Consider the following 113325-nt stretch of genomic DNA (forward strand, 5'->3'; position numbering starts at 1 on the left):
TGTGTGCGAATGTGCTGGCGCGTTATGTGCTGAATGCCTCCCTGTCCTGGGGAGAAGAACTGGTGGGCTGGCTATTTATCTGGTTCATCTGGATGGCCGTGAGCTATGTCTTCCGCCAGGACCGGCATATCGAGATCACCTTCCTGAAAGAACGACTGCCCCAAGCTGCCCAGCGGCAGTTGACCCTGGGGGTCCGGCTGGCGGTGGTGGCCTTTCTGGTCACGATCAGCGTCCACTGCATCGAGTTGATGCTCAATCCCATGGTGCGGCATCAGGTGTCGGTGGTACTGCAGATGCCGGTACCGCTGTACTACGCGTCAGCGCCCGCCGGCGCCCTGTTGTCCGCGTTTCGCATCCTGCAGCACTGCTGGGCCTCCTGGCGCGCGCCGCAGTCCAGTCTTGAAGGAGGTGCGTCATGATTGCCCTTTCCTTGATCGGCATGTTGTTTGCCTTCATCGCCATCAGCATGCCGGTCGCCATGGCCATGGGCCTGGCCACCCTGCTGGTGATGCTACTGGTCGACGGGGCGCCGCCGGTGGTGTTGTTGGCACGCTCGCTGGTGACCGCGGCAGACTCCTTTCCGCTGATTGCAGTGCCGCTGTTTGTGCTGGCGGGCGACCTGATGCAGATGGGGGGTATGTCGCGGCGGATTGTCGGCTTCGCTCATTCGTTGGTGGGACATGTCAGATGTGGCCTGGCCTACGTCAACGTACTGGCCTGCTGTTTCTTCGCCGCGATTTCCGGCTCGTCGCCGGCCACAGTGGCGGCGATCGGCTCCAATATGATTCCGGAGATGGAAAAGGTCGGCTACCCGCGGCGCTTCTCTTCGGCGCTGACCGCCGCCGGGGGCATGGTGGGAGTGATGATCCCGCCCTCGATCCCCTTCATCATCTATGGCGTCTCCGCCGAGGTCTCCATCGGCAAGCTGTTCATGGCGGGCATTGTGCCTGGCGTGCTGTTCGGGGGGGCCTACATGCTGACCGCGCGCCTGATGCTAAGGCACCAGCGCAAGCTACTGGGGGAGCGCAAGCACTTCTCGGGGCGTGCGGTGGCAACCTCCTTTCGTGAGTCGATCTGGGCGCTGCTGGTGCCCGTCATCATCCTTGGTGGCATCTATGGGGGAATCTTCACTCCCACTGAGGCTGGTGGGGTGGCGGTGATCTACTCGATCGTCGTCAGAGTCTTCGTCTATGGCGATATCCGTCTATCGGAGTTGCCCAAGGTGTTCGCGCGCAGTGCCTCGACCAGCGGTCAGATCCTGATCCTGGTAGTGGTAGCGGGTGGTTTCGGTCAGCTTTTGACCATCGCCCAGGTGCCCAACGACCTGGCGGCGGCCATCACCAACTTCTCCACCGATCCGCTGGTACTGCTGTTGATGGTCAACCTGCTTCTGCTGATCGTCGGCATGTTCATGGAAACCATCGCGGCGATCATCATCTTGACGCCGTTGTTGCTGCCTGTGGCTGCCGCCGCCGGGGTCGACCCCATCCATTTCGGGGTGATCATGACCGTCAATCTGGCTATCGGCTTCTGCACGCCACCGCTGGGCGTCAACCTGTTCGTGGCGTCGTCGGTGGGTGGGGTGAAGATCATGGAAGTGTCTGCGGCGATCGTTCCCTACTTCGTAGCGATGATTGCGCTGCTGCTGGCGATCACTTATGTGCCGAGTATTTCGCTGTTGCTGGCAGGTGGCTAGATGCTCCGCGAACGGTAATGACCGGCGCTTCAGCGCCGGTGCTCTTACCAGGACCGAGGCGCCTTGCCTATGATGTCAGTGTCCAGGGTACAAAGAAGCGACGAATAGATGGCACGACATCTTTTTTCTGAAGGTTGGCATGGGTTCGTGGCGGGGCGAGTCTGGTCCCTGATCGGTCTGTTGGGCGTGGCCTGTGGTCTGATACCGCTGTCGGCAAGTGCACAGCAAGGGCATGGCGCGTCATCCCTCTCGGTCGACGCTGCCAGCGTGCGTGAGTGCTTTGTGCAGATGGGGCAGGAGGGGGCTGGCAACTGCATCGCAGAGGCTGCAAACCTTTGCCAGGAGAGCGACGGCGGTAGCACGACCCTGGGGATTGTCGCTTGCCTTCAGGCCGAGACCGAGGTCTGGGACGATCTGTTGAACGCGCAGTACCTGGAGTTGCGGGATAGTATGCGCGAGCAGGATCAGGAGTGGCCGGAACTCGGTATCTCTCGCGCGAAAGCGCTCAGGGATGTGCAGCGCGCCTGGATCGCCTTTCGCGACGCCGAGTGTGGCTATGCCTACGCCCGCTACCAGGGCGGCACCATTCGCAATGTGGTTGCCGCGTCATGCGTGCTTGAAGAAACCGCGCGCCGCGCGTTGACGCTCAAGGGTGTCCTGCATGAGGGCAATATGTAGCAACGGCCTGGCTCCTTTCCAGCGACACCCTGCGCCTCACTTCTCTTCACCTACGACAAGGGGAAGGCCATGGCCTTCCCCTTGGGTCTAGCATCCGCTGCTCACCAGGTGAGCAGCGGGCTCCTGGGCGAGCCTTCAGGCCGTTGCTGTGGCCTTGTCATCCTTGCGAGAGGTGGAGGGCGCACGTTCGAGCAGTGGCTTTAGGAAACGCCCGGTGTGGGAGATCTCCATGGTTGCAAGCTGCTCAGGCGTGCCTTCAGCGATGATCCGGCCTCCGCCGGAGCCACCTTCAGGCCCCAGATCGATCAGCCAGTCGGCGGTCTTGATCACGTCCAGGTTGTGCTCGATGACGACTACGGTATTGCCGTGATCGCGCAAGCGGTGGAGCACCGTCAGCAGCTGGCGGATATCCTCGAAGTGCAGGCCCGTCGTAGGCTCATCGAGAATATACAGGGTCTTGCCGGTATCCCGCTTGGCCAGCTCCCGGGCCAGCTTGACCCGCTGGGCCTCGCCGCCGGACAGGGTGGTGGCGCTCTGACCCAGGCGAATGTAGGTCAGGCCGACGTCGACCAGGGTCTGCAGACGGCGTGCGATGGCGGGCACCGGGCTGAAGAATTCCAGGGCTTCCTCCACCGTCATCTCCAGCACTTCATCGATGGTCTTGCCCTTGTAGTGGATATCCAGGGTCTCGCGGTTGTAGCGCTTGCCCTTGCAGACATCGCAGGGCACATAGATATCCGGCAGGAAGTGCATCTCGACCTTGATCATGCCCTCGCCCTGGCAGGCCTCACAGCGGCCCCCCTTGACGTTAAACGAGAAGCGCCCTGGCTTGTAGCCCCGTGAACGGGCTTCCTGGGTGCCCGCGAACAGCTCGCGGATGGGGGTGAAGATGCCGGTGTAGGTCGCCGGGTTGGAGCGCGGCGTGCGACCGATCGGGCTCTGGTCAATGTCGATGATCTTGTCGAGCTGATCGAGTCCCTCAATGCTCTTGTAGGGCGACGGCGTCAGGGTCGTGGCCTTGTTCAGCTCGCGGGCGGCGATCGGCATCAACGTCGAGTTGATCAGCGTCGACTTGCCCGAGCCAGAGACCCCGGTAATGCACACGAAAAGCCCCAGCGGAAGCTCCAGGGTGACGTCCTGCAGGTTGTTGCCGGTCGCGCCGGTCAGCTTGAGCGTCTTTTCCGGGTTACCGGGAATGCGCCAGGGGGGAACCTCGATGGCGCGGGTGCCGGACAGGTACTGGCCGGTCAGTGAGGCCTCATTGGCCATGACCTCTTCCGGGGTGCCCTCGGCGACGATTTCGCCGCCGTGGACGCCGGCGCCGGGGCCAATGTCGAGCACATGGTCGGCGGCGCGGATGGCGTCCTCGTCGTGTTCGACCACGATCACCGTGTTGCCCAGGTCGCGCAGACGCTCCAGGGTTTTCAGCAGGCGATCGTTATCGCGCTGGTGCAGGCCGATGGAGGGCTCATCGAGGATATACATGACGCCCACCAGACCCGCGCCAATCTGGCTGGCCAGGCGAATGCGCTGAGCCTCGCCGCCGGACAGGGTCTCTGCGCTGCGCTCGAGATTGAGATAATCCAGGCCGACGTTGACCAGAAACTCAAGTCGCGCTGAGATCTCTGCCAGGATTTTTTCGGCGATCTCGCCCTTGCGTCCGGGCAGGCTCAGCTCGCTGAAGTAGCGCTGGGCATCGCCGATCGGCAAGCGCACGACCTGGGGTAGCGTGGTGCCATCGACGAACACGTGACGCGCTTCCTTGCGCAGGCGTGAGCCCTCGCAGGTACGGCAGGGCTGCACGGCGATATAGCGGGCGAGGTCTTCGCGCACCATGCTGGATTCGGTTTCCCGATAGCGTCGCTGCATATTGGGCAGCACCCCTTCGAAAGGGTGCTCCCTGGTGACCTTCTTGCCACGATCATTGACGTAGGTGAAGGCAATGTCGTCCTTGCCGCTGCCGTTGAGGATCACTTCCCGCTCGTGGCGGGCCAGGTCCTGCCAGGGAGTTTCCAGCGTGAAGCGATAGTGGTCAGCGACCGCCTTCAACTGGTTGAAGTAGTAGACGCTGCGCCGGTCCCAGCCCTTGATCACGCCCTCGGCCAGCGACAGTTCCGGGTGGCTGATCAGCTTGTCGGGATCGAAGAACTGCTGGACCCCGAGTCCATCGCAGGTGGGGCAGGCGCCGGCCGGGTTGTTAAAGGAAAACATCCGCGGCTCGAGCTCGGCGATGGAGTAGCCACACACCGGGCAGGCAAAGCGCGACGAGAAGGCCATATCCTCCTGCTCACCGTCCATGAAATGAATCATGGCAGTGCCGTCGGCCAGGCCAAGGGCGGTCTCGAAGGACTCGGCCAGGCGCTGCTCCAGGCCCTCGCGCACCTTGATGCGGTCAACGACCACGCTGATGTCGTGCTTGCGGTTCTTCTCCAGCGGGCGCACGTCATCGAGTTCCACCACCTGGCCGTCGATCATGGCGCGCACGAAACCTTGTGAGCGCAGCTCGGCCAGCAGCTGCAGGTGCTCACCCTTGCGTCCGCTGATGACCGGAGCCAGCAGCATCAGCTTGCTGCCCTCCGGCAGCGCCATGACCTGATCGACCATCTGCGAAATGGTCTGCGCTTCCAGATCCTCCCCATGCTCCGGGCAGCGGGGGGTGCCAGCCCGTGCGAACAGCAGGCGCAGGTAGTCATAGATCTCGGTGATCGTACCGACGGTCGAGCGGGGGTTGTGCGAGGTGGATTTCTGCTCGATGGAAATCGCTGGAGACAGCCCCTCGATGTGGTCAACGTCAGGCTTTTCCATCATCGACAGAAACTGACGCGCATAGGTGGACAGCGACTCCACGTAGCGTCGCTGGCCTTCGGCGTACAAGGTGTCGAAGGCCAGCGACGACTTGCCGGAACCGGACAGTCCGGTGACCACGATCAGCTTGTCACGGGGTAGTTCGACGTCGATCTGCTTGAGGTTGTGGGTGCGGGCACCCCTGACCAGAATCTTGTCCATTCCCACCTCGAGGACGCGGCAAAAGGCCGATTATACGTGGCCCGCCTCCCCACCGGCAAAGTCGCGGTCGAAAAGTCGCCTATGAAATGACCTTGAGCGCGGCATTTTCTGCACCGCCCGCAGGCGCTAGAATGTGCGGTCCATCTCCGGGGCCTGGCCCCGTCTTCAACGCCGGTATCTTTTTCATGTCCAAGGCCCGACTTCTGTTAGCCTCCGAACGGCGTGCCATCGTCGGTCTGGCGGGGCTCTACGCCACGCGCATGCTGGGACTCTTCATGGTCTTGCCTGTGCTTGCCCTGAATGCTGATCACCTGGCTGGCGCCACGCCGCTGCTGGTGGGACTGGCGCTCGGCGTCTACGGGCTGACCCAGGCCGTGCTGCAGATCCCGTTTGGACTGCTGTCGGATCGCCTTGGCCGCAAGCCGGTCATCGCCGCTGGCCTGGGGCTGTTTGCCATCGGCAGCGTGATTGCTGCTCAGGCAGACTCCATCGCCATGATGATCGTGGGCCGCAGCCTGCAGGGCAGCGGTGCGGTGGCGGCGGCCATCATGGCATTGCTGGCCGACCAGACTCGGGAACAGGTGCGCACGGCGGCCATGGCGACCATCGGGCTGTCGATCGGGGTGGCCTTCGGCGTGGCGATGGTGCTGGGGCCGCTGGTGGCCAGCCGGTTTGGTCTGGCGGGAGTGTTCTACTTCACCGCCCTGCTGGCGTTGCTGGGGTTGGTCGTGCTGTGGAAGCTGGTGCCTCCGGCGCCGCGGCGTCGCGGTCACCGAGACGTGGGCCTGGACCGTGGTCAGCTGGCCAGCATTCTTGGCCGCCTCGACCTGTGGCGCATGGACGCCTCGATCTTCAGCCTGCACCTGATCCTGATGGCCATCTTCACCGCGGTGCCGTTTCGCCTGGTGGATGCCGGGATCGTCGAAGCACATCATGGGCTGGTCTATCTGCTGGTGATGGGGCTGTCCTTTGTGGCCATGGTGCCGCTGGTCATCGTGGCCGAGAAGAAACGCAAGATGAAGCTGATGTGCCTCGGCGCTATCGCCACCATCACGCTCAGCCTGTTAGGCCTCGGCCTGGCGGGCACCGGCCTGGCGGCGCTGTGCGCCTGGCTGTTGGCCTTCTTTACGGCCTTCAACCTGCTTGAGGCGACGCTGCCGTCGATGATCAGCAAGCTGGCGCCTGCCGGTGCCAAGGGCACGGCCATGGGTGTCTATTCCACCAGCCAGTTCCTGGGCGCTTTCCTCGGCGGTGTATTGGGGGGCTTTCTGGCCCAGCAGTTCGGGTTGTCGGCGGTATTTCTCGGAGCGGCTCTGTTGGGGCTTGGCTGGTTCCTGCTGATGCTCGGCATGCGTGCACCGCGTCACCTGTCCAGCGAGGTCGTGGCCCTGGCCGAAGACGTCGAACGCGATACGCTCGACAGTCTGATGGCACGCTTCGCCGCCGTCGCCGGGGTCGAGGACGTATTGGTGGTGCCGGAAGAACGGCTGGCTTACTTGAAGGTCGACCGCACACGGCTCGATACCGAGGCGCTGGAACGGCTGACCCGCACGTCGCGCCAGTCGACGCCCTGACCAGGCAGATGGCGGTGAGAGGCATGGGGGGCGCCAGTGCCCGCGGGATAGACGCACGCGATCAACGCCTGGCGGGGTCAGGTCATGCCGGGGCGCTCGATGTAGCGGCCAACTGTTGTGATCTCGCGTATAGTAGCCACACCTGTCTTACGTGACGCCGACCCGGTATTCGGTGTCGAAAGAACCTCTTCGAGGCGTGAGGGTCGTACCCTGCATGTCTCGGCATCATTATTTGTATCAAGGAGTCAACCATGGCCCGTGGCGTCAACAAGGTCATCCTCATCGGCAACCTCGGTCAGGACCCGGAGGTACGCTTCACCCCCTCGGGTACCGCCGTGGCCAATCTCAATCTCGCGACTACCGATACCTGGATGGACCGCCAGAGCGGCCAGCGCCAGGAGCGTACCGAGTGGCATCGGGTCGTGATGTTCAACAAGCTGGCCGAAATCTCGCAGCAGTACCTGAAGAAAGGCTCCAAGCTGTACATTGAAGGGCGCCTGCAGACGCGCAAGTGGCAGGACCAGAATGGCCAGGATCGCTATTCCACCGAAATCGTTGCCAGCGACATGCAGATGCTGGACGGTCGGGGTGAAGGCGGCCAGGGCGGCGGCTTCGGCGGCCAGCAGGGCGGCAACTTCGGCGGCCAGCAGGGCGGCAACTTCGGCGGTGGCCAGCCCCAGCAGGGCGGCAACTTCGGCGGTGGCCAGCCCCAGCAGGGCGGCAACTTCGGTGGCGGTCAGCCCCAGCAGGGCGGCAACTTTGGCGGTGGCCAGCCCCAGCAGGGCGGTAACTTTGGCGGCGGTCAGCAGGGCGGTGGTCAGCAGAACCGTCCGCCGCAGCAGGCGCCGAACCAAGGCGGCCAGAAAGGCGGCTTTGGTGCTCCGGACCCGGGCAACTTCGACGACTTCGACGACGAAATTCCGTTCTGAGCTGGGCGCATCCAAGGAAGCGCAGAATACGTCAGCCGAGCGGAAGAAGCGTCAGACGCCCGTAGTGCAGAACCCACCGCCTATTCGGTAAAGGCGAGGCGTTCGAGCAGCGCGCAACGCAGCGATTCGTCCGCGCAGGCATGTATGCAGTGTTTCCCTAAGCCAGGCAGCCCGTCTTGGCTTGCTGTCTTGGCTAGTCGTGTCGTGAGACCCCGCGGAAGCGGGGTCTCTTCGTTGGTGGGCAAGCTGGCCCGTTGCTGGCTGGAGATGGGATCACTGCCTGTGGGGCCGTCGGTCATCACCGCCTGTCGTTGGGATGAACGTGCCGATGCCTATGCCGATGGCCTGGCAGGATGTGGCGATACCCGCGCCCCCTTCGCTGCACGTTGTCTTCGCCCCATGCGTCTTCGCCCCCTTCGTCTTCTGCCTGATGATCGTTGATTCCGCTCAGGCCGTCGCTGGCCCCCATCCGGCGCCTCTTCGCTCTCTGCTGGGCCAGCTTGCGCCTCAGCGGTCGCCGCCGGCGATGGGGTTTGCGGCGGAACATGACTCTGCATAGCCAGGCGGAGATGAGAGCGCTGGGGATGGAGTACATCACCCAGACATGATCTCTGTAGTGCTGTTCATTGGCGTCTGCAGCGCGCCGGGCGGTGCCGAAGAACAGGGACTCGAGTGGCGCGTAAAGGTAAGGCCCGACGAGAATGGCCAGGGCAATCAGGGTACCGACGAACAGGAAGCTGAAGACGACGATGATCGAGAACGCTCGCCGCTTCTTGCCGATCGTTACGGGCGGTTCAACATCCAAGAGGCATCCTCATCTGCTGTCGGCGGTGGGGAGGGCATGACGCCATGTCACTTTAGGCGAGCGAGCCCCCGGTGCAAAAGAGCAGACTGCTCCATGGCGAGCAGCCAAAGGTCGCTAGCGTCAGCCTTTCATGAGCGGTGCCGATGGACCACTCGGGTCACCAGACATGACCCTGGTCGATGGGCCTCGGGAGATTGGGACACAAGGTCGATACAGTGAGCGGGCTACTGATTTTTGCCCACCAACTCCGTACAGTGATAGCTCCCCTGGACGCAATGGAGTGCCCGCGACGTGGCCGGTCTCGAATGGTACCAATATGCCCTGATTGGGCTGATCTTCTGCTGGAGCGGCTTTGTGCGCACCAGCCTTGGCTTTGGCGGTGCGGTGCTGGCGCTGCCATTTCTGTTGCTGGTACTGGATGAGCCGCTGGTCTTTCTGCCCATCGTGGCGGTGCATCTGTTGATCTTCTCCAGCTGGATCGCCTGGCGCGGCAGTCGCCAGATCAAGCAGGAGGCGGGCGGCGAGCACAGCAACATCGACTGGCGCTATTTAAAGCGGGCGCTGTCGATCATGATCATCCCCAAACTGATAGGCGTCGTCGGATTGTTGACGTTGCCGGCAGAGCTGATGACGGCGGTGATCTTCGTGATCGTCATCATCTACGGCGCCAGCTACGCCCTGAACCGCCCGTTTCGAAGTCGCAGCAAGGGCGTCGATGTCGCTCTGCTGGCGCTGGGCGGGTACGTGAGCGGCACGTCGCTGATCGGGGCGCCGCTGATCGTGGCCGTGTTCGCCTCCCACGTGGCCAAGTACCAGCTGCGCGATACCTTGTTTGTGCTGTGGTTCATCCTGGTGGTGATCAAGATGGTGTCCTTCATCATCGCCGGTGTCGACCTGCAGCTGGAGCACCACCTGTGGCTGCTGCCCTGTGCTCTGGTGGGGCACGTGTTGGGCGAGCGAGTGCATCAGGCACTGCTGGGAGCGCGTTCCGAGGTGTTCTTCCGGGTGCTTGGCGTGGTGCTGGTGGTCGTCAGCCTGGTGGGGCTTGCCACCAGCCTCGGCTAAGCGCCGCTTGACCGCCAGATAGCTTCATGAGCAGGTCTGCAAGCCGTCCATACGCAGGTGATGTGGAAGACACCGCCGAGGACGGCAGCGCCTGCCATGGGAGGGGCGCTGTTTCACCAGCAGTTGGTGTAGAATGTGGCCTTTTGGTGCTGCCTCGTCGAGGGAGTATCCGCCGTAACGCCAAGGGTATCGTGCAGACCTGCACGCTGCCCTCATGGACGAGGAGTCGTCGTGAAGCTGCTGATTCTGGATGCGGGGCATTGCCTGTCGCTGGCCCTGGCACGGGAAAGCAACCGGCGCGGTGATACGGAGCTGGTGATCGATCCTGCCACCCGGGTGGGAGCGGACAAGCTGCGGGCGATTGCGCCCGATGCACTGATCATTCCACCGTTGTCGCGCCCTTTCAGCGTGCCCCCCGCCGCCGTGATGGAACACGCCGAGGCTGTCGAGGCCTGCATGGAGGCCTGTCGCGATGTCGGTATTCCTCTGGTCTGGTGCGTCTCTGACCAGTTGTATGAGGACGGTCATGCCTCGCCGATCGACGAGCATGTCATTCCGGCCCCTCGCGATGAAGGCCTGCGCCGTCTGGTGACCGCAGGCGACCGAATCCGGGCAGAGTGCCACCAGCACCTGATCGTGCGCGTGGGCCCGATGTTCGCCCTGGAAGGCAGTCACGCCTGGTTGGGCGAGCTGCTGGATACCTTGATCAGTGGTGGCGTGGTACGTGCCGAGACGGATGTCACCCTCTGCCCCACCTCCGCCGATGCAGTGGCCATGGCACTGATAGGCATGCTCCAGCAGCAAGCCTGCGGCGCGGATGCCTGGGGTAGCTATCACCTGGCAGGTGTCGAGCCGGTCAGCGCTTACACCTTTGTCTGCATGGTGCGTACCCAGCTGGGGACGCGGCTTGAAGGGCAGGGCGAGCAGATTGCGTTGGGCGAGGTCAAGGCGCTGAGTCATCACCACGATCAGCCGTTACGCCGCGTCCTCAATTGCCGTCGAGTGCTGGAGGTGTTTGGCGTGCATCAGAAGCCATGGCGACTGGAGGTGGGCCGCATGCTCGACACCTGGTGCCAGGCGCGTGATGATGCCGCCGCCATCCAGGACAAGGGGGACGCAACCCCATGAACGTGCTGCGCAGCGTCATCTTCTACATCGGCTACTTTGCGGCCATGCTGGTCTGCGGCCTGCTGTTTCTGCCTCCTGCCCCCCTGCTGCCACTGCGTTCGCGCTACCGGCTGCTGAATCTCTACAACCACTTCATCATTGCCTGGTTCCGCCTGGTATGTGGCGTGCGCTACGAGATGCAGGGGCATGAAAATCTGCCCGACGGCCCGGTAGTGATTCTGTCCAACCATCAGTGCGAGTGGGAGACCGTCTACCTTCAGCTGCTCAAGCCCCCGGTCTGCACGGTACTGAAGAAAGAGCTGCTCAACTTCCCGATCTTTGGCTGGGGCTTGCGCCTGCTGCACCCCATTGCACTGGATCGCTCCAAGCCGGCTCGCGCCATGAAACAGGTGCTCAGCCAGGGTGGACAGCGTCTCAAGGAGGGGCTTTCCGTGCTGATCTTCCCCGAAGGCACCCGGGTCGATCCCGGCAAGCGTCGCCGCTACAACAAGAGCGGTGCGGTGATCGCCTGTCGTGCAGGAGTCCCCGTGGTGCCCGTTGCACATAACGCGGGGGAATGCTGGCCCGGCCGAGACTGGGTCAAGCGTCCTGGTCGTATCTCACTGGTGGTGGGTGAGCCGATCGCCACACAAGGGCGCACCCCTGATGAAGTGCTGGCAGACACCGAGGCCTGGATCGAGGCGACACTTGCTGAGATATCCAGCGTGCCTCGTCCCCACCAACCGGCTTCGCGTACCGAGACCGCTTGAGACCTGGTGACGGCGTGCCTGAAGACACGACAAGGCCTCTTCCCGGCGTGGGAAGAGGCCTTGTCGGTTAAGCAGCACCAGTGACGCCGTCAGCGTCGCCGGCCTAGCCGTTGGCCAGGCGCTCGCGGATGTTGTCGGCGCGATCCTTGGAGCCCGGGTGTGACGACATCAGGCTGCTCTCGCCGCCGTCCATGTCGGCGAATTTCTCGAAGCCCGTCAGCAGGCCTTCGCGAGGAATGCCACGATCAGTGAGCAGGTCAAACGAGAAGTTGTCAGCGTCGCTCTCCTGGCTTTGGGAGAACTGCGCGTTGATGAACTTTTCACTCAAATCGCCCAGCTGTGAGCTGGACAGGGCGGCTACCGCACCATTGCCGGATGCCGCCATGGCGTCGCGGGCGATGGAGGTCGCGTAGGCGGTCTGCATGGCCTTCTTGCTGTGGCCTAACGCCACATGGCCGAGCTCATGGCCCAACACCCCCTCGATCTCGTTGTCGGTCATCATGTCCATCAGACCGCTGTAGACGCGCACGCAGCCGTTGGCCATGGCCCAGGCATTGATGTCGTCGGTCATGTAGACCTTGTAGCTGACCGGGATGCCGTCGATCTGGTGACCCAGGTTGTCGGCGATGCGCTGCAGACGCTGGGCATACTCGGAGCCGGGAGTGGCGATGGCGGATTCGGCATCCATCTGCTCGCAGGCTTGAGCGGACATGGCCTGGATCTCCTCATCGCTGATGGTTGCAGCGTCGAAGCCGGCGAGGCCGGTGCTGATCATGTCGTCAGTGGACATGTTTTCACAGCCAGAGAGGAGGAGACTGCAGCCCAGGGTGGCAACGGTCACAGACAGGGTATGACGGAGATTCATGAGCATCTTCCTTGAGAGGGGCATCCAATGGCGCCGCTGGTGACGCGCTGCAGAAGCCTTGGGGCGGCGCCGACGGAAGGAAGTGTAAACATGGCCCCAGTCGACCGCTCAACCACTCTGGCGATGCCTGTTTGCTGTGAGCTAGTTTGTAGTTAATCGAGCAAAATATAAGAGAAAGTGTGTCCATCCAGCGAAAAAACGGCGCCCAAAGGCGCCGTTTATTGGCTTCTTGCTATCCGTCGTGATGACGGCTTAGAGGAAGTATCAGTCGCTGTAGCGCTGAAGTACCAAGCAGGCATTGGTGCCGCCAAAGCCGAAGCTGTTGGAGAGCACCCGGTCAAGCTTCACGCCATCGCGGCGCTGAGTGACGATGTCGAAGCCCTGGGCTTCATCGTCCAGATCACTGACATTGGCGGAGGCAGCGATGAAATCGTTCTCCATCATCAGCAGCGAGTAGATCGCTTCCTGCACCCCGGTGGCGCCCAGCGAGTGCCCGGTCAGTGACTTGGTGGAGCTCATCGCCGGAGTGCTGTCGCCGAACACTTCGCGCACCGCCTTCAACTCGGCCACATCCCCTACCGGCGTGGAGGTGCCGTGGGTGTTGATGTAGTCGATGTCGCCGTCCACGGTGGCCATGGCCTGGCGCATGCAGCGCACGGCGCCTTCGCCGGAGGGAGCCACCATGTCCTTGCCGTCGGAGGTGGCGCCGTAGCCCACTACCTCGGCATAGATCTTGGCGCCACGGGCCTTGGCGTGTTCGAGCTCCTCGAGTACCAGCATGCCCCCGCCACCGGCGATGACGAAGCCATCGCGAGACTTGTCATAGGGGCGAGAGGCGGTTGCCGGAGCGTCGTTGTAGCTGGTGGACAAGGCGCCCATGGCGTCGAACAGGCACGATAATGTCCAGTGCTCTTCTTCGCCGCCACCGGCAAAGACCACGTCCTGCTTGCCGAGTTGAATCTGTTCCATCGCTGAGCCGATGCAGTGTGCAGAGGTCGCACAGGCGGAAGAGATGGAATAGTTGACGCCCTTGATCTTGAACGGGGTCGCCAGGCAGGCGGACACGGTGCTGCCCATGGTCCGGGTGACACGGTAAGGACCAACGCGGCGCAGGCCTTTCTCACGCATGACATCGGCGGCTTCCACCTGGTTGGCGCTGGAAGCGCCGCCGGAGCCGGCGATCAGGCCGGTACGTTCATTGGAGACCTGCTCCGGGCTGAGGCCAGAGTCTTCGATGGCCTGAGCCATGGAAACATAGGCGTAAGCGGCGGCATCGCCCATGAAGCGGCGCAGCTTGCGGTCCACCAGGGTATCCAGGTCGATATCGACCACGCCCGCCACCTGGCTGCGGAAGCCGCGCTCGGCGTATTCTTCCTTGAAGCGAATGCCGGATTGGCCGTTCTTGAGTGCCTCGAGTACCTGCTGCCGGTCATTGCCCAGGCAGGACACGATACCCAGGCCGGTGACTACCACTCGTCGCATGGAAGCCTCCTGATCAGAAATTCGCGGTGGAGGTGAACAGGCCGACGCGCAGGTCATTGGCCTGATAGATATCGCGGCCATCGACGGAGACAGTGCCGTCCGCCATGCCCAGAATCAGGCGGCGGGTGATGACGCGCTTGATATTGATGCGATAGGTAACCTTCTGGGCTTCAGGCATGATCTGCCCGCTGAACTTGACCTCACCACAGCCCAGTGCCCGGCCACGTCCGGGATGGCCGAGCCAGCCAAGGTAGAAGCCCACCAGCTGCCACATGGCATCGAGGCCGAGACAGCCAGGCATGACGGGGTCACCCGGGAAATGGCAGTCGAAGAACCACAGGTCGGGGCGGATATCGAGCTCGGCGATCAGTTCGCCCTTTCCGTACTCGCCACCCTCTTCGTAAATGCGCGTGATGCGGTCGAGCATCAGCATGTTGGGGGCCGGCAGCTGGGCATTGCCCGGGCCGAACAGCTCACCGCGGCTGCAAGCCAGCAGTTCATCGCGATCAAAAGAGTGTTGCTTGGTCACTGGAGCGTTCCGAGAGTCGAAGTGATGTACGCCGCGTACGGCAATCTGCCGCCACGCGGCCTGCCTAGTCTACTGTTCGTGGGGGCCGAATGCACCCCGTGGACCTTCGATCATGGTCGTGGTTGCTCGGAAAAGGAATCTTGCACTACAGATTTCCTACTGTCGGCCGATAACGATAGGACAGCAATTTCGCCTGTTCTCTCCAGCGGGAGTCCGTATCGACCATGTGGCCTCGTCTCTCCTTTAACCGCCCGCTGATCTGGCTCGGGCTCTGCGCCATGTCGGCGATTTTATGGCTGCCCAGCGTGTCGTTGCGGCTCGGTGCCGTCGTACTGATGGCGGTGGCGCTGTGGGATGGCTGGCGCCAGATCAAGCTCGAGCAACGCCGCGCGCGGCTGACCGAGCAGGTGATGCGTCAGTCCGGCGAAGCGGTGATGATTACCGACGCTCAGCATCAGATACAGGCGGTCAATCCGGCCTTCACCGAACTATCGGGCTATGAGCTGACAGAGGTTCAGGGGCTGAGCGCCAGCAATCTGGCGGCGGCGCGCCATGACAGCGCCTTCTTTGAACGTTTCTGGCAGGCCTTGACCAGCACAGGTCATTGGGAAGGTGAGCTGTGGCAGCGGCGCAAGGATGGCAATGAGTATCCGATGTGGCTGGAGGTTCAGGTGATCTCCGATGCCCGTGGCCATCCCGAGCACCACATTGCCACCTTCACCGACATATCCCTGCGCAAGGCGCGAGAGCAGGACCTGCGACGCATCGGGCGGGAAGACCCGTTGACCGGCCTGCCCAACCGTTTTCGGCTACATGAGCTGCTGTCTTCTCGTCTGCGTCACCTGCGAGCAGGAGAAAGCCTGGACCTGGCCCTCATCGATATTGACGGCTTTCGCGAGATCAACGAGAGCCTGGGCGTCAGTGCCGGAGATCGCCTGCTTGCGCGTTTCGGCAAAAGATTGGCCGGTCATGTGGCCGGCGGCGTGGTCGGTCGACTGGGCGGAGATGAATTCATGGTCCTGCGTACCACCACGTACGATGACCACGAGGGCTGGATCGAGGGATTGAAGGCCCACCTGGGGGAGCCGTTTCAGATCGACGGAAGCACCCTGCGCCTGGGCATCACCATTGGCAGCTGTCGTGCCCCCGAGGACGGCGACAATGATGGTGTGCTGTTCCAGCGACTGGAGTCCGCGCTGGTCTCCGCGCGGCGACGCGGCGGCAATCTGTGCTTGAGGTTTCGGCCGGCATTGGACGTCAGCGACAGCCCCAACCTGGCGCTGCTCAATGACCTGCGCGAAGCCCTCGCCCAGGGTGGCCAGCTGGAGCTTCACTATCAGCCCCAGCATCGACTGTCCGATGAGGCCATGGTCGGCATGGAAGCCTTGCTTCGCTGGCGCCATCCACGCGATGGGCTGGTGTCACCGGCCGAGTTCATTCCCCTGGCCGAGCGTCACGGCCTCATGGCCCCTCTGGGGGACTGGGTGATCCACCAGGCGCTGACACAGCTCGCCCATTGGCGTTCGCGTGGGCTGCCGCTGTTGCCGGTGTGGATCAACATTTCGGCCATGCAGCTGTTCCAGGGGGACCTGGAAAAGACCCTTGCCACGGGACGCGCACGCCACGAAGTCGACTCTCACTGGCTGGGGCTGGAGCTGACCGAGTCAGTGCTGCTGGATGATCGTGGCGGCGACATCGCGCCCAGGCTGGAGCGCTTGAGGGATCTTGGGCATCGTATCGCCATCGATGACTTCGGTACGGGGTATTCGTCGCTGGGGTATCTCAAGGAGCTACCGCTGGACAAGCTCAAGCTGGACCGAGCCTTCGTCAAGGCGCTGCCCCACGAGACCGCCGACGCCGCCATCGTCGATGCGGTGATGGCCATGGCCAGGGGACTGGGCCTGGAGGTGGTGGCAGAGGGGGTGGAAACCGCCGAACAGCGTGACTATCTGCGGCAGGTTGGATGTGATGAGGTCCAGGGCTACTTCTACGCGCGACCCATGCCGGCCCATGAGCTGGAGGCGCTATGGCGCGAGAGCGTCAGTCAGCCGCTGGAGAGCGGTTCTCGCCAGGCGGTGGCGTGAGGTATCCACGGGCCGCCGCCAGGCTGACCGTCAGGCAGATCAGCGCCCAGATGACGGCCTGGCTCGGCAGTAGCCACGGGGCTAGCGCTACCCCTGCCAGCTTGGCGCCGCCGAAATAGGACAGCGGGGCACTGATGGCTCCTCCCAGCGCTGCCAGCCAGGGACGCGCCCACAGCCAGTAGAGCGAGTGATGAATCAGCATGGCGAAAAGAGGCCACAGCCACAAAAGCCACAGCGCCAGCGGTCCCACCCGGACGTCTTCAGGCGCAAAGCGATAGCCCCCCAGCAGCGCCAGGCTACCGTCGATGGCAAGCCCCGTCAGCCCGAAGATGACCAGCCAGCGCCACTCCCCTGGGCGCGCCATGCCAATGAGATGAGCCGCGAGCACCACGCCGGCGACGATGCCGCCCACGCCCGCACCGCCGATGACGCAGGCCAGCCAACTCAGCTGGAAGCCAGCTGCATTGAGCGCAAGCCAAGGCCAGGTTGTCCGAGAGCGGGCCAAGATTACGGCCTTCCGAGCCGGGTCGGAGGACGCGCATCGGGCTTGGCCAGCAGCAGGTGACAGGTGCTGATGGTGCGCTCCAGGAAGGCGGCTTCGCAGTAGCACAGGTAGTAGCGCCACATGCGAATGAAGCGCTCGTCATAGCCCAGCCGTGCGACACGATCCAGATTGGCTTCAAAGCGGTGGCGCCACTCGCGCAGGGTGCGAGCATAGTGCATGCCGATATCATCCAGATCGATCAGGTTCAGGGACGTGTGTCGCGTCAGCTGGGTGAGCAGCACGGTCGGTGAAGGCAGGAACCCCCCCGGAAAGATATAGCGCTTGATGAAGTCCATCTCCTTGCGCGCTGCCTCGTAGCGCTGGTCCCGCACGGTAATGGCTTGCAACAGCACCAGCCCGCGTGGGGCGAGCAACGTATCGAGTGTCTTCAGGTACAGCGGCAGGTAGTCGGCGCCGACGGCCTCGATCATTTCCACCGAGACGATCCGGTCATAGCGACCGCTCAGTTCCCGGTAGTCCTGTTTCAACAGCGTGACCTGGTCGTCCAGCCCCTCTTCGGCCAGTCGACGCGCCGTATGTTGATACTGTTCCTCGGAGATCGTGGTCGTGGTGACGCGGCAGCCGCGGGTTTTGGCGGCATGAATGGCCAGCCCGCCCCAGCCGGTACCAATCTCGAGAAGGTGGTGATGGGGCTGCACATCCAGCTTGTCGAGCATGACGTCCAGCTTGTGGGTCGAGGCTTCCTCCAGGCTGGCATCCGGGCTTGGGAAGACGGCGCTGGAATACATCCAGTGCTCGCGGTCGAGGAACGTCTCGAACAGGTCGTTGCCGATGTCGTAGTGCGCCGCGATGTTGCGCTTGGCGCCCTTGCGGCTGTTGCGCTGCAGTCTCAGCAGCCCCGACAGCAGGAGTCGGCCAAGGCTGGCGACCCCCCTTTCCACGTCGTCATTGACCTGATCGATGTTGAGGGCGAACAGGCGAATCAAGCCGACCAGGTCGTCAACGTCCCAATCGCCTTCCATGTAAGCTTCCGCAGCACCCACCGAGCCGCCCATGGCCATACGCTTCCAGGCGCGACTGTGACGCACCACCAGAGTAACGGACAGCTCGCCGTCCTCGCCGAGAAGGTGGCGTTCGTGACCATCGATGAGCGTGATGTGGCCGTGCTTGAGCTTGGCCAAGTGGCCCAGCACGCGAGGCTTCAGCCAACGCGACAGTCTGCCTTCTTCGCTGCTGGCGATAGCGTGGTGCTGTGTTCTCAGGGTGGTCATGTCCTGGACTCCTTGGGCTAACCGAGAGCCGCTTGACGGGGGCGGCGGTGCAGTGTCGCTGGCGCTGGACTGGCGTGTGGTCAAGGTCATGACTGACTCTCCCTTGGCTGAGGCGTGGCACCCTCTGCGGGGGGCGGATGATCGTGCAAGGGAACGCCCTTGAGCCACAGCTTGAGCGCCTCCCAATGGATGGCGGCCAGTGTCTTGGTGGCCATCCAGGGCTGGCGTGCCAGCGTCGACATGAGGGCACCGCGCGTAGCAGGCTGGCCCTCCAGGGTGAGCGTGGCATCAAAATGGCGCTGCTCGTCTCGCCAGGTTTCCATGTGCATGAACAGCGCCTCTCCGGGACTGTTGAAGCGCCAGTGATAGGTCATGCCCATGGGCAGGAAGGGCGAAACGTGAAGGTCCTTGTCGAACGCCGCGCGATGCGTGTGGCGGCTGCCATCCACTGCGCTGGCGTATCGGGTTCGCTCTCTCCAGGGGGTATTGGTGACCTCTCCCAGCACCGCGCCGAGCCGCTCCTCTCCTGTCTCGTCGGCAGGGTGATAGAGGTAGTAGAGCGATATGGGATTGAAGCTGACCCAGGGCGACGACAGTTGCGTCAGCAGGGTGACGCGTCCCTCTGGGGCGGCTCCCAGACGCTCGCGCACCTCTTCTCTGGCGGCCTCTGCCAGTGACAGTTGCTGGCCTCGGGCGGGCAGGTAGTCTTCCCGGCGGAAACGTGCCAGCGCGGGCCGCCTGGCACTGAAGCCGGGCACACCATCGAACAGTGCGGGGAGCTCATCCAGGTCCAGCAACGCCATCCACACGCGATAGTCGAAGGAGTGCTGGCGAGGCAGAAAGCGGCGATGACGCAGGGTGCCACGATAGATGCGCGAGCGCGGCGTCGTGATCATGACGTCGCCTCCCTGAGACGCTCATGGTCGAGCTCGTCACAGCCCAGCGCCTGGGCCACCCGCAAGGCGCTCCAGACGCCATCTTCATGGAACCCATGACGCCAGTAAGCTCCGCAGAAGTGGGTGCGACCCTTGGTGCCGGAAATCTCGGCGTGGCGAGCCTGGGCCAGTGCACCTGCCTGGGTGAACTGAGGGTGTGCGTAGGTGAAGCGTCCAATTACCTTGTCGGCGGCGATGCTGTCGCTGTCGTTGAGGGTCACGCAAAAGGTATGCGGCGCCTCAAGTCGTTGGAGGATGTTCATGGCGTAGGTAACCGAGACGTTCGCGCTGTCGGCGCGGCCATCAAGACGGTAATTCCAGCTGGCCCAGGCGCGTGACCGGCGTGGCAGCAGCCGAGTGTCGGTGTGCAGCACGACCTCGTTGTCGGCATAGGGCAGGGCGGAAAGTATCTCGCGCTCCGCCGGGCTCGGGTCCTCCAGTAGTGCCAGGGCCTGGTCCGCATGACAGGCCAGGACCAGCTGGTCGAAGCGCTCTTCGCCGCTGTGCGTGCGGATGACGACGGCATCGGCTTCCCGGCGAATGCCATGGACGGGAGTGGCCAGCCGGATGCTGTCGGCGTAGGGCGCAGTCAGGCGGTCAATATAGGTGCGGGAGCCGCCCTTGATGGTGAACCACTGAGGCCTGTCGTTGATCGATAGCAGCCCATGATGATGAAAGAAACGCAGGAAGAAGCGCGTCGAGAAAGCGCGAATGTCGGCCAGGCTGGCGGACCAGATCGCGCCGCCCATGGGCAGCAAGTAGTGGCGCTGGAAGTCTTCACTAAAGCCTTCGCGGTCCAGGTAGTCGCCTAGCGGCAGCAGCAGCGGGTCAGGGTCTGCATTCGCGTCATGGTTGGCAAGGTCATGAATCGCCTGGCGGTTGAAGCGCACTATCTGTCCCAGCAACCGGTAGAACGAGGGTCTCAGCAGGTTTCGGCGCTGGGCGAAAAGCGAGGCCAAGGTGTGGCCGTTGTATTCGAAGTCGACGTCAGTGCGATGCACCGAAAAGCTCATTTCGGTGGGCTGATAGGCAACGTCGAGATGATCGAGCAGGCGCTGGAAGTGGGGGTAGGTCCTGTCGTTAAAGACAATGAACCCGGTGTCGATGGCGTAGTCTTGACCGTCCATCTCGACATCGACGGTAGCCGTGTGGCCGCCCAGGCGGTCCGCTGCTTCAAACAGGGTGACCTGGTGACGGGCACTCAGGTAGCGGGCCGCTGAGAGTCCGCTGATGCCGCCACCAATCACTGCAATACGTTGTGCGTGTGGCCCGGGTTCAGGTCGGGTCATCCGTCGTTCTCCTGCTGTGAAGGCGTCTCGGTGTCGTGTTCGCGCCGCACCAGCCGCTTGCCGATCGCGACCCTCAGGCGCAGGGGCATGACGCCCAGCAGCTTGACCAGGTAGGTAAAGCGGCGCGGGAAGTGGATGTCTCGGCGGCGCGCCGAGAGTCCCTCGAGAATGGCCTTCGCGGCCTTTTCCGGGGTCACGGCCATGGGCATGGGGAAGTCGTTGCGCTCGGTCAGTGGTGTCTTGACGAAGCCTGGGTGAATGACGCTGACATCAATCTGCTGATGGGCCAGGTCGAGGCGCAATGATTCGCAGAAGTAGGTGAGCGCCGCCTTGGAGGCGCCGTAGGCTTCGGCCCTGGGCAGGGGAAGATAGGCCGAGGCGCTGGAGGTGACGGCGATCAGCGGGCGTGAACCTTGGTCGCGGGCCTGATGCAGCAGCGGCAGCGCCGCTTCCAGTGCGTGAATGGTGCCAAAGAAGTTGGGATCGAAATTGTCTCTTACCAGCGAGGTATCGACGCGACCGCCGTCCAGGTAGACGCAGGTGCCGGCATTGAAGATCACCATGTCGAGGCCATCGAAGGCATCAGCGATGACGGCTGCTGCGTCCTTCATCGCCTGCAGGTCGGTGACGTCTGCGGGCACCAGCAGTGCGTTGTCGCGCTGGCCGGCCAACGTTTCAAGGCCTGAGCGGCTGCGGGAGGTCAGTGCCACCCGGTGGCCATCGTCCAGCAGGCGCTGTGCCAGCGCTTCGCCGATGCCTGAAGTGGCACCGGTGAGCCATATGCGCTGTGGGTTGGGGTCGCGAGCCATGTCATCCTCACTGTTGCTGGTACCAGATGCTGCTGACTGCCAGCTACGTGGGATGGCTAGTCAGGGTTTCAACCTGCCGCGATACGCTTGATTCGGCGAACCAGCATTCCCACTAGGGGCAGGCGTTCGTACAGCAGTGCTCCGGCGTCGAAATAGTCCTGATGGCGAATCACCTTGCCGCCTTCGCCGGAGGCAAAGGTCAGCGCCGAGCAGCCCTCCACGGCGATGGGTTTCCCCCGTGCCAGGCGCCGATGCTGCAGTGTCATGGTCCAGGTCACGAACCCATGTTGTCCCTCACGCACAGCATGCCTGAAGTCGAACTGGCACGTGATCACGTTGGCATACATGGCATCGAAATCAGCCTTCAGGTTGTTAATGCCGTTGACCCGGTGGAGCGGGTCGATGAACACGATGTCATCAGAATATATACTGTATAGCTTTTCTGTACAGGTTTTGTCCAGCTTGTTGAAGGTGTCGCAGAAGGCTGCCAGCTGCGGGTCGTCGATCATCGTGGTCTCCCTGTCGGTGCTCGCGTCTGCCTTAGTCATCCTTGGACAATGACTTGAAGGCCTCGAGCGCTCGTTCGCGAGCCGCCTTGTGCTCGACAATCGGTCGAGGATAGTCGTTGCTGCTGAGGAGGTCCGAGGATGGGGCGTGGCGCTGGCGTGCCGGGAGGTCAGCTAGCTCCGGCAGCCAGTGGGCAATGAAGTTGCCGTCGGGGTCGAAGCGTTCGGATTGGGTCGTGGGGTTGAAGATGCGGAAGTACGGGGCGGCATCGGTGCCCGTCGAAGCAGCCCACTGCCAGCCTCCGTTGTTGGCCGCAAACTCCCCGTCGACCAGGTGCTCGAGGAAGAAGCGCTCTCCGCGGCGCCAGTCGATCAGCAGGTGCTTGGTGAGAAACATGGCGGTCACCATGCGCAATCGGTTGTGCATCCACCCGGTCGAGACCAGCTGGCGCATGGCGGCGTCGACCAGAGGGTAGCCGGTACGCCCTTCACACCAGGCGGCGAAATCATCGTCGGCGTCGCGCCACTCAAGGGCTTCTGTATAACGTTGGAAGGCGCGGTATCGACAGACCCTGGGGAAGCCCACGGCCACATGCTGGTAGAACTCGCGCCAGATCAGCTCGCTGACCCAGGTCGTCAGGCCCTTGTCGCCATCGCTCAGGCTGCCGTCATTGATCGAGATGACGGCCTGCATGCACTGGCGCCAGGAGATCATGCCCATGGCCAGGTAAGGAGACAGCTCGCTGGTGCCTCGCTTGGCCGGGAAGTCGCGGTCCTCCTTGTAGCGTTTCCCAGGGCTGCTGATGGATCCGCTCAGGAAGGCCGATAGACGGTCCGCGGCAGCCTCTTCTCCTGCCGGCCACCGGCGGCCATCGACCGCCTTGTCATCGTAGCGAGTGCGCTGACGGGCTGTTGCTGACACTTCCACCGGTGATTGCTTGGCAGGCGCGTCCAGCACCTCGAGGCGTTCGCTGCTGATGGCCTTGTGCCAGGCTTTCGAGAAGGGGGTAAACACGCCATAGTAGTCGCCCTTGCCGGTGAGCAGCTCGCCTGGGCTGAAGGCCACTGCATCGCGGAAGGCACGCACCTCCAGGTCGCTGTTGTCGCCAGCCTCCAGTACCGCCTGGTCACGTTGCCATTCGTCCAGCGGGTACTCGCGATTGAAGTACAGCGCATCTGCGCCGAGCTCCTCGGCTAGGCGCATCAGCGCCTCGGGCGCTTCCTTGAAGGAGGGCGTGTCGAGCTGGATCAGCGGGATATTGCGCTGTGCCAGGGATTCTCCCAGTGCTTCGACACCGCGCGCGATGAAGTCGAGCTTGTTGTCTCCATGTCCGTGTTCGCGCCATTGCTCCTGGGCGTGAAGAAATACCGCGATGACGGGACCCCGCTGGCTGGCATGGAACAGGGCGGTATTGTCGTGGACTCTCAGGTCCGTTCGGAACCAGACCAGGGTGACAGGCATGGAGTGGCCTCCTCGTGTTGAAGGATCGGTCATGGAGGGTTGGGCGTCGGCAGACGATGACTGGCCGGACGTTAGAACACTAGCGAGGAGGTCTGGCGAGAAGCGTTGGGCGGCGCTTCTCGCCTACAAAGGGGCGCCCTCGGTATTGATGGACCGGTGTTGATGGACCAGTACTGTTGGATCAGTGCTGGCGGATCAGCGGCCTCAAACGATCAAGCGCCATGGGAATGTCGTCACCCAGCACCTCAATCTCGCTATCCTGCAATTCAGCGGCCCTGATGCGCGCAACGGGACCACACAATGCCAGCGTGGTATCGAGCTGCTCGGCCAGGCGCGGCAGCAGTCGGCGCACCACGTCTGCACGCTCTGCCTTGCCGCTGCACAGCACCACTGCGCCAGGACGCAGGCGCTCGAGAGCCAGGGGCAAGTCGGTGAAGGGGAGAGGATCATCCATCAGCACAATGCGATAGCCCCTCTCGCTGGCGGCCAGCGCCATCATCAGCGTCCATAGCGCGCCATCATCGTCAGGCAAGGTATCCAGCAGCAGAGTGGGGCCGCGGGCGATTCGGTTGGCGTGAAACAGCCGAATGCCGATACGGGTGCGCAGGAAGCTCTCCAGTGTGCGTCGCTGCAGCGCGGCACCCAGCTGTCCCTCCCAGCGCTCTTCGAGTTCCAGGATCACCGGCTGCCATAGCTCGGTCAGGCAGGTACCGACCGGATACAGCGCCAGTGCCTGCTGATAGAGGCTGTCCAGGTGGTCCATGTCCAACGCGTCGACCGCACTCAGTACCTGCCGGCGTTGACTTGGCCAGTCGCCTGCCGCGGTGGGGGCAGGTTCGGCCGGCTCGGGTTGCGCCAGCAGGTCCTTGACCTGACTGACGGGCACGCCGCGATTCAGCCATTGCAGGATGCGCTCGACCCGCTCAATGTCCTCGCGGGCGTACAAGCGGTGCCCCTTGGGCGTGCGACGGGGTTCTATCAACCCATACCGTCGCTCCCAGGCGCGCAGGGTCACCGAATTGACCCCGGTTAACCGCGAGACTTCGCGGATGGGGTAGAGAGGAGATTCGGTGGGGGGCGCCGTATGACTCATGGGGGCCTCGATGCGTGTCCTGTTGCGAAGTAAAAGCGCGAAAGCGCCGTGTCCTTTGAACCTGCTGGATCAAATCGACGGTACAGCCAGTGCCGAGCTGTACAGACGGTACAAAGTGTACAACAGCTTTACTGCTTTTCGCTCACGCTGTTTGCATGTGTTACTGGTCCGCGTCGAGCGATTCCCCGACCTGATCCGCGACCGCACTGGCCAGCGCTTCGACGAAGGCCGGGTGTTCGCCAACCGGTGGAAGCAGTGTCAGCGACAGCTGGTCGTGCTCCGCCTTCAGGGCGTCGATCTGCGCGGGCACATCCTTGCGCAGATGGCGGCCAGCGGCGAAGAACAACGGCAATACTTCGATCTGGTGAATGCCGCCCTCGCTCAGTTCCGCCACGGTGGCTTCCAGGGATGGCTCGCACAGCTCCATGTAGGCCAGCCGGATGGGCGTTCCCAGACGTGGCACCAGCGCATCGCGGAATTGCTCGAATGGGGCTCGCCACTTGGGGTCGCTGGATCCGTGTGCGAGAAGTATCAGGGCGTATGACATGAACGGATTCCTGTTAAAAAGCGATGATCGCGTGGTATCTGCCGGTGAGCAGCGTGCCGAAAATGTTGCGGTATCCCGCTTCGGTTCGCCAGACGTTCATGGCGCGCCCACCAGCGACACGAGGCGTTCGGCGGCATGGCTGCCGGATAGCCAGGCATCTTCGATGCGCCCGCCTCGGCAGCCATCACCGGCCAGTACCAGGCCGCTGTCGCCGATGCGGTGGTCTTCCTCACCGAGGCAATTGACTGCGTTGGCGTAGCGCCAGCGATGGGCACCTCCCAGGGTGACATCGGGCAGGGCGGTTGCCGCTGGCAGTCTATCGGTGAAGGCGTCGAGCAGTCGCTGGGCGATCGATGATGCGTCATCTTCGAGATACTGTTGGCTCCAGCGCTGGGTGGCTAGCAGGACCACGGTTTCTGCCGCTTCATCTCTGCCGGGTTTGGTGTTGTGGCGAATCGCCAGGCGTATGGGGCCTTCGTCGAAACGGGCCACCGGCCAGCCTGGGTCCACCCCGGGAAGGGTTAGCGGTGCGTCGAACGTGACCCAGGCACTCCAGCAGGGCTGCATGTCGATCTCCGAGCATGCGGCGGCCAGCGCCGGATCATGAGGTCGCAGCAGCGGCGTTGCCTGGGGAGCCGGCGCGGTCACGACCACGTGATCGAAGGGGCCATGGAGATCCTGATGGTGATCCTCCAGCCACCAGCCATCTAAGCGTTCGTGCAATTGGGTGATGCGGGTGGAGGGGATCAGCTCTTCCCCCGTCGCCAGGTGTCGAGTCAGGGCGCTCATGCGTGGGGTGCCGCAGTAGCGTGATTCGTCGTCCTGATGCGAGCGCCATTGCCGCTCATGGTCGACGCAGTACAGCATGCTGGGCCAAGGGGCCACGATGTCAGCCTCACGCCAAGTGTCGACAGCGGCCTGGAAGTCGGGATGTCGCGCCGTGAAGTGCTGAGCGCCTAGGTCCAGAGACTGTTCACCTTGTCGCCTGGAACCTGCACGGCCACCTGGACCGCGTCCCTTGTCGAAAAGGACGGCGCGGTGACCCAATGCTGTCAGCCGATTGGCACAGGCTAGCCCGCTGATGCCTGCTCCAATGATGGCAACTTGTCGTCGCATCATGTCCGACTCCCAAGCTCGGCGTGTTGTGATATGACCTAAGCGTACAAATGATGTACAACTTGAGTCAAATAAACTTCTCGACCAGCCGTGAGCGCAACGTCTAGGCTGATGAGAAGCGCAGGTGCGCAGCCGTCAGCGCTGATCGCACATCTTTGAGGGATCAACGAGAGGTGTCCATGCGAGTATTGATCACGGGTGGCAGTGGCTTTGTCGGGCAACGTCTATGTCGCCGGCTGGTCGACAATGGCCATCGGGTGCAGGTGGTGTCGCGCGCGCCAGCCAAGGCGGCCAAGGCCTTGCCAGAGGGCGTCGATGTGCGCAGCAGTGCCTTGGACTTCGTCGACAAGCCCCCTGCTGCGCTGGTCAATCTGGCCGGTGAGCCGATTGCGGACAAGCGCTGGAGCGATAGCCAGAAAGAGCGGCTCATTGACTCTCGGGTGAACGCCACCAAGGAGCTGGTGATGTTGTGCGAGCAACTGTCCCAGACCGCAAGCGCTCCGCAGGTACTGGTCAGTGGCTCGGCCATGGGCTACTACGGTGATCAGGGCGGGGGCGATGACGCTGCGCCAGTGACCGAGCAGACGACACCCCATGATGAATTCGTCCATCGCTTGTGCCAGCGCTGGGAGGATGCGGCAAGGGGGGTAGAGGCCTATGGGGTACGCCTGGCCATCCTGCGAACTGGCCTGGTGCTGGATCAGGGTGGGGGCATGCTCAAGAAGCTACTACCGCCCTTCAAGCTCGGGCTGGGCGGACGGCTGGGCAAGGGGGATCAATACATGCCGTGGATCCACCGCGAGGACTTGGTGGAGATGCTGCTGTGGTTGATCGAAAAGCCCCATCTGTCGGGTCCCTTCAATGGCAGTGCGCCGCAGCCGGTGACCAATCGTGAGTTTACCCGGGCCATCGGTCGGCATCTCAAGCGCCCAACGCCCTTTCCGGTTCCGGCGCTGGTGCTTGAGACGTTACTCGGAGAGATGTCCAGGCTGCTGCTGACGGGCGCACGGATGGTGCCTCAGCGCTTTGAGGAGGAGGGCTTCACCTTTCGCTACCCGACCTTGGATCAAGCGCTGGAGGATATCCTCGCCTGATACCACCAGGCCCCGACCATGCGGTTAGGGGCCCGGTGGCCCTGGCAGGCCTGCCAGGGAGGCGCTGGTGCATTCTCGAGCGCCGTGGTGCCCGCCGGGTCAGCGGGTGTCGTCGTCGATGGTCACAATCACGCGTACCGCGTCGAGCCTTAACCGGGTGCCTTCGATGGCCTGATCCAACGCCTGACGTTCCTCACGCAGGGCGGTGATTTCATCCTCGCGCACCGATGGATTGCGTCGTGCCAGGGCTTCCAGTCGCGTCAGCTCGTTGTCCAGACGCTGACGCATGCGTACCTGGGCGGCTTCGACGATCGTCGGCAGCTCGCGCTGGGCCTCGGCTTCGGCGCTGTCGAGCAGGTCTCTCAGCTGGTCGTGGCGGCTCTTGATCAGGTCTCGAGCCACGGCTTTCTTGACCTTCTTCAGGTTCTTCGACAGACCCGTGAAGGACACCTTGTCGGTCAGGTTGGCGCCTGATTCGTCAAGCAGCACCCGCACGGCGGTGGGGGGCAGGAAGCGGTTGAGGTGCAGTCGCTTGGGGGCCGGACAGTGGGTGCGGAAGACCAGCTCCGCCATCAGCCTGCCCGCCGGAATCGCCGGGTGCTTGAGCAGTGCCAGGGCGGTGTTGCCCATGGCGCCGTCGAGAATGCGCCCCATCATTTCGCGCACCAGAGGGTGCTCCCACGACAGTCGTTGGACGTCGTCCCTGGCCAAAGCCCGTGAACGGGAAGTGGTCACGGTAAAGCCTTCTTCCCCCTTCACCAGTCCAGGTAGGCCATCCAGCATATGAGGCCCGGGGGTCAGCAGCGTCAGATCGTTGCCCAGTTCCTTGCTGTCGACGCCGAAGATGTCCAGCGCCTGATCGAGGTAGCGCGGCAGCGCACGGTCTTCATCGAGCTCAACAATCGCTTCGCGCACGGCCTCGACCCGCTCCGGGCGACAGGCGTTGAGCTCCAGCAAGCGATTGCGGCCCGCGTCACGCTCTGCCAGCTTGGCGTCGAACAGCGCGCGTGTCTCAGTAATGACGTCGTCCAGAGCCTCGTCATCCAGCAGGCTTTCGGCCAGGTCGTCGCCGAAGGCATCGAACAGCTCATTGCCAAGTCCGTGGGGCGCGCTGAAGGCATCCATGCCCTCCTGGTACCAGCGCAGCAGCTTTTCGCCGGGGCTACCCTCGAACACGGGGACATGAATCTCGATGGCGTGGCGCTGGCCAATACGGTCGAGGCGACCGATGCGCTGTTCGAGCTGATCCGGGTGCAGTGGCAGGTCGAACATCACCAGGTGACGGCAGAACTGGAAGTTGCGGCCTTCAGAGCCGATTTCCGAGCAGACCAGCACCTGGCAGCCGTCTTCATCGTCGGCAAAGGCGGCGGCGGCGCGGTCGCGCTCCACCAGCGACAGATCTTCGTGAAACACCGGAGCCTGGACACCGCCGAGCACTCGCAGGCCATCGGACAGCCCCTGCGCGGTTTCGCGATCATGGGCAATCACCAGCACCTTGTCATCGCCCATCTCGGTCAGGCGTTCCAGCAGCCAGGTCACGCGTGGGTCGAACTGCCACCAGGGCTCTGCGTTGAGCGGATCCTCGCTCAGTGCGCTGTACATGCCATCCAGGTAGATCATCACGTCGGGATGATCGAGCCCGGTCTCGATCAGCAGCTCGTCCAGATAGTCTTCATCGCGGCCAAGACGGCGCAGCACGCGACGGTAGGAGGACGGCAGCTCAAGCTTATCCACGTGCAGGCGGCGCTCGGGGAATCCACCCACATGGCGGCGGCTGTTGCGGAACATCACCCGCCCCGTGCCGTGCCGGTCGAGCAGTTGGTCACGTAGCTGGGCGCTCGCCAGCTCGCGCTGTTCGCTGCTGCTTTCGGGGTTGGATAGCGTCGCCAGCAGGGCCTGGCTGTCGCTGTCGCTGTCGTCGGCGACGGCCCCGATCGCGTCGCGGGCACTGGCATCCAGGGCGTGCTCCGAGCTGCCGGCAAGTGCGTCGATGGCTTGGGCCACGCCGACATAGCCTTGTTCTTCGGCGCGGAAGGCGTCGAGATCGGAATAGCGGTCACGGTCCAACAGCCGGAGGCGTGCGAAGTGGCTGGCCAGTCCCATTTGCTCCGGAGTAGCGGTCAGCAGCAGCACGCCCTCGGTGGCATCGGCCAGACGCTCGACGCAGGCGTAGCCCGGGCCGACCTCCTGCTCGCTCCCCTCGTCCTGTTGGTCCTGGTCATGCCACTCAAGGTGATGTGCTTCGTCGACGATCAACAGGTCCCACTGGCAGGCCTCCGCCTGGCTCTGGCGGTGAGGATTGGCAAACAGCCAATCCTGGCTTGCCAGCACCAGCTGGCCAGCATCGAAGGGATTGCTGTCACCGTGGGCCTGGCTCTGCTGTTCGTCGAGCAGGGTCACCGATAGCGAGAAGCGGCGCAGCAGCTCCACCAGCCACTGATGGGTCAAGCTCGCCGGCACCAGGATCAGCGCGCGCTCGACCCGGCCAGTCAGCAGCAGGCGGTGCAGAATCAGCCCAGCCTCGATGGTCTTGCCCAGCCCCACCTCATCGGCCAGCAGCACGCGTGGCGCCTGGCGGGAGGAGATCTCGTCGGCGATGTAGAGCTGATGCGGAATCAGATCGATGCGAGGCCCGGCCAGGCCGAGTGCCGGATTCTGCTCCACCCGGTGGTGGTGGTGCAGGGTACGAAAACGCAGGTCGAACCAGTCGTTGCGATCGACCTGGCCGGTCAGCAGGCGGTCACGGGCCTGGTCGAACTGCATGCTGTCGGCCAGACGGGCCTCCGGCAGCTCGCACAGCTCGCCAGCGTCGTCCTCGCCGATGTAGACGATCAGTCCATCGATTTCCTTGGTATCGTCCACCGTCATCTGCCAGCCCTCGGCAGACTGGATGCGGTCGCCGCTGCCGAAGGCGACGCGGGTCAAGGGCGCGAGACGGGTACTGTAGGTGCGGGTTTCCTGGCTGGCGCCGAAGAGCACGGTGACGCTGCGCGCGTCGCAATTCAGGATGGTGCCCAGGCCGAGTTCGGCCTCGCCGTCGCTGATCCAGCGCTGGCCGGGAGAGAAGTCGCTCATGATGCCTCGGGAGATGCGTCGTTACGGTTCGTGGTCGCGGGCCGGGCCCGCCGCCGACAGGGCGCGGTATCTTACAGCAATCTTCAGTCTGGCTTAAGCGCGATTGTCGCGCCGGGGATGACTTTGCAGAGTCGTCGCAGGCCGATACCGCGACGCGGGGGAGCAAAGCGGCGATGTTGCAGGCGACGGGAAGAAGGCGACAGAAGATGGGCGGGCCGAGGCGGGGTGGCCGCCTCGGTCCTGAGACTGCGGGTGCGTTTCACCTGCAGTATAAGAAGAGCGTGGCAGCTGCTCAGCGATTCAGCCAGTCATCCAGCAGGGGCAGCGTCAGCTCCCCCACATGGCGTTCGAGGAGCTTGCCATCGGCACTGAACAGCAGGGTCGTCGGCAGGCCAGGGGATTGGCTTGCGGCCAGCAGCTGTTGACGCGGGTCGAGCAGCGCGTAGCGGAAGTCGAGGTCGGCCTGATCCAGATAGCGGGTGACCTGAAGGAGCGGCTCGCCCTGATTGGCCATGATCACGGTGACATCATCGCGCTGATCGATCTTGGCCAGCAGCGGCATCTCCCGCCGGCATGGGGGGCACCAGGTCGCCCATAGGTTGATGATCATCGGCTTGCCGGCAGCGTCGCCCGTCAGCGTACGCAAGGCGATAGGCGCTCCGTCGACATCTTCCAGGGTCAGCTCTGGCACCTGCTGCGGAGCAGGGCTGGCGGACAGCGGGGCCCAGCTGACCAGCGCCAGCCAGCCAAGTGTCGCCAGCAGGGTCAGGCCTTGGGCGCCCAGCAGGGCGGCCATACGATCACGCAGCGCCCACAGGGTCCAGAGGGCCGCGGCAGCCAGCCCCCACACGGCACTATACCCAGGCAGCCACAGGCTCACGATATCGAGCCTGTCGTCCCGATACGCCTCCCAGTGCATCACCACATGTCCGAGACGAGCACCGAGCAACCAGGCCAGCATCAGGCCGTTGAACCAGCGACCATGGCGGCGGCGCGGAAGCCCCAGCAGAAAGGCGCTGGCCGCGAGCAGCAGTAGGGTGATGGCGAGTGCGTAGAGCCGGGGCAGGCTCACTAGCACCGGACCAATGGCGATGGCATCCATGGCGGGGAAGGCTCCGTTGATCAACGCGAGGGCACGAAAAGTCGATAGCGAGCAGGTACACTGGGCGAACCCGATTCGGCAAGGCTACTGCGCTCGTCGGGCGCTGTCATCTTGCGTCAGGCCGCCAGTCCCTCATTTATCAGGATGCGTGATGCCCTCACCCAAGACCTTCGACCCTCTGCGCGCGCTGGCCATCAGTAGTCAGGCGCTGGGTTTCATCATGATCTTCGTGCTCGGCTCGACCCTGGAGTCACCGCGGCCGTGGCAAGGCCTGACGTTGCTGCTCATGCTGGTTGTGGCGCTGGCTGTGGCCGTGGCGCGACGCTATCGCAACAATCGGGTGCAGAAGCAGCGTGATGAGCGCCGCAAACGCCTGTTGCAGGACGATGACGAGGCGCTGGATGAGGGTTTCGACTGACGGATCACCGGCGCGGAGTATCGCGCTGGGTGCGGGCTAAGGTGACATGCCGGCACGCGCTGGGGTCGATGGCGGTCAGCCTTAGCCAATGGCCTTCCGGAAGCCGGCACAGCACGACTCGGAAGGCGCATTGAGGCGAGGCGCTGTCGGGCGCATCCCAGCTTCTCACCCACCCGCAGGCGTCTCCGCATTGCTCCAGGCGCTGGCGCAGCCTGGGAAAGTCCGCTGCACTGACCTCCAGATTAATGGTGCGCGGTGGGGTCGGCGTCGTGCTGGCAAGTAGCATCAGCACGTGAGTCGTGTCCCCACCGCCTAGCTCCAGAGTGACGCCTGTGGCGCTCACCACCAATGGCCGCAGTTCCAGCACCTGTTCGAAGAAACGATGCATGGTGGCCAGGTCGGTGACTTCCAGCGCGCTGGGTTCCAGGCTCAGATGCTGCATAGGCTGTCTCGCATAGGGACGTTACCTTTCACAGGGACGCTGCCTCTTTCAGGTGCGCTGTCTGTCAGTCTGGTCGCGGTTGCCAGAACTTTCCCTTTGAACCTGCCAATCATGCCCATGGCCTGGCGCTATCCCGGGTATCCCTTGCTCCTGTCAGGCCACCTTCGGCGGGTATCCGATCGCCTGAACAGCACGCCAGCTCATCGCTGCACCGCCGTGAGTCGTCGCCTCAAGCGAACACGGACAGCGCTCGAGCGGAATATGGCTGTGCGGTGGCATTTGCGTTACAGCACAGTGACGCCAATATTTAATGTCCTGTTTTTTAAAATAATTGTCTGAAAAGGCCTGGGCTGACGTCGATGCGTCCGGGTGAATTTGTCACATCAATGACATTGTCTAGACAACATGCCTTAACCTGCCGCCTGCAGACTGATGCCATTCCAAGAGGAGAGGCATCATGTCCATCCCCACCATCGTCGTCGAGCGACTCAACAAGACGTTCGGCCATCGCCAAGTGCTCGAGGACGTCAGTTTCGAGATCACCCCAGGCGACATCGTTGCCCTGATCGGTCCCTCCGGTTCCGGCAAGTCGACATTGATGCGCCACCTGGTCGGATTGACCTGCTGTAACCGACATACCGGCGGTCGGGTGAGCCTGCTGGGCCGCGAGGTACAGGCCAGTGGCCGGATCAAGCGTGCCAGTCGTGGCCAGCGCTGCCGTGTTGGCTACATCTTCCAGCAGTTCAACCTGGTCAATCGCCTGAGTGTGCTGACCAATGTGCTGATCGGGCAGCTGGGGCGCATGCCTCGCCTGCGCGCGCTCAGCGGGCGCTTCAGTCAGGAAGAGAAGCAGCGGGCCCTCGAGTGCCTCGCCCGGGTCGGCCTGGAGGGCATGGCCTATCAGCGCGCCAATACGCTCTCCGGTGGCCAGCAGCAGCGCGTGGCGATCGCGCGGGTATTGATGCAGGACGCCGACGTGATTCTCGCCGACGAGCCCATTGCATCGCTGGATCCGCGAAGTGCCCGTGAAGTGATGGAGATTCTTCAGCGAATTCATGCCGAGGACGGTCGTACGGTCGTCATCACCCTGCATCAAGTCGACATCGCCCGGCGTTACTGTCATCGCGCCATCGCGCTCAAGGATGGTCGGCTGTACTTCGACGGCAAGACCTCTGAGCTGACCGATGCGCGCCTCAGCACCCTGTACGAAAACGCCGGGCTCGATGAGCTTCGTTCCGGCGCCCAGCCCGACTTGCCATCGCCGACCCGAGAGCCGGCCCATGCCCAGCCCGCGGTGGCGGCGCATGTCTAGTTCGGACGGCTGACGGCAATCCAACGCGATACCGACAACGACTGCATCACCTCTTATCTAGAACACCCCCTGCACCCCCCAGGAGATACCCATGCTTTTTGCTAATGTTCGCCGCCTTTCGCTGCCGCTGATGGCAGGTCTTGGTCTTGCTGCCGTCACTCAGCTGGCGGCCGCCGATACCCTCAAGTTCGGCATTATCTCCACCGAAGCGAGCCAGAACCTGGCACCGCTGTGGGACCCCTTCCTCGAGGACATGTCCGAGCAGGTAGGGATGGAGGTCGAGCCGTTCTTCGCCACTGACTACGCTGCGGTGATCCAGGCCATGCGATTTGGCCAGATTGACCTGGCCTGGTACGGCAACAAGGCGGCCATGGAGGCGGTGGACCGTGCAGGAGGCGAGATCTTCGCCCAGACCGTGGCCGCGGACGGCTCCCCCGGCTACTGGAGCTTGATGATCGCCCACCAGGATAGCGACCTGCATGACGTCGACGACGTGCTGTCCAATGCCTCCGATCTGGTGTTCGGCAACGGTGATCCCAATTCCACCTCCGGCTTCCTGGTACCGGGCTACTACGTCTTTGCCAAGAATGGCGTCGACGCCGCTACCGCCTTCAAGCGCACGCTCAATTCCAGTCATGAGACCAACGCACTGGCCGTGGCCAACAAGCAGGTCGACGTGGCCACCTTCAACACTGAAGGCATGCAGCGTCTGGAAGTGACGGCGCCCGACAAGGCCGAGCAGCTGCGGGTGATCTGGAAGTCGCCGCTGATCCCGTCCGATCCGCTGGTGTGGCGTAGCGATCTGGATGAGGCCACCAAGGACACCCTGCGTGAGTTCTTCATGAGCTATGGCGACGATGCCGACGAGCAGGCCATCCTCGAGCCGCTGCAATGGGCCGAATTCGTCGCTTCCAGCAATGATCAGCTGCTGCCGATCCGTCAGTTGGCCCTGTTCAAGGAGCGTTCTGAAGTGGCCAAGGATGACAGCCTGAGTGAAGGGGACCGCGAGGCCCGTCTGGCCGAGATCGATGGCCAACTCGATGACCTTGATACGCGCATGAAGGCCATCCAGGCGGCCGAGGCAATGCCCGAAGACGCCGCCGCCAACGCAGGTTGATGGTTCGCCGGGCCGTCTATCGGCGGCCCGGCCTCGGTTTCAGCGCCGTTCGTGACAGCGCATGACTTAAGCCCTCTGTGGAGAGCGCATGAGCACTCAAACCCAATTATCCGGTATCAGCATGCCGCCCAAGCGCAGCTGGACCACGTTGGCGCTATGGGGTCTGGGCCTGGCGGTATTGGCCTGGTCCTGGCAGGGCGTCGAGATGCAGCCCAGCCTGCTGTTTACCAATGCCAGCAACATGGCAACGTTGGCCGGCGACTTCTTCCCGCCTGCGCTGGGCAACCTGGACCACTACATTGATCAGATGCTGGTGACGATTCAGATCGCGGTATGGGGCACCCTGCTGGCCATTCTGGTGGCGATTCCGGCGAGCCTCTTGTGCTCCGAGAACCTGGTGCCCTGGTGGGTATACCAGCCGGTGCGCCGACTGATGGATGCCACCCGTGCCATCAACGAGCTGGTATTTGCCATGCTGTTTGTGGTGGCCGTAGGGCTGGGGCCCTTTGCCGGCACCCTGGCGCTGTTCGTGCACACCACCGGCGTTCTCGCCAAGCTGTTCTCCGAGGCGGTGGAAGCCGCTGAAGCGGGCCCGATGGAGGGCATACGGGTGACCGGTGCCGGGCGTATCGAGGAGATTATCTTTGGCCTGATCCCGCAGGTATTGCCGCTGTGGATCTCGGTCAGCCTGTATCGCTTCGAGTCCAACATTCGTTCGGCCACGGTGCTCGGGATGGTAGGCGGCGGTGGCATCGGCGTGGCGCTGTGGGAAACCATGCGCGGATTTCAGTATGCCGAAACCGCCACCATCATGCTGGTCATCATCGTCGCCGTGACCTCCCTGGACATGGCGTCACAGCTGGTGCGTAAACGCTTTATCTGATCGCGGTCGTGGCAGCTTGCGCCACGACCACCATCAGCTCCACACGGCTGTGCTACATCGCCTTCTTTTTTTGGAGTGAAGATGTCTAGACAAGTTGCCGAAGCCGCAGGGCTGCCGCGCTACCGCATGCTTGCCGATGTGTTGTCCAGGGAAGTGCGCGGGAGCTATCGCGCCGGCGACCTGCTGCCCAGCGAAGCGGCACTGGCACGACGCTTCGGCGTCAACCGTCACACCGTGCGTCGGGCGCTGGACGAACTGGTGGCTGCTGGAATGGTGACACGCCATCAGGGGCGTGGCACCCAGGTGGTGGATCGCCGCCTGGACTATGCGGTGAATGCCGCCAGCAAAGTGACGCACAACCTGGCTGAGCTGGGCCTGGCGACCGAGACCTGCTGCCTGACCCAGGCGATGGTGGTGCCCCCGGAAGCCATTGCACAGCGCTTCGGCTGCGCCCCGGGGGACAGCCTGCTGTGTGTCGACACGGTGCGCTACGTGGATGAAGCGCCGCTGCTGCGCTTGCGCCACTGGTTCGACCCGCGACGGGTACCCGGTTGGCAAGACCGCTATCGCGGTGGCTCTACCCGGGCACTGCTGGATCAACACTATGGGCTGCGGCTGAGCCGCTCAAGGGTGCGGCTGGAAGCCGTCCAGGCCGATGACGCCGACAGTCGGCTGCTGCGCTGCCCGCGGCAGGCTCCACTGATGGTGCTGACCAGTGACAACGTCGACGAGGAGGGGCGGCTGGTCGAAATCTCCGTCAGTCGCGCTCGCGCCGATCGTGTTGCCTACCACTTCGACTTTCCGACGGACGAACGTCCGCAGTTTCAAGACGACGAGGCTCTCTCATGACGTCGACCATGACCCCAATGCAACGTCACCGCCTGCTGGCGTTGACGCCCTTCGAACGTCTTGCCCAAGGCTGGCAGTCACTGGGAATCCAGGCGAGACATCGCTGTGTGCGCGGACCAGAAACCGGCATGGCCATGGTACGCGGGCGCATGGGCGGCAGTGGCTCCGCCTTCAACCTGGGTGAGATGACATTGACCAGAGCCAGCGTGGCCCTGGACGACGGCTCGCTGGGACATGGCTGGGTCCGCGGCCGAGACAAGGCCCATGCTGAACTGATCGCGCTGGTCGATGCCTGTGCGCGACACGACCACTGGGCCCGGCGCATCGACAGCGAACTGATGGCGCCGCTGGCGCAAGAACTATCACAGCAACGCGAACAGGCGTCGCGCCAGTCTGCGGCCACGCGCGTCGACTTCTTCACCATGGTAAGGGGCGAATGAACATGACAGCACCACGCGAGGAAAGCGTTAGACCACATGACTGGCCAGGCCTGTCCGATGCTGTGCACGACGCCCAGCAGCGCTTTCGGCGCTTGCTGGGGTGCATGTCGGAGCCGGGCACCTTGACCAGCATGGCGTTGCCGTCGCTGCCGCCGGGAGCAGCGATTTCGCCGGCCGCCTGGGGGACGCTGCTGTCCCTGTGTGATCTGGAAACCCGAGTCTGGATCGATGCCACGCTTTCCGGGGCAGGCCTCGCGGCAGCCCTGGCCTTTCATACCGGCGCCCGGGTCACACCGGACCCGGCCAACGCTGACTTTGCGCTGGTGACGCCGACGACGCTCACCCAGGTCGAGGAATTTGCCTTGGGCTCCGATGCCTGGCCGGATCGCAGCACTACGCTGATCGTGATGGTCGAGACCATCGAGAGCCAAGGTGACTGGCAGCTTTGTGGGCCAGGTGTGCCCGGCGAGCGTTGCCTGGGACTGGGGGATCCCGATCAGGTACGCCCACTGATGCGCGTGCTGCACGCCAATCGTGGTCGTTTCCCGCGAGGCCTGGATGCCTTTATCACCTGTGGCACGCAGCTTACCGCCATTGCCCGTAGCACCCGCCTTAGCGGCCCTGGACTGGAGCAGCCTGAGTTGTCATCTGCACGTGAGGAGATTGCCTGATGTACGTTGCCGTCAAAGGAGGCGAGAAGGCCATCGCCAATGCCCATCGCTGGATGGCAGATCGCCGCCGGGGTGACCGTCAGCAGGCCGAGCTGGACGTGGCTCAGGTTCAGGACCAGCTGGGTCTCGCGGTGGATCGCATCATGGCCGAGGCCTCGTTGTACGACCCGGAGCTTGCAGCGCTGGCCTTCAAGCAGGCCAGTGGTGACACCGTGGAAGCCGTATTTCTGCTGCGTGCCTACCGCACCACGCTGCCGCGACTGGCCGAGACCCGCCCGGTGAATACCAGCGACATGTGCATCGAACGGCGCATCAGCGCCACCTTCAAGGACGTGCCCGGTGGTCAGGTGCTGGGGCCGACCTATGACTACACCCACCGCCTGCTGGATTTCATGCTGCTGGCGGGTGGTGACCGTGACGTGGCAGAACCGGAACAGGCGGATCAAGACCTTGAGGCCTGCCCGCAGATTCTCGACTGCCTGAACCAGGAGGGGCTGATCGAGCGGGAGCAGGATGATGGCAGCGAGCCCTATGACATCACCCGTGATCCCCCCGACTTTCCGGTGGATCGTGCGACACGCCTGCAGATGCTGGCTCGCGGCGACGAAGGGTATCTGCTGGCGCTGGGCTACTCCACTCAGCGGGGGTATGGCCGCAACCACCCCTTTGCCGGCGAGATTCGCCAGGGGACGGTGGAGGTGGAGATCGAGGTCGAGGGTTTTGACGCACCGATCTGCGTTGGCGAGATCGTCATGAGCGAATGCCAGATGATCAACCAGTTCGCGGGCAATGGCGACAGCGCCCCGCAGTTCACCCGAGGCTACGGCCTGGCCTTCGGCCGCAACGAGCGCAAGACCATGGCCATGGCACTGGTCGACCGGGCACTGCGTGCCGAGGAGCTGGGTGAGCCGATTCAGAGCCCCGCCCAGCAGGCCGAGTTCGTGCTGGCCCACGCCGACAGCGTCGAGGCATCGGGCTTTGTGTCACACCTCAAGCTGCCCCATTACGTCGACTTCCAATCCGAGCTGGACCTGATTCGCCGGTTGCGCCGCGAACACGCGGAGCGCACCCAAGGCGACACCCAGCACGCGCAGGCGAGCGGTGCTGACACCGCCGCAGACACTGCCATAGCGCCCACCGCTTCCAAGGAGTGCGCCCAATGATCGCCAACAGCAGTATCGCGGACGCCGCCCAAGGCGAGGCCAGCGGCTACAACTTTGCCTATCTGGATGAGCAGACCAAGCGCATGATTCGGCGGGCACTGCTCAAGGCCGTGGCCATTCCGGGTTACCAGGTGCCCTTCGGCGGTCGCGAGATGCCGATGCCCTACGGTTGGGGCACCGGTGGCATGCAGCTGACGGCTAGCGTGCTGGGGGCCGACGACACCCTCAAGGTGATCGACCAGGGGGCGGACGATACCACCAATGCGGTCAGCATCCGCGCCTTCTTCGAGCGCGTAGCCGGCGTCGAGACGACCACGGCCACCGGCGAGGCCAGTGTCATCCAGACCCGTCACCGGATTCCCGAGAAGACCCTGCGGGCGGACCAGATCCTGATCTTCCAGGTGCCTATCCCTGAGCCGCTGCGCTTCATTGAGCCCAGCGAGGAGGAGACCCGCGTCATGCATGCCCTGGAAGAGTACGGGGTGATGCACGTCAAGCTGTACGAGGACATTGCTCACCACGGCCATATCGCCACCACCTATGCCTATCCGGTCAAGGTGGATGGCCGCTATGTGATGGATCCCTCGCCGATCCCCAAGTTCGACAACCCCAAGCTGCACATGAGCGAGGCACTGATGCTATTCGGTGCCGGGCGCGAGAAGCGCTTGTATGCGATTCCCCCGCATACCCGGGTGGAGAGCCTCGACTTCGAGGATCATCCCTTCGAGATCCAGGCCTGGGAGCAGCCCTGCGCCATCTGTGGCGCGACCGACAGCTACCTGGACGAGGTCATCACCGATGACCAGGGAGGGCGCATGTTCGTGTGCTCTGACACTGACTATTGCAACACTCGCCGCGAGGACATGGCATGAAGCGTCCACAGCTTGAACGGCCCGCGCTGCTGAAGGCTCGCGGTATTCAGCGCCTCTACGGCCCTGGCAAGGGCTGCGAAGAGATCGACTTCACCCTGCACCAGGGGGAGGTGCTGGGGATCGTCGGCGAGTCCGGCTCGGGCAAGTCGACGTTGCTGCGCGTGCTGTCCGGCCTGGAGAAGCCGGACCAGGGGCAGGTGATCTATCACCCGGCTGAACAGGGCTGCGCAGGAGTGGCGGGCGAGATGGGCAGCGATGGCGAGCTCGACCTGTACGCCATCAGCGAGGCCCGCAGAAGGGCACTGCTGCGCATGGAGTGGGGCCTGGTTCACCAGAACCCGCGTGATGGCCTGCGCCTGGGGGTCTCTGCTGGCGCCAACGTTGGCGAGCGCTTGATGGCGATGGGCCAGCGCCACTATGGCGAGCTGCGTGCCGCCGGCCAGGACTGGATGAGCCGGGTCGAACTCGACCCCGAGCGTATCGACGATGCCCCCCAGACCTTTTCCGGAGGGATGCAGCAACGCCTGCAGATCGCGCGCACCCTGGTGACCCAGCCGCGTCTGGTATTCATGGATGAGCCCACAGGAGGGCTCGATGTATCGGTCCAGGCTCGCTTGCTGGACATGCTGCGCACCCTGACCCGAGAGCTCGGCCTGTCGGTGATTCTGGTGACTCACGATCTGGCCGTGGCGCGCTTGCTGGCCCACCGGCTGATGGTGATGCGTCGGGGCCGGGTAGTGGAGGCCGGGCTGACCGACCAGATCCTCGATGATCCACAGCACCCCTACACCCAGCTGCTGGTGTCCTCGGTGCTGACGCCATGATGGTTTCTCAGGAGTTGACGATGACGTCCCCCTTTCTTACTGCCCGACGGCTCGACAAGACCTTTGTGCTGCACGCCCAGGGCGGCCAGGCACTGCCCGTGATGCGTGGACTCGAGCTGGACCTGTCCCCCGGCGAGTGTCTGGTGCTGGCCGGGCGCAGCGGTATCGGCAAGAGCACCCTGTTGAAGATGGTGAACGGCAACTACCGCATCAGTGGCGGCAGCCTGACCCTGCACTTCGATGATGGCGAACTTGAGCTCGCTGGCCTGCCCGCCCATGCGTGGCATCTGCTGCGGCGCGATGTGATCGGCTACGTCAGCCAGTTTCTTCGGGTGGTGCCCCGCGTGTCGGCGCGGGAAGTGGTGATGGAGCCGCTGCTGGTGCGGGGCTGCGACGAGCATGAAGCACGCCACCGCGCCGAGGCCATGCTGGCGCGGCTCAACCTGCCGGAACGCCTGTGGGAGCTGGCGCCAGGTACCTTCTCCGGCGGCGAACAGCAGCGCGTCAACATTGCCCGTGGCTTTATTGCCGAGCATCCGTTGCTGCTGCTCGACGAGCCCACCGCATCGCTGGACGCCGCCAACCGAGAGGTGGTGGTGACGCTGATCGAGGAGGCCAAGGCCCGTGGCAGTGCCATGCTGGGCATCTTCCACGATGAGGAAGTCCGCGAGCGGGTGGCCGATCGGCTGCTCGAACTGGAAGGTCACATGCTGGTCGGTGGCGCTGGGCGTCGCGACGATAACGACGGGGAGTTTTCTGCATGAGCCAAGATCAGATCCTGACCAATGCGCGCCTGGTGCTGGACGACGAGGTGATCAGCGGCAGTCTCGTCATCAAGGATGGCATCATCAAGGCCATCGAGCGTGGCCCGGTATCGCTTCCCGGGGCGATCGACTGTGACGGGGATATCGTGATGCCCGGCATGATCGAGCTGCATACCGACAATATGGAAAAGTACTTTCAGCCCCGGCCCAAGGTGAGCTGGCCTGGTCGTCAGGCGGCGCTGGCCCATGACGCGCAGATGGCCGCCAGCGGCATCACCACGGTGTTCGACGCGGTATCCATCGGTGATGTCGACGAGCAAAGCATGCGCCACGAGGCTCTGGACGAGATGGTGGGGTCGCTGGCGGCGATCAATGACAATGGCATGGCAAGGGTCGACCACCGCCTGCACCTGCGCTGTGAGGTGTGTCACCCGGACACCCTGACGCGCTTTGAAGGCTTCATGGACTCGCCGCTGCTGGGGCTGGTCTCGCTGATGGATCATTCGCCGGGCCAGCGCCAGTTCGCCAGTCTCGACGCCTATCGCATCTACTACCAGGGCAAGTACGGCCTGGACGACGCCAGCCTTGAAGCCTTTATCGAAAAGCAGCTGGCCAACAGTGCCGTCTACTCGAGCTCCCACCGCCGTGCCATCGCATCGCTGTGCCGTGAGCGTGGGCTGGCGCTGGCCAGCCATGACGATGCCACCGTCGCCCACGTGGCCGAGAGCCTGGAGTATGGCACTCGGGTGGCGGAGTTCCCCACCACCCGTGAAGCCGCGGAAGCGTCTCACCGGCATGGGATGGCGGTGATGATGGGGGCGCCCAACGTGGTGCGTGGTGGCTCCCACTCCGGCAACATTGCCGCCGCTGAGCTGGTGCGCATGGGCGTGCTGGATGTGCTGTCTTCAGACTACTATCCGGCAGCCCTGCTCGATGCCGTCTTTCGCATCGCTGCGATGGAAGGTGGTTACGACCTACCGCGAGCGGTGGCGACGGCCTGTAGGCACCCTGCCGAGGCGGTGGGGCTTGATGACCGTGGGCGCATTGCCCAAGGACTGCGCGCCGACCTGTTGCGAGTACGCGAGATCGACGGACACCCGCTGGTCGCTCGGGTGTGGAGCGCCGGAAGGCAGGTGCACTGATGCTGGTGTATCTGATCGGGGCCAGTGGCGTGGGCAAGGACAGCCTGCTGGTTGCCCTCCGCCAGCAGCGCCCGGACCTGCTGGTGGCCCATCGCTACATCACTCGGGCCAGTGGTCTTGGCGAAGATTCGTTGGCGCTGTCCGAGGCCGAATTCCTGGCCCGGCGCGGGCGAGGCCTGTTCTGCCTGGATTGGCAGGCCCATGGGCTGCACTACGGCGTGGGCATCGAGGTCGAGTGCTGGCTCGAGTCGGGAGCAACGGTGCTGCTCAACGGCAGTCGTCGAGCGCTGTGCCAGGCCCGGGAGCGCTTCGGCGACCAGCTGCTGCCGGTGGTGGTGACCGCTCCTGGCGAGGTGCTGAGACAGCGCCTCGTCAAGCGCGGGCGCGAGTGCCTCGAGCAGATCGAGGCGCGTCTGGCTCGCCACGCCGAGGTGGAGGCGGAGCTTGAACGTGACTATCCGACCGTTGCCCGCCTGGATAACGGTGGTGCGCTGGCGGTCAGCGTGGGGGCGCTGGAAGCCCTGGTGGATACGGCGTGCCGCTGAGCCTGTCGGCTGCCAGACCGAGGCAAGCGCAGACCGCTGCGCGTGCTGCCCCCGATGCGCGGTCTGGCCGCGACGGCCCGAGACCATACCGGCTTTGCCTGAGCCCCTGATGTCAGGAGATCACCATGGAGTTTCGCTTCACCGGCACCGGCGACAGTGCCCAGGTGCCTCGCTTTGGCTGCGACTGCCGTGCCTGCACCAGGGCACGTGTGTTCTCGAGCCATCAGCGCGGTCCCTGCTGTGCCGAGGTCAGGGTCGATGGCAGGCGCTATCTGCTCGATGCCGGGCGTATGGATCTGGCTCACAGCTGTGAACTGGAGCGCCCGGCGGCGTTTTTCATCACTCACTATCACGCCGACCACGTTCAGGGCCTGTTCCATCTGCGCTGGGGGACCGGCGCCGATATACCGGTGTATGGGCCCAAGGATCCCAACGGCTGCGCGGATCTCTATCGCAACAGCGGCATTCTCGATTTTCAGCCAGGGCTCAAGCCGTTCAAGGCGCTGGGGCTGGACGGGATGACGGTCACGCCGGTGCCGCTCAATCACAGCAAGCCCACCTTGGGGTATTGCCTGGATGACGGCGGCACGCGGCTGGCCTACCTGACCGATACCTGCGGTTTGCCCGGTGCCACCGAGCGCTTCTTGCGGGAATGGGGGCCCGACATCGTGGTGTTGGATGCCTGCCACCCGGCGAGCCAGCGCGAGACGCGCAACCACAACAATATTACCCAGGCCCTGGAGATCATTACTCGGCTCGATCCCCCTAGGGCCTATCTCACCCACATCAGCCACGAGCTGGATGCAGAACGCTTGGCGGAGCCAGTAGCGTTGCCGCCCAAGGTACGTTTTGCCAGAGATGGCGAGACGCTGGAAGATTGGCACCGACTCGATGCGGTCTGCTGAGAGGACAACACTACATGCACTCTGAATCCCATGCCCCCGACACCTCTTCGGCGCCTGCCCGGGCCGTGGATCAGCCCGCCTCGACGCGGCTGAGCGAGGCGCCCAACGTGGCCGATGATGCGCGGCTTCACGCCAGCCAGCTCGGCCGTTTCACCGAGGTGGGCAGTCGCTGCGTGTTCAACCACGTAAGCCTGGGGGACTACAGCTACATCGAGCGGGATGGCGATGTCATGTTTACCCGCGTGGGCAAGTTCAGTTCGATCGCGGCCAGCGTGCGCATCAACCCCAGCAATCACCCTTGGTGGCGGCCTACCCTGCACCACTTCAGCTATCGTCCCGGCAAGTTTGGCTTCAGCGACGAGGCCGTCGATCCTGAGGTCTTTGCCTGGCGCGAAGCGGACCGCGTCAACATCGGCCACGACGTCTGGATCGGCCACGGTGCCATCGTGTTGCCCGGAGTCACCATCGGCAACGGCGCCATTGTGGGCGCGGGCAGTGTGGTGACCAAGGACGTGCCGGCTTACCACATCGTGGTGGGCAATCCCGCCCGAGTGCTGCGCCCACGCTTCGACGACCCTGGCGTCGCCGGTCGACTCGAGCGTCTGGCGTGGTGGGACTGGTCGGATGAACGGATCAAGCGGCATCTGAGCCACTTTCAGGGCGACGTGATCCGCTTTCTTGAGGCTGCTGAAAAAGGGGCAGTGAGGGCGAGCTGAGAAGGTGAGCTGAGAAGGTGAGCTGAGAAGGTGAGCTGAAAGGAAAGGCGGAGGCAAGGCGGAGGCCTGCAAAAACGGCGCCACGAGCAGGTGTCTGCTCGTGGCGCCGTCACCTGGGGCGTTACGCTCCTGCCTCAGGCCGTGCCGGGACCGATGGGCCAGCAACCCTTGGCGGGTAGCGGCCCAGTGCGTTATTCAGCCACTGGAGCCGCGGCGCCTTACTGATCCCACTTGGGCGCGAAGTCCGGGTTGGCGACGCGCTCGCCGCGGTCGAGCTTGGCAATGGCGTCCATCTCTTCCTCGGACAGCTCCAGCTTGAGCGCCTCCAGGTTGCTCTTCAGGTTCTTCTCCTTGGTGGAGGAGGGGAAGGTCGGAATGCCGAGCTGATGCAGCCAGGCGATGGCCACCTGTGCCGGGTTGGCATCGTGCTTTTCGGCGATGGCCTTCAGCGTGTCGTCCTCGAGCACCTTGCCGACTGCCAACGGCATGAAGGCGGTGGGGGTGATGCCGTGTTTTTCGCAGTGGGCAACCAGCTCGCGGTTTTGCAGGAAGGGGTGAACCTCGATCTGATTGGTCAGAATTTCACCCTTGCCGAGAATATCCACCGCCTGGTCGATCTGCGCCTTGGTGAAGTTGGAGACGCCGATATGGCGGGCCTTGCCTGCATCCTTGACGTCTTTCAGCGCGGTCAGGTAATCACGCATCGGCACTTCATCGTCCGGCGAGGGCCAGTGGATCAGCAGGAGATCCACATAGTCTGTGCCGAGCTTGGACAGGCTTTCCTCGACGCTGGCCTTGAGCGCCACTGGCTCCAGACGATCCCACCACACCTTGGTGGTCAGAAAGATCTCGCTGCGCGGAACCGAGCTTGCTGCGATGGCCGAGCCGACTTCGGCCTCGTTGCCATAGAACTGAGCCGTATCCAGGTGACGGTAACCGAGCTTCAGGGCGGTGGTCACTGCGTGGCGCAGGGTGTCGCCCGTCAGGCGGAAGGTACCGAGGCCGGGGTTAGGGATAAGCGTTGACATCTTGGCTCCTTGGTCGTCGAGAGCGGCCCCGGGCACTGTCGTGATCCCGGGGATGCAGTTCCTTGAGCGGCGGCCTTGGCCGTCGCAACGTCGTGCCAATGTTCATCTTTGGACATGCGGTGGCAACGTCGTCAGTTCAAGGGGGCGGAAGAAAAATTAGCAGACGAAATGCTTGTCCGGTGCTCAGGCATTGGCCAGGCGTGCTGCACGACGCTGGTCGAGTCGGCCGGAAAGGTGGGTCAGTGCCAGGGCAGCCACCACGATCAGCGCGCCGATCCAGGCGGTGTCTGTCAGTGCCAGGTGTTCGACGACCTGGCCGCCGACAACAGAGCCCAGGGCAATCCCGATGTTGAACGCAGCGATGTTGAGTCCGGAAGCGACATCGACCGCTTCCGGCACGTAGCGCTCTGCCAGTTGCACCACGTAGACCTGCAAGCCTGGCACGTTGCCGAAGGCAAAGGCGCCCCAGACCAGAATCGTCAGCACGGCGGCTAGCGGGTGGACAGCGGTCACGTTGAGCACCAGCAGCACCGCGGCCAAACCGATGAAGATCAGCGTCAAGGCCCGGATCGGCCCCATCTGGTCCGCCAGCTTGCCACCGTAAATGTTGCCGAACGCCACCGAGACACCGTAGACCAGCATGATCAGGCTGACCATGGAGGGAGCGAAACCGGTGGCCTGCTCCAGAATCGGTGCGAGAAAGGTGAAGGCAGTAAAGGTGCCGCCGTAGCCCAGGATGGTGATCGCATAGACCAGCAGCAGACGCGGATGGGTAAGCACCTTGAACTGCTGGCCTAGGGTCGCCGGCGCCGCGCGCTTGAGGTTGCTGGGGATCAGCAGGGCGCTACCCAACAGGGCAATCAGGCCCAGTCCCGATACCACCAGGAAGGTGGCTCGCCAGCCAAAGGTCTGGCCGATCCAGGTGCCCAGCGGTACCCCTGTCACCAGCGCCACGGTGAGGCCGGTAAACATGATGGCAATGGCACTGGCCTCCTTGTCCTTGGCGACCAGGCTGGTGGCGATGGTAGAACCGATCGAGAAGAACACCCCGTGGGCCAGGCCGGTGAGCACCCGTGCGGTGATCAACGAGCCGTAGCTGGGCGCCTGCCAGGCCAGCAGATTGCCGGCAATGAACAGGGTCATCAGGCCGAGCAGCACCCACTTGCGGTTGAAGCGCCCGGTAAGTGCCGTCAGCACGGGGGCGCCGACAGCCACGCCGACGGCGTACAGGCTGACCAGCAGCCCGGCAGAGGGCAGGCTCACTGCAAGGTCCTGAGCAATGGTGGGCACCAGGCCGACAATCACGAACTCGGTGGTGCCGATGGCAAAGGCGCTAAGCGTTAGCGCCAGCAGAGCAATAGGCATCGTCTCTCTCCTGTGAGATGGCGTCGCCGGGGGACGACTTGACGGCGTGCAGTCTGGCGGAGGACACTTTTTCGATAAACGTGCCTATATGAGAAACACCTTTGTGGTTATCGAGAAAGTCGCTGCGGTGTTTGCTGCGGTCAACAGGAGGGTGAGCCTACATGGACGAGGAGGGGCCTGATGAAGACTCGCTCGGAGGACCTGGAGCTATTGCTGGCGGTGGTGGATAGCGGTGGTTTCAGTGCCGCCTCCACTCGCCTGGACGTGCCGGTGGCACGTATATCGAGAGCGGTCCAGCGGCTGGAGCAGCGGCTTGATGTGCCCCTGCTGAACCGTACGACGCGCAGTGTGGCGCTGACGGATGAGGGCAGCCGCTTTGTCGCCGAGGTACGCGAAGGACTAGAGCGCCTGAACGCGGCAGAGGAGTCGCTGGCGCTGCGACGGGGAGAGCCTGCTGGCCGACTGCGGGTGGACTCCGCCAGCCCCTTCGTGCTGCATCAACTGGTGCCGTTGGTCGGGGAGTTTCGGCGCCGCTATCCCGGTATCGAGCTGGAGCTGTCTGCCAGCGATGACATCATCAACCTGCTGGAACAGCGTGCCGATGTGGCCATTCGGATTGGCGCCCTGGCGGACTCCACCCTGCACGCGCGGTTGCTGGGGCGCTCGCGCCTGCACCTGGTGGCAAGCCCTGGCTATCTCGCGCGCGCCGGCAGGCCCACGTCGGTGACGGAGCTCGAACAGCATCAACTGATCGGATTTCTCGCTCCCAGCAGCTTGAATCGGTGGCCGGTGGAGGGAATGGATGACGAGATCAGCCCATCGATGTCCACCTCCAGTGGCGAAGTGATGCGGCGTCTGTGCCTCGCCGGAGAGGGCATTGCCTGCCTGTCCAACTTCATGGTCGGTGATGATATCGCCAGCGGGCAGCTTGAGGTCCTGCTACCCGAGGCGATGCGCCATGGTGGTCCACGGGAGCAGGTGCAGGCCGTCTACTACCGCAACACCGCCCTGTCGGCGCGTATCCAGGCGTTTCTCGATGTCATTGCCCCAGGGCTCAGGTTGTAGTTCCGGTAGTGTCGGCGCTGACGTCTGGCATCAACGCTCGAGTTCACCGGCATCCATACCGTTGCGTCGCTTGATCTCGAGCAGCAGCGCGCTGTGGTCGAGGTCGGCGCCGCCGGCGTCGACCAGGTCGTTGAACAGGCGATCGGTCAACGCGAGCAACGGCAGATCGAGGCCGAGCTCCTGGGCAACATCGCAGGCGGCGTGGGTATCCTTGAGCTGGTGCTTGGCCGGGCCGCCCGGCGCAAAGTCGCCATCCAGCATGCGCTGGCCGTGCTGCTCGAGGATACGCGAGTAGGCGAAGCCGCCCAGCATGGCCTGGCGGACCTTGGCCGGGTCGGCGCCGCCGGCCTCTGCCAGCACCAGAGCCTCGGAGACGGCGGCGATGGTACTGGCCACGGTCAGCTGGTTGACCAGCTTGGCCAGGGCGCCACTGCCGACGGGGCCGATGTGAAGAGGGTGGCCCATGGCCTGAAGAATCGGCTTCGCCCGTTCATAGTCGGCGTCCAGTGCGCCGGCCATGATCGACAGCGAGCCTTCCTGAGCGCCACGTTCGCCGCCGGACACCGGCGCGTCGACCCAGCCGAGGCCAAGCTCGCGACAGCGCTCTGCCAAGGCGACCGCTTCGCTGCGAGCGATAGTCGACATCACGATGACCAGGCTGCCGTGAGCCAGTCGAGGGGCGATGCCCTCGTCGCCGAACAGCAGCGTCTCGCACACCGGGCCTGAGCTCACCATCACCACCACCGCCTGAGCACCCTGTACCGCCTCGGCGGGCGTCTCGACCAGGGTGGCGCCAAGCTCGCCCAGCGGGGCGGCCTTGTCGATGCTGCGGTTCCAGGCGCGCAGGTCATAGCCTGCACGAATCAGGTGGCGGCCCATGGGCAGGCCCATGATGCCGGTGCCCAGCAGGGCGATGGTGGCGGAGGATGTCATTCAGGGGGCTCGTTTCACGTCAAAAGGTAGGTGACAGCCTAGCCTCTTCCACCCGCTGACTCCACGCCTGGCCTTGTCCACGCTTAGCCTTGCTGCCGCCACCACTGCACCGGCCAGCCGCGGACCTGTGCGGCGGCGTCAAGCGTCGGATCCGGGTTGATGGCGCAGGGACGGTCGACAAACTCCAGCAGCGGCAAGTCGTTACGTGAATCCGAGTAGCCGTAGCTGAGGGCTGGCGTATGCTCGTCGAGCCAGGCTTCCAGAGCGGCAAGCTTGCCTTCACGGAAGGTGCGAATGCCTTGGGCGCGGCCGGTGTATCGACCCTCGGCGTCGATCTCCAGACGGGTGGCCAGGGCATGGTGGGCGCCCAGACGTTCGGCTACCGGGCCAACCACATGGATCGGTGAGGCAGAGATAATGACCACACGGTGGCCCTGGTCGCGGTGCCAGGCAAGCCGTTCGTGTCCCTGGGCGAACAGCCGCGGCACCACCTCGGCCGCGAGAAAGGCGTCCACCTGCTCCCTGACCTCGGCCTCGCGGCGACCCGTCAGGGGCGTCAGCAACAGTGCCAGATGGGCTTCCATGTCGAGCGTGCCAGCGGCGTAGGCCGCCATATGCTCGGCAAAGGCGGCATGATATTCCTCGCCGTCGTCGATCCAGCCAAGCTCGATCAGCCATTGGCTCCACAGGCGCGTGATGTCGCCGTCGAGCAGCGTATCGTCCAGGTCGAACAGGGCCAGGGTGATGGGCGCATCAGGCGTCTCGGATGTCGCCACACGGCAGGCATCGGTGGTCATGGGGCAAGGGCTCGTCGGGTCATTCATGTATCCAGCTCCTGAACCTCGTCGAGATCGACGTGGACCGTCACCTGCTGGCCTTGCGGCAGCAAGGTGCGAGCGGAGCGATTGAGGGTATCGACGGTCAGGCTGACGCCGGCACAGTCGATGTCGTAGCGCACGATGTTACCGAGCAGTCGGTGTCGACGCACTAGCCCGTGCACGCCAGGTCCCACCCGCTCGGGGTGCTCGCCGCCCAGGGGCATGCCCGCCACGCTCAGGTAGAGCGCTTCAGGGCGCAGGGCAACGCGGTCAGCCTTGCTGCGGTAGCCGAGCAGCGGAGCGGCCTCGACGGCATCGAGCAGACAGTAGTGGCCCATGAAGCCGGCAGCGTTCTCATCCCGTGGACGGGTATAGATGGCCTCGGCGCTGTCCTGTTGCAGGATGCGTCCCTGGTGCATCAGGAACACCCGGTCGGACATCAGCATGGCTTCTTCCTGATCATGGGTCACGAACAGGGTCGTCAGGCCCAGCGACGTCTGAATTTCCCGGATCTGATCGCGCAGGTGCTTGCGAATGCGGGCGTCCAGCGCGGACAGGGGCTCATCCATCAGCAGCACCCTGGGCTCGACCACCAGAGACCTTGCCAGCGCTACCCGCTGGCACTGACCGCCAGACAGTTGATGAGGGAACTTGTGGGCCTGGTCCTGCATCTCGACCAGGCGTAGCACCTCCTCCACGCGGCGCGCGCGCTCGTCGCTGGGTACCTTCTGCATGCGCAGGCCAAAGGCGACGTTGTCGGCCACCTTCATGTTGGGAAACAGGGCGTAGTGCTGAAACACCATGCCGACGCCACGGCGCTGAGGGGGGAGGTGAGTGATGTCGGTATCGCCCACCAGGATTTGGCCCGCATTCAGGGACGTGAGACCGGCGATCGCCCGCAACAGGGTCGACTTGCCGCAGCCGGATGGGCCCAGCAGGGTGATGAATTCACCGTGGGCGATATCGGCATCGATATTGGCAAAGACATCGGTGTCGCCAAAACGCTTGGCCAGCCCCTTGAGCGAAATCGCGTTGCCGCTGGACGCATGATCGGTGTGGCGGGAGGCACTCGCGGCCGTGGCGCCTGACGCGATGGCCGGCTGCTGGCGATAGGCCGCCTGTGATGCCTTGGGCGTGGTCGCTGACGAGGGGGGGCGAGTGGTGGCAGCCATCATCGTGCGGCCTCCGTAATAGTGTGTTCCGCCTGGCGATTGCCCAGCCAGGTCAGGATCAGAGTGAAGACGAACAGGGTAATCACCAGAGCGCTGGTGAAGTGGCCGCTGGCGCCGCGCATGTTGTTGAGGTAGACCTGCAGCGTCTCGAAGCGGGTGCCCACCAGCATGTTGGCAAACACGAATTCGCCCACCAGGAAGGAGAACGACAGGAAGACGGCGATCTGCACGCCACCTCTCAGGTTGGGCAGAACCACCAGAAAAAACGCCTTCACGGGGCCAGCGCCGAGCAGCTGCGCGGCGTCCATCAGGCTTTGCACGTCCACCGCCCTCAGGCTGTTGGCAATGGCGCGATACATGAACGGCAGGACGATGGTGAAGTAGGTAGGAATCAGGATCCAGGGTGTTCCTACCAGCGCCAGCGGCCCACCGGCGTAGAGTTGCAGCAAGCCCACCGAGGAGACGACTGGCGGCACCGCAAACGGCATCAAGATCAGCGTGTTCATCCAGCGATCGAGTCGCGGATAGCGGGTATGGGCCAACAGGGCGACCGGCAGTACCAGTGCCAGAGATAGCGCCAGAGCCCCCACGGCGATAAACAGCGAGCGCGCAAAGGCCGCCAGAAAGCGAGGGGTGGTCCACAGCTCGATGAACCAGGCCAGGGTCAGGCCGTCTGGCGTCAGGGTCGCGCCCCAGCGTGTGGCCAGGGCGTAGCCCAGTGTGGCTACCAGGGGCAGAGCCAGCACCGCAAAGACCCCGCCGACGACCCAGGAGTAGGGATTAAAGGTTGCCGACAGCGACGCGGCGGTCGGGCGAGCGGGCATGGTGTCAGCGTGAGCCATGCTGTGCACTCCTTCTCAACAGCCACTGTTGCACCAGGGTGACCAGTACCAGCAGCACCACCAGTACCAGCGCCAGGGCACTGGCCAGGTTGGGTTCAAGGAACAGGTCTCCCGCGACCAGGTTGGCGATGCGTATCGTCATCAGGTTGTAGCTGGTGTTGACCAGCGCATAGACGGTGGCATAGGCGCCCATGGCGTTGGCGAACAGCACCGTGAAGGTGCCCGCCAGAGCCGGCCATAGCACCGGCAGGCCGATCCGTTGCCAATAGGCGATGCGTCCGGCCCCCAACAGGTGGGCGGCATCACGCCACTCGGCCTTGAGGCCTGAAAAGGCCGGAAACAGCAGCAGGATGCCGAGCGGTATCTGGAACCAGGTATAGATGACGATCAGCCCGCCGGTGGAGTAGAGGCGCACGTCCTCGATGATGCCGAGTTGTTGAAGTGCCAACGTCAGCACGCCGTTGGCCCCCAGCAGGATGATAAAGGCGAAGGCCAGGGGCACCCCGGCGAAGTTGGAGGTCATGTTGGTGAAGGCGATCATCGCGCGGCGCAGTCGCGGTCCGGAACGCATGAGCGCGTGACAGGTGACGGTGGCGATGATCAGCCCCATGGCGCTGGATACCAACGAGATGGTCAGGCTCTTCCAGATGGCCTGGCGAAAGAACGCGGACTGGGCGATTTCCTGGAAGTGGCCCAGCCCCCAGTCGCCATTGACGTTGAAGGCACTGATGGCGACCCAGGCCATGGGCGCCAGCTGGAAGGCGCAAAACACGATGGCGAAGGGCAGTAGCCACAGCCAGGCCGGCAGGCGCAATGTCATGAGAGGCTCTCTCGGGACGGTGCCGGGGCCGGTTCCGTGGCTTGCGCCGTCATCGCAAGCAGCTCCGGGTGAAAGGGCTTGTCGTGGGTTAGCCCCATGGCGCTGGCCAGGGTGCCGCACAGGTGAGTCTGTTGGATATGCAGACCTGCGGGGTCGGCAAAGGCGTCACCGAACAGCCACAGCGGTACCCGGCGCTCCTCGGCCAGCAACCCTGAGTGTGAACGATCGGCGTTCATGCCGTGGTCGGCGGTCACCATCACCTGGTAACCATCGGCCAGCCAGCGGGGAAGGTAGTCGGCCAGGGCGATATCGGCGTGACGCGCGGCATTGCGGTACTGGGGCGAGTCGCCGCCGTGACGGTGGCCGCTATCATCGATGTTCATGCTGTGAACCAGCAGGAAGTCAGGTGCGTGCCTCTGCCTGAGCGCTTCGGCATCGCTGAACAGGTGGTCGTCCGGGTAGTGGTCCTGCCAATAGAAGATGCCGCGCTGGATGGCCGCGTTAGGATCGTCGAGATAGCGGTCGCGGGTCTGGTCGAAGGGCGCCTTGACGTAGAGCTCGCTGACCCAGTGATAGGCCGCGGCGGCAGTGGTGCGCCCCTGGGCGCGAGCCAGGTCAAACAGGCTGACACCGTGTGAGCGGCGCACGATAGCGTTATGCACGACGCCGGAGTCGACGGGACGATCTCCCGTCAGCAGGCACTCGTAGAGCGGGCGAGACATGGCGGGAAGCTCGCAGTCGAGGCTGGTAGTAGTGCCGCGTCCGGCCTCGACCAGAGCGCTCAGATGGCCCATGGCATGGCGCCCGACGTCGTGATTGAGGCCGTCCAGCACGACCAGAATGACAGGGTTTTGCATGATGACTCCTGGCCACCATCAGGGTGGCCCAAGCAACGCTTTCGTACCGCGGGCACCGAGAGCAGCGCTGGTTGGCGCTGCCGCCCGATGCCCAGGGGGGTGGTAAGTGGCGTGATTACTGCTGGTGGATCAAAACGTCCGACTGCCACTGGCGCGGCAGCACCTTGGCGCTCTGTTCCCAGGCGGCGAAGTCCTGAATCGGGCGGGCGCTGGCGTACTGTTCGTTGGGTAGCAGCTTGGCGGCGATCTCGTCGGGCAGGGTCAGGTGCTCGGCGCGGATCGGGCGAGCGTAGCCCTCGGCCAGGTTGAACTGGCCTTCATCGGACAGGATGTATTCACGGGCCAGCTTGGCCGCATTGGGATGCTGGGCGTGTACATTGATGATGGTGGCGTAGCCTGAAGTGACGGAGGCGTCGGACGGAATCACCACCTCGAAGGCGTCACGGTCGATCTGGTCACGATAGTTCAAGGCGTTGAAGTCCCACAGCAGGGCTACTTCCACTTCGCCCTTCTCCAGGTTGGCGATGGACACGTCAGCCAGCGACAGGCGGCCCTGCTCGGCCAGCTCGGCGAACAGCTCGAGTCCCGGCGCCAGGTTGCCTTCGTCACCGCCTGCCGCATAAGCGGCGGCCAGCACCGCATTGTTGGCCTGGGAGGCCTGGCCTACCGCGCCCACCGACACTGAGTAGTCACCTTCACGTAGATCAGCGAAGGAGCCCGGACGCTGGTCTTCGTCGACCAGGTTCTTGTTGATCATCAGGGCGATGGTGCCGGTGTAGCCGAGCATCCAGTGACCATCCTCGTCCTTGGCCCAGTCAGGGATCTGGTCCCAGGTGGTGGGCTTGTAGGGCTGGGTCACGCCCTGCTGCACGGCGATGGGACCGAAGGCGAAGCCGACATCGCCGATGTCGGCGGTGGCATTCTCACCCTCAGCTTTGAACTTGGCGACTTCCTCGGCGGAACTCATGTCGGTGTCGCTGTGTGCCAGGCCGTAGACGCTGTCCAGGTCAGCCCAGGTGTCCTTCCAGTTGGCCCAGGTGTCGGGCATGCCGACGCTGTCGACGCGGCCTTCCTGCTTGGCGGCCTCGATCAGAGACTCAAGCTCGGCGGAGCTGGCTTGGGCAGCGGTGGACATCAGGCCAACGCAGGCCAGGGCGGTCAGGGTCGGGTAACGCAGAGAAGTGACGATCACGGGAGGGTCTCCGGGTCAGGGGGCGTGAAGGCGACGGAAACCGGTGTGCGTTTCTGGTCTAGATCAGTTTCCGTTGTGCCTAACCCTAAGGAGCCTTCATGACAGCGCCGTGTCAGTGTGATGGCAGTCTTGTCTCAATCCTTGGTTGGCGATGAAGCCTTCGGCAGACACTACGACGCCAGGAGTGTCACCACGATGTCATGGTGAAGTCACTAGACTGTGGCGTATGGCTCAATTGGTCTATACCAGCTGGATAGGTGTAGATCGATGAGCGTCATTTTCCTGGCATCATTTTTTCTCTTAATTCACATCGGTATGTGCATGGATCGATCGCTGCAAGAGCGCCTCAAACCGGTGCTGACTGAGGCTCGAAGTGAGAAGGCGCGCCGGCTTCCCAGCGAGCGCGAGTTGATGACCCGCTTCGGGACAACGCGTATCACGTTGCGCGAAGCGCTCAATGCACTGGAGGCAGAAGGTCGGGTCTATCGCGAGAATCGGCGCGGCTGGTTTGTGTCGCCGCCACGCTTGCGCTACGACCTGCTGGCCTGTTTACCGTTTCACGAGATGGTGCGCTCCCAGCAGCGCAGTGCCCGCACCCTGCTGCTGAGTGCCGAAGAGGTCATGGCCCCCGCAGTGGTCGCTCGGCGTTTGGGTATTGCCGAACACGCGCCGGTCTATCGAATCTGTCGTGCCCGACTAGTGGACGAGCGTCGGGTGCTCTACGTCGAGCATCATCTGCTGCCAAGCTGTTTTCCACAGATTCTCGAGTTCGACCTGGCGCGGGAGTCGCTGACCGAGCTTTACCGGCGCGAGTACGGTATTCGGGTTGGTCGGGTCAGCTATGAGCTTGGCACCTGCGTGCTGTCCAGCGCCGGCGCCGATGCGCTGAACGCCGTGCGAGGCAGTCCCGCCCAGCGCATTTCCCGCATTAATCATGACCAGAACGGCCGAGCCATCGACTGTGATGACGAATACTGGCGCCACGATGCCATCGAACTCACCCTGTCTGCCGCCCCCCAGGGGGGATGACACCATCCGCACGTCATGATGGCGACGCTATACCGCCGGTGGCCGTTCCTCCAGCAGATGCCACAGCGGCGCCGCGGCCCTCTGCTCGTCCCGATGCCGATAGCAGGCCACCACCAGCTGGGGCCCACCTAGCGTATCCAGCAGCGATACCAGCTTGCCGCTTTCCAGGTCCTCTTCGATCAGTCCGTGGGGAAGCCAGCCGATACCCAGACCCGCCAGGGCAAGCTGGCGAATGCCGATGGTAAAGGCGGTCTCGCACACCAGCTCGATCTCGTAGCGGCGCTGGGCATCCAGCAGGTAGGGGGTCGCTAGCGCCTGGCCCAGAAAGCTGTCGGTGTCGTAGCCGATCAGCGGCAGTCGTTGTCCCTGCTCCAGCGGGTGCAGCGGGCCACCGTGATGGTCCGGGGCGCACACCGGCAGCAGCCGCTCAGCACCCAGCGCGAGACGTTCGATGGTGGTGCTGTCGTCGAACAGGGGCGCCCCCTCGAGCTCGGAACACAGCAGCAGGTCGGCCTTGCCCTGCTCAAAGTCGCGAATGCATACGCTGCGGTCGGACGAGGTGATCTGCAGTCCGACCTCAGGCGCGTGATGACGCAAGTGGCGCAACAGCCGCGGCAGGTAGCTGACGGTCAGGGTGTGCTGGGTGGTCAGGATGGCCCTGGGTCCCTGGCGAGCATCGCTTCTGAGACGACTGCGCATGGCATAGAGGCGGGCCAGCCACTCCCTGAGCTGAGGCTCGTAGGTACGCGCATGGGCAGTCAGCTCCAGCCGTGGGGAGCGCCTATCGATCAGTGCGACTCCCAGCCACTCCTCGAGTTGTCTGATGCGTCGCGAAAACGCCGGTTGGGTGACGTGGCGTCGTTCCGCCGCCTGGGAGAAAGTCCCCGCCTCGATAAGCTCGAGAAAATCCTCTATCCACTCGATCTTCATTGGTGTTTTTGTCTGTTGTTGTGGCTGCCGGCCAGGCAGGAGTCGTGGCTATGCAAAAATTTAACAGCTGACGAGCAACTTGGCATTGGTGGCAGGTCGTGGGCGGCCTTTAAGGTGAGATGACACGTTCTCTGACGGGCCTTGCGTCTGTCATCTCATGGAAGAACGTCATAACGAGAGCACGCCAATGCCAATAATGACTCGCCTGGAGGCCCGTATGCACCTGTCCCGTTTTCCCCGTGTCCGTCTCGGCCATATGCCCACCCCGCTGGAGCCGATGGACAACCTGAGCAAGCTGTTGGGCGGTCCTCGCCTGTGGATCAAACGTGACGACTGCACCGGCCTGTCTACCGGCGGCAACAAGACGCGCAAGCTCGAGTTCTTGATGGCCGATGCCCTGGAGAAGGGTGCCGATACCATCATCACCCAGGGTGCCACCCAGTCCAACCACGCCCGCCAGACCGTGGCCGCCGCCTGCAAGCTGGGCCTTGGCTGTCACATCCTGCTGGAAGACCGCACCGGCAGTGAAGACCCCAACTACAACCACAACGGCAACGTCTTCCTTGATCAGCTCCACGGCGCCAGCGTCGAGAAGCGCCCGGGCGGTGCCGACATGGCCGCCGAGATGGAAGGCCTGGCCGATCGTCTGAAGAGCGAAGGCAAGAGGCCCTACATCATCCCTGGCGGCGGCTCCAACGAGATCGGCGCCCTGGGCTACGTCAATGCCGCCCTGGAGCTGCTGGCCCAGGCCAACGACATGGGCCTGCGTATCGATCATCTGGTGCATGCCACTGGCAGCGCCGGCACCCAGGCGGGCTTGGTGACCGGCCTGGCCGCCTGCAACGCCGGTATCCCGGTGCTTGGTATCGGCGTGCGCGCGCCCAAGGACAAGCAGGAGGCCAACGTCTTCGCCCTGGCCCAGAAGACCGAGGCCAAGCTGGGCCTTTCCGGCGTAGTCAGCCGCGAGCAGGTGGTTGCCAACTGCAACTACGTGGGCGAGGGCTACGGTGTGCCCACCGACAGCATGATCGAGGCGGTCACCCTGCTGGCCCGTCACGAAGGCATCCTGCTGGACCCGGTGTACTCCGGCAAGGGCATGGCCGGGCTGATCGACCTGATCCGCCAGGGCCACTTCAAGCAAGACGAGAACGTGGTCTTCCTGCACACCGGCGGTGCCGTCGCGCTGTTCGGCTATCCCGATGCCTTCGGCTTTGCAGATTACAGGGGCTGAGGTCTGGCGGTATGACTGGCCCGGTCTCGCGCATCAACAATGACAACAATATGAGGTAACCCATGAAGACATTACCCGCTCTCACCCTTATGGCTTCCGCGTTGGCAGTGGTCACCAGCTCCGCTCAGGCACAGACCACACTGCGGCTATCGACCTACGTGAACAAAGTGGATATTCGCTATGAAGGCTTCGAGAAGTTTGCGGAGCTCGTGGCGGAAAAAACCGATGGAGAAGTCAACGTAGAGATATTCCCTTCATCGACCCTGCATGGGTGGAGTGAAGGGGTGGATGCTGTGACTGGTGGGATCGCCGACATCGCCTGGATCCCAGCAGATAATCGTCTTCCCTGTTATCGGGTGACGTCACTTTATCCAGCGCTGGTGGACCTTGAGCGTCAGCATGAACTGGATGCGGCCTATACCGATATCGTACGTGACGAGGCCGCCGAGGCCGGCCTGGTTCCCGTGTTCAATTCCAACTACTCCTACGATCAGGAGTGGTGGTTCCAGGAATCTATCTCTGACATTACCCAGTTGGACGGGCAACTGGTGCGCTCCATCGGTCCGCTGGTCAGCCTGATGATCACGTCCTGGGGTGGGGAGCCAGTGTTTGTCTCACCCAATGAGGTCTTCCAGTCTGCCGAGCGAGGGGTGGTGGACGGTATCAATATGGGGGTGGCCACCTACAGCTCGTGGCAGTTGTGGGATGTCATGCCGTACATGGTCAACGCCTCACTGTTCTACGGCAACATCCAGTACATGATGAACAAGCGCAAGTTCGATGACCTTGATGGGGCATCTCAGCAGGCGTTGCTGGATGCCGCCCGAGAAGCAGAGGCGTGGCTCAAGCCCCGCTATGAAGGGTGGGTCAATGAACGAGTGGGCCAGGCCGTGATGCAGGGTGGTGGTGCCGCCGTGTCGTTGAATGAAGAGGCAAGTGCGGACATTGTTGCCTCCATTGCCGGAGAGTGGGAGCCCACCGTCGCAGAGTCATGTGGGCCTGAGCGAGCCGACGCCATCAAGGCATTGTTTGCGGATTATCGCCGCTGATGCTCAACCGGGCGTGCACTCTGGTGGTGACGAATAGCGCCGGAGTGCCGTTCACTACTGGGTCAGTCTGCTCGCTCAATGAGGGATGGCATGGACTATCCGGGAGGCTTGTATGTCACAACGACTCGATACCGCACTCGATCGCCTGGCGCTGGGATGTGCCCTGGCGGGGGGATCAATCATTCTGGTGCAGGCGCTATGGATGAGCTGGGGGGTATTTTCCCGTTATGTGTTGAACTCCCCTGACAGGATGGTGACCGAGGCAACCGCGTTATTGTTGTTTCCGGTAGCCTTTGCTGGGCTTGGCTACGCCATGCGGCGTGATGCCTACCCGAAGGTGACCATGTTGCTGGATATCCTGCCTGGCACCGTACGCCGCTGGGTTCAAGCCTTCAACTTGGTGGTGATGGCGCTGATAGGTCTGTGGTTCATGTACGTATCCTTCTCCGCCACCATGAATACGCTGGCGTCTGGGGCGGCGTCGGAGATCCTGCTGTGGCCGAGGGTCTATTTCTGGATTCCAGTGCTGTTTGCCATGGTCACGTTCTGCTGTTGCGTTCTGCATCGGCTATTGCAGCAGATCTCCGGGGATGAAGTGGTTGCCAATACCAAGCAGGGGATTCGGTGATGGAATGGTATACGGTAGGTATTGGGCTATTTGTCCTGTTGATGGGGCTGGTCAGCATCGGGGTCCCGATTCCCTTTGCCTTGGCTGGTGCGGCGCTACCTTTTCTATGGCACATACAGAGTTTCCCCACCGCTGTGGTTAGCAGTGAGCTGCAGCTATGGGGTGTTTGGGTTAACTACATTCTTCTGGCAATTCCTCTCTTTGTCTTCCTGGGCGAATTGATCGGACGATCGCGCATCGGCTCGGACCTGTATCGTTTCCTGCATAGCGGCGTCAACGTCAGAGGGTCTGCTGCCTACGGTAGCATCGGGGCCTGTGCGGGCTTCGGAGCGGTGTCCGGGTCCAGTATGGTGGGCTCCCTGACCATCGGTGGGGTGGCGCTTTCTGAAATGCTGCGGCTCAAGTACGACCGCCGACTGGCTAGTGGCATCTTGGCTGCCGGCGGTACCTTGAGCGTATTGATCCCGCCGAGTCTGATCATGATCTACTACGGCATTGTGACCGACCAGTCGATCGGCAACCTGTTTATCGCCGGCATTATTCCCGGTATCGCGCTGACCACCATGTTTGTGGTGATTGTCTTCATCTGGTCTCGGCTATGTCGTGCCCATGTGCCGGCTGCCGATGACTCCCACACACTGTCTAAGGGGCGTGTGGCGGTAACCCTGGTCACGATCGGACTGATCGGCTTCATCATCATCGCCGCGATCTATACCGGCCTTGCAACCCCCACTGAAGCGGCGGCGGTGGCGGTAGTGGTGACCTTTGTGCTGACGGCATGCTTCGGAGGACTGACTGCAGCTGGCTTCGTTGAGGCGTTGAAACGCACCATGCTGACCATGGGCTACCTGGGTCTGCTGCTGTCCGCGGGCACTTTGTTTGGCTTTGTCGTCACCTATTACCGGATCCCCGATGAACTGACTTCGCTGATCACCTCCATGGGGCTATCCCCTTACGTGATTCTGCTGGTCATTCTGTTGCTGTATATCGTGCTCGGCATGTTCCTCGAGCCTGTCTCGATGACCTTTATCACCTTGCCTACGGTGTTTCCGCTAGTGTCGGCGGCGGGCTTTGACCTGATCTGGTTCGGGGTCGTCTACACCGTGATCATGGAAATCGCCGTGCTTACTCCTCCCGTTGGCCTCAACCTCTACGTCATTCAGGGGCTGGCGAAGGATGAAGTGTCCGTTGGTGATGTCATTATTGGCTCGCTTCCCTTTATTGGTGCTTTGGTACTGCTAATCGCTGCGCTTCTTCTAGTACCGGATATCGCGCTGTGGTTGCCGGAGGTGATGCAATGAGCCGTGATACGATGTCTCCTGCCGAGGCAGCGCCTTTGGTGCTGGTTCATGGGTTCTTGAGTGGTAGCAGTTACTGGGCGCCAGTGAGAGATGCTTTGGAAAGTGGGCGCCAGATTATCGCTGTCGATCTACCTGGTTTTGGCAAACGTTGTCACGAACCTGCCGTTGACAGTATCCCGGGCTTTGCCAGTTTCGTTTTAGCCGAGATGGACCGCCTGGGCGTTGACCGGTTCGCACTGCTGGGCCACTCCATGGGTGGCATGATTGCTCAGGAAATAGCGCACAAGGCTCCGCAGCGGGTCGAGGTGCTAATCCTGTTTGGCACTGGACCCGAGGGTGAGCTTCCTGGTCGGTTCGAGCCTATCGCCGAGTCACGGCGTAAGGTGATCGAACAGGGTACGGGACCAACCGTCTCCTACATCGTGTCCAACTGGTATGTGAAGGGCACGCAAGATCCGTGGTTTGCACCGTCGCTTGGGCTCGCTGAACTAGCGTGCGAGGCGGCGGTACTTGGCGGTCTCACCGCCATGGAGTCCTGGAGAGGCGTGGACTTTCTATCGCGACACACGATGCCGACGCTGGTGATCTGGGGCGATCAGGATCGGGCTTACCCTATCTCGCAAGAACTGGCGCTATGGCAGGGAATAAGCAGCGCCAGGCTCGCGGTTATTCCTGATGCGGGGCATAACGCCCATCATGAAAAGCCAGAGCTGTTCTGTGCTTTACTCGATGATTTTTTAGCTCACCATCACATAAGTTGATGTGAATTTCCGCCTTTTAAAGACGAACTCGCGAAGCACGATTTGGTGGTTTCACTTTCTTTCTTTTCATGACGCCTGGCAATGCAGGACGGCAAAGGTGCGTGCTGGCCGGCGTTGATAAACGCTTTACCCATCCTGAGGATTCTAATAATGACAACATCCACTACGACTCCATCCTTATCCTTCCGAGGGGGCACCCTCGGCGCCCTGGCACCACTAATCCTGCTGGTGGTGGGGCTGGTCTACCTATCGGTATTCGAACGCGCTGGAACCAAGCCGTTCTGGGCCTGCGCCTGGGTGGCCATGGGCGTCGGTCTGTTTCTCTGTCGACAGCGCACCGCTTATTGCGACAGTCTGCTCAAGGGAATGGGAAACTCCACCGCAACGGCGATTATCGCGCTGTGGCTGCTGGCCGGTGTATTCGGCAAGTTGATGGCCGCGGGTGGCTTGATCGATGGTTTGATGTGGCTAGGCGCGTCCATTGGTGCAGAGGGGGCCACCTTTACCCTGATTGCCTTCGCTATGGCCATGGTATTTGCTCTCGGTACGGGGACGAGTACCGGCACCGTCATTGGCCTGTCACCGGTGCTGTACCCGGCGGGGGTGATGTTGGGAGCCGACCCGTCCATGCTGGCGGTGGCGATCCTGTCCGGTGCTGCCTTTGGTGACAACCTGTCTCCGGTGTCGGATACCACCATCGTCTCTTCCTACACCCAGGGTGCCGAGATCGCCGATGTGATCCGTACCCGGCTGCCATTGGCGCTGTCGGCAGCAGGCATATCCATGGTGATCTTCATGCTGTTCGGCGCCAGTGGTGAGGCGTCTTCCGCAACGGCCGAGGTGCCGACCGGCCATGTCTCGGGACTGGTCATGCTGATTCCGCTGGCGGCGGTGGTGGTGTTCGCGATGAAGCGCCGCCATATTGTCGAGGCGATGTTTATCGGCAACCTGGTGGCCATGGCGTGCGCCCTCGGTATCGGTGCCATCGGCCTTGGTGACCTGTTCTCGTTGCCCCAGGCGCGGGGCGAGAGCACCGGGCTGATCGAGAATGGCATTGCGTCGGTGACAGGCGCCGTTCTGTTTGCGTTGATGGTGCTCGCGCTGACGCAGGTGATCCTGGATACCGGTCTGATGGAGCGCCTGCTGGATAGCGCCAAGAAGAAGCTGGTCAAGGACCGCGCCAGTGCCGAGACCAGCATCGTTGCGGTGACCATCGCGGCGTCTACACCGCTGTCGGCCAATGCTCCGGCGCTTCTGTTGGTGGGGCCGGGGCTGGTCAAGAGTCTGGCCCAGCAGTTTGGTATCTCCCCGGCCCGCGCCGCCAACCTGATGGACTGTGCGGTATGTACGGTGTTTTTCCTGCTGCCCTGGCACATCGTGGTAGCGGTGTGGCAGGAGGTTATTGCCGCGACTGCCGTTCAGAATGGTGTGGCAGCGCCGTCGGCGTTTGCTTCCTTCTTCACGCCTTACCCCTGGGCCATGCTGGTGGTGCTGGCGCTATCGATCTGGCTGAGGAAGCGCCGGGCAGGGGCGGATCTCGCCGCGACCGCCTGACTCAGGACGCTGCTGCAGCGATGAAACCAAAAAGGCCCCGACGTTATCGTCGGGGCCTTATCGCTATGGGGGCCGGCGTGTCATCGCTTGCATCATTTATCCAGCGCTTTCTGCGTTAGCAGAGTCGACGGGCGGTGAAGCCAACCATGCTCAAAGCAGCACCCCGAGAGGAACGAAAAAAGGCAGAAGGATAAGACCGAGCAAGCACCAGAACAGCGTCATACCGGAGGATGTCGGTGGTTCAGGCGCTGGACCATACCGGTTCTCACCACTGGAGCCCTTGACGCAGTAGAGCATGATGAAGATTGCAAGATTGACCAATGGAACCAGAGCGAGAAGTAGCAGCCAACCCGATCGATTCTGGTCATTCATGCGGCGTTTGGCTTGAAGAGTCCAAAAGACGGTGAGAGGTATCGAGAGCACGATCGTTACCAATAGTACTGTACCTAGTATTGCTTCTGCTGCTGCTGATTGTGTAGTCACCGCGTAAGCCACAGCGCCTATGTAGGGCCCGTTGACGATCAGAGAGGCCAATGTGGTGCGGTTAAAATAGGTGACCCGACCGATACGGCCACGTGTGGACCACCATCCCGCCTTTTTCTTGGAATCGTGCTGGCTCATAGCTGAGCCATGCTCCGAGTCGGTATTGGAGACTGGTGGGTGGGATGTTTCAGACGTTGTCTGTGGCGAGGTTACCTTCTCTTGGTCTGTAGACATGTGGTCAACTTCCTTGAAGTCGGGTGGGTCTTACATACGACTCGCCGCAGAGGTGTCGGGTGGTGGCGAGGGGGGGGGCCGTGGTCACCGTGTGGCGTTAAGGTGCGCTGGCGCGTATTGCATGATGGCGACGAACAACGCGATGTGGGCTATCAGCAAGTACCAGAAATGGCGTCGCTCGGAGCGAGTCGGTGGTGGCAATATGGCCGAGCTATGGATAATGGATAGCGTTTGAAGCCATGGAGCGATGCGTGGGATCACGACGGCGTAGCTGAAATCTTAGCGAACGTTAATGGTTGTCGGAATAGGAATTGTCTCACATACTAACTCTACTCAGAAGAAGGTGCGTTATATGGTTTTCTCACTGCTGAAACCTTGGTGATAAGTGTGCCGCGACCCAGGGTCGAAAAAAGACATCTTCATAACGTTAGGGGAAGGTGATGGCTTGCGGAATAGACGATCTCTCCTGGGTTCATAGTATATTCGAAGTACTTTGCACCACCCGGTGGAATGAGGAGGGTCAGTGCCGGTACCCTCCCTACTTTACCGACCAAAGTGAAGCAGATCATGGGTTACCGACAGCTGACTCAGACCCAACGATACCAAATCCACGCCCGCCATGACCCAGTCGGCGGCATCGAAATTCTTCATCTTCCAGGGACGCATTGATACGCCTAGTACGTTAATTTCTCTATGAAATCTTGGAATACAATACCAAGCTGCCAATTATCAGTATTGTCAGCGATATCCAGAATATGGCCATATCGTCATCGGCCGGAGCGGCCGGAGCTTCCCCATAGCGATTTTCGCCTTCTGTCCCCTTCCCAAAGGTTAGCACCCAGGCGAGGATTATGTTGACGATAGGAATCAGGAGAAGAAGAAGTATCCAGCCAGAACTATCTATGTCGTTTGTTCGGCGTTTGCTTTGTATCAGAGAAAAGATAATCCACGGAATGCCAACTAAAACTTGAAATGCTGTAAATGCCTGAGATGTGGTATGGTCTGATGGATAGTACACATTCATACTCATCAGGTACAGGCTAACAGAGATAGCGTAGTATGCGAATCCTGGAATTGCCGTTCGGTTAAAATACGTGACTCTGCCGATGCGTCCATGTGTGGACCACAATCCTGCCTTTTCTCCGGTGCCGTGCTGAGTTATGGCAGAGCCATGTTCCGAATCGGCATTGGAGACTGGTGGGTGTGGTGTTTCAGGCATTGTCTGAGGCGAAGTTGTCGTAGCTTGCTCAGTGGTCATATGATCAGCTTCCTTGCAGTAGGGTGGGGCGAAGATACGACTCGCCGCGGAGATGTCGGGCGTTGGCGAGGGGATTAGCCGTGGTCACAGTGTGGCGTTAAGGTGCACTGGCGCGTATTGCATGATGGCGACGAACAACGCGATGTGAGCTATCAGCAAGTACCAGAAATGGCGCCGCTCGGAGCGAGTCGGTGGTGGCGGCGCGGGGCCAAATCCGTTGCTTCCTGGAGTGCCGCGGGCAAAGATGATGGTGCAGATTAGCCACACATTGACAATAGGAAAGACGGCCAAGATTAATGTCCAACCGGACCGGTTCTGGTCGTTGAGGCGTCGTTTGGCTTGAAGGGCGACGAAAGCGCCGAGTGCAAGAGAAAAAACAAGATACATGGAACCGATGTAGAAAAATATCTCTAGTGTCATAACGTCTATCGACAGATAGCCGAGTAAGAATGGCAGGTATGAGACGACGTTGTAGATGAGTCCTGCCATCAATGCACGATTGCAGTATTGAAGCCGTCCAATGCGGCCTCGGGGCGACCAGAGTCGGTTACGGCGATGGGCAACATGGTAGAGCGAAAGTGGGGGATGGTGGGACATCGCTGAAGATGATAATAAAGGTAGTTTCCTCATGTTCGCCTCTGCATAGCCAGTAGTCGATAACTTTGTCTTTATTCTTGTTTTCTACCTGCCTTTATTTATTTTTGTCATGCGTTGTCATTATTGTCGTTCGTCGGATGTGATGGCTGTTAGTCCACTTGAAATTATGCGCTGGAAAAACTATTTATTATCGCGGAATGTAGGACGCTACTCTGGCTGCCACCGCTTTATGGCCACGATTTAAGCAATAACTAATAGACTGTGGAAGAGGCGTTCTCTTACGAACTAAGCCTTTTGGAAAACTACCCGAGTTGGCATATTTGCCCGTCATTCAGGCTTGCTCGTCGCCGAGGCACGATCACCGACGAGGGAGTCAAACGCCAACGCTGCGGTGTAAGCCGTGCGAGCCCCCCTGCTGGCAGGCGCCAGCAGGGGGGCTGAGGGTGGGGATCTATGGGTGAGGGGATCTACAGGTGAGGGATCAGCCGGCGGGACCAATCAGATGCTTGACCTCGAGGTAGCCGGACATGCCCCAAGGTCCCAGTTCACGGCCAATGCCGCTGGCGCCAAAACCACCCCAGCTGGCTTCGGGCATGACCAGCTGCTCCGAGTTGTACCAGATACTGCCGGCACGCAGCGCGCGTCCAACCCGCTTGGCGCGGTCGACATCTGCAGAGATCACGGTGGCGGCAAGTCCGAAGGCGCTGTCGTTGGCAAGCGCGATCGCCTCGGCTTCGCTGTCGACGCTGCGCGCGCACAGCACTGGGCCGAAGATTTCTTCACGCCACAGGCGGCTGTCGGTCGGCACGTCCCGGTACAGGGTCGGGGCGATGAACTCGCCCTGAGCGGGCAGGTCGCGGTGGCGGCCATCGCGCACGACGGTGAGGCCTTCCTCGCGGGCTATCTCAAGATAGCGCTCCACGGCTTCACGCTGTCGGGCACTGGTCATCGGTCCCATGTCGGTGCCTTCGACGAGTGGGTCGCCGAGGGTCAGGGCATCGATCCGACTTGCCAGTGCCTGATAGAGGGGCTCTGCCAGAGACCGATGCACGATCAGGCGTGATGTGGCGGAGCAGATCTGCCCCGAGTTGAAGTAGATCCCGGCCATGACCCAGTCGGCGGCGGCATCCACATCGGCGTCATCCAGTACCAGAATCGGCGATTTGCCGCCCAGCTCCAGAGAAACGCCTCGCACGCCATGGGCCGCGGCCTGCATCACCTTTTCGCCGACCACGTTGCTGCCGGTGAAGGACAGCTTGTCGACTCCCTGGTGGGCCGACAGGGGGGCACCAATGCCCTCGCCATCACCCAGCAACAGGTTGAGTACCCCGGCGGGAAGCTTGATGTCGGCGGCGATCTCAGCGATGGCCACTTCGGGCAGCGGGGTGACTTCGGAAGGCTTGAACACGATGGTGCAGCCCGCCGCCAAGGCGGGAGCGATCTTCCAGGCGCTGGTGACCAGCGGGAAATTCCAGGGCGTGATCAGACCCACGACGCCGGCCGGGTCCTCGTAGAGACGCGCGTCGACCCCTTCCATGGCATGGTCGACGAGGCGGCCCTGGCGGTCTTCCAGAGCGCGTGCCTGGGTGGCGTAGTAGCGATAGCAGGCGATGGCATCGTCGAGGTCGATGGCGGCTTCGGCCAGGGCCTTGCCATTATTGGTCGAAGAGATGCGCATCAGCGCTTCCCGGCGGGACGTCAGGGCCGCGGCAATGGCCTCCAGGTAGTCCGCCCGTCGATGCCCCCCCAGCTCTTGCCAGGCCGGAAGTGCCGCCCTGGCGCTGGCCACGGCGGCGTCGACGTCGGCGGCATCTCCCGCGGTGATTTCGGCAATCTGGGTCTGGCGGTAAGGGTCTGTCACGGCCAGGCGGCGACGACTATGGCTGTCGACCCAGGTGTTGTTGATGAACTGTTGTGTCAGTTGTTGCACGAAAGGGCTCCACAAACTCAGGAATGGCGACGCAGCCAGTCGTCGATCAGCGCGTGACAGCGTTCGCCGGAAAAACTGGGAAAATGACCACCATGAACCGTGCGGATGGGCAGACGGCGCAGGCGTTCCAGGCTCCTGGCGTAGTCATCCAGGTCGCTGTGATAAGCGTCTTCGATCAGCTCGCCATCATAGAGGATATCGCCACTGATCAGGGTTCCCGTGGACGCCTCCCACAGGGCAATGCCCCCCGGTGAGTGACCGGGAGTATGCACCACCTCGAGTTGACGGTTGCCCAGGTCGAGAATGTCGCCGTCCTCCAGAACCTCGATACGCGGTGGCGTTGGAATGCGATATCCACTGTGGGCGTAGGGCGCCGGCGGTAGCTCATCGAACATGGCGTCGTCGAGGAAGGCATCGGCCAGGGTGCGGCGGTTGTCGGGACTCGCCAGGATATCGGCTTCGGCGCGATGCACGTGGCAGCAATCGAACTCATGGGCCGCACCGATATGGTCGAAGTGGGTGTGGCTCGCCACCGCCACAATCTCGCGTTCGGCCAGCAATGCCACCCTCTCGCGAAGCGGCACGGCACCAAGGCCGAAGTCCACCACCAGGTCACGCTCGCGACCTCGCAGGTGCCAGATATTGCAACGGTAGAACGGTTTGATCGCAGGCTCATCGATCAGGGTGATGTCGTCACCCATGCGCTGAGTACGATACCAGCGGTCGGCGCTTCCCCTGGGCAGGGTAAAGCCCGTCATTGGCAGTGTCCCTTCAGCGGGCGAAGATCCTTGAGGTAGTCCTGGTGAACGCGACTCTCATGGATACGTTCGAGATCCAGGTCGACGACCAGCACGGCGGCATCATTGCCGAGCCGGCCCAGCACCTCCCCATCGGGGCCAGCCACCAGGCTGTTACCACAGTAATGCAGGGTGTCCTCGACGCCTGAGCGATTGATACAGGCGACAAAGCGCTGGTTATCCATCGCTCTGGCCCTGATCTGCAACTGCTGGCGGTCTGCATTGGGCACCATGTTGGCGGTCGGTGACAGAATGACCTCCGCTCCGGCCTGGGCCAGGGCCCTCGCCATTTCCGGAAACTCATTGTCGTAGCAGATCATCAGCCCCAGCTTGCCGAGGCGAGTGTCCACGACGCAGAGCTCGTCACCCGGAGCAAAGTACCGGTGCTCGCGGTCCCACAGCTGGCGCTTGTGGTAGCAGGCAAGCTGGTGGCCTTCGTCATCGAGCAGTACCGCTGAATTGGTGAGGCGGCCGTCGGCCTGGCGCAATGCCAGGCCGAACAGCACATGCAGATGATACTGGCGTGCCAGCGACGCCACGCGATCGACCAGCGCTCCCTCGTCGGCCAGCTCATCGAGGCGGTCAAACACGTTGTAGCCGGTGAGTGCCAGTTCCGGTAATGCCAGGAGGTCGGCGCCGGCGGCTTCGGCTTGTCGGCACAGGCCCTCCAGGGCACTCAGGTTGGCTGCGATATCGCCGGTAACAGGATCCGTCTGGGCCAGCATCAGGCGCATGGGTCAGTCTCCTTGCAGAACGAAACGTCGGCGGGTGAACAGCACGCATCCCAGCCAGTAAAGGCCACCGGTGATCACGAACACCGGCAGTGAGGCACCGATCGACAGCGGGGCGACCAGGGTCCAGTAGGCCGCCAGCAGGGCACCCGCCAGGTAGGCGCAGATGGCGATGGTCGCCGTCGGCCGACCGAGCTGGCGCGGCGAGCGCAGCAGCTCGGCAGTGTAGCCTTCACGGCCGACCAGGTAGTAGTCGACGATCATTACCGAGAAGGCGGGAATGAACAAGGCGCCGATCAGCAGCAGGAAGTTCTGGAACTGATCGAGGATGCCGGGAATCAAGGCGCCGAACACGGTGACCACGCCAATGACCAGCGCCGGCTTCCAGAATGCCATGCCGGGAGAGACGTTCATGCAGGACAGGGTGGCACTGTAGACCGCCATGACGTTGGTGGTCATCACCGAGAAGAAGATCACCAGCGCGGCCGGCAGACCAAAGCCGAAGCCGGATAGCAGGCGAGTGGGGTCATAGGTCTGCTCCATGCCGCCGAGCACAGACAGGCCTGACACGGCAGCGCCCAGTCCCATGGCAATCATCGACGCGCAGACATAGCCACCATAGGTGCCAAGTACGGCAATCCGCCCGCTCTTGCAGTTGCGGTTGTAGTCGGCAGAGGTCGAAATCCAGGAGAACGCCGTCGCCACCACGATATCGAAGGCAATGCCGAGGGTAATACCGTTGCGGGATTCGACGGGCATCTCGAACAGCGCGCCGACGTCATAGTGCCGGTTGAGCTGATACACCACGCCGGCGGCCAGTACCATCATGGCCAGCGCTGCCCAGCGCTCGATACGCTCGATACCCAGGTGGCCGCGCAATACGATCAACACCACGATGGTCTCGCACAGTACGGTCATCAACGGCAGGTTGGAGTAGCCGGTGGTGGTCTCGATGGCGTAGTTCAGGCTCATGCCGGCCAGCAACGCCTGGATCCAGCTCCAGGCGATCAGTACCGCCATGTTCACCAGGCTGATGATCTTTGAGCCGGTAGGCCCGTAGGCGCGACGGCTCAGAGCCATGGAAGGAAGCCCTGTCCGTTGGCCCATCAGGCCCACCAGCAGCAGCGGTATGGCCCCGATCAGCGAGCCGATCAGGACCCAGGTCATGGCCACCGGAAAACGCAGGTCGGGGACCAGCAGCATGCCGGTGAGGATCGTGGTCACCACCACGTTGGCACCGAGCCACAGGGCGAAGGTGGCCGTGGCCCCCATGCTCTTGTGCTGGTGTTCGTCCAGGGTGTCGTGGCCAATCAGCCGCTTCAGCGCATTCATAGAAGATTCCTTTATGGTTGTGATTATGGTGGTGACTACCTTGGCAGACACCGGGTAGTGCGACCCGTGCAAGGGCTGGTCGGTGGCAGACGACGGGTGATGGCCACGTTGACCGAACAGCGCCTATGGGGTGGCCCGCCAGGGGGGCGGGCAGGGAGCCAATAGCCCCCGACGACCCAGACGTGTCGACGGGGGCGCGGGACATCAGTGTTCGCCCAATGCATCGTTCCAGGCTGCTGCATCGATCTCGATCAACATCGGCCCATCCTTGGGACGATGCTCAAGAGCGCGCGCCAGCCCCGCGGGGTTCCCGACTCGGGTGGCGGCGCAGCCGAAGCCGGCGGCCAGGGTCTGGAAGTCCGGTGCCTGGATATCGACGCCCAGGCGGGTGACGCCAGCGTTATCCATGAAACGGCGGATTTCTTCGTAGCCCTGGTTGTGCCACAGCAGCACGATCACCGGCAGGCGCTCTTCGACGGCACAGGCAAGCTCGGACAGGGTGAACATGATGCCGCCGTCGCCGACGAGCGCCACCACGGGCAGCGACGGTTGGCCGAGGCAAGCGCCCATGGCGGCGGGCAGGCCATAGCCTAGAGTGCCGTAGCCGGTGGAGGCATTGAAGAAGCGGCGCGGCGCATCCTGGCTGACCAGATGGTTGGCCGCATAGGTGGTGGCGCAAGAGTCCCCGACCAGAATGGCGCCAGGAAGGTTGTCACCCAGGGTGTCGAACAGCGGCACGTAGGCGCGGAAGGCCGGATCCGAGGTGAGGGACAGCGCTTCCAGGGCGGCACGGGTGCGGATGTGGCCGTCGCGTTTGAGCGAGCGGCTGGCAAACCGGCCCGCCAGTGCTTTCAGACTCTCGCTGGCATCGGCGACGATGGCCAGGTCAGCATGCTGATTGCGGGCCAGCTGTTGCGGGTCGAGATCGATGCGGATCAGGCGGCCACCCAGCTCGAAGCCATCATCGAACACCACATCGTAGTCCGTCTCACCCAGCTCTGTGCCAATCGCCAGCACCACATCGGCGTCTCTTGCCAGTTGCCGCACGGCGGGCAACGAGGCGTTGGCGCCGAGGTCGAGGGGATGGTCACGACCGAGCAGGCCCTTGGCATTGATGGTAGTGACGGTGGGGGCATCCAGCGCGTCGACCAGCTGACGGGCCGCCTCGGGGGCATCGACACAGCCTCCACCGAGCAGGACCAGCGGCTGGCGTGCCTCGCTTAACCAGGCTTCGGCCTGGTCCAGCGCATCGCTGGCCGGGGCTGCCTTGCTGATGATCGTGCGAGTGGTGCTGCCAGGGGCAGTGACCGGCGCATTGAACAGGTCGATGGGAATTTCGATATGGACGGGGCCCGGGCGAGCACCGTCGAACACCGCAAAGGCGCGCGCCAGGGTTTCCTCAAGGCTGTCGGGATCGAGCACCGTGTGGCTGAAGCGCGAGACGCCAGCGATCAGTTCGCGCTGGCCAGGCAGCTCATGCAGGCGCCCCTGGCCGCGGCCCAGGGTGTCACGGCGATTGACGCTGGAAATCACCAGCATCGGCACCGAGTCTGCCAGCGCCTGTCCCATGGCGGTCGCGATGTTGGTCATGCCGGGACCGGTGATGATGAAGCACACGCCGGGCTTGCCGGTGGAGCGTGCGTAACCATCCGCCATAAAGCCGGCACCCTGCTCGTGGCGCGGCGTGACGTGGCGAACGCCGCTGTCGTTGCCGCCTTCCAGACCGCGATAGAGTTCGATGGTGTGGACGCCGGGGATACCGAAGACGGTGTCCACGTCGTAGGTATCGCGCAGCAGGCGAATCAGCAGTTCAGCGCAGGTCATACGGTGCTTCCTTGGGACATGGGGGGAGTGAGGGCGGGGTCCGGGGCCAGCGAGTAGGGCACCCGAGCAAAGATCCGCCGAACCATGGGCTCGAAGTGCGATAGCGGCAGCGTGTCATAGTCCGGGTCGAACGAAGGACAATCCCAGTCCCGGCAGAACGCCTCGCAGTCGGCGAACCAGGGGTGACCGCGGAAGCGCTCCCTGGCGTCCTTGTCGCCACCGACCTTGTCCCAGTAGTAGTGGCCCTGGAAGACATCGTGGTGCTGAATGATCCAGTGGGTCTTCTCGCTGACGAAAGGGCGCAGGATCGAGGCCGCATAGGCAGCGTGGTCGAACAGTGCTAGCTCGTCGCCGATATCGTGCAGCAGGGCAGCGACAATCATTTCTTCATCGGCACCGGCGCGCTCAGCGCGGGTTGCGCTCTGCAGACAGTGATCGAGCCGGCTGATCTGGTAGGGCTGGTGACCCTCGCCCAGGCGGGCAAGGGTCGTCAGGATGGTGTCGGGAAGCCCCGCCAGGTAGTCAGCGTCGTGGGCGGCGATCAGCGCCCAGTCCTCAGCAGTGCTTTCATCGATGCGGGTGAAGGCCGCCTTGCCGGCGGCCTGTGAGTCGTTGGAAGTCATCTCGGGTTTTCTCCCCTGTCAGCCCACCAGCCAGTGGGCCATGACGACAATGATCGGCAGCGTGATGGCGGTGCGCAGCAGGAAGATCACGACCAGCTCCCACAGCTTGAGGGGGATCTTGGACTTGAGCAGCAGCGCGCCGATTTCCGACATGTAGATCAACTGGGTCAGCGACAGACAGGCGATGACAAAACGCGTCAGCTCGCTTTCGATATCGCTGGCCAGTACCGCCGGCAGGAACATGTCGGCGAAGCCCACCAGGGTGGCGGGAGCCGCAGCCTCGGCTTCCGGCAGACCCATCCACTCCAGCACCGGCACCATCGGCATGGACAGCCAGGTAAACAGCGGCGTGAATTCCGCCAGCACCAGCGCGACGGTGCCGATGGCGATGACCAGCGGCAGCAGACCGAAGAAGATATCGGCCACGTTGAACAGTGCCAGGCGGGCAAGCTTGGCCGGTCCCGGAGCGGTTTCGGCGCGGGCGACGGCAATGCCCAGGCTGTAGCGCAAGAGGCTCTGGTTACTGGTGTTCTCTTCCTGAATCTGGCAGCCCACGGGCTCGTAGTAGGTATTCGCCTTGCGCGACAGCGGCGGCAGGCGAGGGATGATGACTGCGGCCACCAGACCTGCCACGACCACGGTCAGGTAGAAGGAAATGAACAGGTGATTGATGCCGATGAAGCTGGTCACCAGCAGCGCAAAGGCGATGGAGACGATGGAGAAGTTGGTGGCGATGGCAGAGGCTTCGCGAGCGTTGTAGTAGCCCTGCTCATACTGCTGAGTGGTGATCAGCACGCCTACGGTGCCGGAGCCCATCCAGGACGCCGTGGCATCGATGGCGCTGCGGCCGGGCAGGCCAAAGATCTTGCGGAACGGAGTGCGCACCATGGAGCCAATGAACTCCATGAAACCGAAGTCGACCAGGAAAGGCAGCAGGATGGCGGCGAAGAAGAAGAAGGTCAGCAGCACCGGCGCAAGGTCGTTGAGCATCACTCCGCCAGTGAAGGAGGCGGTGATCATCTCGGGCCCGACCTGGAAGTAGGTCATCAAGGCAAAAAGGGCGCCCAGCGCGCGCATGACGACCCACAGCGGCGCGATGTCGAACAGCTCTTTCAGGGCACCTTGGCTAGCCCAGCCGGGCTTGGTCAGCTTGACCAGCAGCGTCAGCACCAGCGATAGCGTGAGTACCACCGTGGCAATGGCCGGCAGCGCATCGCCAAGCGTGGCCTTGAGCCAGTCGGCGGCCAAGCCCATGCCGATATTGATGGTGTCGCCTACGGAGAAAGGTACCAGGAACAGCAGGATGCCGATCACAGACGGGATCAGGAACTTGAGCAGACCGTGGGTGCTTAGCTTGCCCCCTTCGGTGGTGATCTTGTCGGCAGAGTGCAGATGGGAAGACATGGGAGGGTCACTCTTTGATGTTGTAGTGTTCGGCGCTCCTTAAGGAGCGCCTCATAGGGACGAACCAGGGCCTCTCCCTGGCCCTGTCAACCGTCAGTCACGGCGCTTGACGCCGGGCAGCACGCACAGCATTTCATACAGCAGGGTGGCCCCCATCAGCGCGGTGTTGCCGCTGGGGTCGTAGGGCGGGGAGACCTCCACCAGATCACCACCCACAATGTTGAGCCCCTTGGCGCCGCGCACGATTTCCAGGCCCTGGGCCGAAGTCAGACCGCCCATTTCGACGGTGCCGGTGCCCGGTGCGACGGAGGGGTCGAGGCCGTCGATGTCGAACGAGATGTAGACCGGGCCATCGCCCATCTGCTCGCGAACCTCCGCCATCAGGGGCTCCAGCGACTTGTGCCAGCACTGCTCGGCCTGCACTACGCGGAAGCCCTGCTGGCGGCACCAGTCGAAGTCCTCGGCGGCATAGCCGGTGCCACGCAGGCCGATCTGCACCACACGGTTGGCGTCCAGCAGGCCTTCTTCCTGAGCCCGGCGGAACGGACAGCCGTGGGCGACTTCTTCACCGAACATGTGCTCGTTGACGTCAGCGTGGGCATCGATGTGGATCAGGCCAACGGGGCCGTGCTTCTTGGCGATGGCGCGCAGGATCGGCCAGGTCAGCGTGTGATCGCCGCCCAGGGTGAGCGGCACACAGTCATGGGCCAGTACCTGGTCATAGAAACCGGAGATGATGTCCAGGTTCTTCGGCAGGTTGAAGGTGTTGATCGGCACGTCGCCGATATCTGCCACCTGCAGGCTGTCGAAGGGCGCGGCCCCCGTTGCCATGTTGTAGGGACGCAGCATGCGCGACTCGTCGCGAATCTGGCGCGGCCCCAGGCGAGTGCCGGGACGGTTGGACGTACCGATGTCCATGGGAATGCCGATGAAGGCTGCATCGAGCCCCTGGGCGCTATCCTGAGTAGGCAGGCGCATCATGGTGGCTGGACCGCCGAAGCGAGGCATTTCGTTGCCGCCGAGGGGTTGGTTGAAGTCGCTCACTGGAACTCCTGACATCGCTGATGAGGTCACCTTGGCCAGACGACTGGCCAGGCATGCATAGGTTTGTTTAAGCAGGAGGTGTGCCAGTTCTGCGATTGTTATACTAAAGGCGCAAAAAATGTGCACGAAGTTGCCGTACACGGAGCGATATCCGGGGCTCGTTGATTCACTATTGAATCAATGGCAGGGCTGGCCGTGATACACTTTTGCATCAATGATGCGTTTATGGATCGCCGATGACTGACGATGCGCTGATACTTAAGACGATTATCGACACGGCGCACGATCACTTCTTTATCGTCGCGCCCGATGGCCATATACGGGACGTCAGTCCCGGAGCGGCGGCGGTCTACGGCATGTCCTGTGAAGAGCTCTGTGCCACCAGCGTGCAGCGGCTCGAAGCGGAGGGCGTGTTGACGCCGTCGGTCAGTCTTGAAGTCATTCGCACGGGCAAACCCACCCAACTGGTGCAGCACACAGGCACCGGGCGGCGGGTGATTGCCCAGGCACATCCGGTGTTTCAAGGCGAGCGCCTTATCGCCGTGGTGAGTCGCTCCATGGACTTGACCGACCTGCAGCTGTTGCAGCAGGAGTACGCGCTGCTGCAGCGACGCTTCAGCGAGCACTTGAGACGCGGTCACGCGATCGAGTCGGAGAGTGGCCTCCAGGGTGGCTTGCAAGAACAGGAGCTGGGGCATCTCGAGGTCAAGAGTCAGCTCATGGGCGAGGTGGCGCTCTTGCTCAAGCGTGTGGCCCCTACCGACGCTACCGTGCTGATGTTAGGAGAGTCAGGGGTCGGCAAGACGGCGTTCGCTCGCCAGCTTCATCGCTGGAGTTCACGCAAGGAAGGGCCGTTCATCGACGTCAACTGCGCCGCCATCCCTGAGAGCCTGTTCGAGTCCGAGATGTTTGGCTACTGCCAGGGCGCCTTTTCCGGAGCGGCCCCCGGTGGCCGCAAGGGGCTGATCGAGCAGGCTGAGGGCGGCACGCTGTTTCTCGACGAGATTGGTGAGCTGCCGCTATCGGTGCAGACCAAGCTGCTCAAGACCATCCAGGACGGCAGCATCACGCGACTAGGGGACCGGGCGCCCCGGCGCGTCGATTTTCGTCTGGTCGTCGCCACCAATCAGGATCTCTCGGCGCGGGTCGAGGAGGGACTGTTTCGACTGGATCTCTACTATCGGCTGAATGTCATTCCCGTCACCCTGCCGCCCCTGCGCGAGCGGCGAGAGGATATTCCGGGCCTTGTCGAACGTCAGCTTGCGCGGCTCAACCGGCGCTACGGGCGAGACAAGATGCTGGCACGGGACGTCTGGCAGGCCCTGATGGGGTGGGAGTGGCCCGGCAATGTGCGCGAACTGGAGAACGTCATGGAGCGGGCTTGGCTCGCCAGTGACGATGTGATTCAAGCACGCGAAGTGCTGCCCAGCAGGCAGGTGCCCGCGGCGGCCGCGCCGGAAGCATCGGGCCAGGTGACGTCCCCGACATTCTTCCCCTCCGCGGTTGCTGCTGGCGCGGCCACGGAGGAGATCGGGCGTGCCTCCGACGACAGCAGGAGCGTGACGGGCTCGAGGAATACGGCGGAGGAGCTCTGGGCGTCGCCAGGCAGGGGCGACGGGGAGGGTCTGAAAGAGACGCTTGCCCGGGTCGAGCGAGAGATTCTGGCGGACTGCTGCCGAACGCTGTCCAGCACTTACGCCATTGCCGAGCGCCTGGGGATCAGCCAGCCGAGCGTGGTGCGCAAGCTCCGCCAGCATGGGCTCAGAATCGGCTGAGCGGTGCGTGGTCGGCGATGGTACCGCCGTCAGAACAGGAAAAAGCAGCTGACCCAGATGCCTACGGTAAGCAGCGACTTGACCGCCATCACCCCTTGATGCCCCCGCTCGCGCTCACCATGCTCATTGATGGTCGTTTCGCCGGGCTGCATGACCAGGACCACCGTCAGCAGGAGATTGGCTCCTGGGAACAGCAGCATGACGCTGCAGTGGCCGCGCTGGCCCACATCATGCAGGCGGCGAACACCGTGCAGCACCAGGGGATATACGCTGACCAGTAGCCAGCCTGCCCCCACCAGCAGTCCCCCTGCAGAGACGCTGTCGTGGAGGTCGGGAGCGGTGATGATCAAGGCCCATAGACCTGCGTAGTAGCAAGAGAGGGCCAGGATGGCGTTGAGGCAGAAGTCAGCCCGACTTTCGCGTCCGCTGATGCTGTCGAACCAGTAGCCGGGCAGGCCCGGACGTGGGTCCAAGGGGTGGCGGGGCACGTTGGTACAAGACGCCACATCATCTTGAAGAGTGGAAGCAGTAGGTCGTTGCATCGGCGGATCGTCCTGAGGTTCCTGTACGAATGTCCTGGGCGAGTTTCCTGTCTGTAGTGCCTATGCGCCGACAATGCGCAAGGGCGGAACGAACGTATGAGACTTGCTGCCATGTGCTGATGTGAATCCTACCGAGTTTCGCACTGTGACCAGATAGTCGATGGCGCAAGTTCTAGTACGATCCGCGTAAATCGTGCTGGTTCATAAGGATGATTCGGATCACCCCTGCGTAATTGTTAGGTGCTTGACGGAGAGTTGTGCAAGGGTGTCAGGCGCGTTCTGCGTTTTTTCTTTGTGTATTTGCTAGTTAGAGCAGTTTTTGTAGGCGTTATGCGCCTCAATCAGAGTAGTTTGGCAAAGGCTATGCTGCGACGTTACGCCACCCCCTAGGATGATGGTCTGAAGCTTGGACGTCCGTTCCTCGCACTTCGCCTTTACATCGCACCCGGGCGATGATCTTGACCCTCTATTTATCATGATAAATACTGTGGGGCATTGCCAGGCCGCAGCCCCGCGGCCTGCCTGCTTTTGCTCCTGGTCTGCAGCCTCCACTGCGGCCGTCACCCCTTCTGTCCCACATAACAAGGACAACCTGATGAGTGTTCGTGATCAAGCGCTTGCCGAGCGCAAGAAATGGTACAGAACAGTGCCTGACCCGATGGTGCTGATCTTCTTGATTCTTCTGGCAACCTTCGCGCTGACCTATATCATTCCCGCCGGTGAGTTCGAGCGAGTGATGCAGGATGGGCGTACCCGGGTCGTGCCCGACTCATTTCACTACCTCACTGACGTGGCCGCGATTTCGCCATTCGATATCTTTGTCGCGATTCCCAAAGGCCTTAACGCGGCCTCGCTATATCTGTTCATCGTCTTCATCGCAGGAGGGCTCTTTCATATCCTCCAGCGCACTGGCGCGCTCGAGAACGCTATCGGTGTAGCGGTCAATCGCGTCGGTATCGAGCGTCGCAATGTCATTATTACCGCCGGGACCTTTATCTATGGCTTTTTTGGGGTGGCCGTCGGCTTTGAAAACAACATTGCGCTGGTGCCCATCGCGGTGCTCATCGCCAGCGCCGTGGGCTGTTCCAGCCTGGTTGGCACCACCATGGCGGTGGGCGGTATCGGGGTCGGCTTTGCCCTGTCTCCGATCAATCCCTACACCGTCGGTGTCGCCCAGGGCATCGCCGAGCTGCCGACCTTCTCCGGTGCCTGGCTGCGGGCCTTGCTGGTGGTCACGTCACTGGCCTTGTTGTCCTGGTACATCTGCCGCTTTGTGACGCGGATGGAGTTTCGTGAACCCAACGATGCCAAGGCCATGAGCAAGTCCCTGGATGAGTATCGCCTGAGTGGTCGCGACAAGTGGACGCTGGTGGTGTTTGTCGGCGGCCTGGCGGCCATGCTGGTCGGTGTATTCACCCAGGGCTGGTACATCAACGAGATCGCCGGCATGTTCCTGCTGATTGCGATTGTGATCGGTATCGTCAATGGGCTGTCGGCCAATGAGATCGTCAAGCAGATGATGGAGGGCGCGTCGGGAGTCACCGCAGGAGCCCTGGTCATCGGCCTGGCAGCATCCATTCAGGTGATCCTCAAGGAGGCTCAGATCATTGACACCATCGTCTATGGTCTCAGCGGACTGATCCAGAATATTCCCGCTGCGCTGTCGGCGATCATGGCCAGCGTGGTGCAGGGGGCAATCAATCTGTTCGTGCCCTCTGGCTCGGGTCAGGCCCTGGTCACCATGCCGATTCTGATCCCGGTGGCAGACCTGGTCGGCATGAGTCGTCAGCTGATGATTACCGCCTTCCAGGTCGGTGATGGCCTGACGAACCTGATCGTCCCGACGTCCGGTGGCACCCTGGCGATGCTGGCCCTGGGCCGCGTTTCCTACGAGCAGTGGCTGAAGGCGATTCTTCCGTTCATGGCGCTGGTCTACGTGCTGTCCTGGGGTGGTCTGGTGCTTGGCCACATGGTTGGCTACTGAGCCATCCCATGACGCTATCGTTACTGCACGTCAATCCAGACACTGGCACGGTGGCGGCCCTGACCGCCACCGGAGGCGTGGCGGTAGGGGGCTACGTCCATCATGCCTGGCGGGGTATCGGCGCCTGCGCGACCCAAGGACGTGTGACCCATCCCTGGTATCCGGAGGGTATTCGCCAGGCGCTCGCCGATGATGTTCGCGCTCAGCAAGCCCTCGACGATCAAGTCGTTCAGGACCCGCAAGCGACCTTGCGTCAGTGTCTGGTGATGGATCGCTATGGAACGTCGGCGCTTCACAACGGTGCCGACAACGGAGCCGTGGTCGCATCGTGCCACTACCCTGGTGTAGCCGCGGCAGGCAACCTGCTGGCGGATCGGCGTGTCGTCCATGCGCTGTGCGACACCTTGCTGTCGTCCAGCTGCCGCAACGCCGGGGCGGTGATTGCCGCTGGCGCGATGCCGGTGTATCGCGCGGACTACGAGCGTTGCCTGCCCGAAAGCCTGGTGGATGCGCTGGAAGCGGCCTTGGGGTGTGGCGGTGATGTCCGCGGCACGCGCTCGGCGGCACTGCGCGTCGAATCCTTTCACCAGGCCCCTATCGACCTGCGCATCGACTGGTGCGAAGGGGACCTGGTCGGTGAGCTGCGCGGCCTGATACGTCGTGTACGTGAGTCGACGTTTGCCGACTTTCTGGCGGCGATGCCCCGGCGCTGATGCCTCAGCCTGACTTCCTCTTTCTTCTTCTCTGCAAGTGACTACCCACAAGACGCCTCACAGGAGATGTCATGCACCCCGATTGTGAACCGTTGGCCCTTGGCCAGCAGCTACTGGAGCGACTGGATGCCGCGGCGGAATGCTCCGAGCCTGGCCCTGGAGTGACGCGCCTATTCTGTTCCAACGAGCATCGTCAGGTGCTCGAGATCATCGCCGAGTGGATGCGCCGCGCCGGTCTGACGCCTCAGCTTGACGCCTCAGGCAACCTGGTCGGCCGTTGCGACAAGGCCAGAGCCGGAGCGCGAACCCTGATCATGGGGTCGCATCAGGACACGGTGGTAGAGGGCGGCAAGTACGATGGAATGCTGGGCGTCGCGCTGCCGCTGCTGGCGCTGGAAACTCTGAAGCAGCAAGGGATCGAGCTGGATTACGGGGTCGAGGTGGTGGCCTTCGGCGATGAGGAGGGGACCCGCTTTCAATCGACGTTGATTGGTAGTCGCGCCCTGGCCGGCCGCTTTGACCCGACCAGCCTTGAGGCGCGCGACGCCAATGGGGTGAGTCTTGGCGAGGCGCTGAAGGCGTTTGGCGGAGATCCGGAACAGATAGCGTCTTTGGCCAGGGACCCGGAGACGGTGCTCGGTTTCGTCGAAGTGCATATTGAGCAAGGTCCGGTGCTGGAGCAGAGAGACCACGCGCTTGGCATAGTGACTGCCTTGACCGGGATCGAGCGACATCGGGTCACGGTGGGAGGCAAGGCCGGACATGCCGGAACGACGCCGATGCCAGGACGGCGTGATGCGCTGGTGGGTGCGGCCGAGATGATCGCGGAGGTTGATCGTATCCTCAACGCCACCGAGGACTTTGTCGGCGTGGTGGGCAAGCTTGAGGTGCGCCCCAATGCGGTCAACGTCATTCCGGCAGAGGTGACCTTCACCCTGGAGCTACGCTCGCCCCGGCTGGAGGTTCGAGAGCAGGGGCGTGAGGCCATTCTGGCGGCCTGCCGGCGATTGGCCAGTAACCGCCAGCTGGCCCTCGAGATCGAGCAAACCTATCAAGCCGAGGCCGTGGCGTGTGCCGATGGGTTGATGCAGTCGCTGCACAACGCGTGCCGTGACTGTGAAGAGCCAGCAGACACGCTGTTCAGCGGCGCTGGCCACGATGGCTTGGCGATGTGCGAGCTGACCGATATCGGCATGCTGTTCGTCCGTTGCACCGATGGTCTCAGCCACCACCCGGACGAGGCTATCACGGCAGCCGATGCTGGGGCCGCGACGCAAGTGCTGATGCGCTTCCTCGACAGGCTGTCGGCGGATGTCTCGCGCTGATGGCTGTGACGCGTCCGTGCAGGCCTTTATGCAATGGTTCCCAAGGCCTCACTCACTGAGGAAGCCCCTGGTGACCTGGGCTTCGTTGCCTTGCATGATGCCCTGGGCCTCCAGCAGATGGTCGCGCATAAGGGTGTGAGCGCGCGTTGCATCACCCGCTTCGATGGCATCCAGAATCTCGGCGTGGTACTGGCATCCGGCAGGCCCTATAGGGTGGTCCCCTGGCTCATAGAGTCGGCGGTACACCGTGAGGTCTGACAGCACCTGAGCGGTAAAGCGGATGATGAACGCCAGCAGTGGATTGCCGCCGGACAGCTGCGCCAGCTCCTGATGAAAGTCGAGCGAGTCGATATGCTGCTGGCGCTCTGCGTGCATGTCTCCGGCGGGGGTGGCATAGCTGTGAAGGGACTCGCGCAGGCGAGCGATGTCGCTGGCGCCGACGTTGCCCGCCAGCGATGCCACCATTTCCGGCTCGAGGGCGAGCCGAATCTGGTAGATGTCCCGGACCGAGATGTCCTTGAAGTAGAGATAGTGGCTGAGCAGCGAGATGGCTCTGGCCTCGCTCATCTGACGGATAAATACCCCACCGCCAGGGCCAGTACGGGTTTCCACCAGCCCCTGGGCTTCCAGCACCCTGATGCTTTCTCTGATCGTGCCCTTGGAGGCGCCCAGCAACGCCATCAACTCTGCTTCGCCCGGGAGACGGTCGCCGGGAGACAGCTCGCGCTCGACGATCCAGCCCTTGATGGTTTCTGCCAGTTGATAGGGACGTCTGCGGGAGGAAGTTCCGGCCATCGTGTCCTCGCTTGAAGGGTGTTGCGCCAGCATACCAGAGCCTGGGCGGAAGACGATTGATTGACGTGCCTCTCGCCGGCGCTTGGACGGCACGGGCTTTGCCGCCTTCGCCTCGGGGCCGCCGGGGCCTGCCAGAGACTGCCAGGGATGGCGGCTGAGACAGGGGGACATCGACTTACAGTAGCTGGTCATTGTGACTGATATGGCGTCAGCAGGTCGCTGTGACAGGCTAGACCCATGCGCTGAGCAGATCTTGACGGGCATCTTCGGCGGGTGTTGGCGATAATGATCTGTGCAGGTGGGCCGCCATGGATCACGACCATGGCTGACTTAGGGAAGACGCAAGGTTGAGAATAGGGGAACCTGCATGTCCTTTCGTGCAAGGCTGCTGCTGGTGATGCTGTTGCTGACACTGGGTATCCAGCTGGTGGCTTCCTGGGCGGTGCTGAGTGCGGTTCGCTCCGCGGCGCTGGAGCAGGGCAAGCGTGAGCTGGATGTCGCCTCGGGGGTGGCGGTGGCTCTGCTCGAGGGGTGGGGGCAGCAGTTGCTGCGCAATGTGGACCTGCTGGTCGATGACCCGCGCTTTCTTGCGGCCGTCGATGATGTCCTGGTCGACACGTCATCGCGCCTGGCCGCCGCTGGCACCTTGCGGCAGCAGGCCGCCCGGATGGGCGCAGATACCCTGCTGTTGCTGGATGAGGCAGGGCACGTCATGGCTTCCAGCCAGCCTGCGGCAGGGTCGGGTGTCTTTGTCGACAGCTGGCGGATGCCGCTCACGACGGACGATGCGGGCGTCGTTTCCCCCAGCATTCTCAATGGGCTGGGCTACCAGCTGGTTCAGCATCCGCTACCGCCGGGGGCGGGCGCTGCCCGGTTGGCGCTGGGATTCCGTCTGGATGAGTCGATGGCGTCGGCGCTGTCCGGGTTGATTGGCAGTCAGGCCCACTTTGATGTCTCGGTGTCACCGAACGATGTTGCAGCGGGGCAGGATCACCAGGGGCTCAGTCGCCGTCTCCCCCTTTATCAGGGCGAGCAAGGGCGCATTGATATCGTGGTGGAGCGCTCTCTCGAGACACTGCTGGCGAACTACCAGGACGTGAAGGTCAATCTGGCGACCATCTTTGCGGTAAGCCTGGGCCTGATGCTGGTGGCGGTGGTGCTGATCGCCCGTGGCGTCAGCCTGCCACTGCTGCGTCTGGCGGGCGCGGCGAAAAGCGTCGGTCGAGGAGAACCGCTGGACCTCAAGCGTATGCCCAGGCAAGGCGAGTTTGGCTTGCTGTCCTCCACCCTGTTGAAGATGCAAGGGGACCTGTCACGACGGGAAGAGGACATGCGCACCCGCGCGCGGCAGGATCAGTTGACGGGACTGGGTAATCGCCAATGTGCCAACGAGGATATCGAAGCCGCCATCGAGACCGGGCGCCCCTTTACCCTGTTGCGCCTGACCATCAACCACATGCGTCGGATCAACGATACCTTCGGTCACGACTTTGGTGACCGGGTATTAAGTACCCTGGCCCAGCGGCTTGCCGATCTGCCGGCCCCCAAGGTGGGGGCCTATCGCTTGAGCGGGGATGAGTTTCTGCTGTTGCTCACGGTGGCCCGCCTTGAGCCGCCGTGGCTCGAGGATACCCTGAGCGGGCTGACCCGAGAGCTTCAGCTTGACGACTCTCCCGTGTCGTTGAAGGTGGCCATGGGCGAAGCACGTTTCCCGGAGCACGGCGATGAGGCCAATCTGTTGCTGCGGCGAGCCGAGATCGCGCTGGATCGTGCACGCCAGCTGCGACAGGCCCATCAGTGCTACCAGCGCGGACAGGATGAGAGCCATCTTCGCCATCTGGCCCTGGTGCGAGACTTGCAGCACGCCGCCTTCCGGGGCGAATTTTCTCTCAGGTATCAGCCGCAGGTGTCGGCGCTGACCGGACGAGTGATCGGGCTGGAGGCGCTGTTGCGCTGGGATCACCCGCAGCTGGGCTGGATTCCGCCGGATGAATTCATCGAGCTGGCGGAACGCTCCGGGCAGATTCACCAGCTGACCCACTGGGTCATCGACTCGGCCTGCGCCCAGTTGGCCAGCTGGCGTGACATGAAGCTCAAGATTCGTCTTGGCATCAATATCTCGGCGATGGATCTGCAGCAGCCTGGCCTGGTCAAGCGAGTGGAAAAAGCCTTGGATCGCTATGGCCTACAGGGCGAACAGCTGTGTATCGAGCTGACCGAAAGCGCCTTGATGCAGTCGCCGGAAATGGGCGCACGCAAGCTTCAGGCGCTGCGTTCCATGGGGGTCGAGCTGGCCATTGATGACTACGGGACCGGCTATTCATCGCTGGCCCAGCTCAAGCGCATGCCGGTTCAGGAGTTAAAGATCGACAAGTCCTTCATCATGCAGCTGATCAAGGGCTCCGACGATGATGTCATCGTTTCCTCCACCATCGAGCTGGCACACCACCTCGGGCTGCAGGTCGTGGCTGAAGGCGTCGAGGACCAGGCGGTGGCCGACCACCTGGCCGAGCAGGGCTGCCACGTTCTGCAGGGCTTCTTGATTGCTCGCCCCATGGGGAGCGGGGCCATGACCGAATGGTTGAAAGAAAAAGGCGACGTCAGTCTGCGCGATGCGGCCAACGACCATCACCGCTGAACGGGATGAATCGCTTTAGCCGATGGCCTGCTCAATGCCCGCGGGATGCAGCGGACATTGACGGTATGGGGTCAGGCAAAGCCACCGTTGGCGCGAATGACCTGGGCATTGATCCACTCGGACTCTGCGCGCATCAGAAAAGAGACGATCGCCGCGATATCCTTCGGCTCACCCAGGCGCTCCAGGGGCGGCTTCTTGGCAAAGCTTTCAATCTGCTCGGCACTTTTGCCGCGCCGGAACAGAGCCGTATCCACCGGGCCCGGGGCGACCGCGTTGACGGTGATGCGTCGACCGCGAAGCTCCCCGGCGAAGACCTTGGTCAGTGACTCCACCGCGGCCTTGGTGGCGTTGTAAAGACCATAGCCAGGCAGGTTCAAGGCCAGGGCGCTGCTCGACAGGTTGACGATGCGGCCACCGTCTTCAAGGCGCGATGCAGCCTCCCGCAAGGTATTGAAGGTCCCTCTGACATTGGTGTCGAAGTGCTGGTCGTAGTCGCTGTCACTGGACTCGGCCAGCGGCACCATGCTGAGGGTTCCGGCATTGTTGACCAGTCCGTCGACGCGACCGAAGCGCTGACTGGCGGCCTCGAACAGCTGGGTGACATCTGCCGGACGTGTGACGTCGGCGGCGACGGCCAGGGCGACGCCACCCTGGGCCTCGATCTCCTCCACCAGACTTTCAGCGCTCTCGCGGCTGTTGGCGTAATTGATGACCACCTGGTGGCCATCACTGGCCAGGCGTCTGGCAATGTCTGCACCAATGCCGCGAGCGCCACCGGTGATAATGATGACGCGCTTGTCTTCTATCGCCATGAGATCAGGACTCCTGGAGGTGTGCGTCCGTCAGCGTCCGAAGAAACGTCAGCCGGACAGTGTCAAGGCGCTGCCAGCAGCGCCGTTAGTGATGGCAGGCTTGTCTAGGCTTTGTCCGAAAAGTCGACGAGCGAAGGTTAGACAAGGCAAAAATTGGTGAGAAAGCGCAGTTTACGAGGTGTAAATGAGTATTTTGACCGGGCTGGCGTACCAGCCGATTTTTAACACCGTATTACCAAGCGCAGGCACTTTTCGTACAAGCCCTAGCGAAGCGCGATGGGAGGCTCCACTAGCCCCCTCACTCCCGGTAGCGCCTCGGCCAGATCGAACAGGAAAATGGCGCCATCCCGGCGTGAAGGCGCCTGTTCGCCAGCGGCCGGGGACTGCCCCTCTGTGGCAGTGGTGATCAACAGCTGGGTCAGGTGGTGACCGCCAAAGGCGGGGCAGGAAGGTTGTTCGGCGTTGACGCTGATATGGCAGACCTCTTCTCCCGTCGGGGAGAGGCGGGCGACCCGTCCCGAGCCCCACAGCGCGAGCCACATGTAGCCTTCTGCATCGATAACCGCGCCGTCGGGATTGCCGACATCCCCAGAAAAGTCCGCCCAAGGCTCGGGGGCGATCAATGCTTCCGGTGCTGCTGGCTCGCCTTCCTGAAGGAAGCTGTTGCCGTCGGCGCGCAGGGGGAAGCCCTGGGCGTCCAGCGACCAGCGCATGACCACGCCAGTGACGGTATCGGTAAAGTAGCCGAGTCGCCCGTCGGGCGAAAAGCACAGGGCATTGGGGATGCTCATGCCGCGCTTGAGGCAGGTGATCTGGCCGCGATAGAGGCGATACAGACTGCCAGCCCCCGGCTCTGCAGCCTTGCCCATGGTGGAGAACCACAGGCCCCCGTGGCGGTCGATGCGAGCATCATTGCTGCGAGTGACAGGATTGTCGGCTTCTACCTCCCGCCAGGGCGATATCTGGCCATGGGCATGGTCGCGTTCCTTGAGGCCTGACTCGGTGACCAGCAGATCATCGCCGCTGGTCAGGGGAGCAGCGAACGAGGTTAACTCGTCCAGCGCTTGGCTGTCGTGGGAGCCATCGTCGAGTCGATAGCGGTGCAAGCGTTTGCCTAGGATATCCAGCCAGCGATACTCGCCACGCAGGGCGTCCCAGCTTGGGCCTTCGCCCAGCTCGCAAGGACCGTCGAAGATCACCCGGGCCTCGCCCAGGCAATGGGAGGAAGAAGACGTCATCGGTTGTCTCTCAGGGGTAGCCGAGCTATGAGTGTTTCCTCAGTGTGGGAGCCCGCCCGAGCGGCGGCAAGTGTGCGGCTCGCTCGGGCGGCCATCAATGGCTCTAGAAATACCCTGTCGACAGGTGGGGCTTACCACTCGGCGACGGAGCCATCCTCATGCTGCCATACCGGATTGCGCCAGCGGTGACCGACCTTGGCACGTTCCTCGACAAACTCCTCGTTGATCTCGACGCCCAGGCCTGGCCCGTCAGGAATCGCGCAGTAGCCGTCTTCGATGGACAGGGCTGACTTGTCCACCAGGTAGTCGAGCACGTCGTTATCCTTGTTGTAGTGGATACCCATGCTCTGTTCTTGAATGAAGGCGTTGTGACACACCGCATCCAGCTGCAGCGAGGCGGCCAGCGTCAGCGGACCCAGCGGGCAGTGGGGGGCGAGTGCCACGTCATAGGCCGAGGCCAGGGTGGCGATCTTGAGACCTTCGCTGATGCCACCGCAGTGCGACAGGTCCGGTTGCACGATATCCACCATGTTATCGGCCAGCAGATCGCGGAAGGCAAAGCGGGTGTGCAGGCGCTCCCCGGTGGCGATGGGGGTCGCCAGGTCCTGGGCGATGGTCTTGAGGACGGGCAGATGCTCCGGCGCAACCGGCTCCTCGATGAACATCAGGTGATAGGGCTCAAGCTCGCGCATCAAGGTCTTGGCCATGGGGCGATGGACGCGACCGTGAAAATCCACCGCGATGCCGACATCTGGGCCCACGGCGTCACGGGCCTCTGCCACCCGTGCGACCGCGTCATCGATCTTGCGATGGCTGTCGACGATCTGCATCTCCGGGGTGCCATTCATCTTGAAGGCGGTAAAGCCCTGATCGGTCAGTGCCTTGGCGCCTGCCCCCACGTCGGACGGGCGGTCACCACCGGTCCAGGCATACATGCGCATGCGATCCCGCACCTTGCCCCCGAGCAGCTGATGCACCGGCACGCCGAGTTCGCGGCCCTTGAGGTCCCACAGCGCCTGATCGATACCGGCAATGGCCGACATCAGGATGGGGCCGCCACGATAGAAGCCAGCGCGATACATGACGTTCCACAAGTGCTCGATGTTGCGCGGGTCCTGGCCGATCAAGTAGTCCGACAGCTCGTGCACGGCCGCTTCGACGGTGGCCGCTCGACCCTCGATGACGGGTTCGCCCCAGCCGTAGACGCCTTCGTCGGTCTCGATCTTGAGAAAGCACCAGCGCGGCGGCACCTGCCAGGTCTTGAGTTTGGTGATCTTCATGGTGGAAACCTCATGTCGGCGGCCGGTTCAGCCGCGTGGAATGTAAACGATGCACAGCAGTGGCGGTGACGCTCGCCCCTGTGGCTTACAGGCTGGGTCGAGTTGAAGGCGCCATCACACCCTGGCCAGGTGCCAGCGAACCCAGGTCGCGGGCGGTGCGCTCGAGCAGGCTTTCAGTGGCTTGGCGGGCCTGTGCCGGTTGCCTCAGGCGAATCGCTTCCAGCAGTTGGCGGTGCCGCTCCAGGCTGTCGCTGAGCCCTTCGGCCTGGCCCGTTGCCTGATCCTGGGAGCGCTGTATCAATGCCACAATGCATGGGCGCAACAGCAGCCCTAGCTGGCGCCAGACCAAGTTATGGCTGGCACGGTAGATGGCATCATGGAACGCCACGTCGTACTCGGCATGGGTGAGCCGCAGGTGGGGCAGGTCGGCGGTGCTCAGCATGCCCTCGAAGGCTCGCTCGATACGTGCGAGGTCCTCACCCGTGGCATGCAGGGCGGCCAGTTCGCTGATGTACGGCTCTGCCGCCAGGCGAAAGGAAAATACCGCAGCGATCAATTCGGGATGGGGAGCCTCCAGGCTTGCCATCCAACGGCTCATCTGTGGGTCCAGCAGGTGCCAGTCAATGACATCACGGACCAGCGTTCCGCGTCCGGCCACCCGCTCGATCAGACCTGCCGAGACGAGCTCTGCAAGGGCGTTGCGAACGCGATTGCGGCTGGCATCGAAGTGATGGCAAAGGTCCAGTTCGCGAGGGAAGTCATCGCCCGGTTGCCAGCGCCCCGAGAGGATCGCTTGGGCGAGGACCTCGGCCAGGGCTGACGCGCCGCCTGTCTCTGGCGATGGCGATAATGACGAGAGAGCGGCCATCTGAACCTCCGAAATGTTGGATGTTAGTGTATTTAATGTCTGACATTTATAGCAAGCGACAATAACACCCTCAGGACTAGACCTTGGTAGGGGGCAGGGGCAAGGAACTCGCTGGAAGGAGGCTTGTGGGTAGAGGGCAACGCTGCCAGATATCGATGGATCGTCTCACCCTGCGTCAGAGTGTCGGATCCTCGTGAAAGGAATGCCGCACCCACCTAGAGGCATCTCGATGACCAGCTGGGAACTCAGGCTGCACAGGCTCAAGGTGAGCCTTTGATCCTGTGCTTGCCAGACATTCAGTGGCGGTTCGAAGGGGCGAGAGTCACGCTCGAGGTCAATGCCTGCGGACATCGGCATCGGTATCGACATCGCCACGAGCGGTGCGATGCGGGTGGCCAAGACATGGTCCGGTGGCTGGTCCGCCAGACAGCCGAGCTTGTAGCAGGCCTCGTGCAGGGTCCAGGCGCGGTAGAAGGCGGCAAGAGGATCACTTGAGGCGCGGATGGCGTAACGCACCTCGGCCTCAGGCAATGTCTCGATCAGCCCCTCGAGGCGACGCTGGTGTCGCTGCTTGCGAGAGGGGCTTGGCGCCTCGATATCCAGACCGATCGGCACCTCACCAAGTCCGGCGACGACCAGGCTGCCGCTGTGGCTTAGACAGGCCGTCCAGGGGCAGGGCAAGTCGGTATGGCGCGGCGGCCCCGCGCCGCGTGGCGACCAGCCCTCCAGCGCACAGCGATGGCCAAGCTGGGCGGCCAGCCGGGTTAACAGCTCCCGTCCCAGGCGGGATGTCTCGGCCCCCCGCGCGATGGCCGAAGTTGGCCGCCCCTGGGGGGCAGCACCGTCATTGGCCGACAGCGCTGCGATGGCCAACAGCAGCCGCGGACGCTCAGCGCAGCGTGACGACATCGCCCTTCAGTGCCACCCCGGCCATCAGCGCGCCGGCATGGCACTCGTACTCGTCGGTCAAGGCGCGCGGGTTTCTGTCGTAGAAGCTTGCGATGTTGACCACGGCGTTACCGCCCTGCTGGCGCGCACTGTCCTGCAGGGCGATCAGCGCCGAGAGCATGACCCAGCGGCAGGCTTCTTCATCCGTCTTGTTGAACGCGTTGGTCTTGCGGCTAGTGACCACTTCACCAAAATTGCGGTCGACGGTACCGCCGTCATCGGCAAACACCAGCCGGATGCTGGGGTCCAGCTTCTCCTGAGCGGCTGGTGTGGCCAGCGCTTCCTGAATGGGCAGGAAGTAGGGGGTGTCGCGTGCTTCAGCACTGGCGGCTGTGCCAAGGCTTGCGAGAAGCAGTGACAGGGCAAGAGTTCCTTTCTTCATGTGTCGTGTCCTTTCTTCTTATGGGGAGGCCGTTGGCCCCGCGCGGTCGCGTCATTACCAGCGGCGGAAAATGAGCGACGTGTTGATGCCACCGAAGGCAAAGTTGTTGCTCATCACGTATTCACACTGCATATGCCTGCCCTCGCCACGCAGGTAGTCGAGCTCAGCACAGTCGGGGTCCGGATTCTCGAGATTGAGGGTGGGATGGAACCAGCCGTCGCGCATCATCTCGATGGCGACCCAGGCCTCCAGTGCGCCGCAGGCCCCCAGGGTGTGACCGGTGAAGCTCTTGAAGGCGCTGATCGGCTGGTGCTTGCCGAACACTGCCTGAGTCGCCTTGCTTTCGGCGACATCACCGCGATCGGTCGCGGTGCCATGTGCGCTGACGTAGCCGATATGGGAGGGGTCAAGCGCTGCATCGGCAAGCGCACCGCGAATAGCGCCTTCCATCATGCTGGCATCCGGTTGGGTAACATGGCGACCGTCGCTGTTGGTGCCAAAACCGACCACCTCAGCGTAGATATGGGCGCCACGGGCCAGGGCGTGTTCTAAGTCCTCAAGGATAAGGCTGCCGGCGCCTTCGCCGATGACCAGACCGTCGCGATCGCGGTCAAAGGGCCTCGGTGTTGCCTGCGGCGAATCGTTGCGGGTACTGGTGGCGAACAGGGTGTCGAACACCGCGGCTTCCGATGCGGAAAGTTCTTCGCAGCCACCTGCGATCATCGCCTTCTGGCGGCCGAAACGAATCGCTTCGTAGGCGTAGCCGATACCCTGGCTGCCCGAGGTGCAGGCGCTGGAGGTGGTATGAATGCGCCCGCGTACGCCGAGAAAGACCCCGATATTGACCGGCGCGGTGTGGGCCATCATGCGAATGTAGGAGTTGGCGTTGAGGCCGTCTGTGGACTTGTTGATCAGCATGTTGCCGAAATCGGCAACGGCATCTGGCTCACCGGCTGATGCGCCATAGGCGATGCCCATCTCGCCACTACCCAGCAATGGGCTGTCAGCAAGCCCCGCATCCTCCAGTGCCAGCTCGCTGGCGCGAGTGGCCATGCGGGCCCCGCGTCCCATGCTGCGCAGGGCCTTGCGATGATAGTGCGCAGGCAAGTCGAAGGTTTCCACCGGGGCACCCAGGCGGGTGTTGAGACCTTCATAGACGGCCCACTCGGGCAGATGACGGATGCCATTTTCGCCGCGCAGCAGGCGTGCCTTGATGGTTTCCCAATCGTTGCCGACTGGCGAGAAGCCGGCCATGCCGGTCACTGCCACGCGACGCCCGAGGCCGTCGGCGCGATGTCCGTGATGATGCATCAGCATAGCCCTCCGTTGACGCCGATCACCTGGCGAGTGATATAGCCTGCGTCCTCGGAGCACAGGAAGCTCACGGCGGCAGCCACCTCTTCGACTCGCCCAGTTCGGCGCATCGGTATCGCCTTCATCGCCTCGTCACTTGCCAGGTCTTCTGTCATGTCAGTGTCGATCAATCCAGGTGCCACCGCATTGACCGTGATCCTGCGCTTGGCCAGTTCGACGGCCAGCGCTTTCACTGCGCCAATCAGCCCGGCCTTGGCTGCGCTGTAGTTGACCTGCCCGCGGTTGCCCATGACCCCGGAGACCGAGGACATGACCACAATACGGCCAGGCTTGCGTCGACGTATCATCGGCATGCTGACCGGTTTGACCACGTTGTAGAAGCCGTTGAGGCCAGTGTCGATGACGCTGTCCCAGTCATTGTCGGTCAGTGCCGGAAAGGCGCCATCGGCCGTGATGCCAGCGTTCAGTACCACGCCGTAGTAGGCACCATGGGTCTCCATGTCATGTTCCAGCGCCGCCCGAGTGGCCGCGCGGTCGGTCACGTCGAAGCACAGTACCCGTGCCTGTCGGCCCTGGCGGCGGATGAGCTCGGCGACGTCTTCGGCGGCATCTTGGCGGCTGCGGCAATGAACCACGATATCGAAACCATCCCGGGCAAGTCGCAGAGCGATGGCGCGGCCGATGCCCCGGCTGGAACCGGTGACGAGCAGGGTATCGGTCATGGCGTGGCGTCCTCGAACATGGCTGACAGGGCGTCGGCGCTGTCGGGCTGAAAGACATTCAGGGTGGCGCTGGCCAGCGTCAGGCCAGTGGCCCCGCTGAGTTCGCCGCGAAAGGCACCGAGACCATTGTCGGCGCGATAGTCGAGCACGATCTTGACGGTGACCGGGAGATCGAAGCAGAAGTGCTCGACGTCGCAATGGTAGTGTCGGGAGCCAAGCAGGAAGCCGATACGCGGCGTGTCTCCGTGTTGTCTTGCAGCCTGGCCGGACCAGGCCGCAATCGCTTGGGCCAGCCACTCCAGGCCCACCCAGCCAGGAATACCCTGGTCGTCGGCAAAAGGATCGTGACGCCGTGGAGTGACGCTGGCCACCAGGTGCTCCTCGCCGATCTCCACAACCTGGTCGAGCAGACACATGCTGGCCTGGTGAGGCACCAGCTCGGCGATCGGCGGAAAGCGCTCCTCAGCCACGTCAAGGTCAGTGGCCTGCTCGGGAGTGGCCTTCGATGACATGCCGGTAGCCTCGGCACAAGGGGTGAGTGTCATGACGTACGCTCCATCACGAGAGAAATATTGTTGCCGCCAAAGGCGAAGGCGTTGGATAGCGTGCGGCGAACCCGGGTGTGAGCGGATGGCAGTGCCTGGCATAGCGCTAGCTGCGGCAGCGTCGGATCGGCGGCATCCAGGTGAGGCGGGCACCGGTCATGCTGCATGGCGAGCCAGCAGAAGGCCGCTTCGAGAGCGCCGCAAGCGCCCAGGGTGTGGCCGGTCAGGCTCTTGGTCGAGCCACAGGCAACCCCTGCGGGAAAGGCCTGGCTCACGGCGCGGGACTCCATGGCATCGTTCTGTCGGGTCGCGGTGCCATGGAGGTTCAGATAGTCGATGTCGGCCGCTGTGAGGCCTGCCATCTCCAGAGCGGCTTGCATGGCATTCAGGGCTCCCTCACCGTCGGGCCGCGGCGCAGAAATGTGGTGGGCATCGCTGGTTTCCCCGTAGCCACTGAGCTGGATGCCACCCGGCTCGCCGCTGACCAGGAACAGCGCAGCCCCCTCGCCCAGGTTGATGCCGTCACGCTGCTCCGCGAAAGGCTGGCAGGGTTGGTTGCTGACCGCCTCAAGGGCAGAAAATCCGTTTACGGTAAGGCCGCATAAACTGTCGGCGCCACCTGCGATGACGACATCACAAAGCCCCGCCTTGAGCATCCGCCTGGCGCTGGTCAGGGCCTTGGCACTGGAGGTGCAGGCGGTCGAGAGGGTGTAGGCTGTGACGACAGTGACGTTTGGCCGAGCGTTGGCGATACGCCAGGCCAGGAAGTCGGACGGCGCGCCGATCTCGTGGCGAGCGTAGTGAAAGTCGTCAGGCCAGAGGCCCGTTTCAGCGCGCTGTGCGACCGCGCGTTCGGTTTCGCCGATGCCTGAGGTGCTGGTGCCCAGCACGATACCCAGGCGCGCCTGTGGATGTGTCTCCAGATAGGCGTCCAGCAGCGGGATGAGTCGCTCGAAGGCGGCGTCCAGCAAGCGGTTGTTGCGCGAACGGTGGCGCGCTGGCCAGTCACTATCATCCGGCAGGAGGGACGTCACGGCGCCCAGCCATAGTGGGCGTCCGGGGCTGTGCTCATCACTGAGCACAAGGCCACGGGTGCCGCTGAACAGCCGCGAGGCGATGGTCTCAAGGTCATCCCCTAGCGGGCAGACCAGTGCCGGCGCATGGAGTCGGCAGAATGTCTGCGTGGGTGTCACGTCGAGGGGCATGGTAAATCAGTCGCTGCACGGTGGTTGATTGTTGTGTCGGGAGTGCGGGTAGCGGGAGCCGGTGAGGATCCCAGCCTCGAGACACTAAGCCAGTAGTTGGCCTCGATATCATGAATCACATGGCAGGCTGGCGTCATCTTGACGCCAACGACCAACTGATTTCGAAAATAGATGCTGCGTGCATTGTCCTGCTGAACCAGCGACCAGTCACTACCTGCAAAGGCCTCGTGCAGTCGCTGTTCCGGCCACAGGCTAAAGCTCAGGCGACTGGCCAGCCAGTCTGCGCTGAACGGCGGGGTAAAGACGGCTCCTGGTGCAAAGCGCGCCCCTTCGGCGTCCTGCGTCAGGGTCAGCAGTCGCTGGCCTTGCAGGCTAAGCAGGGCCAGCTGCAACTGCCGATGATCATGGCGTAGTACCCCGATAAGCTCTCGACGCTCACCCTGATGCACGAACGTCAGTCGCTGGGTCTGAGCGCTGACCGGTTCCAGACCGTCGAGACTCGGCATGGGCGCTATGCCGGGGCCCTGCGCGCAGCCGCCCAGCAGTGACAGCAGTCCCAGGGCAGCAACAAGACCCAAGCGTCCCAGCGCCGCGCGCAGTCTCTTGCGCTCGGCGAAGGGGGGCCGCTTGCTCGGGCAACAGGCTTGCCTTGCGCGGGGTGTGGGTACGATCGTCAGGCTCACGGTATCGCCGCCTCGCTGTCCAGCTTGCAACGTTCGGCAAGACTCGTGAGGCGTCGGCGACTGGCGGCCACGAAGGGGTTGTCAGTATCCCACGCGTAACCGGCCAGGACCGAGGCAATCATCTGGCGGACCCGGGGCTGCTGGTCGGGATGGAAGATGACGCGAGGCAAGCGGCCGTCGTACCAGGCGTCGACGAACTCGCGGAAGGTGGCCACCCCCTGGCGCAAGGGGTGTTCAAACTCACGCTGCCAGTCGATCGTCTCGCCCTCCAGCTGGCGTGCGACAAGGGGCGCCGCGCGCAGGGCGGAGTTCAGGGCGATGGTGACACCGGAAGAAAACACCGGGTCGAGAAACTCCCCCGCGTTGCCAAGAATGGCAAAGCCCGGACCGTGCAGGCGGCGAATGTCGGCGGAGTAGCCGCTGATTCGCTGGACCTCGCGTGTGGCGGTTGCTGCCTTGAGCAGCCGCGCGTAGCGGGGCTCCTGTGCCAGCATCGACCACAGTCGCTGCTCGTCGTTGTCACCTGCCTGTGCAAGCTGTTCAGGACTTGCGACGACGCCCACCGATGCGCGTCCATCACGAAACGGTATCAGCCAGTACCAGACTCCAGCGTGTTCGGGGTGAACGCCAATCAGGATCTTCTCACGGTCGTGGAGCGCCGGATCAATATGGTCCTCGACATGGGTAAACAAGGCGCAGCGTGGGGGGAGGTCGGATGGGCGATCCAGCGCCTCGAGACGTGCCAGCACACGGCCATAGCCGCTGGCATCGAGCACAAAGCGGGCATCCACGTCGAAAGATTGACCGCTGTCGTCGACGCAGCTCAGCCCTGGCCTGATCGCATCCGCGTGAAAGCCAGTGACGCTGACACCGAAGTCAACCCGGGCCCCTGCGGCTTGGGCACCCTCGATCAGGCGCCGGTCGAAGTCTTCCCGCGGCACTTGCCAGGTAGTGCCAGGCCCTTGACTGAACTTGTCCCGGAAGTCGATGGCAGCATAGTCCTCACCACGACAGAAGGCGGCACCATTCTTGGCTTGATAGGCACCCGCCTTGGCGGCGTCGAGCAGACCGCAGCGGTCCAGGTGAACCATGCACTGGGGCAGCAGGCTCTCGCCGATCACGAAACGCGGAAAATGGGTGCGCTCCAGCACCCTGACCGAATAGCCCTTGCGAGCCAGCCAGGCGGCCGCTGCCGCACCGGAGGGTCCAGCACCGATGATGGCGATGTCGGTTTCAGGTCGTTCTTCCATGGGATGCGTTCTCCGGTTCGTGGGCGTCGCCTCCTGCGACACCATGATGAAAGGCATCGTCGGCGCGTGCTCTTGCGCCTCGGGCCAAGGGGACCAGGCACCAGGCGGCGATCAGTCCAATCAGGCAGGTCTGCCCGAGAAAATGCAGGGCTGGCGTTGCACTGAATGCCAGCAAGCCAAAGGCCAGGAGACTCGAGGCGCAGGACAGGCTGATGGCTAACCAGGCGCCAGGATCCTCTCGGTGTTCAGTGCTGAAGATTCCCGCATCCAGCCCGATCCCGAGCACCAGCAGTAGTCCCAGCAGGTGGAACAGCGTCAGCGGTGTCTGGTGCAGCGCAAAGATTCCCAGGGTGATCAACACTGCGCCCACGGGGGGCAGCAGGGCGCGCCAGACGTTGCGGCGATAGCGTACGCCGAACACCAGTATCAGCAGCGCCAGCGCCACTGCCAGCCAGCGCACCAGCTCGGCGCTGAGCAAGGCGAGCTGCTGCGAGAGTGCGGCGACACGGTCGCGGTAGATCACGTCCTCTGCCTCGGCGAGCTGGTGCAGAGCGGTAGTCGCACTGGCGTCGACATCACCCAGCATGATCAGCGCGGCGGGTGAGTCGAGACCGTCGAGCCAGAGCGCACGGTCGGCTTCTCCGGCGGAAGTTGCCAGCCAGGCGCTGGGCGTCAGGATGGGCACGTCGTCCAGGCGTTGGCGCACCCGATCCTGGAGCGCGCCCGGTAATCCGGCCGCGGTCAGCAGTTCTGGCAAGGCCTCGGCATAGCGCTCTTGCACCTGGGCCAGGGCGTTGTCCTGAGCGCTAGCCGGGGGCACTGTCTGGGCAAGATGGCGGAAAGACGACAGGTGGCCCTGCCGCTGCAGCCTGGCGAGCGGTTCGCTGAGTTGGTCCAGGCGCGTCAGCAGTGCGTCGGTCGAGGTGGCGGTGACGAGCAGATAGCGGAAGCTGGCGGGACGCTCAAGCAGAGCTTGAACGCGCTGCTGCTCGTTGATCAACGCTGCCGGTGACGGGTTGAGCTGTCGCAGGTCATGACTGGTGCTGCCCCTGGTCAGCGCTAGTGCGGCGGCACCTGCCAGCAGCAGCACCAGCAATAGATACTTCCAGCGGGAGTGGGTACGCGGGCGCCACCGGTCAAGTCGCAGGGCGATGGCCGCGGTGGCCGGATGCGGCTGGACCGGGACACAGGGGAGCCACAGGCGCACGCTCAGCCAGGCGCCGATGAGTCCCAAGGCGGTGAAGGTGGCCATCTGGCGCAGGCCCGGCAACGGGGTGGCCAGTTGTACCAGATAAGCGCATAGGCTGGAGCCCAGGCCCAGCGCGAGTCCTGGCCAGAGCTGGCGTAACGGACGCTGAGGGTTGAGCTGGCGGGCGCACTGCAGGTGCAAGGCGTAGTCGACGGAAAGCCCGATAAGGCTGGCACCGAAGGCCAGGGTGATCAGGTTGAGTGTATCGAAGATCAGCCAGGTCAGGGCGCTGGCAAAGAGCAGTCCGGTGGCCACCGGCAGCAGCAGCAGGGCAATCGCTCGGGGCCGCCGAAAGACCAGTGCCAGCAGCGCCAGGATGCCGAGCAGCGAACCGAGGCCGATGGTCGCGATCTCCTGACTGGCCTGCTGGGCGCCGGCGGCGGCGTGAAACACCAGACCCGCTCGCAGGATGGTCAGCTCGGGGTGTGCCTGGTGAGCACCTTCGAGCACTGCAGCCAGGCGGTGCTGCAGATCCATGGCGTAGGGGCTGTCCGTCAAGGTACCGCTGATCAGGCTCCATGCGGCCTGGTCGGTGATCACCACCGGGCCCCCGGGGCGCCAGCTGACCGGGCCCTGGAAACGGGACTGCAGCCAGGCGTCGAGCAAGCCGAATGGGTCCTGCGCCAGATTGGCGTCGAGGCCTGGAGTGAAGAGCCGCGTGAGTCCGCGCTGACGCCACGTTTCGGCGTCAGCATCGGCCAGGGCGTCAGTCAGCAGTCGATAGCGGTAGGCTGACAGGCTTTGGTCGGGCCTTGGTGGCGATTGGCTATCGAGGGTCGCGACGATGCCGCTATCCGTCAGTGCGTGACGAAGCTGCTCGACAGCCGTCGCCTGCGCCGCCGGGGACGAGCCGTTCACCAGCAGCACGAAACGCCGCTCGAAGATGGTGGAGAGACGCTGGTCGGCCGCACTGATCAGCTGTCCTTGCGGTGAATCAGGCAGCAGTGCGGTAATGCGCGTATCCAGCGCTCCCCCTCGCAGTACCTGCAGCGCCAGCAGGATGACGCAGGCCAGCAGTACCAGTCCCCAGCCCCTGCGCAGCAGTGCGGCGGCGCTGAGGCCCTGGGAAGGGGCGCGCGAAGTGCTCATGCTCCGGGTGCTCGCGGCGGGCAGGGTAGCGGCGACAGGGCCAGGCTGAGGCGGTCTCCGTCGGTGAAGCGGACGACCAGTGAAGACACCAGTTCGTCGCCCTTCAGCGCTATGGACTCAAGGCGCTCCGCGATGGCGGCGTCCTTGGGTGACAAGGTGGCCTGCCAGGCGTCGAGGCGCCCGGACAGCGTCACGCTGAAGTGTTGCTCCAGGGCTGTCCAGTTACCGTCGAAAAGGCCTGTCAGGACGGGCAGCAGGGCCTTCATGCCCGTCGCCAGGTCCGGGTTTTCGGCAGATAGCACCAGCCTGTCCTGAATCGGTGTCAGTGTCTGCCAGACCAGCCCCGTTGACTGGCGACGGAAATAACCGGTGCTCGGTAGCTCCGTCTCGAGATCAGCCATCCAGCGCCGCTGATCAAAGCTGACGCAGGCGGGCGGGTCCTGGCTCAAATGGCGGCTGAGCTGCGTCAGGTCGGGTGGCGCAGCGATCGCGCTGGCGCTGGTTGCAAACATCAGTACCGCCAGGCGGGACGTCGCTTTAGCCCACGCTATGCCAGCCAGGAACCTGCCACCATGGGGCTCGGCCTGTGTCTTTCGGTTCATGACTGTGCCTCTTGCCAGGCAAGGATCCGCTCGCTCAGAACGGGCGGTGACGCCAGGCGCATTTCGCCATCGCCAAGCCCTACCGCGACCTGCACTGACCAGGCTCGGGTCAGGCGTTTGGCGGTCTTGGCGCAGCGAATGGTGTAGTCGATCTTGAGACGATGTTCCCACTCGCTGAGTCGAGCCTCGACGTTCAGGTGCTGACCGAAGCGCGCCGGGGCGGCGTAGCGCAGCCTCAGATCGATGATGGGCCAGGCGAAGCCGGACGCCTTCATCTGCGGGTAGTTGTAGTCGATGGCGTCGAGCAGACGGCAGCGGGCAATCTCGAGATAGCGCACATAGTGCCCGTGCCAGGCGACCTCCATCATGTCGACGTCGTGGAACGGGACCTCAAGGGCCACACTGGCCCTGGGCAGGGGGCGAGCATCAGGCGTCATACAGGCTCCAATGGCGGCGGCGTATCAGCGTACACAGATGGTTGAGGTCGCTGTCCAGGGCGCGGTCCTCCTCCAGCGGTGCGATATCACGGCGCAGTTCATCCAGGAAAGCCGACAGCCGCTCCGGGATGGCGCTGGCGTTGCCAACACGACTGCGTAGCTCGACTCCCTGTGCTGCTGCATGCAGGGTCGCAGCGGCGACCTGTTCCACCAGGGTCAGGATGCGCAGTGCATCCCGAGCAGCGATGGTGCCCATGCTGACCTTGTCCTGATTGTGGCACTCGGTGGAGCGTGAAAAGACGCTGGCGGGCATAGTCAGCTTGAGCGCTTCAGCGGTCCAGGCCGAGGCACCTATCTGTACGGCCTTGTAGCCATGATTGAGGGCCAGCCTTGAGGCGCTGGCGCCGCTCAGGTTGCTCGGCAGACCGTGGTTGTAGCGGCTGTCCACCAGCAGGGCCAGCTGGCGATCAAGAAGGTCGGCAAGGTTAGCGGTGGCCTGCTTCAGGCTGTCCATGACAAAGGCCACGTGGCCACCGTAGAAATGCCCCCCGTGCATGACCTTTCCGACACTGGCGTCGACAAGCGGGTTGTCGTTGGCGCTGTTCAATTCATTGGTCAGAAACTGGCGCCACCAGGGCAGGGCATCCTCGACCACGCCGATCACATGGGGCGCGCAGCGGGTCGAGTAGCGATCCTGCAGGCGCGGTGAGTTTCGTGGTGTGCGTGGTGCATGCAGATCAAGGCGCAGCCTTGCGGCCACCTCCTGCTGGCCTGGGTGCGGCTTGGCCGCGAACAGGTCGGCGTCGAAGTGATAGGGATTGCCGTCCAGTGCCTGGACCGATAACGCGGTAATGCGTGTCGAGAGTTGTGCCAGATAGGCGCAACGGGCGAAGGCCAGGCACCCCAGGGCGGTCATGACCGCCGTGCCATTCATCAGCGCCAGGCCTTCCTTGGGCTTGAGCCGATAAGGGGCCAGTCCACGCTCGGCAAGGGCCTCGGCGGCGGGACGTTGAACGCCATTGTCGATGACCTCGCGCTCGCCGCACAGCACCGCCGCCAAGTAAGACAGCGGTGTCAGGTCGCCGCTGGCGCCGACGGAGCCCTCCTCGGGAATCAGCGGAAGCACATCATGTTCCAGCAACCATGAGAGGCGCTCCAGCAACTCGACACTGACTCCCGACACGCCCTGGCAAAGGGATACCAGTCGCACCAGTACCACGGCCCTGGCCGCCTCGGCATCGAGTGTCTGGCCCATGCCGCAGCCATGAAAGGTATACAGCTGGCGCGGCAAGTCATCGATGTCGTCGTGGGCCACCGGCCGGGTGCAGGCGTCGCCGTAGCCGGTGGTGACGCCGTAGACCACACCGTCTTCCTCCAGCAGTTGCGCAAGAAAACGCTGGCCACGTTCGATGCGGGCGCGAAATTCAGGGCACGGCGACAGCACGATGCCACGGCGGCGCTGAGCGACGGCGAGAACATCTTCCAGCGTCAGGGCTGCGCCATCCAGGACCAAGGGGGCAGTCGACTCAGCGGGGTGGGACATGGTCATTGGTCTCGTCGGCAGTCCAGAAAGGGAAAAAGTTGAACCATTGCAACGGATGGCGCTGGACGCGCCAGGCCAGGTCGCTGCAGTGGCGCTGCATGGCGGCAGAAATCCAGGCGGCACGCTCTCGACGTCCCACCTGGCTGGCATCGTCGAGCAGATCGAAATCGACCAGGAAACCGTCGCTCTGGCGCACGCAGGCTAGCCGGTAGACCCGGCAGCGGAGCAGGCTGGCGAGCAGGAAGGGGCCTTCCGGGAAAGGCGCCTTGGCATCGAGAAAGTCGAGCTCACGGGTACGCCCCTGGCGGGGCGGAACACGGTCGGCTGCGATGACCACAAAGCCCCCTGCACGGATACGTGCATCCAGACGCTGAGCGCTGGACGGCGAAACCTCGTTGACCTCAAGGATCTCGGGTCGGCGTCGTCCGGTGGCGCGCTCCAGCAGCGCATTGAACTTGCGGGCGTTGGGCGTGTGCATGATAACGATCAGGTCCAGCGCCGGATGGCATTCGCTCAAGGCGTTGACGATATCGAGATTGCCGTGGTGAGCGACCACAATGAGCCCGCCCTGTCCTTCATCGACCGCTTTGGTGAAGTGGCTGACGCCGGCCCCCGAGAGCCTTGACGGAGGATACTCGCCGTTCCAGGCGGCGACCTTGTCCATGAGCGAGCGGCCAAAGCACAGGAAATGCCGAACGCTGCGTGCCCGCAGTCGCACAGGGTGTCCTGCCAAGTGGGGATCAAGGCGTGAGAGATAGTCCTGGGAGGCTCGCCTGGCCGTGCGGTGCGTCAGGTAGTACCACAGGATGATCGGCCACAGCAGGAGCTGAAAGGGCCAGTCGCCGAAGCGTCTGAGCCACACCATGAACAGCATTCCGCCCAGGGTGCCGCGCTCGCCAATGGTGGCCCAGTGGCGCTGGCGCTTGATGGCGCGGCTCATGGCTGCCTCCAATGACGTCGCAGCAGGCCTGGCAGGCGTGGCCACATGGCCAAGAACAGGCGGGCGTGCATCAGACTGATCTGGGTGTTGTCACGCCATACCGCGAAGTGGCTGACGCCCTGCTCGGGATAGTGCACCCGCACGGGTAGATTGGCGAGCTCGCCCCCTGCCCAGTACCAGCGTACGAGTACCTCGGTATCGAAGGTCATACGATTGCCGCAAGGGTGGCGGCGCAACAGCGAGTTGACCTGTGTGACCGGGTAGAGGCGGACCCCGCACATGGAGTCACGAATGTGGCGTGACAGGGTGTTGATCCAGACCCACACATGGGTGGCGTAACGGCCGTAGCGACGAGCCTTGGGCACGCTTTCGTCATAGCAGGCGTATCCTGCCAGCAGTCGGCGAGGCGACTGGTACATGGCATCGAGGAAGGCAGGGATATCCGCTGGGTGATGCTGGCCGTCGGCATCGACTTGCAATGCGTGGGTATAGCCCAGACGCTCGGCTTCGATGAGGCCGCTGCGCACCGCCGCGCCCTTGCCACGGTTGTCGGCATGGGTCACCAGCGTGTGGCCCAGGGATGCCAGGCGCTCGAGCTCGCGGCGACATCCTGCATCACTACCGTCATCGACCAGAATGATCGGCAGCTCGTGGCGGGCGAGGCGCTCTACCACTCCGGCGACGGTGTCCGGGTGGTTGTAGACCGGTATCAGGGCGCAGGGGCGAAGCTCACTCATCCCGAGCCTCCAGGCGAACCCTGCCTGAGGCGTGGCGCCCCTGTGCCGAGTCGTAGGTAAAGCCGATACCGTCGGCGCGACGTTGGAGGCTGAGCGTCAGGCGCTGGCCGGGGCGCACGACCTTCTGGAACTTGAGGCGGTCCACGCCGCGAAACCGGCCCAGGTCGGAAAATACCTCACGGGCATGCTGAATAGCCCATTGCACCAGCACCACTCCTGGCACCAGGGGAAAGCCTTCGAAGTGGCCTTCCAGATAGCGCAGTCGCTCCGGTACCTCAAGGGTCAGATGCCATTGTGTATTCTGGCCTTGAGCCCCCAGCCAGCGGGGCTGACGGTCATCAGTGAGGTCGTCGAAGAAGCGGCGCAGGGCGGCTTGATCATGCTTGCCTTGAGGATTGAGCGGCAGCGCCTCGACGAAGCGCCAGTAGCGGGGCATGGCCGATGGTTCGAGCGCTGCGCCAAGGTGTTCACGCAATGATGCGATCAAGCGCCGGCGTGGTTCATGCTCCTGTGGTAGGGCGTCGCCAGCCATGGCGACCACCACACCAAGGCGGCCATCGCGCAGGTCGAGGTCCACGCACCGAGCATCGTCAACGTGCTGAAGCTCACACAAGCGCTGTTCCAGTGCCGTCAGCGATATGCGCTTGCCGCCGACCTTGGCCAGCCGGTCGCGACGCCCCAGCAGGCGGAAGCCCTCGCCGTCGCGTTCGACGCGGTCGGCTTGTTCCCACCATTGGTCAGGGTGGGGGAGAAAGGGCGAGCGCAGGCGAAGAGTGCTATCACCGAGATCCAGCTCGATGTCGGGAAATGGCCGCCAGGCGTCCTGTCGCGACTGCTGGCGATAGGCGATGCCGCCGGTCTCGGTGCTGCCGTAGATCTCGATGACCGGGGCGTTCAGCAGCTGCTCGCAGCGCGTGGCGTCCGCAAGCGCCAGGGGGGCGCCAGAGCTGAAGACGTCGGTGATGCGCTGGTGCTCCAGGGCCAGGTGCTGGGGCAGCCGCGATAGCTGAGCGGGACTGGTGACCAAGCGGTTGGTCAGTCCGATATGTGAGGACTCGCTCGCTCGCTGGGCCATCACCTCGGGATAGCGACTGTCATTGCCACAGAAGGGGACGTTGTGACAGAGCGGCGACAGGATACCGGTCAACAAGCCATAGATATGCTGATGGCTCACCTGGCTGATCACGGCGCGACCGGTCAGGGGCCATAGGCTGGCATGACGGCTTAGTTCCTCGTCCAGTTGACGGAAAGATTTCGCCGCAAGGCTGGGCTGCCCCGTCGAGCCGGAGGTACATAGCACCACCGCTTCACCTTCGAGGGGAAGGCCGGCGTCGGTGGACGATAGCGTCACGCGCGAGGTCGCTGCAGTGTTGTCCTGGGTGCCCGCCACGGTGGGTGTGGCGGTGGGGGTGGCGGTAGGTGCAGCGGGTATGCGGCCAACCACCAGAGGCAACAGGCGTTCCAGGGTCGCTGGTCGATCATCGCCAGGCAGCAGGGCGCTTTGCCCGCTTTCCCACAATGCCAGCAGGGCGGCAGTAAAGGTACCAGGATCCGTGGCGAACAACAGCCAGCGTCCTTTCGGCCTTGGCTCAAGCCAGGTTCGCCATGCATCGATGGAAGGTCCAAGCGTCTGCGCGTGACACCAGGCGTCCGTCAGCGCGCCATTGCTCTGCACGGGCTGTCGCCAAGGGCGTTGCGTCAGGCCGAGATAATCGCTCCCAGCGTGGGTAGAAAAGGGGGTCATGGAGGGGGGCTCCGCAGCCGGCGTCGGCAAAGCCACTCACCGGCAAACATCAGGGCGATCAGGACATAGCTGATGACGCCGTTGTACAGGGTCCAGACGTCCAGGTCTGCATAGGCTGCCGTCCAGGCAGCGATGGTGCCGTTGACCACAAAGAACAGGCACCAGACTTGCGTCACGACTCGGGTATAACGCACGCCGGCCGGCGGTAGATTCGGCTCCTGCAATCTGGCCAAGCGTTCTACCACAGGCATGCCGCGCCACAGGCTGAGGGCAAAGGTGGCCAGCAGCACTGCATTGACGGCGACGGGGTAGCCACGTACGCCCAGTTCGGCGTCCACGGTCAGCCCCAGGGCCAGCAGCGTCAGGGCGGCGAAGGCTGCCAGGCCACGAGCCTGAGGCAGCCGCCAGGCGACCAGTGCACAGCCGGTCAACAGCAGCGGCCAAGGGCCGAGGATCCCAGACAGCCCCCACACCGCGAACGGCCAGGCCAGCGATAGCCCGATCGTCACCGCCTTGGCGGAAACCGTACGCGTACGCAACGCTGACCTCAGCCTCGCATCAGCTGGTCGACGGCGTTGACCACGTCGTCGATGCTGCGCACGGACTTGAACGCTTCGGGGTCGATGCGACGGCCGGTAAATTGCTTCAGCTCGACCACCAGGTCGACGGCGTCAATGCTATCGATATCCAGGTCTTCGTAGAGTCTCGCTTCGGGTGATACCTCGGCAGGTGAGACTTCGAACAGCTCGACCAGGGTGCGTTGAACATGGGCCAGGATTTGCTCCCGGCTGACAGTGGCTTCAGTCGACACGACGCTCCTCCACCAGCGCTTTCAGCGCGGCAAGACTCGCAAAGTGGCGGCGCGTGTCCTCGGCTTCGGCATCCAGGGTAACGCCGTAGCGCTTCTGCAGGGCCAGGCCGAGCTCCAGCGCGTCGATAGAGTCGAGCCCCAGACCGTCGCCAAACAAGGGCGCTTGTTCGTCAATATCATCCGGGGTGACATCCTCGAGCTCGAGGGTGTCGATAATCATGTGCTTCAAATCAAGCGCTAGCGCGTCGCTTTGGTTCATCGTGAATGCGCTCCAGTTCCCTGTTGAAGTAGTCACTTAGCTCCCGCGTCAGGTGGCGGGCCTGCTGGCTGGTTGGTAGATGTGACGCCCGCTCTGTCGGCAGGTCGTCGAGTACACGCAGGTCCATCTGCACCTTGCGCGGTGGGATGTGGTACCAGGGTTCACCCTTGGTGAGGGTGGTCGGGGAGCACTGGATCAGCACCGGGGTGATCGGGCTGCTGGTGCGTAGAGCGATATTGGCTCCCCCACGGCGAAACTTGATGGGGCGCCCGGGCGTTGTGCGGGTGCCCTCGGGGAACAGGATCAGCGAGTTGCCCTGGGCGAGGCTCTGTCTGGCGGCCTCTAACAGGGCTTCGGGGTCGCGATTGGTGATATAGCCCGCGACATGGATAGGCCCGCGAGTAAATGGGTTGGTGGCGAGCCTGCCTTTGACGATGCAGTCGGCGTTGGGGGTGTAGGCCAGCAGAAAGACGACGTCTATCAACGAGGGGTGATTGGCCACAATCAAATGGCCGCCTCGGTTGAGCCGTTCGCTTCCCTGCAGGCGGTAGTCGAGGACACCAAGCCCCTTCATCAGTGCAATGAAGGCGCGAAAGACCTGTTGGATCAGCTGGCGGGCGATGCGTTGGCGTTGCTGAGGGTGACGCACACCAAGGCGTAACAACGGCGCAACGGCGAGTCCGATGACCAGGCCGCCAACGCCAAAGGCAGCGAACGACAGCAAGGTGCCAAGTCCCCTTCGCCACTGATCCAGCGTCATGCTTCCTCCAGGCGCCAGGCAGAAGCCGCGTCCAGGATGGGTACACGTCCCCCCAGCCAGTCGATCACATCAAGCGGGGTCGGTGCTATGCAGCGGCTACTGGTGACAGGTACCAGTGCTCTGCCATCGTCATGAGATAACCTGAGTCCGACGGCGCAGGCACTGCCCGGATGCGGGGCAAGGCCCGAGTAGTCCTCAGGCAGTTCCCCCTCGCTGAAGACGATGACGACGGCCTCGTAGCCTTCCGCCAGATAGCCCTGCGCTTCCCATAGCAGGGCATTGAATTCGTTACCGCTGGCACCCAACGCCTGAAGGGGGCGGCGATGATGATTGGCGATAGCGTGAACGCCCAAGGTGGCGTTGTGCACCGACATGGAAAACCGGGTGGGGGAAAGGGGGGCGCTATCGGCCAAGGACTTCAACATGGCTAGCGTGAAGTTGGCATCACCATGGCGAGACGCATGAACGAGAGGAAAGCGCGCATCGGGGTCAAGCTTGCTCAAGATGTCGCAGGTTGCGCGCCCGGGGGTGTCGAGCCGGCGTCGCAACATGCTGGGCACTGAGGAACCTGGTTTCTCGGGCGGCAGGAGGCAGGCATTCATTGCCTGGCTATCACGGCTCGGGGCCCAGCCTAACCATTCACTAAGGCGTAGTTGTTTCATACCTGACATCCGCCTGAGCGAAAAAGTGAAGTTTATCGTTAAAAGGGCGGCTCTCCAAGTAAGCTTAAGTCAAGTATTTCGTCGAAAATAGACGAATAAGCGCGTCTATTTAGAATATTACCGCCACTCGAATGTCGATAATCAGCAAATGTTATATGTCCTAAATGGATGGCCCGGGCTCGGCGGAAGAGACAGACAGAGAGTAACGTCCGCGCGGCTCGGGCCGGCGCCAATAGGCTCGACAGGGGGCTTGGGTGTGTCTCAGGGGACCGCCTGCTGAGCGACAGCCTCGCGATAGCGTTCCAGAGTCAGCTGATTGTTGGCGACCCAGTCGCTATCGACCGCCACCTGCATGTGGTCTTTTACATGCACATGGATGGGCGACACCTCATGCTTATCGGAAAAGGCAAACTCCGTTTCGATATCGGTATTCAGCGCAATGGCCCAGAATCCCGGTTGGAACCAGGACCAGAAGCGGGTCACCGCAATATCCACCGTCGTGACATCATCGGCGGGCTGGGCGACAACGTGCCAGCCGGCATCCTCGAAGCCCTCACTGGCGTAGGCGCGAATCAAGTCGGTGACAGTTGTTCCTTCTGGTAACTGGACGTCGCCGAGGGCCTTTCCGAAGCCATTTCGCTTGCGTCCAATGGCTCGTGCCTTGCGTTCCGCTGTCGCTGCCGTGGCGCCCTCGAAGCCCAGAGAGGGAATGTCTGCGCTGCGCGGAGCTTCCTCGAAGTGACGCTGGTCGGTGACGTTGCGGATATACAGGCTTGGACCGGGTATCGCGTGGGTGGCGGTGGCTGTGACTGTGGCAGGGTCTGGCGCGGGAATGTTCACGGTGCTGCGGCTTGTTGCGCACCCCTGCAAGAGTAAAACGGCCATCGCGGTAGCGATCAGTAGGCTTCTTTTCATGCTGTCGTCCCTGCTTATCTTACGTTATGGAGTTGGCTTCTGGCGGTAGAGAGGTACTTGCCGGCAACAGAATATCAGTAATGACTTATTTTAAGTCCGATAGCCTTCCCGCTAGCTGATGTAAGGCAACGTAATGCAGGTGTGGGTTTGTAATTGTCTAATTTATGTTAATGTTTTGTATTGGTTTTATCTTCATGAATTTTAAGAGCTTTTCTCCTGCGCCTCCCTGTCGGTGCGACAGATAGTGTTCCTCGCTGTTGAGCTATGAGCGGTGCTTGCCTATAAGGGAACGGACCTGTCTATGGGGTGGAAGACCCCTCAGTCAATGGGACGGGATGCTGTCGCGTAAGCAGCGATAGTCGGCATATTTCCCGAGCAAACAATGGAGTGTTTGTCATGGCGAAGAACCCTCATACCACCTCGAATCGCGATCAGGCTCACGACACCGAGCGTGGTACCACTGCCAACAGCAAGTCAGAGAACCTTGAGAGCTACCGTAGTGATTCCACTGGCCACGATCTACGGACCAACCAGGGCACAAGGATCGCGGACAACCACAATTCGCTGAAGGCCGGCGAGCGTGGCCCGACCCTGATGGAGGACTTCATCTTTCGCGAGAAGATGAACCACTTTGATCACGAGCGCATCCCCGAGCGTATCGTCCACGCTCGCGGCGCCGCGGCACACGGCTACTTTCAGCCCTATGAGGCGGCAGCCCGCTATTCCAAGGCAGGGCTATTCAAGGACCCTGGCAAGAAGACCCCGGTGTTCGTGCGCTTTTCTACCGTGCAGGGGGCGCGGGGCTCCAACGACACTGTGCGTGACGTGCGCGGTTTCGCCACCAAGTTCTACACCGACGAGGGCAACTGGGATCTGGTGGGTAACAACATGCCGGTGTTCTTTATTCAGGACGCGATGAAGTTCCCCGACCTGGTGCATGCGGTAAAGCCTGAGCCTCACAACGAGATTCCCCAGGGCCAGTCCGCCCATGACACCTTCTGGGACTTTGTCTCGCTGATGCCTGAAAGCGCTCACATGGTGCTGTGGACCATGTCAGACCGGGCGTTTCCTCGACACTATCGGTATATGGAAGGCTTTGGCGTTCATACGTTCCGGCTTATTGACCGCAGTGGCAAGGCCCGATTCGTCAAGTTCCACTGGAAGCCGCTGGCCGGTACCCATTCGTTGATTTGGGACGAGGCGCAGAAGCTCTGGGGGCGTGACCCGGATTTCAATCGCCGCGAGATGTGGGGCGACATCGAGAACGGCGATGTGCTGGAGTGGGAGCTGGGCATACAGGTCGTCGAGGAAGAGGATGAGCATGCCTTCGACTTCGACATTCTTGATCCGACCAAATTGATTCCCGAGGAAGTGGTGCCGGTGACTCCCATCGGCAAGATGGTGCTGGATCGTAATCCTGACAACTATTTTGCCGAGACCGAACAGGTGGCGTTCAATCCCGGCAACGTGGTGCCGGGGATCGACTTCAGCAACGACCCGCTGCTGCAGGGACGTCTGTTCTCCTACCTGGATACCCAGATGCTGCGCCTGGGCGGCCCCAACTTCTACGAGATTCCGATCAACCAGCCGGTGTGCCCCTTCCATAATCACCAGCGCGATGCGCCGCACCGTCAGACCATCAACAAGGGGCAGGTGTCCTACGAGCCCAACTCGATCGACGATGGTTGGCCCCGTGAAACGCCCCCTGCAGATGAACACGGCGGGTACGAGAGCTATCACGAGCGCATCGACGCCCACAAGATCAGGGGACGCAGCGAGTCCTTCGGCGATCACTACTCCCAGGCTCGCCTGTTCTGGCATAGCCAGACGCCGGTTGAGCAAGAGCACATTATTGCGGCCTACGCCTTTGAGCTTTCCAAAGTGGAGCGGCCGTGGATCCGGGAGCGGGTGATTCGGGAGATTTTGCCCAATATCGATATGACGCTGGCTCGTCGGGTCGGCGAGGTGCATGGTGTGACACCGCCGGATCATCCCCCCGCCGCCAAGGAAGAGCTTGGCACGATATCGTTGGATAGTTCGCCCTCGCTTAGCCTGCTGCATCGTGAACAGCCCGACATCCGCTATCGCAAGGTGGCGATTCTGGCCGCCGATGGTGTCGATGGCGAGCAGGTAGAAGCCTTGCAGCAGCGCCTGGAGGCTGAAGGCGCCCAAGGGTTGGTCATCGCGCCGTCGATGGCTGCGGTAAAGACCCTGCAAGGAGGCACCCTGACCCCGGATGCCATGCTCAATGGGCTGCCCTCGGTGACCCTGGACGCTGTCGTGGTGGCACCGGGTGAAGATAGCGCCAAGACGCTGGCAGGCTCTGGCCTGGGCCTCTACTACGTGCAGGAGGCCTACAAGCATCTCAAGCCTATCGCCGCTCTCGGTGACGGTACCAAGGTGCTGCAGGCTGCCGGTATCGAGGTGCCGGAAGAGGGCGTGTTCTCGGCGGATCGTGTCGACGAGTGCTTTGCCGATTTTCGTGAAGCGATTCGTGGCCACCGAGTGTGGTCTCGCGATGCCAAGGCGAACGACATGCCGGCCTGAGATAGCGGACCGCGATATCGTGGTGCAGGGCCCTGCGGCTGGCACCCTGTCGTAGCCACTTCTAGCCCCCCCAAGCCTTGCTTGGGGGGGCTTGGTATTTGATGGCTTGATCGGCGGGGGCTGCGGAGCCGGAGGCGCTGGCGGCATGATCTGCACCATGCCAGACAGGCCAGCAGGGCTAAATAATTTGGCTTAAATGAGCGTCAGCGAACCTGCTGATGTCGACTTTTGTCTCCATGTGGGTGGATCGCCTGCACGAGGCCAAGGTGATCTCGCACGCAGCGGTGACGCTCGTCGTCTTCGGAGTCGATGGTTTTTTCGACGTTAGCGACTTTTACGCTCATTTTTCGCATTCAACCCCCTATTTGTCCCACTATGTGGTCTCCGTGGTGACTATTTGACCGAGCATGGCAGCTTGCCTTGAATGGAGTGAATTCAGGGAGGAGCCATGGACGAGTTGACCTACCAGCGAGACAGGCCGGTCGTGCGGTCTGGGACCCAGACGCTTAGTCGAGGGCTTGAGGTCCTCCAGTACGTCGCGCGTGGCATATCGACCCCCAAGGCGCTGGCGCAGACGATGCAGCTTCCACGCAGCACGATCGCCCGGACCTTGGCCAGTCTGGTCAGGGAAGGCTATTTGCACAAGGTGCCTTACAGGGGGTACTTCCTGGGAGCGAGGCTGATCGAGCTGGGAGAGCGGGCAGCGGAGCAGCAGCCACTGGTGGATATCGCCAGGCCCTTCCTGGAGGCCTTGGCCAATGATACCCGTGACACCGTTCACTTCGGTGTTCTTGACGGTAGTGACGTGCTCTATCTGTGCAAGCTGGCAGGCAAGCGTAGCCTTGAAATGCGCTCGCGCAGCGGAGGTCGCATGCCCGCTCTTGCCACGGCAATGGGCAAGGCCATGCTGGCGTCGCGCGACCCTGCTTCCTGGCCCTCCTATCACGCCTCACTGCAGCGCCATCATTCTCCGGCAGACGATGCTCCTCCGGTAAAGACCTTTGCCGAACTCCACCGAGACCTGATCGAGAGCGATGAACGGGGCTGGAGCTACGACTGGGAGGAGAACGAGTACGGCATCCGTTGCGTGTCGGCGGCAGTGATGAACCATGCCGGCCTGTCCATCGCCGCGGTGAGCGTGACCAGCGTCATCAGCTTCATGCCCGAGCAACGAATGCGTGCACTAGGCGGTCAGGTGAAAAGGACAGCAGATGCCATTGCTCGAGCGTTGTCCTGTCGAGCGTGATCCGTAGGGCCTGGTCTGCCGGGCTTGGTCTTGTGGACTTGGCCTTCTGAGCATCTCCCTATCGGCTCAGGGCAAAGGCGCGACAGGAATAGTGAACAGGAGAGGGTTATGGAGGCATTGGTCTATACCGGGCCAGAGAAGGTGGAAGTTCAACAGGTTGCCTTGCCTGTTCCCTGCGACACCAAGGTCAAGGTGCGAATGCTGCTATGTGGTATCTGTGGCACCGACATCGGGATCTATTCTGGCAAGCACCCACGGGCCAAGGCGCCGTTGATACTGGGGCATGAGTTCGTCGGCCGGGTCGAAGAATGTCCCGAACACTCGCGCTTTGTTCCCGGCGATCGTGTCGTCGCCTACCCCTTGCTGTCGTGTGGTGACTGTCACCCCTGTCGTCATGGCACGCCACATGTCTGCGCCAATCTCAGGCTGATCGGCATCGATCGTGATGGAGGGCTTACTGACCATCTGTGGCTCGATGATGAGGTGCTGTTCAGGGTGCCCGAGGCGCTCCCGGATCAGATTGCGGCGCTGGTCGAGCCATTGGCGGTGGTCGTGCGCACCCTTCACCAAGCACGCTTCACTCTGGGGCAGACAGCGGTGGTGATGGGGGCTGGCCCCATTGGTTTGCTGACCGCTGTGGTGCTGCGTCACGCTGGCGCGTCGCGCATCCTTGTCTCGGACATTGACTCGTCTCGCCTCGAGCTGTGTCGACGCATGGGCTTCGACGCGGTCGATGCCAGCAACGAGAGTCTGCAGCAGCGTGTCCTGCAGGTCAGCGGCGGAGATGGCGTGGACGTGGTCTTTGAATGTTCCGGGGTGGCCAGCTCTGCCCTGGAGATGACCGCTCTGGCACGGGTCGGAGGAACGCTCTGTCTCACCGCTACCCATAAAACGCCGGCACCGGTATCGCTGATCGACGTCAACTTCAAGGAGCTGACGTTGGTCGGTTCTCGAGTCTACACCCTGGCGGAATTCGCCAGTGCCGTGGAGCTGGCTGAGTCGTTGGCCGACACCCTGGCGCCGGTGATCACCCAGGTCGTTCCTCTATCAGGTTCGGCGAGCATCTTCGACATGATCGCTGATCCCGCCATCCATACCGTCAAACTGCTGGTGGACTGTCAATCATGACGCTATTTGATCTTGCAGGTCATAGAGCTTTGGTAACCGGGGGCTCGCGAGGGCTTGGCTACAGCATGGCAGATGCCCTGCTCGATGCAGGCGCCGAGGTGGTGATTATCGGCAGTCATGACAGCGTGCTGTCATCGGCGCGAGATCTGGCGAGGGGGGCAAGCACCTGTCACGGTGTCGTGGCCGACCTGAGGAGCACCGATGAGCGTCGCCAGGGCTTCGCAGCAGCCATGGAGGCATTGGACGGGCGGCTCGATATCCTGGTGAATGCCGCGGGCATTCAGAGCCGTTATCCGGCTGAAGAGTTTCCCTTGGAAGTCTTTGAAGAGGTGATCGACGTCAACCTCA

General features: G+C 62.9%; 108 protein-coding genes (2 of these 108 running past the window's edge). 42 read left to right on the forward strand and 66 right to left on the reverse strand.

The features are described 5' to 3' along the window. From KUW18_RS17245 to KUW18_RS17255, 3 genes are all read left to right on the forward strand, one after another. A protein-coding gene (locus KUW18_RS17245; protein WP_222483862.1) for a TRAP transporter small permease crosses the window boundary here: on the forward strand, window positions 1-419 show its 3' portion. 73 nt of this gene lie to the left of the window's left edge; the window shows 419 of its 492 coding nt (coding positions 74-492); its start codon lies beyond the left edge, outside the window; its stop codon occupies window positions 417-419. Then, window positions 416-1696, forward strand: a complete 1281-nt coding sequence (locus KUW18_RS17250; RefSeq protein ID WP_222561978.1) for a TRAP transporter large permease — start codon at window positions 416-418, stop codon at window positions 1694-1696. The genes KUW18_RS17245 and KUW18_RS17250 overlap by 4 nt, the downstream gene beginning before the upstream one ends. Before the next feature lie 108 nt (window positions 1697-1804). Beyond that, the gene (locus KUW18_RS17255; protein ID WP_222561979.1) at window positions 1805-2374 is read left to right on the forward strand and encodes a lysozyme inhibitor LprI family protein; all 570 of its coding nucleotides are present in this window, start codon (window positions 1805-1807) and stop codon (window positions 2372-2374) included. Between the two features lie 135 nt (window positions 2375-2509). Here KUW18_RS17255 and uvrA read toward each other — a convergent pair whose 3' ends face one another. Next, entirely contained in the window at window positions 2510-5380 is a 2871-nt protein-coding gene (gene uvrA, locus KUW18_RS17260) for an excinuclease ABC subunit UvrA (RefSeq protein WP_222561980.1), read from the reverse strand. Between the two features lie 185 nt (window positions 5381-5565). On the opposite strand from uvrA, the gene KUW18_RS17265 reads away from it, so the two are divergent. Both KUW18_RS17265 and KUW18_RS17270 read left to right on the forward strand, forming a co-directional pair. After that, complete coding sequence (locus KUW18_RS17265) at window positions 5566-6954, forward strand: MFS transporter (protein ID WP_206944178.1); 1389 nt, start codon at window positions 5566-5568, stop codon at window positions 6952-6954. A 251-nt stretch (window positions 6955-7205) separates the two neighbouring features. Then, window positions 7206-7883 carry a single-stranded DNA-binding protein gene (locus tag KUW18_RS17270; RefSeq protein ID WP_222561981.1) on the forward strand — a complete coding sequence of 226 codons (678 nt, stop codon included), beginning with the start codon at window positions 7206-7208 and terminating at the stop codon, window positions 7881-7883. 298 nt (window positions 7884-8181) lie between these two features. On the opposite strand, the gene KUW18_RS17275 is transcribed toward KUW18_RS17270, so the two are convergent. Continuing rightward, a complete protein-coding gene (locus tag KUW18_RS17275; RefSeq protein WP_222164139.1) occupies window positions 8182-8688 on the reverse strand; it encodes a hypothetical protein in 507 nt (168 codons plus the stop codon). Between the two features lie 291 nt (window positions 8689-8979). Between KUW18_RS17275 and KUW18_RS17280 the strand changes: the two genes are divergently transcribed. The 3 genes from KUW18_RS17280 (at window position 8980) to KUW18_RS17290 (ending at window position 11630) form a co-directional block, all read left to right on the forward strand. Continuing rightward, window positions 8980-9753, forward strand: a complete 774-nt coding sequence (locus tag KUW18_RS17280; protein ID WP_206944170.1) for a TSUP family transporter — start codon at window positions 8980-8982, stop codon at window positions 9751-9753. A 231-nt stretch (window positions 9754-9984) separates the two neighbouring features. After that, the gene (locus tag KUW18_RS17285; RefSeq protein ID WP_206944168.1) at window positions 9985-10881 is read left to right on the forward strand and encodes a sugar nucleotide-binding protein; all 897 of its coding nucleotides are present in this window, start codon (window positions 9985-9987) and stop codon (window positions 10879-10881) included. Next, window positions 10878-11630 carry a lysophospholipid acyltransferase family protein gene (locus KUW18_RS17290; protein ID WP_222239069.1) on the forward strand — a complete coding sequence of 251 codons (753 nt, stop codon included), beginning with the start codon at window positions 10878-10880 and terminating at the stop codon, window positions 11628-11630. The genes KUW18_RS17285 and KUW18_RS17290 overlap by 4 nt, the downstream gene beginning before the upstream one ends. Window positions 11631-11733: 103 nt before the next feature. Here KUW18_RS17290 and KUW18_RS17295 read toward each other — a convergent pair whose 3' ends face one another. The 3 genes from KUW18_RS17295 to fabA form a co-directional block, all read right to left on the reverse strand. Next, on the reverse strand, window positions 11734-12495 hold the full coding sequence (locus KUW18_RS17295; protein ID WP_222239070.1) for a M48 family metallopeptidase: 762 nt from the start codon (window positions 12493-12495) through the stop codon (window positions 11734-11736). A 264-nt stretch (window positions 12496-12759) separates the two neighbouring features. After that, window positions 12760-13977, reverse strand: coding sequence for a beta-ketoacyl-ACP synthase I (gene fabB / locus KUW18_RS17300; protein WP_222561982.1), 1218 nt, complete (start codon window positions 13975-13977; stop codon window positions 12760-12762). Between the two features lie 13 nt (window positions 13978-13990). Continuing rightward, window positions 13991-14506: a 3-hydroxyacyl-[acyl-carrier-protein] dehydratase FabA gene (gene fabA / locus KUW18_RS17305; protein ID WP_206944160.1), complete on the reverse strand. Its 516-nt coding sequence runs from the start codon at window positions 14504-14506 to the stop codon at window positions 13991-13993. Window positions 14507-14730: 224 nt separating this feature from the next. Between fabA and KUW18_RS17310 the strand changes: the two genes are divergently transcribed. Beyond that, the gene (locus tag KUW18_RS17310; RefSeq protein WP_206944158.1) at window positions 14731-16590 is read left to right on the forward strand and encodes a putative bifunctional diguanylate cyclase/phosphodiesterase; all 1860 of its coding nucleotides are present in this window, start codon (window positions 14731-14733) and stop codon (window positions 16588-16590) included. On the opposite strand, the gene KUW18_RS17315 is transcribed toward KUW18_RS17310, so the two are convergent. From KUW18_RS17315 to KUW18_RS17360, 10 genes are all read right to left on the reverse strand, one after another. Further along, window positions 16547-17095, reverse strand: a complete 549-nt coding sequence (locus KUW18_RS17315) for a DUF2878 family protein (protein ID WP_206944156.1) — start codon at window positions 17093-17095, stop codon at window positions 16547-16549. The two genes, KUW18_RS17310 and KUW18_RS17315, sit on opposite strands and share 44 nt — an antisense overlap. A gap of 2 nt (window positions 17096-17097) precedes the next feature. Continuing rightward, window positions 17098-18366 carry an SAM-dependent methyltransferase gene (locus tag KUW18_RS17320; protein WP_206944154.1) on the reverse strand — a complete coding sequence of 423 codons (1269 nt, stop codon included), beginning with the start codon at window positions 18364-18366 and terminating at the stop codon, window positions 17098-17100. Window positions 18367-18452: 86 nt separating this feature from the next. After that, window positions 18453-19262, reverse strand: coding sequence for a DUF1365 domain-containing protein (locus KUW18_RS17325; protein ID WP_206944152.1), 810 nt, complete (start codon window positions 19260-19262; stop codon window positions 18453-18455). Further along, the gene (locus KUW18_RS17330; RefSeq protein WP_222561983.1) at window positions 19259-20590 is read right to left on the reverse strand and encodes an NAD(P)/FAD-dependent oxidoreductase; all 1332 of its coding nucleotides are present in this window, start codon (window positions 20588-20590) and stop codon (window positions 19259-19261) included. Before KUW18_RS17330 ends, KUW18_RS17325 begins: the two co-directional genes overlap by 4 nt. Continuing rightward, window positions 20587-21399, reverse strand: a complete 813-nt coding sequence (locus tag KUW18_RS17335) for an SDR family NAD(P)-dependent oxidoreductase (RefSeq protein WP_222561984.1) — start codon at window positions 21397-21399, stop codon at window positions 20587-20589. Before KUW18_RS17335 ends, KUW18_RS17330 begins: the two co-directional genes overlap by 4 nt. 68 nt (window positions 21400-21467) lie before the next feature. Next, window positions 21468-21908 carry a nuclear transport factor 2 family protein gene (locus KUW18_RS17340; protein ID WP_222561985.1) on the reverse strand — a complete coding sequence of 147 codons (441 nt, stop codon included), beginning with the start codon at window positions 21906-21908 and terminating at the stop codon, window positions 21468-21470. Between the two features lie 31 nt (window positions 21909-21939). Next, on the reverse strand, window positions 21940-23367 hold the full coding sequence (phrB, locus tag KUW18_RS17345) for a deoxyribodipyrimidine photo-lyase (RefSeq protein ID WP_222561986.1): 1428 nt from the start codon (window positions 23365-23367) through the stop codon (window positions 21940-21942). Between the two features lie 181 nt (window positions 23368-23548). Next, the gene (locus KUW18_RS17350; protein WP_206944142.1) at window positions 23549-24460 is read right to left on the reverse strand and encodes a MerR family transcriptional regulator; all 912 of its coding nucleotides are present in this window, start codon (window positions 24458-24460) and stop codon (window positions 23549-23551) included. Between the two features lie 160 nt (window positions 24461-24620). Then, window positions 24621-25007, reverse strand: a complete 387-nt coding sequence (locus tag KUW18_RS17355) for a sirohydrochlorin chelatase (protein WP_206944141.1) — start codon at window positions 25005-25007, stop codon at window positions 24621-24623. A gap of 96 nt (window positions 25008-25103) precedes the next feature. Next, window positions 25104-26126 (reverse strand): NAD(P)/FAD-dependent oxidoreductase, encoded by a 1023-nt coding sequence (locus KUW18_RS17360; protein ID WP_206944140.1) that lies wholly within the window; start codon window positions 26124-26126, stop codon window positions 25104-25106. 176 nt (window positions 26127-26302) lie between these two features. Between KUW18_RS17360 and KUW18_RS17365 the strand changes: the two genes are divergently transcribed. Then, window positions 26303-27217, forward strand: coding sequence for a TIGR01777 family oxidoreductase (locus KUW18_RS17365; RefSeq protein ID WP_222164129.1), 915 nt, complete (start codon window positions 26303-26305; stop codon window positions 27215-27217). A gap of 99 nt (window positions 27218-27316) precedes the next feature. Here the strand turns inward: KUW18_RS17365 and rapA are convergent, their stop codons facing one another. Next, window positions 27317-30292, reverse strand: coding sequence for an RNA polymerase-associated protein RapA (rapA, locus tag KUW18_RS17370; RefSeq protein ID WP_222561987.1), 2976 nt, complete (start codon window positions 30290-30292; stop codon window positions 27317-27319). 292 nt (window positions 30293-30584) lie between these two features. Further along, window positions 30585-31394: a TlpA family protein disulfide reductase gene (locus tag KUW18_RS17375; RefSeq protein WP_222483837.1), complete on the reverse strand. Its 810-nt coding sequence runs from the start codon at window positions 31392-31394 to the stop codon at window positions 30585-30587. A gap of 151 nt (window positions 31395-31545) precedes the next feature. Between KUW18_RS17375 and KUW18_RS17380 the strand changes: the two genes are divergently transcribed. Next, window positions 31546-31812, forward strand: coding sequence for a hypothetical protein (locus tag KUW18_RS17380; protein WP_206944136.1), 267 nt, complete (start codon window positions 31546-31548; stop codon window positions 31810-31812). Window positions 31813-31816: 4 nt separating this feature from the next. Here the strand turns inward: KUW18_RS17380 and KUW18_RS17385 are convergent, their stop codons facing one another. Next, on the reverse strand, window positions 31817-32254 hold the full coding sequence (locus KUW18_RS17385; RefSeq protein WP_206944135.1) for a hypothetical protein: 438 nt from the start codon (window positions 32252-32254) through the stop codon (window positions 31817-31819). Between the two features lie 457 nt (window positions 32255-32711). Between KUW18_RS17385 and phnC the strand changes: the two genes are divergently transcribed. From phnC to KUW18_RS17455, 14 genes are all read left to right on the forward strand, one after another. After that, complete coding sequence (gene phnC / locus KUW18_RS17390) at window positions 32712-33566, forward strand: phosphonate ABC transporter ATP-binding protein (RefSeq protein WP_206944134.1); 855 nt, start codon at window positions 32712-32714, stop codon at window positions 33564-33566. Window positions 33567-33657: 91 nt separating this feature from the next. Further along, a complete protein-coding gene (gene phnD / locus KUW18_RS17395) occupies window positions 33658-34683 on the forward strand; it encodes a phosphonate ABC transporter substrate-binding protein (protein ID WP_206944132.1) in 1026 nt (341 codons plus the stop codon). A gap of 88 nt (window positions 34684-34771) precedes the next feature. Continuing rightward, complete coding sequence (phnE, locus tag KUW18_RS17400; RefSeq protein ID WP_206944130.1) at window positions 34772-35566, forward strand: phosphonate ABC transporter, permease protein PhnE; 795 nt, start codon at window positions 34772-34774, stop codon at window positions 35564-35566. Window positions 35567-35647: 81 nt separating this feature from the next. Beyond that, window positions 35648-36415, forward strand: coding sequence for a phosphonate metabolism transcriptional regulator PhnF (gene phnF / locus KUW18_RS17405; protein ID WP_206944128.1), 768 nt, complete (start codon window positions 35648-35650; stop codon window positions 36413-36415). 8 nt (window positions 36416-36423) lie between these two features. Continuing rightward, window positions 36424-36855 carry a phosphonate C-P lyase system protein PhnG gene (gene phnG, locus KUW18_RS17410; protein ID WP_206944126.1) on the forward strand — a complete coding sequence of 144 codons (432 nt, stop codon included), beginning with the start codon at window positions 36424-36426 and terminating at the stop codon, window positions 36853-36855. A 2-nt stretch (window positions 36856-36857) separates the two neighbouring features. Then, entirely contained in the window at window positions 36858-37526 is a 669-nt protein-coding gene (phnH, locus tag KUW18_RS17415) for a phosphonate C-P lyase system protein PhnH (RefSeq protein WP_222561988.1), read from the forward strand. Next, window positions 37526-38689 carry a carbon-phosphorus lyase complex subunit PhnI gene (locus KUW18_RS17420; RefSeq protein WP_222561989.1) on the forward strand — a complete coding sequence of 388 codons (1164 nt, stop codon included), beginning with the start codon at window positions 37526-37528 and terminating at the stop codon, window positions 38687-38689. Before phnH ends, KUW18_RS17420 begins: the two co-directional genes overlap by 1 nt. Continuing rightward, window positions 38686-39561, forward strand: a complete 876-nt coding sequence (locus tag KUW18_RS17425; protein WP_206944120.1) for an alpha-D-ribose 1-methylphosphonate 5-phosphate C-P-lyase PhnJ — start codon at window positions 38686-38688, stop codon at window positions 39559-39561. The genes KUW18_RS17420 and KUW18_RS17425 overlap by 4 nt, the downstream gene beginning before the upstream one ends. Further along, the gene (phnK, locus tag KUW18_RS17430) at window positions 39558-40385 is read left to right on the forward strand and encodes a phosphonate C-P lyase system protein PhnK (RefSeq protein ID WP_222239084.1); all 828 of its coding nucleotides are present in this window, start codon (window positions 39558-39560) and stop codon (window positions 40383-40385) included. The genes KUW18_RS17425 and phnK overlap by 4 nt, the downstream gene beginning before the upstream one ends. Window positions 40386-40405: 20 nt before the next feature. Continuing rightward, window positions 40406-41149, forward strand: a complete 744-nt coding sequence (gene phnL / locus KUW18_RS17435; RefSeq protein ID WP_222561990.1) for a phosphonate C-P lyase system protein PhnL — start codon at window positions 40406-40408, stop codon at window positions 41147-41149. Further along, window positions 41146-42291 carry an alpha-D-ribose 1-methylphosphonate 5-triphosphate diphosphatase gene (locus tag KUW18_RS17440; RefSeq protein WP_206944112.1) on the forward strand — a complete coding sequence of 382 codons (1146 nt, stop codon included), beginning with the start codon at window positions 41146-41148 and terminating at the stop codon, window positions 42289-42291. Before phnL ends, KUW18_RS17440 begins: the two co-directional genes overlap by 4 nt. Continuing rightward, the gene (gene phnN, locus KUW18_RS17445) at window positions 42291-42836 is read left to right on the forward strand and encodes a ribose 1,5-bisphosphokinase (RefSeq protein ID WP_222561991.1); all 546 of its coding nucleotides are present in this window, start codon (window positions 42291-42293) and stop codon (window positions 42834-42836) included. Before KUW18_RS17440 ends, phnN begins: the two co-directional genes overlap by 1 nt. Window positions 42837-42961: 125 nt before the next feature. Next, window positions 42962-43741, forward strand: coding sequence for a phosphonate metabolism protein PhnP (phnP, locus tag KUW18_RS17450; RefSeq protein WP_222164116.1), 780 nt, complete (start codon window positions 42962-42964; stop codon window positions 43739-43741). Window positions 43742-43755: 14 nt separating this feature from the next. Then, window positions 43756-44457, forward strand: coding sequence for a DapH/DapD/GlmU-related protein (locus tag KUW18_RS17455; protein WP_222561992.1), 702 nt, complete (start codon window positions 43756-43758; stop codon window positions 44455-44457). A gap of 218 nt (window positions 44458-44675) precedes the next feature. Here KUW18_RS17455 and dkgB read toward each other — a convergent pair whose 3' ends face one another. Both dkgB and KUW18_RS17465 read right to left on the reverse strand, forming a co-directional pair. After that, a complete protein-coding gene (dkgB, locus tag KUW18_RS17460) occupies window positions 44676-45485 on the reverse strand; it encodes a 2,5-didehydrogluconate reductase DkgB (RefSeq protein ID WP_222164114.1) in 810 nt (269 codons plus the stop codon). Between the two features lie 183 nt (window positions 45486-45668). Continuing rightward, window positions 45669-46850 (reverse strand): MFS transporter, encoded by a 1182-nt coding sequence (locus KUW18_RS17465; RefSeq protein ID WP_222485221.1) that lies wholly within the window; start codon window positions 46848-46850, stop codon window positions 45669-45671. Window positions 46851-47030: 180 nt separating this feature from the next. Here KUW18_RS17465 and KUW18_RS17470 point away from each other — a divergent pair, with 180 nt between their 5' ends. After that, window positions 47031-47915, forward strand: coding sequence for a LysR family transcriptional regulator (locus tag KUW18_RS17470; protein ID WP_206944100.1), 885 nt, complete (start codon window positions 47031-47033; stop codon window positions 47913-47915). 30 nt (window positions 47916-47945) lie between these two features. Here KUW18_RS17470 and KUW18_RS17475 read toward each other — a convergent pair whose 3' ends face one another. From KUW18_RS17475 to KUW18_RS17505, 7 genes are all read right to left on the reverse strand, one after another. Beyond that, a complete protein-coding gene (locus KUW18_RS17475; protein WP_222561993.1) occupies window positions 47946-48848 on the reverse strand; it encodes an NAD(P)-dependent oxidoreductase in 903 nt (300 codons plus the stop codon). Between the two features lie 83 nt (window positions 48849-48931). Continuing rightward, entirely contained in the window at window positions 48932-49672 is a 741-nt protein-coding gene (locus KUW18_RS17480) for an HAD family hydrolase (RefSeq protein ID WP_261396762.1), read from the reverse strand. Further along, window positions 49669-50841: an ABC transporter ATP-binding protein gene (locus KUW18_RS17485; protein WP_261396763.1), complete on the reverse strand. Its 1173-nt coding sequence runs from the start codon at window positions 50839-50841 to the stop codon at window positions 49669-49671. Before KUW18_RS17485 ends, KUW18_RS17480 begins: the two co-directional genes overlap by 4 nt. Beyond that, window positions 50838-51680 carry an ABC transporter permease subunit gene (locus tag KUW18_RS17490; protein ID WP_222483823.1) on the reverse strand — a complete coding sequence of 281 codons (843 nt, stop codon included), beginning with the start codon at window positions 51678-51680 and terminating at the stop codon, window positions 50838-50840. Before KUW18_RS17490 ends, KUW18_RS17485 begins: the two co-directional genes overlap by 4 nt. Next, window positions 51667-52500, reverse strand: coding sequence for an ABC transporter permease (locus tag KUW18_RS17495; RefSeq protein ID WP_206944080.1), 834 nt, complete (start codon window positions 52498-52500; stop codon window positions 51667-51669). The genes KUW18_RS17490 and KUW18_RS17495 overlap by 14 nt, the downstream gene beginning before the upstream one ends. Next, the gene (locus KUW18_RS17500; RefSeq protein WP_222561994.1) at window positions 52497-53357 is read right to left on the reverse strand and encodes an alkaline phosphatase family protein; all 861 of its coding nucleotides are present in this window, start codon (window positions 53355-53357) and stop codon (window positions 52497-52499) included. The genes KUW18_RS17495 and KUW18_RS17500 overlap by 4 nt, the downstream gene beginning before the upstream one ends. A gap of 115 nt (window positions 53358-53472) precedes the next feature. Then, the gene (locus tag KUW18_RS17505; protein WP_315900526.1) at window positions 53473-54549 is read right to left on the reverse strand and encodes an ABC transporter substrate-binding protein; all 1077 of its coding nucleotides are present in this window, start codon (window positions 54547-54549) and stop codon (window positions 53473-53475) included. 321 nt (window positions 54550-54870) lie between these two features. Between KUW18_RS17505 and KUW18_RS17510 the strand changes: the two genes are divergently transcribed. Then, the gene (locus KUW18_RS17510; protein WP_261396764.1) at window positions 54871-55578 is read left to right on the forward strand and encodes a UTRA domain-containing protein; all 708 of its coding nucleotides are present in this window, start codon (window positions 54871-54873) and stop codon (window positions 55576-55578) included. A 27-nt stretch (window positions 55579-55605) separates the two neighbouring features. On the opposite strand, the gene KUW18_RS17515 is transcribed toward KUW18_RS17510, so the two are convergent. Continuing rightward, a complete protein-coding gene (locus tag KUW18_RS17515) occupies window positions 55606-56508 on the reverse strand; it encodes a LysR family transcriptional regulator (RefSeq protein WP_222561996.1) in 903 nt (300 codons plus the stop codon). Between the two features lie 217 nt (window positions 56509-56725). Between KUW18_RS17515 and KUW18_RS17520 the strand changes: the two genes are divergently transcribed. From KUW18_RS17520 to KUW18_RS17545, 6 genes are all read left to right on the forward strand, one after another. After that, a complete protein-coding gene (locus KUW18_RS17520; protein WP_222561997.1) occupies window positions 56726-57739 on the forward strand; it encodes a D-cysteine desulfhydrase in 1014 nt (337 codons plus the stop codon). Window positions 57740-57801: 62 nt separating this feature from the next. After that, window positions 57802-58788 (forward strand): TRAP transporter substrate-binding protein DctP, encoded by a 987-nt coding sequence (gene dctP, locus KUW18_RS17525; protein WP_222561998.1) that lies wholly within the window; start codon window positions 57802-57804, stop codon window positions 58786-58788. Between the two features lie 112 nt (window positions 58789-58900). Next, window positions 58901-59416 carry a TRAP transporter small permease gene (locus KUW18_RS17530; protein ID WP_222239095.1) on the forward strand — a complete coding sequence of 172 codons (516 nt, stop codon included), beginning with the start codon at window positions 58901-58903 and terminating at the stop codon, window positions 59414-59416. Next, a complete protein-coding gene (locus KUW18_RS17535; protein WP_222239096.1) occupies window positions 59416-60717 on the forward strand; it encodes a TRAP transporter large permease in 1302 nt (433 codons plus the stop codon). Before KUW18_RS17530 ends, KUW18_RS17535 begins: the two co-directional genes overlap by 1 nt. Then, on the forward strand, window positions 60714-61478 hold the full coding sequence (locus tag KUW18_RS17540) for an alpha/beta fold hydrolase (RefSeq protein WP_222239097.1): 765 nt from the start codon (window positions 60714-60716) through the stop codon (window positions 61476-61478). The genes KUW18_RS17535 and KUW18_RS17540 overlap by 4 nt, the downstream gene beginning before the upstream one ends. Window positions 61479-61628: 150 nt before the next feature. Beyond that, complete coding sequence (locus KUW18_RS17545) at window positions 61629-63032, forward strand: Na+/H+ antiporter NhaC family protein (RefSeq protein WP_222485230.1); 1404 nt, start codon at window positions 61629-61631, stop codon at window positions 63030-63032. 150 nt (window positions 63033-63182) lie between these two features. On the opposite strand, the gene KUW18_RS17550 is transcribed toward KUW18_RS17545, so the two are convergent. The 11 genes from KUW18_RS17550 to speB form a co-directional block, all read right to left on the reverse strand. Beyond that, entirely contained in the window at window positions 63183-63749 is a 567-nt protein-coding gene (locus KUW18_RS17550) for a DUF805 domain-containing protein (RefSeq protein WP_222239100.1), read from the reverse strand. 691 nt (window positions 63750-64440) lie between these two features. Further along, entirely contained in the window at window positions 64441-65007 is a 567-nt protein-coding gene (locus tag KUW18_RS17555; RefSeq protein WP_222239101.1) for a DUF805 domain-containing protein, read from the reverse strand. A gap of 84 nt (window positions 65008-65091) precedes the next feature. Then, complete coding sequence (locus KUW18_RS17560; protein WP_222561999.1) at window positions 65092-65637, reverse strand: DUF805 domain-containing protein; 546 nt, start codon at window positions 65635-65637, stop codon at window positions 65092-65094. Between the two features lie 448 nt (window positions 65638-66085). Further along, the gene (locus tag KUW18_RS17565; protein WP_206944066.1) at window positions 66086-67534 is read right to left on the reverse strand and encodes an aldehyde dehydrogenase family protein; all 1449 of its coding nucleotides are present in this window, start codon (window positions 67532-67534) and stop codon (window positions 66086-66088) included. A gap of 17 nt (window positions 67535-67551) precedes the next feature. After that, complete coding sequence (locus KUW18_RS17570; RefSeq protein ID WP_206944064.1) at window positions 67552-68292, reverse strand: MBL fold metallo-hydrolase; 741 nt, start codon at window positions 68290-68292, stop codon at window positions 67552-67554. Next, a complete protein-coding gene (locus KUW18_RS17575) occupies window positions 68289-69065 on the reverse strand; it encodes a carbon-nitrogen hydrolase family protein (protein WP_222562000.1) in 777 nt (258 codons plus the stop codon). Before KUW18_RS17575 ends, KUW18_RS17570 begins: the two co-directional genes overlap by 4 nt. A 3-nt stretch (window positions 69066-69068) precedes the next feature. Next, window positions 69069-70394, reverse strand: a complete 1326-nt coding sequence (locus KUW18_RS17580; protein WP_222164096.1) for a purine-cytosine permease family protein — start codon at window positions 70392-70394, stop codon at window positions 69069-69071. Window positions 70395-70598: 204 nt separating this feature from the next. Continuing rightward, window positions 70599-72218: a 5-guanidino-2-oxopentanoate decarboxylase gene (locus tag KUW18_RS17585; protein WP_222562001.1), complete on the reverse strand. Its 1620-nt coding sequence runs from the start codon at window positions 72216-72218 to the stop codon at window positions 70599-70601. Continuing rightward, complete coding sequence (locus KUW18_RS17590) at window positions 72215-72841, reverse strand: HD domain-containing protein (RefSeq protein ID WP_222164094.1); 627 nt, start codon at window positions 72839-72841, stop codon at window positions 72215-72217. Before KUW18_RS17590 ends, KUW18_RS17585 begins: the two co-directional genes overlap by 4 nt. A gap of 18 nt (window positions 72842-72859) precedes the next feature. Further along, window positions 72860-74245 carry a YjiH family protein gene (locus KUW18_RS17595; RefSeq protein ID WP_222562002.1) on the reverse strand — a complete coding sequence of 462 codons (1386 nt, stop codon included), beginning with the start codon at window positions 74243-74245 and terminating at the stop codon, window positions 72860-72862. 93 nt (window positions 74246-74338) lie between these two features. Then, entirely contained in the window at window positions 74339-75289 is a 951-nt protein-coding gene (gene speB, locus KUW18_RS17600; RefSeq protein WP_224852151.1) for an agmatinase, read from the reverse strand. A 236-nt stretch (window positions 75290-75525) separates the two neighbouring features. Between speB and KUW18_RS17605 the strand changes: the two genes are divergently transcribed. After that, window positions 75526-77064, forward strand: coding sequence for a sigma-54 interaction domain-containing protein (locus KUW18_RS17605; RefSeq protein ID WP_261396767.1), 1539 nt, complete (start codon window positions 75526-75528; stop codon window positions 77062-77064). A 29-nt stretch (window positions 77065-77093) separates the two neighbouring features. Here KUW18_RS17605 and KUW18_RS17610 read toward each other — a convergent pair whose 3' ends face one another. Beyond that, the gene (locus tag KUW18_RS17610; RefSeq protein ID WP_222562003.1) at window positions 77094-77606 is read right to left on the reverse strand and encodes a DUF805 domain-containing protein; all 513 of its coding nucleotides are present in this window, start codon (window positions 77604-77606) and stop codon (window positions 77094-77096) included. A gap of 595 nt (window positions 77607-78201) precedes the next feature. Between KUW18_RS17610 and KUW18_RS17615 the strand changes: the two genes are divergently transcribed. The 3 genes from KUW18_RS17615 (at window position 78202) to KUW18_RS17625 (ending at window position 81628) form a co-directional block, all read left to right on the forward strand. After that, window positions 78202-79590 (forward strand): YfcC family protein, encoded by a 1389-nt coding sequence (locus KUW18_RS17615; RefSeq protein WP_222562004.1) that lies wholly within the window; start codon window positions 78202-78204, stop codon window positions 79588-79590. Between the two features lie 8 nt (window positions 79591-79598). Beyond that, on the forward strand, window positions 79599-80303 hold the full coding sequence (locus KUW18_RS17620; protein ID WP_222562005.1) for a DUF1028 domain-containing protein: 705 nt from the start codon (window positions 79599-79601) through the stop codon (window positions 80301-80303). A 71-nt stretch (window positions 80304-80374) separates the two neighbouring features. Beyond that, window positions 80375-81628, forward strand: coding sequence for an allantoate amidohydrolase (locus tag KUW18_RS17625; protein WP_222562006.1), 1254 nt, complete (start codon window positions 80375-80377; stop codon window positions 81626-81628). A 48-nt stretch (window positions 81629-81676) separates the two neighbouring features. On the opposite strand, the gene KUW18_RS17630 is transcribed toward KUW18_RS17625, so the two are convergent. Next, a complete protein-coding gene (locus KUW18_RS17630) occupies window positions 81677-82423 on the reverse strand; it encodes a FadR/GntR family transcriptional regulator (protein ID WP_206944047.1) in 747 nt (248 codons plus the stop codon). 367 nt (window positions 82424-82790) lie between these two features. Here KUW18_RS17630 and KUW18_RS17635 point away from each other — a divergent pair, with 367 nt between their 5' ends. Further along, window positions 82791-85061 (forward strand): putative bifunctional diguanylate cyclase/phosphodiesterase, encoded by a 2271-nt coding sequence (locus KUW18_RS17635; RefSeq protein WP_222562007.1) that lies wholly within the window; start codon window positions 82791-82793, stop codon window positions 85059-85061. A gap of 71 nt (window positions 85062-85132) precedes the next feature. Here the strand turns inward: KUW18_RS17635 and KUW18_RS17640 are convergent, their stop codons facing one another. The 25 genes from KUW18_RS17640 to KUW18_RS17760 all read right to left on the reverse strand — a co-directional run bounded on the left by KUW18_RS17640 (window position 85133) and on the right by KUW18_RS17760 (window position 108056). Then, window positions 85133-85873 (reverse strand): SDR family oxidoreductase, encoded by a 741-nt coding sequence (locus KUW18_RS17640; RefSeq protein WP_222562008.1) that lies wholly within the window; start codon window positions 85871-85873, stop codon window positions 85133-85135. Between the two features lie 263 nt (window positions 85874-86136). Then, the gene (locus KUW18_RS17645) at window positions 86137-87111 is read right to left on the reverse strand and encodes an SMP-30/gluconolactonase/LRE family protein (RefSeq protein WP_261396768.1); all 975 of its coding nucleotides are present in this window, start codon (window positions 87109-87111) and stop codon (window positions 86137-86139) included. A gap of 131 nt (window positions 87112-87242) precedes the next feature. Continuing rightward, window positions 87243-88391 carry a galactonate dehydratase gene (gene dgoD, locus KUW18_RS17650; RefSeq protein WP_206944042.1) on the reverse strand — a complete coding sequence of 383 codons (1149 nt, stop codon included), beginning with the start codon at window positions 88389-88391 and terminating at the stop codon, window positions 87243-87245. Window positions 88392-88476: 85 nt separating this feature from the next. Next, the gene (locus tag KUW18_RS17655) at window positions 88477-89259 is read right to left on the reverse strand and encodes a FadR/GntR family transcriptional regulator (protein WP_222164088.1); all 783 of its coding nucleotides are present in this window, start codon (window positions 89257-89259) and stop codon (window positions 88477-88479) included. Between the two features lie 165 nt (window positions 89260-89424). Next, complete coding sequence (locus tag KUW18_RS17660; protein ID WP_222483787.1) at window positions 89425-90168, reverse strand: 4'-phosphopantetheinyl transferase family protein; 744 nt, start codon at window positions 90166-90168, stop codon at window positions 89425-89427. Beyond that, complete coding sequence (locus tag KUW18_RS17665; protein ID WP_206944038.1) at window positions 90149-90589, reverse strand: excinuclease ATPase subunit; 441 nt, start codon at window positions 90587-90589, stop codon at window positions 90149-90151. Before KUW18_RS17665 ends, KUW18_RS17660 begins: the two co-directional genes overlap by 20 nt. Window positions 90590-90643: 54 nt before the next feature. Then, window positions 90644-91900 (reverse strand): beta-ketoacyl-ACP synthase, encoded by a 1257-nt coding sequence (locus KUW18_RS17670; protein WP_206944037.1) that lies wholly within the window; start codon window positions 91898-91900, stop codon window positions 90644-90646. After that, window positions 91900-92625: a 3-oxoacyl-ACP reductase FabG gene (gene fabG, locus KUW18_RS17675; protein ID WP_222483783.1), complete on the reverse strand. Its 726-nt coding sequence runs from the start codon at window positions 92623-92625 to the stop codon at window positions 91900-91902. Before fabG ends, KUW18_RS17670 begins: the two co-directional genes overlap by 1 nt. Continuing rightward, complete coding sequence (locus tag KUW18_RS17680; protein WP_261396770.1) at window positions 92622-93170, reverse strand: hotdog family protein; 549 nt, start codon at window positions 93168-93170, stop codon at window positions 92622-92624. Before KUW18_RS17680 ends, fabG begins: the two co-directional genes overlap by 4 nt. After that, window positions 93167-94375 (reverse strand): beta-ketoacyl-ACP synthase, encoded by a 1209-nt coding sequence (locus KUW18_RS17685; RefSeq protein ID WP_222562009.1) that lies wholly within the window; start codon window positions 94373-94375, stop codon window positions 93167-93169. Before KUW18_RS17685 ends, KUW18_RS17680 begins: the two co-directional genes overlap by 4 nt. Continuing rightward, window positions 94360-95058, reverse strand: coding sequence for a DUF3261 domain-containing protein (locus KUW18_RS17690; RefSeq protein WP_315900686.1), 699 nt, complete (start codon window positions 95056-95058; stop codon window positions 94360-94362). Before KUW18_RS17690 ends, KUW18_RS17685 begins: the two co-directional genes overlap by 16 nt. Next, complete coding sequence (locus KUW18_RS17695) at window positions 95055-96308, reverse strand: NAD(P)/FAD-dependent oxidoreductase (protein WP_261396772.1); 1254 nt, start codon at window positions 96306-96308, stop codon at window positions 95055-95057. The genes KUW18_RS17690 and KUW18_RS17695 overlap by 4 nt, the downstream gene beginning before the upstream one ends. Next, window positions 96292-98646, reverse strand: coding sequence for an MMPL family transporter (locus tag KUW18_RS17700; RefSeq protein ID WP_222562010.1), 2355 nt, complete (start codon window positions 98644-98646; stop codon window positions 96292-96294). Before KUW18_RS17700 ends, KUW18_RS17695 begins: the two co-directional genes overlap by 17 nt. Further along, window positions 98643-99248: a LolA family protein gene (locus tag KUW18_RS17705; protein ID WP_222562011.1), complete on the reverse strand. Its 606-nt coding sequence runs from the start codon at window positions 99246-99248 to the stop codon at window positions 98643-98645. Before KUW18_RS17705 ends, KUW18_RS17700 begins: the two co-directional genes overlap by 4 nt. Continuing rightward, entirely contained in the window at window positions 99245-99685 is a 441-nt protein-coding gene (locus KUW18_RS17710; protein ID WP_222562012.1) for an acyl-CoA thioesterase, read from the reverse strand. The genes KUW18_RS17705 and KUW18_RS17710 overlap by 4 nt, the downstream gene beginning before the upstream one ends. Next, window positions 99675-101228 carry a histidine ammonia-lyase gene (hutH, locus tag KUW18_RS17715; RefSeq protein WP_222164082.1) on the reverse strand — a complete coding sequence of 518 codons (1554 nt, stop codon included), beginning with the start codon at window positions 101226-101228 and terminating at the stop codon, window positions 99675-99677. Before hutH ends, KUW18_RS17710 begins: the two co-directional genes overlap by 11 nt. Then, on the reverse strand, window positions 101212-102168 hold the full coding sequence (locus KUW18_RS17720) for a glycosyl transferase (protein ID WP_222562013.1): 957 nt from the start codon (window positions 102166-102168) through the stop codon (window positions 101212-101214). The genes hutH and KUW18_RS17720 overlap by 17 nt, the downstream gene beginning before the upstream one ends. Further along, window positions 102165-102905, reverse strand: coding sequence for a glycosyltransferase family 2 protein (locus KUW18_RS17725; RefSeq protein ID WP_222483772.1), 741 nt, complete (start codon window positions 102903-102905; stop codon window positions 102165-102167). The genes KUW18_RS17720 and KUW18_RS17725 overlap by 4 nt, the downstream gene beginning before the upstream one ends. Then, window positions 102898-104649: an AMP-binding protein gene (locus tag KUW18_RS17730; protein ID WP_222562014.1), complete on the reverse strand. Its 1752-nt coding sequence runs from the start codon at window positions 104647-104649 to the stop codon at window positions 102898-102900. The genes KUW18_RS17725 and KUW18_RS17730 overlap by 8 nt, the downstream gene beginning before the upstream one ends. Beyond that, window positions 104646-105188 (reverse strand): hypothetical protein, encoded by a 543-nt coding sequence (locus KUW18_RS17735; protein ID WP_261396773.1) that lies wholly within the window; start codon window positions 105186-105188, stop codon window positions 104646-104648. The genes KUW18_RS17730 and KUW18_RS17735 overlap by 4 nt, the downstream gene beginning before the upstream one ends. Before the next feature lie 8 nt (window positions 105189-105196). Next, on the reverse strand, window positions 105197-105460 hold the full coding sequence (locus KUW18_RS17740) for an acyl carrier protein (protein ID WP_206944023.1): 264 nt from the start codon (window positions 105458-105460) through the stop codon (window positions 105197-105199). After that, window positions 105450-105719: a phosphopantetheine-binding protein gene (locus KUW18_RS17745; protein ID WP_206944022.1), complete on the reverse strand. Its 270-nt coding sequence runs from the start codon at window positions 105717-105719 to the stop codon at window positions 105450-105452. The genes KUW18_RS17740 and KUW18_RS17745 overlap by 11 nt, the downstream gene beginning before the upstream one ends. Beyond that, window positions 105691-106479, reverse strand: coding sequence for a lysophospholipid acyltransferase family protein (locus tag KUW18_RS17750; protein WP_222562015.1), 789 nt, complete (start codon window positions 106477-106479; stop codon window positions 105691-105693). The genes KUW18_RS17745 and KUW18_RS17750 overlap by 29 nt, the downstream gene beginning before the upstream one ends. Beyond that, on the reverse strand, window positions 106476-107150 hold the full coding sequence (locus KUW18_RS17755; RefSeq protein ID WP_315900687.1) for a beta-ketoacyl synthase chain length factor: 675 nt from the start codon (window positions 107148-107150) through the stop codon (window positions 106476-106478). Before KUW18_RS17755 ends, KUW18_RS17750 begins: the two co-directional genes overlap by 4 nt. Window positions 107151-107402: 252 nt before the next feature. After that, complete coding sequence (locus KUW18_RS17760) at window positions 107403-108056, reverse strand: hypothetical protein (RefSeq protein ID WP_222562016.1); 654 nt, start codon at window positions 108054-108056, stop codon at window positions 107403-107405. Between the two features lie 396 nt (window positions 108057-108452). Here KUW18_RS17760 and katE point away from each other — a divergent pair, with 396 nt between their 5' ends. From katE to KUW18_RS17780, 4 genes are all read left to right on the forward strand, one after another. Next, entirely contained in the window at window positions 108453-110603 is a 2151-nt protein-coding gene (gene katE / locus KUW18_RS17765) for a catalase HPII (protein ID WP_222562017.1), read from the forward strand. A 448-nt stretch (window positions 110604-111051) separates the two neighbouring features. Next, complete coding sequence (locus KUW18_RS17770) at window positions 111052-111849, forward strand: IclR family transcriptional regulator (protein ID WP_222562018.1); 798 nt, start codon at window positions 111052-111054, stop codon at window positions 111847-111849. A 108-nt stretch (window positions 111850-111957) separates the two neighbouring features. Beyond that, the gene (locus tag KUW18_RS17775; RefSeq protein ID WP_222562019.1) at window positions 111958-112977 is read left to right on the forward strand and encodes a zinc-dependent alcohol dehydrogenase; all 1020 of its coding nucleotides are present in this window, start codon (window positions 111958-111960) and stop codon (window positions 112975-112977) included. Beyond that, on the forward strand, window positions 112974-113325 hold the 5' portion of the coding sequence (locus KUW18_RS17780; protein ID WP_222562020.1) for an SDR family NAD(P)-dependent oxidoreductase. It continues 407 nt past the right edge of the window; only the first 352 of its 759 coding nucleotides appear in the window; it begins with the start codon at window positions 112974-112976; the stop codon falls past the right edge of the window. Before KUW18_RS17775 ends, KUW18_RS17780 begins: the two co-directional genes overlap by 4 nt.

Source organism: Halomonas sp. DP5Y7-2 (assembly GCF_019802025.1).
Lineage (GTDB): Bacteria > Pseudomonadota > Gammaproteobacteria > Pseudomonadales > Halomonadaceae > Halomonas > Halomonas litopenaei_A.

Coding starts and splice junctions, on each gene's coding strand:
- KUW18_RS17680 (WP_261396770.1), bottom strand. CDS start 93,170: ATGACACTCACCCCTTGTGCCGAGGCTACCGGCATGTCATCGAAGGCC.
- KUW18_RS17510 (WP_261396764.1), top strand. CDS start 54,871: ATGGATCGATCGCTGCAAGAGCGCCTCAAACCGGTGCTGACTGAGGCT.
- KUW18_RS17340 (WP_222561985.1), bottom strand. CDS start 21,908: ATGATCGACGACCCGCAGCTGGCAGCCTTCTGCGACACCTTCAACAAG.
- KUW18_RS17380 (WP_206944136.1), top strand. CDS start 31,546: ATGCCCTCACCCAAGACCTTCGACCCTCTGCGCGCGCTGGCCATCAGT.
- dgoD (WP_206944042.1), bottom strand. CDS start 88,391: ATGAAGATCACCAAACTCAAGACCTGGCAGGTGCCGCCGCGCTGGTGC.
- KUW18_RS17475 (WP_222561993.1), bottom strand. CDS start 48,848: ATGACATCCTCCGCCACCATCGCCCTGCTGGGCACCGGCATCATGGGC.
- dkgB (WP_222164114.1), bottom strand. CDS start 45,485: ATGTCAACGCTTATCCCTAACCCCGGCCTCGGTACCTTCCGCCTGACG.
- phrB (WP_222561986.1), bottom strand. CDS start 23,367: ATGCCTGTCACCCTGGTCTGGTTCCGAACGGACCTGAGAGTCCACGAC.
- uvrA (WP_222561980.1), bottom strand. CDS start 5,380: ATGGACAAGATTCTGGTCAGGGGTGCCCGCACCCACAACCTCAAGCAG.
- KUW18_RS17640 (WP_222562008.1), bottom strand. CDS start 85,873: ATGGCGATAGAAGACAAGCGCGTCATCATTATCACCGGTGGCGCTCGC.
- KUW18_RS17695 (WP_261396772.1), bottom strand. CDS start 96,308: ATGGAAGAACGACCTGAAACCGACATCGCCATCATCGGTGCTGGACCC.
- fabB (WP_222561982.1), bottom strand. CDS start 13,977: ATGCGACGAGTGGTAGTCACCGGCCTGGGTATCGTGTCCTGCCTGGGC.
- phnP (WP_222164116.1), top strand. CDS start 42,962: ATGGAGTTTCGCTTCACCGGCACCGGCGACAGTGCCCAGGTGCCTCGC.
- fabG (WP_222483783.1), bottom strand. CDS start 92,625: ATGACCGATACCCTGCTCGTCACCGGTTCCAGCCGGGGCATCGGCCGC.
- rapA (WP_222561987.1), bottom strand. CDS start 30,292: ATGAGCGACTTCTCTCCCGGCCAGCGCTGGATCAGCGACGGCGAGGCC.
- phnG (WP_206944126.1), top strand. CDS start 36,424: ATGACCCCAATGCAACGTCACCGCCTGCTGGCGTTGACGCCCTTCGAA.
- phnF (WP_206944128.1), top strand. CDS start 35,648: ATGTCTAGACAAGTTGCCGAAGCCGCAGGGCTGCCGCGCTACCGCATG.
- phnN (WP_222561991.1), top strand. CDS start 42,291: ATGCTGGTGTATCTGATCGGGGCCAGTGGCGTGGGCAAGGACAGCCTG.
- KUW18_RS17620 (WP_222562005.1), top strand. CDS start 79,599: ATGACGCTATCGTTACTGCACGTCAATCCAGACACTGGCACGGTGGCG.
- KUW18_RS17360 (WP_206944140.1), bottom strand. CDS start 26,126: ATGATGCGACGACAAGTTGCCATCATTGGAGCAGGCATCAGCGGGCTA.
- phnC (WP_206944134.1), top strand. CDS start 32,712: ATGTCCATCCCCACCATCGTCGTCGAGCGACTCAACAAGACGTTCGGC.
- KUW18_RS17625 (WP_222562006.1), top strand. CDS start 80,375: ATGCACCCCGATTGTGAACCGTTGGCCCTTGGCCAGCAGCTACTGGAG.
- KUW18_RS17590 (WP_222164094.1), bottom strand. CDS start 72,841: ATGACTTCCAACGACTCACAGGCCGCCGGCAAGGCGGCCTTCACCCGC.
- KUW18_RS17335 (WP_222561984.1), bottom strand. CDS start 21,399: ATGGCTCGCGACCCCAACCCACAGCGCATATGGCTCACCGGTGCCACT.
- katE (WP_222562017.1), top strand. CDS start 108,453: ATGGCGAAGAACCCTCATACCACCTCGAATCGCGATCAGGCTCACGAC.
- KUW18_RS17610 (WP_222562003.1), bottom strand. CDS start 77,606: ATGCAACGACCTACTGCTTCCACTCTTCAAGATGATGTGGCGTCTTGT.
- KUW18_RS17660 (WP_222483787.1), bottom strand. CDS start 90,168: ATGTCGTCACGCTGCGCTGAGCGTCCGCGGCTGCTGTTGGCCATCGCA.
- KUW18_RS17420 (WP_222561989.1), top strand. CDS start 37,526: ATGTACGTTGCCGTCAAAGGAGGCGAGAAGGCCATCGCCAATGCCCAT.
- KUW18_RS17665 (WP_206944038.1), bottom strand. CDS start 90,589: ATGAAGAAAGGAACTCTTGCCCTGTCACTGCTTCTCGCAAGCCTTGGC.
- KUW18_RS17630 (WP_206944047.1), bottom strand. CDS start 82,423: ATGGCCGGAACTTCCTCCCGCAGACGTCCCTATCAACTGGCAGAAACC.
- KUW18_RS17520 (WP_222561997.1), top strand. CDS start 56,726: ATGCACCTGTCCCGTTTTCCCCGTGTCCGTCTCGGCCATATGCCCACC.
- KUW18_RS17535 (WP_222239096.1), top strand. CDS start 59,416: ATGGAATGGTATACGGTAGGTATTGGGCTATTTGTCCTGTTGATGGGG.
- phnK (WP_222239084.1), top strand. CDS start 39,558: ATGAAGCGTCCACAGCTTGAACGGCCCGCGCTGCTGAAGGCTCGCGGT.
- KUW18_RS17645 (WP_261396768.1), bottom strand. CDS start 87,111: ATGACGTCTTCTTCCTCCCATTGCCTGGGCGAGGCCCGGGTGATCTTC.
- KUW18_RS17325 (WP_206944152.1), bottom strand. CDS start 19,262: ATGATCACGACGCCGCGCTCGCGCATCTATCGTGGCACCCTGCGTCAT.
- KUW18_RS17320 (WP_206944154.1), bottom strand. CDS start 18,366: ATGACCACCCTGAGAACACAGCACCACGCTATCGCCAGCAGCGAAGAA.
- KUW18_RS17750 (WP_222562015.1), bottom strand. CDS start 106,479: ATGACGCTGGATCAGTGGCGAAGGGGACTTGGCACCTTGCTGTCGTTC.
- KUW18_RS17250 (WP_222561978.1), top strand. CDS start 416: ATGATTGCCCTTTCCTTGATCGGCATGTTGTTTGCCTTCATCGCCATC.
- KUW18_RS17580 (WP_222164096.1), bottom strand. CDS start 70,394: ATGAATGCGCTGAAGCGGCTGATTGGCCACGACACCCTGGACGAACAC.
- KUW18_RS17635 (WP_222562007.1), top strand. CDS start 82,791: ATGTCCTTTCGTGCAAGGCTGCTGCTGGTGATGCTGTTGCTGACACTG.
- phnE (WP_206944130.1), top strand. CDS start 34,772: ATGAGCACTCAAACCCAATTATCCGGTATCAGCATGCCGCCCAAGCGC.
- KUW18_RS17725 (WP_222483772.1), bottom strand. CDS start 102,905: ATGAGTGAGCTTCGCCCCTGCGCCCTGATACCGGTCTACAACCACCCG.
- KUW18_RS17295 (WP_222239070.1), bottom strand. CDS start 12,495: ATGAATCTCCGTCATACCCTGTCTGTGACCGTTGCCACCCTGGGCTGC.
- KUW18_RS17440 (WP_206944112.1), top strand. CDS start 41,146: ATGAGCCAAGATCAGATCCTGACCAATGCGCGCCTGGTGCTGGACGAC.
- KUW18_RS17745 (WP_206944022.1), bottom strand. CDS start 105,719: ATGAACCAAAGCGACGCGCTAGCGCTTGATTTGAAGCACATGATTATC.
- KUW18_RS17330 (WP_222561983.1), bottom strand. CDS start 20,590: ATGACCCGACCTGAACCCGGGCCACACGCACAACGTATTGCAGTGATT.
- KUW18_RS17485 (WP_261396763.1), bottom strand. CDS start 50,841: ATGATGGCTGCCACCACTCGCCCCCCCTCGTCAGCGACCACGCCCAAG.
- KUW18_RS17350 (WP_206944142.1), bottom strand. CDS start 24,460: ATGAGTCATACGGCGCCCCCCACCGAATCTCCTCTCTACCCCATCCGC.
- KUW18_RS17560 (WP_222561999.1), bottom strand. CDS start 65,637: ATGAGGAAACTACCTTTATTATCATCTTCAGCGATGTCCCACCATCCC.
- phnD (WP_206944132.1), top strand. CDS start 33,658: ATGCTTTTTGCTAATGTTCGCCGCCTTTCGCTGCCGCTGATGGCAGGT.
- KUW18_RS17550 (WP_222239100.1), bottom strand. CDS start 63,749: ATGTCTACAGACCAAGAGAAGGTAACCTCGCCACAGACAACGTCTGAA.
- KUW18_RS17685 (WP_222562009.1), bottom strand. CDS start 94,375: ATGCCCCTCGACGTGACACCCACGCAGACATTCTGCCGACTCCATGCG.
- hutH (WP_222164082.1), bottom strand. CDS start 101,228: ATGTCCCACCCCGCTGAGTCGACTGCCCCCTTGGTCCTGGATGGCGCA.
- KUW18_RS17760 (WP_222562016.1), bottom strand. CDS start 108,056: ATGAAAAGAAGCCTACTGATCGCTACCGCGATGGCCGTTTTACTCTTG.
- KUW18_RS17575 (WP_222562000.1), bottom strand. CDS start 69,065: ATGCGCCTGATGCTGGCCCAGACGGATCCTGTTACCGGCGATATCGCA.
- dctP (WP_222561998.1), top strand. CDS start 57,802: ATGAAGACATTACCCGCTCTCACCCTTATGGCTTCCGCGTTGGCAGTG.
- KUW18_RS17705 (WP_222562011.1), bottom strand. CDS start 99,248: ATGAACCGAAAGACACAGGCCGAGCCCCATGGTGGCAGGTTCCTGGCT.
- KUW18_RS17540 (WP_222239097.1), top strand. CDS start 60,714: ATGAGCCGTGATACGATGTCTCCTGCCGAGGCAGCGCCTTTGGTGCTG.
- KUW18_RS17730 (WP_222562014.1), bottom strand. CDS start 104,649: ATGACCCCCTTTTCTACCCACGCTGGGAGCGATTATCTCGGCCTGACG.
- KUW18_RS17255 (WP_222561979.1), top strand. CDS start 1,805: ATGGCACGACATCTTTTTTCTGAAGGTTGGCATGGGTTCGTGGCGGGG.
- KUW18_RS17555 (WP_222239101.1), bottom strand. CDS start 65,007: ATGACCACTGAGCAAGCTACGACAACTTCGCCTCAGACAATGCCTGAA.
- KUW18_RS17355 (WP_206944141.1), bottom strand. CDS start 25,007: ATGTCATACGCCCTGATACTTCTCGCACACGGATCCAGCGACCCCAAG.
- KUW18_RS17545 (WP_222485230.1), top strand. CDS start 61,629: ATGACAACATCCACTACGACTCCATCCTTATCCTTCCGAGGGGGCACC.
- KUW18_RS17570 (WP_206944064.1), bottom strand. CDS start 68,292: ATGACGGGCTTTACCCTGCCCAGGGGAAGCGCCGACCGCTGGTATCGT.
- phnL (WP_222561990.1), top strand. CDS start 40,406: ATGACGTCCCCCTTTCTTACTGCCCGACGGCTCGACAAGACCTTTGTG.
- KUW18_RS17290 (WP_222239069.1), top strand. CDS start 10,878: ATGAACGTGCTGCGCAGCGTCATCTTCTACATCGGCTACTTTGCGGCC.
- KUW18_RS17530 (WP_222239095.1), top strand. CDS start 58,901: ATGTCACAACGACTCGATACCGCACTCGATCGCCTGGCGCTGGGATGT.
- KUW18_RS17490 (WP_222483823.1), bottom strand. CDS start 51,680: ATGGCTCACGCTGACACCATGCCCGCTCGCCCGACCGCCGCGTCGCTG.
- KUW18_RS17385 (WP_206944135.1), bottom strand. CDS start 32,254: ATGCAGCATCTGAGCCTGGAACCCAGCGCGCTGGAAGTCACCGACCTG.
- KUW18_RS17775 (WP_222562019.1), top strand. CDS start 111,958: ATGGAGGCATTGGTCTATACCGGGCCAGAGAAGGTGGAAGTTCAACAG.
- KUW18_RS17310 (WP_206944158.1), top strand. CDS start 14,731: ATGTGGCCTCGTCTCTCCTTTAACCGCCCGCTGATCTGGCTCGGGCTC.
- phnH (WP_222561988.1), top strand. CDS start 36,858: ATGACAGCACCACGCGAGGAAAGCGTTAGACCACATGACTGGCCAGGC.
- KUW18_RS17605 (WP_261396767.1), top strand. CDS start 75,526: ATGACTGACGATGCGCTGATACTTAAGACGATTATCGACACGGCGCAC.
- KUW18_RS17270 (WP_222561981.1), top strand. CDS start 7,206: ATGGCCCGTGGCGTCAACAAGGTCATCCTCATCGGCAACCTCGGTCAG.
- KUW18_RS17375 (WP_222483837.1), bottom strand. CDS start 31,394: ATGGATGCCATCGCCATTGGTCCGGTGCTAGTGAGCCTGCCCCGGCTC.
- KUW18_RS17770 (WP_222562018.1), top strand. CDS start 111,052: ATGGACGAGTTGACCTACCAGCGAGACAGGCCGGTCGTGCGGTCTGGG.
- KUW18_RS17470 (WP_206944100.1), top strand. CDS start 47,031: ATGAAGACTCGCTCGGAGGACCTGGAGCTATTGCTGGCGGTGGTGGAT.
- KUW18_RS17425 (WP_206944120.1), top strand. CDS start 38,686: ATGATCGCCAACAGCAGTATCGCGGACGCCGCCCAAGGCGAGGCCAGC.
- KUW18_RS17585 (WP_222562001.1), bottom strand. CDS start 72,218: ATGACCTGCGCTGAACTGCTGATTCGCCTGCTGCGCGATACCTACGAC.
- KUW18_RS17455 (WP_222561992.1), top strand. CDS start 43,756: ATGCACTCTGAATCCCATGCCCCCGACACCTCTTCGGCGCCTGCCCGG.
- KUW18_RS17480 (WP_261396762.1), bottom strand. CDS start 49,672: ATGAATGACCCGACGAGCCCTTGCCCCATGACCACCGATGCCTGCCGT.
- KUW18_RS17265 (WP_206944178.1), top strand. CDS start 5,566: ATGTCCAAGGCCCGACTTCTGTTAGCCTCCGAACGGCGTGCCATCGTC.
- KUW18_RS17710 (WP_222562012.1), bottom strand. CDS start 99,685: ATGACGCCTGATGCTCGCCCCCTGCCCAGGGCCAGTGTGGCCCTTGAG.
- KUW18_RS17515 (WP_222561996.1), bottom strand. CDS start 56,508: ATGAAGATCGAGTGGATAGAGGATTTTCTCGAGCTTATCGAGGCGGGG.
- KUW18_RS17615 (WP_222562004.1), top strand. CDS start 78,202: ATGAGTGTTCGTGATCAAGCGCTTGCCGAGCGCAAGAAATGGTACAGA.
- KUW18_RS17595 (WP_222562002.1), bottom strand. CDS start 74,245: ATGTCTTCCCATCTGCACTCTGCCGACAAGATCACCACCGAAGGGGGC.
- KUW18_RS17720 (WP_222562013.1), bottom strand. CDS start 102,168: ATGAGCCGCGCCATCAAGCGCCAGCGCCACTGGGCCACCATTGGCGAG.
- KUW18_RS17670 (WP_206944037.1), bottom strand. CDS start 91,900: ATGCATCATCACGGACATCGCGCCGACGGCCTCGGGCGTCGCGTGGCA.
- KUW18_RS17755 (WP_315900687.1), bottom strand. CDS start 107,150: ATGTCAGGTATGAAACAACTACGCCTTAGTGAATGGTTAGGCTGGGCC.
- KUW18_RS17465 (WP_222485221.1), bottom strand. CDS start 46,850: ATGCCTATTGCTCTGCTGGCGCTAACGCTTAGCGCCTTTGCCATCGGC.
- KUW18_RS17365 (WP_222164129.1), top strand. CDS start 26,303: ATGCGAGTATTGATCACGGGTGGCAGTGGCTTTGTCGGGCAACGTCTA.
- KUW18_RS17500 (WP_222561994.1), bottom strand. CDS start 53,357: ATGCAAAACCCTGTCATTCTGGTCGTGCTGGACGGCCTCAATCACGAC.
- KUW18_RS17655 (WP_222164088.1), bottom strand. CDS start 89,259: ATGGCCGCTCTCTCGTCATTATCGCCATCGCCAGAGACAGGCGGCGCG.
- KUW18_RS17700 (WP_222562010.1), bottom strand. CDS start 98,646: ATGAGCACTTCGCGCGCCCCTTCCCAGGGCCTCAGCGCCGCCGCACTG.
- KUW18_RS17495 (WP_206944080.1), bottom strand. CDS start 52,500: ATGACATTGCGCCTGCCGGCCTGGCTGTGGCTACTGCCCTTCGCCATC.